Below are 113,348 nucleotides of genomic sequence, written 5' to 3' on the forward strand. Positions count from 1 at the left end.
AACGGGCTTTGCCCTGCTCGCAACCCTCGCGGCGCTCGCCACCCTGGAGCACTGGTTCCTGATGCTGCCGCTGCCCTCGGCGGCGCTCTGGAACTGGAGCCTTCCCGGCCGTGCCGCACCCACGGCGGCCGAGATGCCCGAAACCCGGGCAGTACACCGCGAATGAGGTGAGGCGGACGCAAGATCCGCCCACCGGCATCATCTTCTTCGGGGAGGACGGCATGGATTACGAAGCGTTCTTCGGCAATGCGATCACCGGGCTCCACCGGGAAGGGCGCTACCGCGTCTTCACCGATCTGGAGCGGCAGGCGGGGCGTTTTCCCTACGCGACGCATCACAGCCCCGGCGGTGAACGCGAGGTCACCGTCTGGTGCTCGAACGACTATCTCGGCATGGGTCAGCACCCTTCGGTGCTGCGGGCGATGCACGAGGCGATCGAGCGATGCGGAGCCGGCGCGGGCGGCACCCGCAACATCTCCGGCACCAACCACTACCATGTGCTCTTGGAGCAGGAACTGGCCGACCTCCACGACAAGGAAGCGGCGCTGATCTTCTCGTCCGGCTACGTCTCGAACTGGGCGGCGCTCGGCACGCTCGCGTCGAAACTTCCAAATTGCGTCGTTTTCTCCGATGAGGGCAACCACGCCTCGATGATCGAGGGCATCCGTTCGAGCCGGGCCGAACGCCAGATCTTCCGCCACAACGATCCGGAAGATCTGAACCGCAAGCTCGGGCTGATCGAGCCCGGCCGGGCCAAGCTCGTTGCCTTCGAGTCGGTCTATTCCATGGATGGCGACATCGCCCCGATCGACGAGATCTGCGACGTGGCCGAGGCGCACGGGGCGCTCACCTATCTCGACGAGGTCCACGCGGTCGGCCTCTACGGCGCGCGGGGCGGCGGCATCTCGGAGCGGATGGGGCTCGCCCACCGACTCGACGTGATCGAGGGAACGCTGGGCAAGGCGTTCGCCGTCCATGGCGGCTACATCACTGGCTCGAACCAGCTCTGCGACTTCGTGCGCAGCTTCGCCTCGGGCTTCATCTTCACGACCTCGCTTCCGCCCGCGGTCGCCGCCGGCGCCGCAGCGAGCATCCGCCACCTCAAGGCCAGCACCGTGGAGCGGGCGCGGCATCAGGAGCGGGTGGCGCGGGTGCGGCAGGCGCTGGACGCAGCCGGCATCCCGACTTTGGCCAACCGCAGCCACATCGTGCCGGTGATGGTCTGCGACCCCGTGCTGTGCAAGGCGATCAGCGATGCCCTGCTCGACGAGTTCGGCATCTACGTGCAGCCGATCAACTATCCGACTGTGCCACGCGGGACAGAGCGCCTGCGCATCACGCCTTCGCCGCTGCATTCCAACGCCGACATCGACCACCTCGTGGATGCTCTCAGCACAATCTGGCGGCGGATCGGGTTGAGTAAGGCGGCGGCAGAGTAGAAGACAGGCGGGCCGCGCTACATCTTCTTCTCGAGCGCGGCCTTCACCTGCATGAGTTGATCCCACACCACACCGGGGCTGGTGCCCATCGCCTCAAGCACCGCGTTCACGCCCCAGAACAGGCCGAACACGATCACCGGCACCAGGATCCAGCCAAGGATCTCCTCGCCGCGGTGACGGGCCTTGCGGCGGCGGCGGCGTCTCTCGCGGGATGTCAGCGGCTTCGGCCGGGCCGGAGCCGGCTGTGGCGCGACAGGCGTGAGGGGACCCTCCTGCGCGTCGCTCGTCATGTGACCCCCATTGCTGGCCGATGCCGGGTTCTCCGACGGAGAACGGCGCCGCCCATATCCGGGAGCCGGCGCAGGAACGCAACCCGCGCCGGCTTCGAAGGTCGCTCACTCTTGCGGGTGAGCGACCCTGTGCCCTCAGACCTTGAGCGGCACCTTCGGCACGGTGCGGACAGAGCCGCCTCCGGAAGAACCGCCCCCGGACGGACCACCGTCACGCTTGGGTGTCTTCTTCCGCGGGGCCGAGCGCGGCTTAGAGCGCTTGCGCTTGGCTGCGTTGGCGACGTCCGTCTCGGGCTTGGGCGTGACGGGACCGGCGGGGAACTCGAAGGCGAGCTCGGCCTTGTCCTTGCCGTCCTCGGCTTCCGGCTTCTTCAGAACGACCTTGACGGCACCGCCGTCCTTGAGGCGGCCAAACAGCACCTCGTCGGCGAGCGGCGTCTTGATCGTGGACTGGATCAGACGGGCCATGGGGCGGGCGCCCATCGCGTCATCGTAGCCGTTCTCTACGAGCCAGTCGCGGGCCTCGTCCGAGAGCTCGATGGTGACGTTGCGGTCGGCGAGCTGCGCTTCGAGCTGGAGCACGAACTTGTCGACGACCTTGGCAACGACCTCCTTCGGCAGGTGGCCGAACGAGATGATCGCATCGAGGCGGTTGCGGAATTCCGGCGCGAATAGCCGGTTGATCGCCTCCACGTCGTCACCAGTGCGCTTCGTCTGCGTGAAGCCGTAGGCGGAGCGCGCCATGTCGGAGGCGCCCGCATTCGACGTCATGATGATGATGACGTTGCGGAAATCGACCTGCTTGCCGTTGTGGTCGGTCAGCTTGCCGTGATCCATCACCTGCAGGAGGATGTTGAACAGGTCCGGATGCGCCTTCTCGATCTCGTCGAGCAGGAGCACGCAGTGCGGGTGCTGGTCGATCCCGTCGGTGAGCAAGCCGCCCTGATCGAAGCCGACATAGCCAGGCGGCGCACCGATCAGCCGCGAGACAGTATGGCGCTCCATGTATTCCGACATGTCGAACCGCAGCATCTCGACGCCGAGCGAGGCCGCGAGCTGCTTGGCCGCTTCCGTCTTGCCGACGCCGGTCGGGCCGGCGAACAGATAGGAGCCGATCGGCTTGTCGGGATCGCGCAGGCCGGCGCGGGCCAGCTTGATCGCCGAGGTCAGCGCCTCGATGGCGTTGGTCTGGCCGTAGACGACCCGCTTCAGGTTCTCGGTGAGGTTCTTGAGAACCACCGCGTCGTCCTTCGACACGGTTTTGGGCGGGATGCGCGCCATCGTGGCGATGGTGGTCTCGATCTCCTTGACGCCGATGGTGCGCTTGCGGCGCGCCTCCGGCACCAGCATCTGCGATGCGCCAGTCTCGTCGATCACGTCGATCGCCTTGTCGGGCAGCTTGCGGTCGTTGATGTAGCGCGCCGACAGCTCCACCGCAGCCTTCACGGCCTCGGTGGTGTACTTGAGCTTGTGGAACTCCTCGAAATACGGCTTCAGGCCCTTGAGGATCTCGATCGTATCCGGGATCGACGGCTCGTTGACGTCGATCTTCTGGAACCGGCGCACGAGAGCGCGGTCCTTCTCAAAGTACTGACGGTACTCCTTGTAGGTGGTCGAGCCGATGCAGCGCAGCGCGCCGGAGGCAAGCGCCGGCTTCAGAAGGTTCGAGGCGTCCATCGCGCCGCCCGACGTGGCACCCGCACCGATCACGGTGTGGATCTCGTCGATGAACATGATGGCGTTGGGGTGCGCCTCGATTTCCTTCATCACCTGCTTGAGGCGCTCCTCGAAGTCGCCGCGGTAGCGGGTGCCGGCGAGCAGCGTGCCCATGTCGAGGGAGAAGACCGTGGCGTCGGCCAGGACTTCCGGCACCTCGTGCTGGATGATCTTGCGCGCAAGACCTTCGGCGATCGCGGTCTTGCCGACGCCGGGGTCGCCCACCAGCAGCGGGTTGTTCTTCTGGCGGCGGCAGAGCACCTGGATCGTGCGCTCGACCTCGGAATGGCGGCCGATCAGCGGGTCGATCTTGCCGTCCCGGGCCTTCTTGTTGAGGTTGACGCAGTAGGCGTCGAGCGCATCGCCCTTCTTCTTGGGCCGCGCTTCGGTTTCCTCGCCGCCGGGACGCTCGGACGCGGCCTCCTCCTCGGCACCGCGCACGGGCTTGGCCTCGGAGGCCCCCGGACGCTTGGCGATGCCGTGGCTGATGTAGTTCACCGCGTCGTAGCGGGTCATGTCCTGCTCTTGCAGGAAGTAGGCGGCGTGGCTCTCACGCTCGGCGAAGATTGCGACGAGCACGTTGGCCCCGGTCACCTCCTCGCGGCCCGAGGACTGTACGTGGATCACCGCGCGTTGGATCACGCGCTGGAAGCCGGCGGTCGGCTTGGCGTCCTGGCGCCCGTCGCCCGTGAGGTTCGAGAGTTCGGTGTCGACGTACTCGACGAGATTTCGGCGCAGCACGTCGATCTCGACGTTGCAGGCCCGCATCACCGCGGCGGCATCCTGATCGTCAACAAGGGCGAGCAGAAGATGTTCGAGGGTCGCGTATTCGTGGCGGCGCTCTCCGGCCAGGGCCAGGGCGCGGTGGAGGGCTTGCTCGAGGCTACGTGAGAAGCTGGGCAATGCTCTGGCCTTCGCTGGATGCCTATTTCTTTTCCATAACGCACTGAAGCGGATGTTGGTGCTTGCGGGCGAAATCCATCACCTGCGTCACTTTCGTTTCCGCGACCTCGTAGGTGAACACGCCGCACTCCCCCACACCATTGTGGTGGACGTGCATCATGATCCGGTAGGCGTCGTCGTGGTTCTTGTTGAAGAACCGCTCCAGGATGTGCACGACGAATTCCTGAGGCGTGTAGTCGTCGTTGAGCAGCAGCACGCGGTACAGGCTCGGCCGCTTCGCCCGCGGTTTAGTGCGGGTGATGATGGCGGTGCCCGAACGGTCGTCGTCGCCGGGGCTGCGCGGGGTCGAGGCCGCACGCACCGGAACCCGCCCCCGACCCGCCTCCTGCACGTTGTCCTGGATCAGCTTAGAATACATCTGAATCGAAGCGACCTTGGTCTGGCAGCCTTCGGCGCCGGTGTCCCAGTGAGGGACGCGGCACTCGACAGGCAATCTATAGGCCGATCAGCGACTGCGCCAGTGAGGTGCGTGAAACTGTCCGCCGCGATTGAACGCGCGGATGAGCACGTGGATGGTCGCACGCCCACGCGCACGCACCGGCGCAGCCTGCTGTTGGCTCCGAAGACGAAACGCCGCATGGCGGACCGGAAGTTGCCCTGACCGGACGCGCCGGGCCGGACTCGTCAACATCGGCTTAACCCCTGTGGCGAAAGGACGATCTCGCACACGCATCGCCCGGCATTAACGGCCGCGTAACCGCGTTCATCCTACCGTCTTCGACAGAGATTGCGGACCCGATGGCGGCGTCCGTGAAGGGTGCCAGCCGGGCTTGAACGTCCGACTGTCGAGGCGAAGGTTTCGAGATGCGTCGCGTAGAAGGCCGGCCCACCACGGGGTCCCGCGCTGTCGCCGTGCTGCTCCTGGCGACGAGTTTTCTCGTCGCGGTGGCCGACCCGGCCGAGGCAAAACGCCGAGGCCACGCCCGCAAGGCGGTGAGCGGGTACAACCCGCCCTACGCTGCCATGGTCGTGGACGTGAAGTCGGGCCGCACGCTGCACGCGGTCAACGAGGACGCCCTGCGCCACCCGGCCTCGATCACCAAGGTGATGACCCTCTACATGCTGTTCGAGCAGCTCGAGAAGGGCCGCTACGACCTCGATTCGCCGCTCTCGATCTCGGCCAACGCCGCCGCCCAGGCTCCGTCGAAACTGGGCCTGCGCCCCGGCTCGACCGTCACCGTCGAGGAGGCGATCAAGGCGCTCGTCACCAAGTCAGCCAACGATGTCGCCTGCGCCATCGGCGAGAACATCGCCGGCTCCGAGCCGCGCTTTGCCGAGATGATGACGCGCAAGGCCAAGGCGCTCGGCATGAGCCGCACGCACTACGCCAACGCCTCCGGCCTGCCCGACCCCGATCAGATCACCACGGCCCACGACCTCACCCTGCTGGCCCGCGCGATCCAGGATCGCTTCCCGCGCTACTACCGCTACTTCCAGACCCGCTCCTTCGCCTTCCGTGGCCGGACCATCGGCAACCACAACCGCCTGCTCGGCAATGTCGAGGGCGTAGACGGCATCAAGACCGGCTACACCCGCGATTCCGGCTTCAACCTGATGACCGCGGCCAAGCTCGGCGACCGGCAGATCGTCGCGATCGTGCTCGGCGGCAAATCGGGCGCGAGCCGCGACCGGATCATGGCCGATCTCGTCCGCGCCAACCTGCCCCGCGCCTTTGCCGGCAGCCGCCAGACGTCGCCCGTGTTCGAGGTCGCCGAGCGCGGCCGCCCGGCGGTCGTCGCCGAGGCCGATTCCCGCACCCGCACCGTCCTCGCCTCGGCGGATGACGACGAGATCGAGACGACGAGTTCCACCAGCAACGCCCCGCTCGACATCCGCCCGGCCACCACGACGCCGGGATCGCGCCGCGCCGCCCTCCAGGCGCTGCCGGGCGCCGCCCAGGCCTATGCCGGCTCGGCGGCCCAGGCGCCGTTCCCCGGAGCGGCCGGTAAGTCGACCGCCCGCCTGCCTGCGGTCGAAGGCGTCGCCTCCCGCGCCGAGGGCCCGCCGAAGGATGCCCGCGGCGACAGCGCGCGGCCCGTCACGCCGAGCCCCTGGGTGATCCAGCTCGGCGCCATGGACGACGAGGACAAGGCGAAGTCGATCCTCGCCGACGCCCGCAGCCGCACCGGCATGCTCTCCAAGGCCGCGCCCTACACCGTGCGCGTCACCCATGGCGGCACCACGCTGTTCCGCGCCCGCTTCTCGGGATTTGCCGAGCAGAGCACCGCGCAGGATGCCTGCGCCGCGCTGAAGAAGAACGGTTTCAACTGCTTCGCGACCCGGAGCTGATCGTCTCCGACAACCATCCTCGGTGCGGCTGCCGGCGCGTTCGGCCGGCAGCCGCCCGATGACAGGGGCCGCGACACGCGGCGTCTACGTTTTTCGACACATCGACCCTGACAACGCGCGTGGAGTTCTAGCGATGTCGGTTCACAAGTCTGTCACGCGCCGCGTTCACGCGCGCCGCACGCTCGACGCTGCCGCCCTGGTCGGGATGCAGCCGCTTCATCAACGCCCGATGAGCCGCGCGGACGTCTTCCAGGGACGCCCCGCGCTCAAGCCCCAGGACCTGATAGGCCTCCTCCTCCGTCATCGACCCTGGCTTCGCCGGGCCGCCCGGCCGCGGGTCTCGGTTGCCATCAGCGTCTACACGCCAGCCGGGCTGCCAGCGGTCGAGATACGCCTCTAGCCCACGGGCGCCCTCGGGATCGTTGGCACGTAGCAGCGCGGCAAGCTCGACCAGCGCCTCCGGCGGCACCGCCGACAGGCGACGGCCGGCGAAGGGCCCGACGAGAACGGTCCCGTCCGTCGGCTCGCCATCGGCGCGAAGGTCGAACTCAACGGCGGCCGTCCGCACTTGCCGTGGCTCCCCTTGCCGCGGCTCCCGCTGCCCGCGCCACGCGCGGACCCGCCGGATCACGCCCGCCTCGCCCTCCGTCAGCCACACGCCTCCTGCGCCGAGCAGAAAGGCCAGGACGAAGCTCCCTTTGAGCGACAGTGCGAAGGCCGCTGCCAGCAGGGCGTAGCCGGCGAGCAGGCGCGGCGTCAGGCCGAAGGGCAAGCGCCCGTTGCGGCGGCCGAGCCACCAGAATCCGATGAGCGCCAGAAGGCCGAGGGCGATGAGCATCCCGCGGTCATCGGCCGGTTCGGCGCGCGGGTAAAGCGCTCGTCCGGCGCAGGGCGGGGTAATCGCTTGAAGCGATCACCCTGGATTCCTTCCGGCCTCAAGCGCCGGCGGACGCCTCCGCGGCGTCAGGCTGTCGCTCCGCGCGGAGCGGAATTACAACCGCGTCTGCGCCACGTCAGCGGTGTTCACCCGTACCGTCCGCACTCGGCCGTCGCGCTCCACCAGCAGGCTCACTGGGCGGTCGAGGCCCGCTTCCTCGACCACGGCGGTCAGGTCCGACAAGCGGTGGACCGGGCGGCCGTTGGCGCCGACGATGACGTCGCCGATCGTGCCGCTGCGGGGATCGACGCCGCGCAAGCCGGCCTGCGCCGCGGGCGAGCCGGGGAGCACCCGCAGCACCACGACGCCGTCGATGCCGAGCCGGGCGGCGGTCGCCTCCTGGCCGGCGATGATGCCGATGCCGGGATTGCGCACCCGCCCGTTCTTGATGAGGTCCGGCACCACCCGGTTGACGACATCGACGGGCACCGCGAAACCGATGCCGGCGCTGGCGCCCGAGGGCGAGAAGATCGCCGTGTTGACGCCGATCAGGCGCCCGGCAGAATCGAGCAACGGCCCGCCGGAATTGCCCGGATTGATCGCCGCATCGGTCTGGATGACGCCCGACAGTTCCCGGCCCTCCTGCGTCGGCAGGCGCCGCTGGAGCGCGCTGATGACCCCGGTGGTAAGGGTGTGGTCGAGGCCGAACGGGTTGCCGATGGCGAAGGCCGATTGCCCGACCTTGAGGTCGGCCGAGGTTCCGACAGCGAGCGGCGGGGGCATCTTGGCGACACGGCCGAGTTGGAGCACGGCGAGATCGTAGCTCGGGGCGGTGCCGACGACCCGCGCCCCGACCACTTCGCCCGAGGCGAGCCGAACGGAGATCGAGCCGCCGCCCTTCGTCGCGGCCTCGACGACGTGATTGTTGGTCACGACATGGCCCGCCGCATCCCAGACGAAGCCGGTGCCGGTCTGCGTGCCGGAGCCCTGCTGCTGCTCGCCACCGCCCGGCCCTTGGCCGAACTCGTCGTCCGGCTCCATCAGCGAGCGCCCCTGCGCCGCCGCCTGGGCGAAGACGTGGACGACGGAGGGCGCGGCGCGGGCGAACAGATCGACGGTGGTCTTCTCCGCCGCCGAGAGGTCGCCGCGGGCGGCCACTGAGCGCGGTGCGTCCGCCGAATACAGGAAGGCGAGGATGTAGGGCTGCGCCACGAAGGCGATCAGCAGGCCCAGCGTCACGCCCAAGGCGATGCGCACGAAACGATCCGGCACGACAACCTCAGCCCTTGCTCAGCCCTTGCCCAACCATGAACCCAGCGACCCGCGCCGCGTCGGCGGTACGGGCCCCGTTCAGGTTCTCTCCACCAAACTCATAAGAGTCGGGTCCGACGCGCCGCCGAGCGCGCGAGTCCGGTGATTGAGACTTAGCTGTGTCCGGTGTGGCGTCCCGTCAACAAATCCCCGCTTTCCTACACAGCGAAGGTGGGTGCGGCACCGCACCGAGGAATGCCCCCACGAAGAGTAACCAATTGCATACTGTTTCATACGCAGTGTCGTCCTACTGATGAGAAGGCATCGGTGGGTGGGTCTGGACCAATTCTTGGCGAAACCAAGGCAAGGTTCAGGTGAGGAACTGCGACGAAACGGTGGTCGATTGGTCATCGAGCACTCGAATTGATCGCAAAGCCGCCCCAGAGATGCTTCGATCGCCCTAGAACTTTCAGCATACCGGCCCAGCGGCGCCCGCCGCCGCCGCGATCCTTTCGCGAACGGGCCCGGTTCGAACAGGAAGAGCAAGAGATGGAAACCGAAGCTCTCGAACGTCCTGCCGACCTGACGATCTGGCGCACCCTGCCGGCCTCGTCTCCCCTGGCCCAGCCCGAGCGCTACGACACCCTGCGCGAGGCTCTCCTCGCCGCGAAAGGCGCCCTCGGCGACCCCTCGAAGCAGCCCTGGATCATCACCGAAGAGGGTGAGATCCTCTCCCCGAACTGGATCCGCACCTACGTCAACTGATCGCGGCCTTGATGCGCCTTCCGACGAAGCGGGAACCGGTTCGTCGAAAGAATGCGTGTCACAACAAGGGCCTAGAGATGCCGGCCTGATGCAATGGGGTCGGATACGGCTCTAGCGCGCGGGTCGCGGCTCAGCCGGATCGGCGGGCCGCGCGGGTGCCGCCTCGGGGCAAGGCTCCGGCCGGCTCACCAGCGTGACCAGCACGTAGGACACGATCATCAGCAGGAACCACGAGCCGAGCTTGGCCGCCGAGACCGGCGACCAGCCGGCCGCCTGGTTTGGGTAGAGCCAGACGCGGCTTGCCGTGCCGATGTTCTCGGCCAGCCAGATGAAGAGCGACACGAGAACGAAGCCGAGCAGCAGCGGCATTGGCCGATGCACGTGCCAGACCTTGAAGTGCACGACCGTGCCCCCGAACAGCACGCCGGTCGCAATGAACAGCATCGCGCGTAGGTCGGCCACGTAATGGTGGCTGAAGAAGTTGAGGTAGATCGCGCCTGCCAGCGGCAGCGTGAAGGCCAGCGGCGGATGCCGGGTGAAGCGGAAGTCGAACAGGCGCCAGACGCGGGCGATGTAGGAGCCGATGCTGGCATACATGAAGCCGGTGAACAGCGGCACGCCCATGATCTTCAGCAGGCTCGCCTCCGGGTAGATCCATGAGCCGACGCCTGTCTTGAAGATCTCCATCGCCGTCCCGACGACGTGGTAGAGCGCGATGACCTTGGCCTCCTCCCAGGTCTCCATGCCGAGCGCCAGCAGCGCGACTTGGATCAGCACCGCCGCGAGCGTCAGGAAATCGTAGCGCGAGAGCGGCGCGTCGGCCGGGTAGAACAGGTGCGTGCCGATGAGCAGTGCGCAGATCAAGCCGCCGAACAGGCAGGCCCAGCCCTGCTTCACCCCGAACCTGACGAACTCGTAGGCGAAGGCCGGCAAACGGCCGATGGCCTGGGCGCGCTCGCCGAGCCGACTCTCGGCCGCGACGAAGCCCGCCAGGAACGGCCAGTTCCGTGCCGCACTCGGTGCCCTTCGCCCCGTCGCCATTCCGTTCGAACCTCCGCCGTGCGCTCAGCACGACCCGAGCCGCGGAAAGCGGCGGTTTGACGGTCACGCTCGCCTCAGCCCACACTCGGCGCGGCAAGCGCAGCGGGGAGGGGGCGTGCAGGCGAACGCGGTGGAGGATCGGGCACCCGCCCGGCGGCGGATGGAACGCGAACTGCGCCGGCTCGAAGCGCTCATGGCGCGCAAGCGCTTTCGCAGGCGGAGCTTGCGGGCTCTACGCGGATCGGCCGGCGCAGCGGCGACCTTCGGCGCTCTCCTGAAAGTGAAGCTGGTCGGGACGCTGGCGGGCAAGGCGGCCATCGCCGTCCTCATCGGGCTCGGCCTCGCGTGGCCGGCGCTGGTGATCGGCGTCATCGGCGTGGTCGGCCTTGTGCTGGCGGTGATCAGCCTTTTCTCGGGAGAGGGCGGTCCCCACGGCTTCGACCCCGACTGCGCCTGCGACTGCACCCGCAAGGAAAAGCGGGCCGAACGGCTCAAGGCTCTGATCGCGCAGCGACGGGCGTGGCTCGCCGCGCCGTCGGGGCCGGCGCCGAGCGTGCGCTGGGATGCGCGTGGCCGTCATCACGTGACAGGAAACCGGCGCAAGCGCGGCCGCTGAGCCAAGCCTTCTGGACAGTAGCCGCGTTTGGTGGCTTGCCTATAATGCTCAAAAAAAATCACCGTCTCCGCCGACGCCGAGACTGACGCCAGGAACAGACGCACGATGAGCTCCCGCATCCCCGATTTCGCCTCCGTCGCCTATGCGGCCGACGGCTTCAAGGCGCCGCCGCCGCCGGCCGGGGAGCCGTGGATGACGCCCGAGGGCATTCCGGTGAAGGGTTTTTACGGCCCTGAGGACCGCGAGAGCTGCGAGGGGATCGACTCGTTCCCCGGCCTGCCGCCCTACCTGCGCGGGCCCTATCCGGCGATGTACGTCACCCAGCCCTGGACGATCCGGCAATATGCCGGCTTCTCCACGGCCGAGGATTCGAACGCCTTCTATCGGCGCAACTTGGCCGCGGGCCAGAAGGGCCTCTCGGTCGCTTTCGATCTCGCGACGCACCGCGGCTACGATTCGGACCACCCGCGTGTCTCGGGCGATGTCGGCATGGCGGGTGTCGCGATCGACTCGATCTACGACATGCGCACGCTGTTCTCCGGCATTCCGCTCGACGAGATGACGGTGTCGATGACGATGAACGGCGCGGTGCTGCCCGTGCTCGCCCTCTACATCGTCGCGGCCGAGGAGCAGGGCGTGCCGCCGGAAAAGCTCGCCGGCACGATCCAGAACGACATCCTCAAGGAATTCATGGTCCGCAACACCTACATCTATCCCCCCAAGGGATCGATGCGGATCATCTCGGACATCTTCGGCTACACCTCGAAGAACATGCCGAAGTTCAACTCGATCTCGATCTCCGGCTACCACATGCAGGAAGCCGGGGCGACGCAGGATCTCGAACTCGCCTACACGCTCGCCGACGGCGTCGAGTACATCAAGGCCGGCCTCGCGGCGGGCCTGACCATCGACCAGTTCGCCCCGCGCCTGTCGTTCTTCTGGGCGATCGGGATGAACTTCTTCATGGAGATCGCCAAGATGCGGGCCGCGCGCCTGATCTGGGCCAAGCTCGTCAAGGAGTTCGAGCCGAAGAGCGACAAGTCGCTGCCCCTGCGCACCCACTCGCAGACGAGCGGCTGGTCGCTGACGGCGCAGGACGTGTTCAACAACGTCACCCGCACCTGCATCGAGGCGATGGCGGCGACGCAAGGCGGGACGCAATCGCTCCACACCAACGCGCTCGACGAGGCTTTGGCGCTGCCGACCGACTTCTCGGCCCGCATCGCCCGCAACACCCAGCTCTTCCTGCAGCAGGAGAGCGGCACGACGCGGATCATCGATCCGTGGGGCGGCTCCTACTATGTCGAGCGGCTGACCCGGGACATCGCCGACCGCGCCTGGGAGCATATCCGCGAGGTAGAAAGCCTCGGCGGCATGGCCAAAGCCATCGAGGCCGGCATCCCGAAGCTGCGCATCGAGGAGGCGGCGGCGCGCGCGCAGGCGCGGATCGATTCCGGGCGCCAGACGATCGTGGGTATCAACAAGTACAAGCCCGACGACGAGATGAAGATCGACCTGCTGCGCGTCGACAACGCCGACGTGCGCGCCAAGCAGATCGACAAGCTCAAGCGCCTGCGGGCCGAGCGCAACCAGGCCGACGTCGATGCGGCTTTGGCCGCCCTGACGAAGGCCGCGGACGGCGAGGGCAACCTGCTCGAACTGGCGGTGAACGCGGCGCGGGCCAAGGCCACGGTCGGCGAGATCTCGGAGGCGCTGGAGAAGGCTTGGGGCCGTCACCGCGCCGAGATCCGCTCGATCTCGGGCGTCTACAAGCGGGAGGTAGGCGGCATGTCGCCGGTGGTGGAAAAGGTCCGCGGCCTCGTCGAGGCCTTCGAGGAGAATGACGGGCGCCGCCCGCGCATCCTGGTCGCCAAGATGGGCCAGGACGGGCACGACCGCGGCCAGAAGGTGATCGCCTCGGCCTTCGCCGATCTCGGCTTCGACGTCGATATCGGGCCGCTCTTCGCCACGCCCGACGAGGCGGCACGCCAAGCAGTCGAGAACGACGTGCACATCGTCGGCGTCTCCTCGCTGGCGGCAGGCCACCTGACGCTAGTGCCGGAACTCAAGGCCGCCCTGAAGCAGGAGGGCCGCGACGACGTGATGATCGTGGTCGGCGGCGTGATCCCGCCGGGCGATTACGACGCCCTCTACGCCGCGGGCGCCTCGGCGATCTTCCCGCCGGGCACCGTGATCGCGGAAGCGGCGGTGAAGCTGCTCGGCGAACTCAATCAGCGCCTCGGCTACGGCGAGCGGCAGGCGGCCGAGTAGCGTTTCGGAAAGGCCAGGCGGAGGCTGAGCCCCCGCCGCTCCCTATCCGAGTTTCGAGCGCATCGTCCCGAAAGGTCGCCTCCGGCTTTCGGTATGATGCAAAAACAAGGGGCGAAAGCATCGTCCTGGATCCGATATCCACGACGATGCTTTCGAGAATTTACCTGAATCGTGGGCCGCACGGCCCGCATCGTGGTGGCGTGCGGGTGGATCGGCTAAGACGGCAGGGTCAATTTTCGCGCCCGCCGCTCCCGCACCTTCGTTAGACCGGCTGGCGCCTCTCGATCCGCGACGGGGCTGGGCGATGGCCGAGGCAGACCACGAAAAAATTCTGCCCGTGATCCTGTGCGGCGGCTCGGGCACGCGGTTGTGGCCGGCCTCGCGCGAGAGCATGCCGAAGCAGTTCACGCCGCTGGTCGATCCCGCAACCTCGACCTTCCAGGCCACCGTCCGCCGCGTCGCCGACCAGGCCGTGTTCGCCCGGCCGACGGTCATCGCCTCGGCCGAGTCCCGCTTCATCGTCGCCGAGCAACTCGCGCAGAGCCGCATCAGCGCCGACATCCTGCTCGAACCCGAGCGACGCGACTCTGCCGCCGCGGTGGCGGTGGCCGCGCTGCATGGGGCGCGGCGCGGGCTGGAGACGGTGGTGCTGGTGATGGCCGCCGACCATGTGATCGAAGACGCCGCCGCCTTCGCGCGCGCCGCGCAGGAAGCCGCCCGCGGCGCCCGCCTCGGCCAGATCATGACGCTGGGCATCACCCCGACCCGGCCCGCGACCGAGTACGGCTACATCCGCACCGGCGGCGCGCTTCCCGACGCGCCGGGCCTTCACAGGGTCGAGCGCTTCGTCGAGAAGCCGGATTCGGCCGGCGCCGAGCGCCTGATCTCGGAGGGCGCCCTGTGGAACTCGGGCTACTTCCTGTTCCGCGCCGACGTGATGATCGCCGAGCTGGAAGCGCACGCGCCTGAGGTGCTGGAAGCCGCCCGCGGCGCGCTCGCCAACGCCGCCACGGATCTCGATTTCGTGCGCCTCCAGGCCGAGTCCTTCGCGCGGGCGCCTAAAACCTCGATCGATTACGCGGTGATGGAGCGAACCACCCGCGCGGGCGTGCTCGCGGTCTCCTTCGCGTGGTCGGATGTCGGCACCTGGGACGCGGTGTGGCAGGTGCTGGAGCGTGACGCCCAGGGCAACGCTGTCCGCGGCCGGGTCGAGCTGGTGGAGACCACGGGCAGCCTCGTGCACAGCGAGGGCGATGGGCTCACCACGGTGGTTGGACTCGACGACGTGGTGGTGGTCGCGACCCCCGACGCGGTGCTGGTCGCAGCTAAGGCGAAATCGGGCAAGGTCAAGGATCTCGTCACCGTCCTGCGCGAGAAGGCCCACCCGGAGGCGGATGCCCACCGCCGGATGTACCGCCCCTGGGGCTGGTATCAGCGCATCGATATCGGAGAACGCTTCCAAGTGAAGCGCATCATGGTCACGCCGGGCGGGCGGCTCTCGCTGCAGAAGCACTTCCACCGGGCCGAACACTGGGTGGTGGTGAAGGGCACGGCCGAGGTGACGCTGAACGATTCGATCGTCCTCGTGCATGAGAACGAGGCGGTTTACCTGCCGATCGGCTCCATGCACCGGCTGACCAATCCCGGCAAGATCCCGCTCGAACTGATCGAGGTGCAGGTTGGCTCCTACACGGGCGAGGACGACATCATCCGAGTCGAGGACGTCTACGGGCGCTGAGCGCCGGGATCGGCCGATTGGGCGGCAAGGGTGCGCCCGAGTCGGGCGACATCCGCCCGGCCGATCCTGAGCCCGAGCTTCGAGCGCCGCCACAGGACGTCGTCGGACGTGCGGGCCCATTCGTACTGCACGAGGTAATCGACCTCGCGCGCGCTGAGATCGCCGCCGAAGGTCTCGCCGAGATCGGACAGTGCGCGTGCATCGCCGAGCAGTTGCTCCACGCGGGTGCCATAGGCGCGGGCGAGCCGGCGGGCGGTCGCCTCCGGGAGGAAGGGACGCTCTGCCACCAGCCTCGCCAGGAACCTCTCGAAATCCGCGCCGTCCATGTCACCGCCGGGCAGGGGGGCGGTCCCGGTCCAGGCCGGCTTCAGGCCGGGCAGGTGCGGCCCCAGCCGGTCGAGGGCGTGCTCGGCGAGCCGCCGATAGGTCGTGATCTTGCCGCCGAACACGGACAGGACCGGAGGACCGTCGGTGTCGAGTTCGAGCACGTAGTCGCGGGTGACCGCCGAAGCGTTGGCCGCCGCGTCGTCGTAGAGCGGCCTGAGCCCCGAAAAGCTCCAGACCACGTCGTCCGGGCCGATTTGTCGCTCGAACGAGCGGTTGATGCAGGCGCAGAGATAGCGCGTCTCCTCGGCAGAGATGCTGACCGGTCCGGGGCCGCCCTCATGTGCCACATCGGTGGTGCCGATCAGGGTGAAGTCGCGCTCGTAGGGGATGGCGAAGACGATGCGCCGATCCGGTTGCTGCAGGATATACGCCTGATCGCCCTCGTAGAGGCGCCGGACGACGATGTGGCTCCCCTTGACGAGGCGCACCTTGGGCCGAGCTTCCACGGAGAGCGTTCGCAGCAGGGTCTCGCCGACCCACGGACCGGCGGCGTTCACGACGGCCCGCGCGCCCACGCTCTCCCGCCGCCGCCTGTCGGAATCGTAGAGGGTGACGGCCCAAGCGTTGGCCTCGCGGCGGGCGGATTCGACGGCGGTCCGGGTGCGGACCTGCGCGCCGCGCTCGGCGGCGTCGAGCGCATTCAGAACGACGAGGCGGCTGTCCTCGACCCAGCAATCGGAATAGGCGAAGCCCCGCGTCAGCCGCTTTTGAAGCGGCGCGCCGGCCGTATCGCGATCCAGGCGCAGCGATGCAGAACCGGGCAGCGTTTTGAGGCGGGTAAGATGATCGTAGAGGAAGAGCCCGAGCCGCAGCATCCAGGCTGGCCGTAGCCCCGCATCGTAGGGCAGGACGAAGCGCAAGGGCCAGACGATGTGGGGTGCGAGCCGCATCAACCGCTCACGCTCGGCCAGCGCCTCGCGCACGAGCCTGAACTCGTACTGTTCGAGGTAGCGCAGGCCGCCATGGATCAGTTTGGTCGAGGCCGACGAGGTGTACTCGGCCAGATCGCCCCGCTCGCACAACAGGACGCGCAGGCCCCGTCCGGCCGCATCACGGGCGATCCCGGCACCGTTGATGCCGCCGCCGATGACGAGGAGGTCGAAGGGTTCGCTCACCGCCCGCCCAGACCGCTGAGACCGAGGCTGACGACGATCCCGATCAGCACGGCGGCCCCGAGGCAACGCCGCCACGGATTGACCCCGCGGAGGATCTCATCGACCGCCCAGACGGTGAGACCCAGGAGCGCGACGATGCGGAGGCCCGCGAAGACCGGAGTCGGCAGGCCGGGCATCACCGCCGCGAGCAGCCATTCCAGGGCCGAGGCTACAGCGAAGATCCAGAGCGGTCCGTTCGGCCACTGGCCGATCACGACGGCGCCGCTGCGCCGGTCGCGGAAGAACCAGTCGAAGGCCCGGCGCAAACGCGGCCTCAGATCGCGCTCGTGCCTCGGGCGGCCCGGATCGGCTCGCAGATCTTCGGACTGATCTGGTCGAGATGCGGACATGCATTGGTCTCGTACCAGCCCCGCAGTTCGGGCTGGTTCGGTGCGACGTACATCGCCGTCAGCACGAAGCCGCCTGCAAGCACGATCAAGAGCAGGAGAAGGTTGCGCACGGGACGTCTCCAATCCGACGAGCCTCGGAGCGAAGGCCAGTCCATCGCGGCAGACGCGCGAAGGGCCGGGAGAGTTCCCTGGCCGTCCCCCGCAGAGCTGTCATCGAGAGCTGTCATCGCCGGACATCATTGAGCGTCTGCGGCCGGGTGTGGGTCAAGGGTCCCTGTGAGCCGGGCAGGAGCCCGAGATCCTGAAGCCAGAGCATGGCGAGCAGGGCCGCGATCAAGCTGCCCACACCCATGAGAAGGGTGAGGTGGCGCCGCCGAACGATGATGAGGATCACCACGACGAGAAGGGCGAGCGAGAGCGCGAGCGTCAGCATGGGCGTCCTTCTACGACGATCCGAACCCCGGCGTCCCATGGCGTGATGCGACCGTGAAAGCCGCGATCCACCGCGCCCCTCATCAATCCAGATCCGGTCGATGACGCGCAGAGACGCAAAGGGCCGGGAGAGATCGCGGCCGACATCTGCACTTCCCCCTGTCATCGAAACTTCATGGAACCTCTCCACTGAGCAGCATTTGTAAGCTTGGCGTTATCTTGGTCCACGGGCAGCCGCCGCCGCGCGACCGGTGGCAACAAGGCCTAAGACCGTATGGCCCGGCGCCCGTCACAGTCGCGGGCCGCGGTCCCTTCCTTCGAGGTTCGGATGTCAGACGCGCTCAGCCTGCCGGACCGGGGTTCGACAGCCACCGAGGCCCGCCCGTCCGGGGGCCCCGATCTCGACGGGCGGATGCATCCGGGCGGAACCATCCTCTTCCTGCTCGTGCTGGTGGGCGGGATTGGCTACGCGCTCTTCAACCTGATCATGGATATGCAGGCCGCCGGGCAGCCGCCGCTGGCAATCGGCGCCTTCGCGCTGCTCGGCCTCGCGCTACTCATCGCCCTCGGCTTCGAGTTCGTGAACGGCTTCCATGACACGGCCAATGCCGTCGCGACGGTGATCTACACCCACAGCCTGCCTCCGGCCGTCGCGGTGGTCTATTCCGGCGTCCTCAACTTTCTCGGCGTCCTCGTCTCGACCGGTGCCGTCGCCTATAGCGTCGTCACCTTGCTGCCCGTGGAACTGGTGCTGAAGTCCGGCTCGTCCGCCGGCTACGCGATGATCTTCGCGCTGCTCATCGCCGCGATCGTGTGGAACCTGGGGACATGGGCGCTCGGCCTGCCGAACTCGTCCTCGCACGCGCTGATCGGATCGGTCCTCGGCGTGGGCCTCGCCAACCAGCTCATGGCCGCCGAAGGTTCGGACACGTCCGGCGTCCAGTGGGATCAGGCATGGAGCGTGCTGCGCGCGCTGCTGTTCAGCCCCCTCGTCGGCTTCGTCATGGCAGCCCTGCTGCTGCTCACGATGCGGTTCATGATCCGCAACCGCACCCTCTACCGGGAGCCGGAGGGCGACACGCCGCCCCCGCTCTGGATTCGCACCCTGCTGATCCTTACCTGCGGCGGCGTTTCCTTCGCCCATGGCGGCAATGACGGGCAGAAGGGCATGGGCCTGATCATGCTGATCCTGATCGGCGCCGCGCCCACCGCCTACGCACTCAACCGCACCATGGCGGAATCGGCGACGCCGCATTTCGTGCAGGTCTCCGAGCGCGCCCGGACGGTGTTCCAGAACCGGGCGGACCAAACCCGAATGCCGAGCCCGGCCGAGGGGCGCGCGCAGATCACCGCGGCGCTGGGAAAGAAGGATCTCGACCGGGCGGAGACCTATGCGGCCCTCGCCGCCCTCTCGGACGACATCGCCACGAAGGTGAAGGAGTACGGCGCGATCCGCCACGTTCCGGCCGCGGCAACGCCGAACCTGCGCAACGACATGTACCTCGCCTCGGACGCCATCCACAGCCTGAACAAGCACGAGGGGCTCTTCGTCGGCGAGGAGGCCGAGACGCTGAAGGCCTACGAGGCGAATCTGAACGACGGCACCCGCTACATTCCGACCTGGGTGAAGGTGTCGGTCGCCCTCGCGCTCGGCCTCGGCACGATGGTGGGCTGGAAGCGCATCGTCGTCACGGTCGGCAGCCGCATCGGCAAGAAGCACCTGACCTACGCGCAAGGTGCGTCCGCCGAGATCACGGCCGCGGGCACGATCGGCCTCGCGGAGGCCTACGGCCTGCCGGTCTCGACCACCCACATCCTGTCGAGCGGCGTCGCCGGCACCATGGCGGCCAACGGCTCGGGCCTGCAATGGACCACCGTGCGCAACCTCGCCGCCGCGTGGCTGCTGACCCTGCCGGCGGCGATCACCCTGGCCGGGCTGCTCTATGCCGGCCTGCGGTTCGTGTTCTGACGCGAAGCGAGGGTCAGACGCCTGCGTACATCCGGCCGGGGTTGAAGATGCCGGCGGGATCGTGCGCGGCTTTGATGCCGGCGCTGATGCGCATCAACGGCTCGGGCAGCGGCTCGAAGACGGGGACAGCCGCGCGCAGGGTCTCGGGCGCGCGCACCAGCGTCGCGTGCCCGCTGCCGGTGGCCTTCACCGCGGCGCGGATCACCGCGGCGCCGGCATCGTCGGAAGCATTGGTGGCGAGCCAGATCAGGCCGCCGCCCCAATCGTAGAACCAGCGCGCGTCGCGCTCGGCGGCGATCGCCGCGGTGACGGCCGGCCCGCGGGTCGGAGCGGTGGAGATGCGCCAGATTGCGGCCTCGCGCGGGTCGGCGAGCGGGATCACGTCGCGCACGGCGCGCCAGAGTGCGGCGCTCTCCTCGCTTTCGACGACTTGTGGCTCACCGTAGCGGCGCAGGAGGCGGCGCAATTCGCCGAGGCGATAGCCGACCGACTTGGCAAAACCCTCGACGCGCATCAGCGTGCGCGGCGCCGGGCCGCCGACACCGGCGGGGAGATGGGCGGCGCCGGTCAGCTCGAACGGTGAGCCGAGGGCGGTGGCGAGCGCCTCGACCGCGGCGGCGTCGGCAAGGCCCGACAGCACGAGGGTCGCGACCCGCTCCTGCACCGGCAGCACCTTGAAGGTGACCTCGGTCAGCAGGCCGAGCGTGCCCCAGGAGCCGGCCATCAGCTTCACGAGATCGAGGCCGGTGACGTTCTTCATCACCCGCCCGCCGGACTTGATCGGCTGGCCGCGTCCGTTGACGAAGCGCACGCCGATCAGGCTGTCGCGGGCCGCGCCCGCATTGATGCGGCGGGGGCCGGAATTGTTGGCCGCCGCCACCGCGCCGAAGGTCGGCTCGCCGGTGGAGCCGAGGAGCGCGCGGTGATCCATCGGCTCGAAGGGCAGCATCTGGCCGCGCCCGGCCAGCAGCGCCTCGACCTCGGCGAGCGGCGTGCCGGCACGGGCGGCAACCACCATCTCGGCCGGCTCGTAGAGGGTGATGCCGGTGAGACTTGCCGCGGCGAGCGTCGCCTCGTCCTGCGGCGGGCGGCCGAACGCCGCCTTGGTGCCCCCGCCGACGAGCCGCAACGGTTCCGACCGGCCGGCGGCCTGCGCCACGATGGCCGCCGCCTCCTGCTCGCTCGCCGGCGCGTATGAGGTCATCGTTTTCGTCCCGTGGGATTCTTTTGGAGCGTTCAGACGCGACCGGACTCAAACCCCGTTTGGACCGAAGTGGCAAGCCGGCTCTACCGCGCGGCGGCCGGCAGCCGCTTCGGGAAGCGCTGGCGCACGGCGCTGCGCAGGCCGGCGATGTCGAGGAACCAGACGAGGGCCCCGTAGACGAGCATTCCGGCCGCGATGCAGGCGGGTAGGGCGAGCGCCGGCTGCAGGCCGCGGAACGGCAGCACCGCCAGCACCATGGCGAAGCAGGCAGCGGCCGTGAGGGCGAGGTCGCGGCCCGGCAGGCGCAGGCGCTCTCCCCCCGTCAGCGCCCGCAGGCCGAGGATGGCGACCGCCGCCACGAGGCCCAGGGTCTGCGCGACGGCGACGCCCTGCGGCCCCATCATCCGCGGCAGCAGGACGAGACCGGCGGCGTTGACGGCCAGCCCGATGAGGGCGGCGGCGACCACCGGGCTCGTCCGGCGTCGGATCTGGAAGATGGGATTGAGGGCGAAGTTCATGATCGAGAGGCAGAACAGGCCCGGGATCAAAAGGTCGGTATAGTCCGCGAATGGCCCGCGGAACTCCTCCGGCACGATCAGCGCCTGGAGGGCGGGCGTGACGGCCCAGTAGCCGGCGGCGCAGGGCAGGAGCAGTGCCACCACGATGGCGATGTTGCGCGCGACCTGGGTCTCGGCGGCTTCACGGCCATGATGCTCCTCGGCCTGCACGGCGATCTGGAACAGCAGCAGGTCGAGCGCCGCGCCGAGTGTCGAGAAGGCCCGCGAGCCGAGATCGGCCGCGAGTGCGAAATAGCCGGCCTCTGCAAAGCCTGCGGTGCCGGCGATGGCGGCGCGGTTGAGGAACGGCATGATCTGATAGACGGCGTTGGCCGCGATCAAGGGCAAACCGTAGGCCGCGAACAGGCGCAGGGTTTTTCGCAACTGGCCGTGGGCCAAGGCGGGCGCGTGCCCGAGAGCCTCATCCCCGAGAACCTTTTGCATCGGCAGCACCGCCAGGAACTGGCTCAAGCCCCCCGCGACCAGCACCCAGACCGGCTGCGAAAACAGCCACGCGGTGCCGGCCATCAGCACGAAGGCCAGAACGTTCTTCCACACCACGAGCCGGAGATAGGCGCTGCCGATGAAGCGGGCGCGGGCAAGCGCCGCGTGATAGTCGAACAGCCCGATGCCGATGGCTGCGACCATGGTGCCGGCGGTCATGACGAGCCGGCCCTCGGGGGTCGGATTGACGGCGATCCCGAGACCGGCACAGAGGGCGGCGGCGGCAAACAGCGCCAGCGCGATGACCATGTAGGCCCGGTCCAGCCCCCGGCGGATCCATGGCTCGGCCTCGCGCACCCGCGCCGAGTAGAACCGCGTCGCCGAGAGCCGCAGCCACTCGAACAGGATCGTGTTCAGCACGACCGCACCGGCCGTCGCCAGGGCGAACCGACCGAAATCGGCCGGACCCAGCATCCGGGCGATGGCGATGCCGAGGATGAAGTTCAGCCCGGCATTGAGGACGAAGGCGGCAATGACGGCCATGGGATGGGGTGCGCTGCTCGCTCGGCCTTAAGCCCGGACGGGGGAGCCTCGCAGCTAGCCGCCAACAAAGCCTGAATTGTGGGGCGCCCTCCGCCCGAAAGCGGATGGTCCGGCGCCGTTGGAGCACCCTCCGACGAGATGGTTGCCGGTTCGTCGGAGGGTGCTTTAGAGCCAGCCCTTCGCCTTGAAGTAGAGCAGCGGCACGATCGCCGAGATCACGATCAGCACCAGACCGTAGGGGTAACCGTAGGCCCAATCGAGTTCGGGCATGTGCTTGAAGTTCATGCCGTACACCGAGGCCACCAGGGTCGGCGGCACGCCGACCACGGACACGACCGTCAGAACCCGGAAGGCGTTGTTCTGCTCGATGTTGATGAGCCCGAGCGTCGCGTCGAGCAGGAACTGGACGGTCTCGGAGAGCCGCGTCTCGAACTCGTCCAGCGAGGCGATGTCCTGCGCCAGCGTGTCGAAGCGCGGCGCGTCGCCCTCCGCGAGGGTCTGCCCGCACTCACCCTTGGCGAAGGCGGTGATGCGCGCGAGCCCGAGCAGGCTGGCGCGGACCTTCGACAGCGACTTGCCGTGGCGCCCCACCGAACGGAGCAGGCGGCGCAGGGCGAGGTCGCGCCGCTTCGGCGCGGTGGCGTCACCCTTGCGGGCGCCGGGGCGGGCGCCGGCATCGAAATCGAAGATGCGGGTGGAGAGCGAATCAAGGTCCCCCGACATCTCCTCCAGCAGGTCGGCGAGGTTGTCGACCAGTTCCTCGACCACGAGCAGGAACATGCGGGTGCTGGTGCTGCCGTCGCCGTCGCGCTCGTCCACACGCTTTCGGACCGCCGCGATGGCGCGCATGTCATGGAAGCGCACGGTGACGAGGTGGTCCGCATTGAGCAGGAAGCCCAGCGGCTTCAGGCTGAAATCCGAGCGGTCGAAGGTCACCATCGGCGTCGAGAGGGAGAGGCCGTCGCGGTTGCGGCGCAGGCGGCTCGACGACTCGACCTCGCTCAATGCCGCGCGCGAGGGCACCCGGATGCCCGTCTTGCGCTCGACCTGCGCGGCCTCCGCGGCCGTCGGATCGTTCAGGTCGATCCAGACCGCGTGATCGGGCAGGCTTGCGCCGCCCCCCGCGCCGCCGTGCTCGACCGCGCCGTTTGCCCCTTGAAGGCTCATCATGGGGAAGGATCGTCCGTGTCGTCCGGAGTGGACGGGAAATTCGTGCGAGAACGCCGCAGCGGGAAAGACGCTGCGCCTTGACTCAAAAACGCCACGCGCCTATCTCGCCAGCGTCGTTAGCACTCACTTGCTTGGAGTGCTAACAATCAGGTGGATCGCGGTCGTCCCGGCCGCATGAAGACCAACCGCCATTCCGAAGCAAGAGGGCAGCTCATGAAGTTCCGTCCGCTGCACGACCGCGTCGTCGTCCGTCGCATCGAAAGCGAAGAGAAGACGAAAGGCGGCATCATCATCCCGGATACCGCCAAGGAGAAGCCGCAAGAGGGCGAGATCGTCGCCGTCGGCCCCGGCGCTCGCGACGAGCAGGGCCGCATCAACGCCCTCGACGTGAAGGTCGGTGACCGCGTGCTGTTCGGCAAGTGGTCCGGCACCGAGGTCAAGATCGACGGCCAGGATCTCCTCATCATGAAGGAATCCGACATCATGGGCGTCGTCGCCCTCTAAGGCGCGCACCCTTCCACCGCCCTTGGAGGCCGCCAGGGTACCGCCCTCGGCCGGCTTCGGGCCCCTTCCATCATTCGAGGTAAACTCACATGGCAGCGAAAGACGTACGTTTCTCCGCCGATGCTCGCGACAAGATGCTGCGCGGCGTCGACATCCTCGCGGATGCCGTCAAGGTGACGCTCGGCCCCAAGGGCCGCAACGTCGTGATCGAGAAGAGCTTCGGCGCGCCGCGCATCACCAAGGACGGCGTCACCGTCGCCAAGGAGATCGAGCTCGCCGACCGCTTCGAGAACATGGGCGCACAGATGGTGCGCGAAGTGGCCTCGAAGACCAACGACATCGCCGGTGACGGCACCACCACCGCGACCGTGCTGGCCCAGGCCATCGTCCGCGAAGGCGCCAAGTACGTCGCCGCCGGCATCAACCCGATGGACCTGAAGCGCGGCATCGACCTCGCCACGGCCGCCGCGGTGAAGGACATCACCGCCCGCGCCAAGAAGGTCGCCTCTTCTGAGGAGGTCGCTCAGGTCGGCACGATCTCCGCCAACGGCGACAAGGAGATCGGCGAGATGATCGCCCACGCCATGCAGAAGGTGGGCAACGAGGGCGTCATCACCGTCGAGGAGGCCAAGACCGCCGAGACCGAACTCGACGTCGTCGAGGGCATGCAGTTCGATCGCGGCTACCTCTCGCCGTACTTCGTGACCAACGCCGAGAAGATGGTCGCCGAGCTCGAGGATCCCTACATCCTCATCCACGAGAAGAAGCTCTCGTCGCTGCAGCCGATGCTGCCGGTGCTCGAGGCCGTGGTGCAGACCGGCAAGCCGCTCGTCATCATCGCCGAGGACATCGAGGGTGAGGCGCTCGCCACGCTCGTCGTGAACAAGCTGCGCGGCGGCCTCAAGGTCGCGGCTGTGAAGGCTCCGGGCTTCGGTGATCGCCGTAAGGCGATGCTCGAGGACATCGCGATCCTCACCAAGGGCCAGACGATCTCCGAGGATCTCGGCATCAAGCTCGAGAACGTCGCCCTGCCGATGCTCGGCCGCGCCAAGCGCGTCCGCATCGAGAAGGAGACCACCACGATCATCGACGGTCTCGGCGAGAAGGCCGACATCGAGGCCCGCGTCGGCCAGATCAAGGCGCAGATCGAGGAGACCACCTCGGACTACGACCGTGAGAAGCTCCAGGAGCGTCTGGCCAAGCTCGCGGGCGGCGTCGCGGTGATCCGCGTCGGCGGCGCGACCGAGGTCGAGGTCAAGGAGAAGAAGGACCGCGTGGACGACGCGCTCAACGCCACCCGCGCTGCGGTGGAGGAGGGCATCGTCCCGGGCGGCGGCGTCGCACTGCTACTCGCCAAGAAGGCGGTCGCCCAGCTGAAGTCCGAGATCCCGGACGTCCAGGCCGGCATCAAGATCGTCCTCAAGGCGCTCGAGGCCCCGATCCGTCAGATCGCCAGCAACGCGGGCGTCGAGGGCTCGATCGTCGTCGGCAAGATCACCGACAACGGCGGCGAGACCTTCGGCTTCAACGCGCAGACCGAAGAGTACGTCGACATGATCCAGGCCGGCATCGTCGACCCGGCCAAGGTCGTGCGCACCGCCCTTCAGGACGCGGCCTCGGTCGCCGGCCTGCTGGTGACCACGGAAGCCATGGTCGCCGACGCGCCGAAGAAGGACAGCGGCGCCCCGGCGATGCCGGGCGGCGGCGGCATGGGCGGCATGGACTTCTAAGTCCACGCACCCAGACGCAGAACGGGGGAGGGGTCGCCGAAAGGCGGCCCCTTCTTCGTTGGTGGAGCGTGCGGACTGCCCATGACGCGGTGCCGGTGCACGGCACTTACCCGTCAAAAGCGGAGGTAGTTTATCCTATGCAATGGCCGGAGGCGCCAAGCCTCGGGCAGCGTCGGAGCGTTGTCGGCCTGACGTCTGCGAGTACCGTGACGGACCGTATACCCGCCCCATTGCCCTCTTACATCCACGCCCGTGAGGCGATGCTGAATCTGATGCAATCGCTGACCGAGGGAATACGGATCGATAGCCTGATGGCCGATCAGCTTTCTCAGATCTCCGAGCGCGCCCGGCTCTGCGGCGAGGCGGAGATGGCCGATGGGCTGCTCGACGTCACGCGGCAGCACCGGGTTGCGGTGCTGGAAGGGCAGGGTCGGCTCGCCGCCCTCAAGGCCCGTTACGCGGTGCTGTTTCCGGAAGCTTAGGCCGCCGCTTTGCGCGGAACGGCCTCATACCAACTCCGGTCGATCCCTTCGGGATAGCGGATTTGGACTTCGCTCAAAGCCGCGTGGGCGTGCTGCTCCGGTCCACGCTTGGATCAAGCTGGGACCGTATCAGCCCTTCTTCTTCTTGCCCTTTCGGTCCTTCTCCTTGTCCTTCTTCTCCCGCACTTCCTTCGTGGGCGGTGTGTCGTGATCCTTGCCGTCCCACACCGCGGAGAAGGGGCGGCTGGCAAGGGCACGCTCCGGCGGCGCCTCGGTGGCACGCGGCTTCGCCGGGCTGTCCTCGATGCGGGTCTCGCCCTTGCGGAACGGCGCATCGCCGGCGGCCAGGGCGGTGAGGCGATGGCGATGCCAGCCCGGCGTCGCGGTCTTCAGCGAGGGATGGTGCGGGTCGAGGCGGGTCACCAAGCCCTTTACCTCGGCCTCGGACATCCCGTCGGCGATCAGGGCGAAGCTCTCGCTTCCGAGAACCTCACGGATCAGGCGCAGCGACGCCACGCGCAGGGACCGGGCCTTGAGCTGCTTCACGACCAGGGCACGGGCGGCTTTGGGAATCTCGGTGCGGATGTCGGGAAACGCTTCCGGCGCGGAGGCCATCGCCTGCAAGACGGCATAGCCATCGACATCAAGGGCCATGGAGAAGTTCCTTCACTTCCGCGACCAGCGGGATCAGCACGTTGGGAACATGGGCGCCATACTTGGCCGAGAAGGTCGGGGGCGCCCCGTCGGCCGGCACCAGCGCGTCGGCGAGTGCCGCCGCCTGAGGAATGCGGGTTTCGAGCAGACGGAAGCCGGCATCCTCGGCCCCCGCCTCTGCCTGGAGGCGCGCCAGGGTTCGCTGATGCTGGCGCACCTGGGCCTGGAAGCGGGTCACCAGAACGTAGGGCGCACTCTTCGGGGCGATATGGCTCGCCTGCCGGCTGGAGCGCCGCCAGATCGTCTCGACGAAGGCGTTGAGCCCGTAGGTCGAGAGAAAGTCCGGGATCGAGGTGACGAGGACGAGGTCGGCGGCGCGCACCGCCACTTCGGTCATCGGCGAGATACCCGGCGCGCAATCGAAGAAGACGTAATCGTAATGCCTCGCCAAGGGCACGAAGTCGTCGTGAAAGACCTTCCACAGCTTCTCGTCGATGGCGTGCATCGAGAATTTTCGCTCGGTCAGCTCGTAGAGGATCTCCCGCTCCACCAGCCGCAGATGCGGGCCCGACGGCAGCAGCGAGAGCGAGAGCGGTGCGTTCTTGTGGGTGGTCAGGCTCACGCCGGGTTGGATACGGGCGGAGAGGTCGGGCTTGTGGCGGGTGATGAGCTTGAGGGCGAGATAGGCCTCGAGCGTGCGCCCGCGAACGATCATCTCGCCGAGCAGCGTATCGCCCGCGAGGCAGACCGACACGCTCGCCTGCGGGTCGAGATCGACCACGAGCACCCGGGCCCCGTCGGCGGCCAGCGCCTCGGCGAGCATGACCACGGTGGTGGTCTTGCCGACCCCGCCCTTCATGTTCGCCACCGCGATCAGCTTGCCGCCCACCGACATCCTCCTGAACGACCCTCGCGCCCGGTCACGCTCCGCCGACCGGACCGCATCACGCCATCCTAGCCCATTGCCTTCCGCCGAAGGCCGACGACACCTTTCGGTAGAATGCTTAATCTCGTCCCATCGCCCGCCGCGCCGAGCGGCATGTGGGGACAATCCGCGACCGTCGTGTCACAGATACGCCTTCGTGATCGCCGGTACGGGCGGAACACGGCGCCGATAATCCTACTTTGCGAAGCGCCAACGACATCCGCCGTCCGGCGGGTTGCCCCTCCTATCCAAGGTTCTTCACTGTGATCTTTCCGACTACCACGGCTTTCTACGCCGCGATTCTGGGCCTGATCTATGCCGGATTGTCCGGATGGGTGATCGGCGGCCGGCTCTCCGGCAACGTCCTGTTCGGCGATGGCGGGCAGGACGCGCTCCAGCGACGCGTCCGCTCGCATGGCAACTTCCAGGAATACGTGCCGCTGACCCTGCTGCTGATCGCGCTCTACGAGGCGGCTGGCGGCTCCCATGGCTGGGTGCAGGGCCTGCTGATCGTGCTGGTGATCGCGCGCATCCTGCATCCGATCGGCATGTTCGCTCCCACGAACTCACCGCGCCAGTTCGCTTGCCGGGGCGGCGGCATTATCGCGACCCTGGCGATCATGACGATCGCGTCGATCCTGCTGCTGCTGCGGGTGAGCTGAGCGGCGGGTTCTCCGCCCCGGAGCATCGTTCAAGATATTGGACTCGGGACGATGCTCCGGCCTTTTGTTCTCGCATCATCTTCTTCCGAAAGCCGGCAACCGGCTCTCGGGATGATGCTCTAGGGCGCGGCGGCGATCCGCGGTGCCGTCGGCTCGGCGAGCGCCGCGGTTCCGTTGCGTTCGAGGGTCGCGACGGCAAGCGGCTGCCCGCGCCCGCGCAGGGCATGGGTGCCGAGCGGTCGCACGACGACGCCCTCGGGCAGCCGCGGCAGCCGCTTCAGCAGATCCTCCGAGATCAGCGTATCGACGCCGAGCGGGCGGCACAGGGCCTCGACGCGGGCGACGACGTTCACCGCGTCGCCGAAATAGGCGATCTTGTGCCGGTCCACCCCGACTTCGGCCGTCACCACCGGGCCACCGTGCAGGCCCGCCCGCAGGCGCGGCACGGTGCCGAAGCGGGCCTCCCAGCCCTCCGCCTCCGCCTCAATGCGCTCGCGCACCGCGAACAGGCACTCGACGCAGCGCGCATCCTTCAGGCCGCGCTCCATCGGCCAGGTGATCATGGCGAGATCGCCGATATAGTCGTCGGTCGAGCCGTAGAAGCGCCGCACCGGCTCGGCCAGCGTCGCGAAGACGGCGCTGAGATATTCCTGCGCGCGCAGGTCGCCGTGCGTCTCGGCGAAGGCGGTGGAGCCGACCACGTCGAGGAACAGGAAGATGCGCTCCTCCTCCACCGGGCGATGGTAGCGCCCGACGAGGAAGTTGATGAACACCTCGCCGCCGATCAGGTCGCGCATGCGGATCACGAAGACGAGGAGCGCCGAGACGGCGAGCGCGTAGGCCAGCACCCGCGGCGTGGTGCGCACCGCTTCCTCCAGACTGTCGCCGGTCAGGCCGAGCAGCCAGACGACGAAGCCGCCAAGCGCGTTGCCGACGACGATCATCGCCACGTAGGAGAGTTCCGCCGCAACGACGTAGAGCCCCGCGGGCAGGCGCCGAATGCGCGACTGGACGCCCGCCAGGAGGACGCCCCGGTCGAAGGCCAGCGCCGAAACGCCGACACACAGGCCGTAGGTAAAGCCCGCCGCCGGGCTCGCGCCCCCGGCGAAGATGACGTTGTAGAGCAGCCCGGCGCCGCCCGCGGCGAGCAGGATGAGAAGCCAGAACCAGCGATGGTGCGGCAGCATCAGATCGGGCTCCGGCGGCCGGCGGAGGAAGATGCGCCCGGCCCGTTCGCGGAGGCCACAGGGCCATGCGGGCAACGGTCGGGCAGGCGGGTCGACACGGGGGCTCCTTCCGTCGGCCATCAGGAAGCGCGGGCGGAGCCCGCGATCCTCTCCAGACTGTCGGAGGGTCATGCCTTCAACGTGGCGCGAATGTGGCGCCCGGCCGCACGGCCGGCTCAGGCCGCGCCCGAATTTTTGTCAGCCGCCGCTCGACGGGAGGGATTAACCGACCCCATCAGGCAAATCGGGCAGCGCCTACTCGCCGACCCCGAACAGCTTCTCGAGGAAGTTGCGATCGTCCCGGCTCGGACCACGCTCCCGAGACACCGAGCGCGGGGGGAGGGCGGAGGCGGTCTGCTCCGGCTCGCCGAGCAGTGCGCCGATCAGGCCGCCAGGGCCGGAATCCCGCTCAGGCTGCGCCTCGGGCCGCGGCGCCCGCCAGCGGTTCATGCCCGGCAGGCCCACCGGCTTCTCGCCCTTGAGCGCCGTCGTCATGTAGGCTTTCCAGATCTCCACCGGCAGGCTGCCGCCGGAGGCGCGCTTGGTCGGTTCGCCGTCATCGTTGCCGAGCCAGACCCCGGTCACAAGGGTGGCGGAGTAGCCGACGAACCACGCATCGCGGAACTCCTGGCTGGTGCCGGTCTTGCCGGCCAGCTCCCAACCGGGAATCTCGGCCTTCTTCGCCGTGCCCATGGTGAAGACGTCATGCATCATGGCGTTCATCATGCCGACGGCGTTGGGGTCGATGACGCGGCCGAGCCCGCCCTCGCCGCGCTTGTAGAGAACCTTGCCGGTGGCGCTCTTGATGCTGGCGATGACGTAGGGAATCACACCGGTCCCGCCATTGGCGAAGGCGCAGTAGGCGCCCACCAGTTCGAGCGGCGTCACCTCCGATGTGCCGAGGGCGATCGAGCCGTTGGCTTGGAGCGAAGAGGAGATACCGAGCCGCTGGGCGGTCTGCACCACCACCTTCGGGCCGACCTCCTGGCCGAGCTTCACCGCCACCGTATTGAGCGAGAGCGCCAGCGCCTCACGCAGGGAGACCGGGCCGCGATAGTTGTGCGAGTAGTTCTCCGGCGCCCAGTTGCCGATACGCACGGGCGCGTCCTCGCGCATCGTGTCGGGGGTCAGGCCGCGCTCGACCGCCGCGAGGTACACGAAGGGCTTGAAGGCCGAGCCCGGCTGGCGCTTGGCGGTGGTGGCGCGGTTGAACTGGCTCTGGGCGTAGTCGCGCCCGCCGACGAGGGCGCGGATCGCCCCGTCCGGCCGCATCGAGACGAGGGCACCCTGGGCAACGTTGTAGCGGGCGCCCTTGGCATTGAGCTCGTCGGTGAGCGCCTTCTCGCCCGCCGTCTGCATGCTCGCATCGACGGTGGTGGCGACGACGATATCCTCGTCGAACTTCGGCAGGAAGTCGTCGAGCACGTCCATGACGAGGTCGGCGACGTAGTTCGGCGAGCCGCCGCCGCGGGTCGAGGCGGGCCGGGCGGGTTGCGCCAGCGCGACTTTCGCGTCGGCGCTCTTGGCGAAGCCCAGCTCCTCCATCGCCGCGAGCACCTGAGCCGCACGGGCCTGCGCCGCCTTCAGGTTGCGGTTCGGCGCAAGTCGCGAGGGCGCCTGCACGAGGCCGCCGAGCATGGCGGCCTCCGCCAGGGTCACGTTCTTGGCGGGCTTGCCGAAATAGCGCTGCGCCGCGGCCTCGACGCCGTAGGCGCCGGCACCGAAATAGACCCGGTTGAGGTAGAGTTCGAGGATCTCGTCCTTCGAGTATTTGTGCTCCAACCACAGCGCCAGGATCGCCTCCTGGATCTTCCGCGAGGCGGAGCGCTCGGGCGTCAGGAACAGGTTCTTGGCAAGCTGCTGGGTCAGCGTCGAGCCGCCCTGCGCCACCCCGCGCCGGGTCAAGTTCTGGGTGATCGCGCGGGCGATGCCGACGGGATCGATGCCGAAATGGTCGTAGAACCGCCGGTCCTCGATCGCCACGAAGGCGCGGGGCAGGTAGGGCGGCAATTCCTTGATCGAGACGACGCGTCCGCCGGTCTCGCCGCGGTTGGCGAGCAGGCTGCCGTCGCTGGCCAGGATCGCGATGTTGGGCGGGCGCTTCGGAACGGCGAGCTGGTCGATCGGCGGCAGTTGCGAGGCGTGGTAGGCGATGAGGCCGGCGAGCCCGATCGCCACCCAGATGCCGAGGACGACCCCGGCATAGACCAGACGGCCGAGCCAGGACCGCCGCCGCGGCGGACGCTTTCCACCGCCTCCACCGGACGCCTTGCGCGCACGCGCCTTCGGCGCCGAGGCGGGGCGGCTGGCCGAAGCCCGCTGGCCGCCCGCGGACCGGTCGCTGCGCGAAAGGCGCACGTCGAGGCGACCGGGCTCGCTCCCCTCCGGAATGTCGAAGGTGGGTTCGCTGCGTGGTTTGCGTCCGCGAGACTGCGCCATGCGTTCCATGCGTCCGGGGCTGCCGATCCCCGAAAGGATCTTGCCTCCCGCGACCGTGCTCCCCTGCTCGGGATCCGCGCGTCGGTATTCCGCCGGATCGATCCCCTTCGGACGCGCCGGCTGGCCCTGCGGCACGGCGGGTCGCCCCCTTGCGTCAGAGACAGTAATTGCGGCGGGTTTAAGGGTTGTTAAACCAGCCGGAGCACGCCCGGCCGGCCTTCACCGGATCTTCACGCTTGATCGTGTCGCGCACGATTGAAGGGTCGGCCAAGGGGTAGCGCATGGACGTGGCAACCTTTATCGACGGTCTTGCCCTCGCCGCGCAGGCATGAGGGCCTGCACAAGGGACTGACCGGACCGGGGCTCGTTCGTCCGAGGGCCGGATCGCCTTTCCTTCTCCGACGTCGGCCGGTCCGTCGCGGCAAGAGGCTCGAGGGTTGATGGCGCGCTCCGTTTTCGTCCTTCTCCACCGCTGGGCCGGCCTGGCGATCGCGGCTTTCCTGCTCGTGGCGGGCCTCACCGGCGCGGTGATCTCCTGGGACCACGAACTCGACGATTGGCTGAACCCGCATCTGCACGCGGTCGAGAGCCGTGGTGCGGCAATCCCCGCCCTCGACCTGGCACGGCGGTTCGAGGCGCGCGATCCCCGCGCCCGCGTCGCCTATCTCCCGCTGGCGGCCGAGCCCGGCGAGTCGCTGTCGCTGTTCGTGATGCCGCGGGTCGATGCGGCGACCGGCACGCTGCACCGGCTCGGCTACAATCAGGTCTTTCTCGACCCCGTGACGGGGACCGAACTCGGCCGGCGGGAATGGGGTCAGGTCTGGCCGATCACCCGCGAGACGCTGATCTCGTTCCTGTACAAGCTGCACTATTCCCTGCACCTGCCGGAGATGTGGGGCGAGGAGCGCTGGGGCATCTGGCTGCTCGGGATCGTCGCCATCGTCTGGACGCTCGACTCCTTCGTCGGCTTCTACCTGACGCTTCCGGTGCGCAAGCCCGCCAACCCGGAGCGTCCGGCGGCGGTCGAGCGGCAGCTCGGCCGGGGCTGGTGGTCGCGCTGGAAGCCCGCCTGGAAGGTGAAAACTTCCGGCAGCCCCTACCGCATCACCTTCGACCTGCACCGGGCCTTTAGCCTCTGGACCTTCGCGCTACTGTTCGTGCTCGCCTTCACGGCGTTCTCGCTCAATCTCTACCGCGAGGTGTTCCTACCGCTGATGTCGAGCGTCTCGCAGGTGACGCCGGAGCCGTCGAATACCCGCCCCTTCGTTTCGCCGCTCAAGCCGATCGAGCCGGGGGTGGATTACGCTCGCATCCTGGAGGCGGCGCAGGCAGAGGGACAACGCCGCGGCTGGAAGGAGCCGGTCGGCGCGCTGGCCTACAGCACGATGCAGGGCTTCTACACCGCCCGCTTCTTCGAGCCCGGCGACGACCACGGCGCGGCGGGCGTCGGCCCGGCGGCGATCTATTTCGACGGGGGAGACGGCCGGGTGATCGGCGACCGCCAGCCCTGGGTCGGCACCGCCGCCGATATCTTCGTGCAGGCGCAGTTCCCGGTCCATTCAGGTCGCATCCTCGGCTTGCCCGGCCGCATCCTGATCTCGCTCATGGGGCTCGTCGTGGCGATGCTGTCGGTCACCGGCGTGGTGATCTGGTGGCGCAAGCGGGCGGCGCGGCTGTCGGTTCGGCGCAAGGCCGTGGCGCTGCCCGCCCGGCCCATCAGTCGGGCGGTGCCGGCGGAGTAGGCTCAGCGCCCGGCCGCCCGCACACGGCGGCCGGCCCGGCGGGTCGGCGCCAGTGTCGCGAGGTCGTCGTGGTGAAGGAGCAGGACGCCGGTGGTGCCGGCGAGCTTGCGGGCGGCGGGCGTGAAGCCGGCATTCGAGACCACGGCGGCCATATCGCCGGACCAGTGCAGGGCCGCAGCGGCTACCTCTTGCACCGCAGCGTTGCCGACCGGGCGATTGTAGCGCTTGCACTGGACAATCAGGCGCAGGCCCGCCTTCTCGGCGACGACGTCGCAGCCCTGGTCGCCGCTCGCCCCCGTGGGCCGGGCATCCCAGCCCGCCTCGCCCAAAAGTTCGGCGCAGTATCGCTCGTAGGCGATCCCGTCCTCCGGCGTCTCCATTTCGTCGGGCAGTTCGTGCGCGCAGGCCACCCGCTCGACGATCTCCACCATCTCATCGAATCGCGGCTCGGCGTCATCGGAGAAGCCGCGCTCCTCGACGAGCGGCAGGACGGTGCGCTCGACGAAATACTCGCGCTCGCGCTGCCAGCCATCCTCGATCGTGTTGCCGTAGGCGTCGAGGAAGCGCTCCTGCCGCCGCCGCAGGGCGAGCGTCGCGGCGTGGCGGCGGGCGATGCGGCGCACGAGCGAGCGGAAGCGGCGCGGCCGGTCGAGGCGATGGAGGAGGATCGCGAGGCAGACCGCACCCGTGGCGGCGAGAGCGGGCGCTCCATAGCGGATGGCGGCGGCGCCCCCGAGGACGACGCTCCAGAACAGGCGCGTGGCGATGGTCGACCGGCCGGACATCATGTCTCCCGCAAGAGACCGGGACGATGCCCGGACCTCACAGGAACTGTTCCCGCCGAGCGGTTGCCCGACTTCTAACGCCGGGTTCGCATCCCGCCCCCGGCGAGGGGCGGCGCCACATCGCGTGTGGATAAGCGGCTCCGCCGCAAACCTGTCGCCAGGCGGCCCAGCGATCGATGGCCGCCGGACCTTCTACGATGACGGCCGGCGCGATGCGCTCAGACCGCGTCCGCGGAACGGGCCCGGCCACGGCGACGCGGCGTTGAGGCAGCGGCGTCGGGGGTCGGTTCGGCGGCTGACTCCGTCGCCGTCTTGGAGGGCCACTTCCGGCGCTGCTGGCCGAGGCCCATGGTCCGGGCCAATTCCGACCGGGTCGCGGCGTAGCTCGGCGCGACCATCGGATAGTCGTCAGGCAGGTTCCAGCGCGCGCGGTACTCGTCGGGCGAAAGGTTGTAGCGCGTCCGCAGATGCCGCTTGAGCGATTTGAACTTCTTGCCGTCTTCGAGGCAAACGAGGAAATCCTGCTGGATCGACCGGCGGATCGACACAGCCGGAGTCAGGGCCGGCTCTTCCGGCTCGCTCGGCTTATTCGACAATTGCGCCAGCGCACCGTGAACCGACGTGATCAAGCCGGGCAATTCTCCGACCGCCAGGGAGTTGTTCCCGACATAGGCCGACACGATATCGACAACCAACGCCACGTGATCGCCAGCGGAGGCATCCTCAAGCGACATTCTCAATATCCCTTCTGGTATCTGCAAACGACGAACTGCAATATGCGCCGCAATCAGGACGCCATCATTGCCGGACACGGTGCGACTGCGCGGAATGACGCAGGACTTAACCTTTGATGGAAACGGCTGCAAGATGGTTTTTAGCGTCGTCCAAAAAACAATTGGACTTTGGTCTGTTTGCCAGGGCTATTGCGACAAAAGTCGCATTGAAGACTCCACAAATCTGCCCCGATATCCGGTACAATTGCGAAACGGAAGGTGGGACGATTACGTAGATTGCTCGGGCAAAGCTGCCCAAAAGCGCAGCTTCAAACCCATTCGCAAGCCCCAGGAAACAAGATCAAAAAACGATCAAAACATATCTTGCTAGACCTGCTGCAACAGCGATGCAGCAAAGAATTTGCTGAACTCCGAGACCAATTATATGTAGAAAAAATTATTCTAGAAATTCGAAGAATACCACTCCCAGTATATTTATAAAATACCGCTGAAATAGTTAGTATTGCTGTGGATATATTCGATATGTGTTTTGGTATGATCGATCAGTATCTTCGAAAACAGAAAAAATTGAAATTGCTCGATACTTGGATTCAATGCCCGGATTTCTCCCGGGGACCGTAGGATTTGAATCGCTCCACCGTCTCGGCGACCTCGGCATCGGACAACACCACCGGTGCGCCGACCTGCAAGGCGATCGCATATTGGCGGCATAGAGCTTCGACTTCGACGGCGAGCCACATAGCCTTCGAGAGATTCGGCCCGGTGGCGATCATGCCGTGGTTGGCGAGCAGGCAGGCGCTGCGGCCTTCGAGGGCATCGAGGGCGAAATTCGAGAGTCCCTGCGTGCCATAGGGAGCGTAGGGGGCGCAACGGATGGTCGGACCGCCGGCCATCGCGATCATGTAATGCACCGCCGGAATCTCCCGGCCGCAGATCGCAAAGCCGGTCGCGTAGGGCGGGTGGGCGTGGACGACGGCACCGATCTCGGGCCGCGCCGCCAGAATGTCCCGATGGAAGCGCCACTCGGAGGAGGGGGCCAGCGGATGCTCCCAGCGCCCGTCGAAATCCATGGGGACAAGGTCATCGGGGCTGAGCTGCTCGGCTGGAATCCCGGAGGGCGTCACGAGGAAGCCGCTTCCGGTTCGAACGGAAAGGTTGCCCGAGGTTCCCTGGCTGAGACCAAGATCGAGCATCCGGCGCATCGCCTCGACCATCGCTTGACGGATCGCGAAAGTCGGCACGGACAACTCCTCTGACGGCGGATCGATCATGCGATGCGGAGCGCGCACGGAACGGGCTTTGTCGGGCACGATTGCTCCAGCAACCATCGAGACCGATTCGAGACACTACCGGCAGCAGCGGCCGGGTGAAACAGGGGAAGGTCGAGCCGGATAGGGATTGCCGGGCCGCGACGCTTGCGCCTGATACGGCAGGCACGCTCGCCGAACACGTGTATGGGGGAGGGGCATACGCGCCGCACGAGCTTCAGGTGCGGCCCCGTCGCGCTGATTGCGGTCGATCTGTTCCGTCGGACGGCGGTTTGACGCTCGGCCTCGGGCCCTGAGATGATATAGCCGGCCCATGAGCACCTATCGATTCGAGGCTCTGCTCGCCCCGCGCCGCATCGCCGTGGTCGGAGCGGGCGATCGACCCGGCTCCGTCGGCCGGGCGATCATCGACGGCCTGCGCGCGGGCGGATTCACCGGCGATATCGTCCCGGTCCATCCGCGCGAGACCAGCGTCGATGGATTGGCCTGCAGCCCGCGCCTCGCCGACATCCCGCAGGCTCCCGACCTCGTCATGATCGCCACGCCCCCGGCGGCAGTGCCGGGCATCGTCGAGGAGGCGGGGCAGATCGGCGCCGCTGCGGCGGTGATCCTGTCCGCCCATCTCGGCGTCGGCGAGGCGGCCCCGGCCGGTGCCGCCCAGGCGGCGGCACGGCGGCACGGCTTGCGGCTGATCGGGCCCGACAGCATCGGCTTGAGCGTGCCGGCGCGCGGCCTCAATGCGAGCCTGCTCGCTCGCCCGCCGAAGCCGGGGGATCTCGCCCTCATCTCGCAATCGGGCACCGTCGCCTCGGCCATCGCCGAATGGGGGTGGCGGCACGGGGCCGGCTTCTCCGCAGTGATGACGCTGGGCCGCTCCGCCGATATCGACATCGCCGACTGCCTCGACCACTTCGCCGAGGATTTCCACACCCGCGCGATCATCCTCTCGCTGCACCACGTGGCCGATGCGCGGAAATTCCTCACGGCGGCCCGGGCGGCGGCCCGTGCCAAGCCGGTCGTGGTGCTGCGCACCGGGCGCCACGATGCACCCGGCCACCGGCCGGAAACGCATACGGGCGCGCTCGCCCGGCCCGGCGCCGTCTACGAGGCCGCCTTCCGCCGGGCGGGCCTGCTGGCGGTGGACGGGCTCGATGCCATGTTCGCCGCCGTCGAGACACTGGGGCGCCAGCGCCCCTTCCCCGGCAACCGGCTGATGATCGTCTCCAACGGGCGCGGCATCGGCGCGCTTGCCGCCGATCACTTGGCCGATCTCGGCGGCACGCTGGCGGAGCCCGCACCGGCAACGCAGGACTGCCTGGCCCCGGTGCGGCACGGCCGGGGCGCCAACCCGCTCGATCTCGGCATCGACGCCGTGCCGAGCGATTACGTCGGCGCACTGGAACCGCTGCTCGCCGGGCGCGACAGCGACGCGATCGTCGCGATCCACGTCCCCACCGCGCGGGCGGGCAGCCGAGAGGTCGCCGAGACCGTGGCCGGTGCCGTCGCCAAGGCGCGGTCGGCGGGGCGCCGCAAGCCGGTCTTCGCGGTCTCGATCGGCGAGGACGAGGCGATCCGCGCGATCTACGCCGAGGCCAAGATCCCGCTTTTCGCGACCGATGCCGACGCGGTCGAGGGCTTCCTGCACCTCGTGCGCTACCGCGAGGCCCAGAACGACCTGATGCGCACGCCCGACGCCCTGCCGCGTGCGTTCACGCCGGACGTCGCCGCCGCGCGCCGCATCGTCGGGGAGGCGCTGGCGGAAGGCCGCACCTGGCTGGACCCCTACGCGGTGACCGAGTTGCTGACCGCCTACCGGATCGTCTCGCTACCCGTCACGCTGGCGCCCGATCCCGACGGGGCCGCGGCGGCGGCCTGGCCGCTGATCGCGGGCGGCGGCACGGTAGTGCTCAAGCTCGTCTCACCGGACGTGGTGCACAAATCGGAGGTGGGCGGCGTACGCCTCGGCCTCACCTCGGAGGCCGACGTGCGCGAGGCGGCCCATGCCATGATCGCGCGCGTCCGGGAACTGCGCCCCGACGCGCGGGTGGCGGGCTTTGCCGTGCAGCCGATGCTGCGCCGGCCACAGGGGCGGGAGCTGATCGCGGGGCTGGCCGAAGATCCAGTCTTCGGCCCCGTGGTCGTGTTCGGGCGCGGCGGCACGGCAGTCGAGGTGATCGACGACCGGGCCCTGGCGCTGCCGCCGCTCGATCTGGCCTTGGCGAGCGAGTTGATCGGCCGCACCCGCGTCGCCCGCCGTCTCGAAGCCTATCGCGACGTGCCGGCGGCGGACCTGCCGGCCATCGCGCTGCTGCTGGTGAAGCTGGCCCAACTCGCAGCCGACCTGCCGGCGGTGCGCGAACTCGACATCAATCCCCTGATCGCCGACGCCGACGGCGTGGTCGCCCTCGACGCGCGCGTACGCATCGCGCCGGAGCCGAGCCGACCGGAGCGCCGCCGCGGCAACTGGCACCCGCGCTTCGCAATCCGGCCCTATCCGTCCGATTGGGAACGGCGGCTCGATCTCGGAGAGCGGTGCATCCAGGTCCGGCCGGTCCGGCCCGACGACGAGGGCATGTTCCGCGCCTTCTTTGCGCAGGTGGACCCCGAGGATGTGCGCCTGCGCTTCTTCGCACCGGTGCGGGACTTCAGCCACGCCTTCCTCGCCCGGCTGACACAGCTCGACTATTCCCGTGCCATCGCCTTTGTCGCCCTCGACGAAACGGCGGAGGAGGACCGGCGCATGCTGGGCGCCGTCCGCCTGCACGCCAACGCCAACCACGACACGGGCGAGTTCGCGATCCTCGTGCGCTCCGACATCAAGGGGACGGGCCTCGGCGTCGCCCTCATGCGGATGATGATCGATTGGGCGCGGGCCGAGGGCATCGCTGTGGTCGAGGGCAGCGTACTCGCCGAGAACCGGCCGATGCGGGCGGTTTGCCGCCACCTCGGGTTCGTCGAGAAGTCGGTTCCGGACGACCCGAGCCTCGTGAAGGCAACGCTGACCGTCGGGGCGTAGAGCATCGTCCCGAAAGGTGGCCACCGGCTTTCGGAAAAAGACGATGCTCCGGCGATCGCGGGTGGCTCCGCAGAAATGAAAAAGACCGCTGACCCTTTCCGATCGGCGGCCTCTCGGCATCGAGGAAGAGCTCAGTGGCCGCTATCGGTGGCCTCGCGGGTCGACTCGTAGAGGAACCACGTGCGCTCCTCGGACTGATCGATCCACTCTTCGATGAGGCTCGTGGTCGAGACGTCGTTGGCTTCGTCGGTGACGCTGTGCAGCTCGCGCATGTTGGCGGTGAGCGCCTTGTTGTCGTCGCGCAGCTCCTTCAGCATCTCCAGCGGGCTGACGTAGTCCGCATTGTTGTCGGGGACGCGCTTGAGCCCATCGGCCTGCCCGAGGGAGCGAAGGGTCGTACCGCCGATCTTGCGGGCGCGCTCGCCGACGGCGTCGATGATCGCGAAGATCTGCTCGGACTGCTCGTCGAGCAGCAGGTGGTAGTCGCGGAAATTCGGCCCGCTGACATGCCAGTGGAAATTCTTGGTCTTGATGTAAAGCGCGAAGAGATCCGACAGGAGAACGGTCAGACCCTCGGAGATCTTCTTGACGTCGTTCGGGTCGAGATCGGTCGGGGTATTGAGCCGGTCGCTGGGGACGCGCAGCTTAGCCTTGGCCATGGGGTGATATCCTTGACACTCTGCAATCGAATTTTGACCGGCGACAAGAACGCCGGCACTCGATCGGCAGAATGAGAAAGCGGGAACCTTTGTTCCGCTCCGCATGGCAGCGCTGCTGTGGATGGGACGCGGCGCCGCGCGGGCGCCTCAGCCCCGCCCGCCGACGAGGCCGGGTGGCATCGGGACCGGCTCGCTCTCGGGCCCACGGGCGGGCGGCACGGTTTTCCGGGCCTGCGGCTTCGGCGAAGCGGGCAGGGCGGTCGCGGGTGCCGGACTGGAGGGTGACCCGACCGGTGCAGGCTTGGCCGATGCGGGTTTGCTGGGTGCAGCCTGCGCGGTGGGCAAGGGGCGCGGCGCGGCGCCTGCTGCGGCCGGCCGGGGTGTCGGCGCCGCGCGGGGCGTGATGGCGCCGGTGGTGGTCACGTCGGGGACGGGCGATGTCGCGGCGGCCGGCGCCGGGGGCGTGTCGAGGCCGTAGATGTCGTCGCGGAAATGCACCCGGCCGTCCGAGGTCGCGTAGCCGGTCATGTAGACGAAGGCGACCGGGGTCGGCTTCACGAGCTTTACGTCACGCCGCTCGCCGACGGCGATGGCGGTCTCGATCTCGATCGGCCCCCAGGCGGAGCTCGGCCCGTTCGGTCCCTCGGTGCCCTGAAGCAGCCACGCGGCGAACTCCTTGACTTGGCCGACGCGCACGCAGCCATGCGAATGGAAGCGCACCGAGCCGGCGAACAGCGATTTCGAGGGCGTGTCGTGCATGTAGATCGCGTGGCGGTTCGGCATATCGATGCGCACTTGGCCCAGCGAGTTGTCGAGGCCGGAATCCTGGCGCAGCGTGTAGTTGGTCGCCTTCTGCGTGTTCCAGTCGATCGCGGTCGGATCGACTTCGACGCCGCCGGGGCCGAGAATGCGGATACGGTTCTTGGCGAGATAGCCGGGATTCTTGCGCATGGTCGGGATGATCTCGTTCTTGATCACCGAGACGGGCACGGTCCAGGTCGGGTTGAGGTTCACGTCGGTGATGCGGGTCTCGACCGCGGGCGTCTGCTTGTCGGGCGAGCCGACCACGGCGACGTAGCGGCGCGTCACCACACCGTTCTCCACCGCCTCCACCGTGGCGGAGGGGATGTTCACGGTCACGTAGCGCTCGCCGAAGCCGAAGCCCGACCCCAGCAGACGCTGGGCCGAGGCGCGCAATTGCCGCTGCCGCACGTCGGCCGGCACATTGAGGGCGTTCAGCGTCAGACGGCCGAAGATGCCGGCATCCGGCAGGCCGTGGCGGGCCTGGAACGACTTCACCGCCGCGACCAGCGGCGGATCGAACCGATCGGAGGGCGGCGCGTCGGCGGGAAGGTCGCCGGTCAGGGTCAGGTGATGGCGGAGCGAGGGGATCGCGGCGTGGCTGTCGCCGGGCTTAGGCGCGAAGTCGGCGGGCAGCGTCTTCCAGCCGCCGGCCTCGGCGTAGACCTGATAGCGCTCGGCAGCGCGCATCGTATCGACGAAGGTCTGCGCGGTGTAGCTCGGCAGCGGATCCTCGGACACGCGGGCATAGACGACCGGCAGCAATTCCCGCGAAGCCTTCTTGGCCGGAGACGTCTCGGCCGGAACGGCCACCGTGTCGGCGGTCGGACGCTCCAGTTTCGGCGCGGTCTTCACGTCGGGCTTCGGATCGGCTTTCGGGGCGACCTTGACTTCCGCCTTGTCCGCCCGTGGCTCCGGCTTGGGATCAGCCCTCAGTTCGCGCTTCGGCTCCGGGGCGGCCTCGGCCTTCGGCTCGATCCGCAGGTTGATCCGGGAATCGGGCTGCGGCTCGGGGACGGGCTCGGCCCGCAGCGGGGCGGCGAGCAGCAGGGCGAGGGCGGCTCCGGTGCCGCCGATGAGCCGGGCGCGGCGGGGCCTGCGCGGGGTGGGGATCACATTCGGCATCGCGGATCTCATCGGGTGCACGGCCCGATCATCGGCGCGGTTGGTTACCAACTCGCTCACCCCCTCGCCGTCGGCGTGTCCCGGAGCACGCAGGGCTCGGCGAAACGGACCGTCCTGCCGCGGTGGTGCGGGCGTGCAGGATGTGCAAAACGCGGGGTCGGAATGCCTCACGAGACGCCCGGTCGCCGACCGTTTCCCCTCGGGGCGACGGCGCCGCGGACGTTTTGCGAGAGTCCTCGGCCGACGCCCCGCGAGACCCCCGTGAGCGAAGACAAGACACCGAAGCCCGGCAAGACCCTGCTGAGCCCCGAGCGCCGGCCGGACGACGCCGACCAGTCGATCCGCCCCCTGAACCTCTCCGAGTTCATCGGGCAGCGGGCAGCCCGCGCCAACATGCAGATCTTCATCGAGGCGGCCAAGAAGACCGGCCAAGCCCTCGATCACGTCCTGTTCGTCGGCCCGCCGGGCCTCGGCAAGACGACGCTGGCGCAGATCGTCGCCCGCGAACTCGGCGTCAACTTTCGCTCGACCTCCGGCCCGGTGATCGCCAAGGCCGGGGATCTCGCCGCACAGCTGACCAATCTGGAGGAGCGCGACGTCCTGTTCATCGACGAGATCCACCGCCTCAACCCGGCGGTGGAGGAGATTCTCTATCCGGCGATGGAGGATTACCAGCTCGACCTCATCATCGGCGAAGGCCCGGCCGCCCGCTCGGTGAAGATCGAGTTGCCGAAATTCACCCTCGTCGGCGCCACCACCCGCGCGGGCCTGCTCACCACTCCGCTGCGCGACCGCTTCGGCATCCCGATCCGCCTCGAATTCTACGAGATCGACGAGTTGGAACTCATCGTCCGCCGCGGCGCGCGGGTGCTCGGCCTCGGCATGTCGGAGGAGGGCGCCAACGAGATCGCCAAGCGCGCCCGCGGCACGCCACGCATCGCCGGGCGCCTGCTGCGTCGGGTGCGCGACTTCGCCATCGTCGAGGACGCGACGACGGTGAGCCGCGCCATCGCCGACCGGGCGCTGCAGATGCTCGACGTCGATCCCGTCGGCCTCGACGTGATGGACCGTAAGTATCTCACGCTGATCGCGGCCTCGTTCGGCGGCGGCCCGGTCGGGATCGAGACGATCGCGGCGGCCCTGTCCGAGCCGCGCGACGCGATCGAGGATATCATCGAGCCTTACCTGATCCAGAAGGGCTTCGTGCAGCGCACCCCGCGCGGGCGGGTGCTGACGCCGCACGCCTTCCGGCACATGGGCTTTGCCGAACCCCGCCGCGATCCGGGCTCGCAGTTCGGCCTGTTCGGCGGCAGCGACGATCCGGATGCCTGAGGGTTCGAGCCCCGTCTCCGTTACGCGACGGACGGTGCTGATCGGGCTCGGCGCGACGGCGCTGACCGGGGCGGGGTTGGGCGCCTATGCAGTCGGCATCGAACCGATGCGGCTCGCGGTGACGCGCTACCGATTGCGGCCGATCGGCCCCTGGCCGGAGGGCCTGACCTTGCGGATCGTCGCGTTGGCCGACATCCATGCCTGCGAGCCATGGATGCCGACTGCGCGCATCGCTGGCATCGTCGCAGCGGCTAATGCCCTTCAAGGCGACGTGATCGTGCTGCTCGGCGACTACGTCTCCGGCATGCGGGTCGTCACGCGCTACGTGGACGCTGCCGAATGGGCGCCGGTGCTCGGACAACTCGCCGCGCCGTTGGGCACTTACGCCATCCTCCGCAACCACGATTGGTGGGAGGACAAGACGGCCCAGACCCGTGGTGCCAGCCCGACGATCGCGGGCGAGGCGCTCCGGCGCGCCGGTATCCCCGTTCTGGAGAACGATGCGCGGCCGCTTTCGGTCAGAGGCCATACGGTCTGGCTCGCCGGGCTCGGCGACCAGCTCGCGCTTTTGCCGGGTCGGAAGCGCCACGGTCACCCCCGCATCGGCCTCGACGACTTGGCCGGAACGCTGGCGAAGGTCCCCGACAGCGCGCCCGCGATGCTGCTGGCACACGAGCCCGACATCTTTCCGCAGGTCCCGCCGCGGATCGCGCTCACGCTCTCGGGCCATACCCATGGCGGACAGGTGCGCCTGTTCGGGCGCTCTCCGGTCGTCCCCTCTCGCTACGGCAACCGCTTCGCCTACGGCCATGTCCGCGAGCAGGCGGATCTCATCATTTCCGGTGGGCTCGGCACAAGCATCGCGCCGGTGCGTCTCGGCGTACCGCCGGAGATCGTCGTCGTCGAACTCGGTGCCGATGGTCCAGGGAACTGAGACATGCGTCGAACACATAGCGACCGCGACATAATCGACGAAAAAGTGAGCATATTTTAACTATTTAAGGCTGCACCGGCCACGATCTCCACGATGCAAATTTGAAACAAGCATTTGTTTCAAAACGATTTATTTTGTAGTTGTAGGTTCTTCCAGCGGCAATCCGGCGCATCTGCGGTCATCGAAGGCAGCGCTGGCGGCATGCGGAACAGGCGTGCACCGCACAAGTTGAGGGCCCGACCCCGCTCTTCGGGAGCGCCGGCCCAACGAACGATTTCAGCACGACCTTCAAGGAACTCTCCGCCATGAAGACGACCGTCCTGGCCGCCCTCGGCCTGTCCGTCGCTACCCTCGCCACGCCCGCCCTGGCTCAGGACGCCCTGCCGCTGCGCATCGGCAGCGACGCGCCGATCGGGCGCGCCGCAACCGACACCCGCGACTTCCGCGCCGAGGCTTTGCGCTCGGATGCCACCAGCATCGAGGCGAGCCGGATCGCCCTGGAGCGTTCCCGCAACCCGCGGGTCCGCAACTATGCCAACCGAATCCTCGTCGAGCGTGAGGCGACCACCCGGGCGCTGCTGCCCGAGGGCACCTCGCTGACCGCGAGCGGTCGCGTCGTCTCCGACCAGCAGGGTATCCCCACCCGCCTCGATAATCCGCTTGGCGTGGTGCTGGCCCCGGTGACGCTGGCCGCCAACATTGGCACCGGCATCGTCGGTGGCGTGCTCGGCGGCGTCGGCCTCGTGGACAACAGCCCGGGCGAGCCCGGCCGTCGCGTCGCCCTCGGCCCGAACGGCCAGCAGCGCCTCGAGCGCCTGCGCTCGGCCCGTTCGGCCCGCGAGTTCGATCAGGCCTATGTCGCGGGTCAGGCTCGCTCGGATGCCCGCACGCTGGCCCTCTACAGCAGCTACGCCCGCAACGGCGACAGCGCCGACGGCCGCACCTTCGCGAACCAGGCGCTGCCCTACATCGCCGATGAGCACGCCCACTCGGCGAGCCTCGCCAACCGCATCGGCGGCTGATCCAAGCAAACCCGTCCCATCTGGCAGGGCTGTTCCCGAAAGGGGGCGGCCCTCGCCTCATGACGCCGATCGACGACAGGCCGCGCACTCGTCTCGCCACGCGCGGCCTGAACCTCTAGACACCGGTTCTTCCTCGCAACCGGATTTCCATGACGACAGCGGCACCTGAGAATGCGCACCGGCTCCCGGTGCGGATCTATTACGAGGACACCGATTTCTCGGGCTTCGTCTATCACGCGAGCTACCTGCGCTTCATGGAGCGGGGCCGCACCGAACTCCTGCGCGCTCTCGCGGGCGACCAATCCGAGATGCACGCGGAAGGCGCAGGCTTCGTCTTCGTCGTGCGGAAGATGACCCTCGACTTCCTCAAGCCCGCCCGCATGGACGATTGGATCGACGTGCTGACTTGGTCGAGCGAGCTGCGCGGCGCCTCGATGCATCTCGCTCAGGAAGTGCGCCGCGGCGGGGAAACGCTGGTGCGCGCCGAGGTCGTGGTCGCCTGCGTCAGAAACGGCCGGGCGATCCGCCTGCCGGACGGGTTGCGCCGGGCGCTCACCCCACCCAACACCTGAACGAAACCGATCCTTAACCTTGAGAGGTGCTTAACGATCCCTCGCAGGGAAAGCCTCACCGCCACGAAAGCGCCCGGAGGCGACCCTTACTTTCGACAGATTCACGAGTGATCTCAAGCCTCATCGCTCAAAGGATCAGTCGGCAGTCCGGTGCGCCTCGGCGCGGCCCTGACGACGCGAGGATCGTTCGATGACCCCAGCCGATGCCATGCAGGCCGCGCCCGTCGCAGACATGAGCCTGTTCGGCTTGTTCTGGCAGGCGCACTTCGTCGTCAAGCTCGTGATGGTGGGCCTGCTCGGCGCCTCGATCTGGTGCTGGTCGATCATCGTCGACAAGACCCTGCTGTTCCGCCGGGTCGAGGCCGAGATGGACGCCTTCGAGGAGGCGTTCTGGTCCGGCCGCTCGCTGGAGGAACTCTACCGCTCCTTCAACGACCGCCAGCCCACCGGCCTCGGCGCGCTGTTCGTCGCCGCCATGCGGGAGTGGAAGCGCTCCTTCGAGGGCTCGGGCCGGCAGATCCACTCGCTGTCGCAGCGCATCGACAAGGTGCTCGACGTGACGATCCAGCGCGAGGTCGAGCGGCTCGATTCGCGCCTCCTGTTTCTCGCCTCGATCGGCTCGGCCGGCCCCTATATCGGCCTGTTCGGCACGGTCTGGGGCATCATGACCGCCTTCACCTCGATCGCGGCCTCGAAGAACACCTCGCTCGCCGTCGTGGCGCCCGGCATCGCCGAGGCTCTATTCGCCACCGCCATCGGCCTGTTCGCGGCGATCCCGGCGGTGCTCGCCTACAACAAGCTTCAGGCCACCGTGTCGAAGTCGCAGTCGCGGTTGGAGGGCTTCGCCGACGAGTTCTCGGCGATCCTGTCGCGGCAGATCGACGAGCGCCTTTCGGTCGCCGCCTGATCCGGCCGTTACAGCAGCGGGAGCCAATCCAATGGGCATGACGCACGGCGCGGCACAGGGCGGCGGCAAGCGCCGCCGCCGCGGACGGCGCGGACACGGCGCCATCAACGAAATCAACATGACGCCGTTCATCGACGTCGTGCTGGTGCTGCTGATCGTCTTCATGGTCGCGGCACCGATGATGACCGTCGGCGTGCCCCTCGACCTGCCGCAATCGAAGGCGAGCCCGCTCAACTCCGACGTCAAGCCGATCACGCTCTCGATCCGCCGCACGGGCGAGGTCTATCTCGGTGAGGTCGAGCTGAAGGACGACGACATCGTGCCCCAGCTCATGCAGACTTCGAAGACCGGCACCGAGGAGCGGGTGTTCGTGCGCGGCGACAAGCGCGTCGATTACGGGCGCGTGGCCCAGGTGATGGCGATCGTGACCGGCGGCGGCTTCAAGAAGGTCGCCCTCGTCACCGAGCCGGAATCGAATTAGCGGAGCAAGGCACCGTGGCTCTGCGCTGGCCCAATTCACTCACCGAGCCTTTCCGAAATCGCGAACCCGGCGTCTGGATCTCGGCCGCGGCCCATGCTGCCGTGCTGGGCGCCGCCCTGTTCGCCGTCGCCGCACCGGCCATGCCGGACGCGCAGGAAGGCGTGCCGGTCGAGGTGCTGACCGAGCAGCAATTCTCCGAATTGACCCGCGGCGAGCGCAACGCGGAGAAGCCCGAGAACACCCCGAACCGCGCCGATCGCGTGGCGGAGAAGCACGAGCAGCGCGAGCCCGAGAACGCCAAGACCGACGCACCCGCAGCCCCCACCCGAACCGCCGATACCCGCCTCGCCGCCGTCGATGCGATGCCGCTGCGTGCCGACTCCGCCGACCCGGTGAAGGAGGAGGCGGAAGCCGCCGCGGCCAAGGCGGAGGCCGCCAAGGCCGAAGCCGAGAAGGCGGCTGTGGCCAAAGCCGCCGAGGCGAAGGCTAAGGCCGAGGTCAAAGCGAAGGCGGATGCCGCCGCCAAGGCCGAGGCGGCAAAGGCCGAGGCTGCCAAGGCGGCCGAAGCGAAAGCCGTCGCAAAGGCGGAGGCCGAAAAGCGCGACGAGTTGCAGAAGCTGGTCGAGCGCGAGCAGGCCGAGGCGGAAGCCGCCGCCAAGGCGGCCGAGGCGAAGGCCAAGGCGCGCGCCGAGGCCAAGGCGAAGGCCGACGCCAAGGCCAAAGCAGAAGCGAAGGCCGAGGCGGAAGCCGAAGCCAAGGCTGAAGCGAAGGCCAAGGCCGAAGCGGCGGCAAAGGCGGAAGCCGAGGCCGAGCACCGCAAGCAGGTCGCCGAAGCTAAAGCCAAGGCGGATGCCGAGGCGAAGGCAAAAGCCGAAGCCGCCGCGAAAGCAAAAGCCAAGGCGATGGCCGACGCCAGGGCGAAGGCCGATGCCGAGGCCAAGGCGCGCCAGCAGGCGGAACTCGCCAACAGGGCCAGCCCTGGCGACAGCCGCGAGACGCAGACCCGCGCTGCCTCGCAATCGACCGGCTCGACCGGCCGTGAGGTCCAGCGCACGGCCTCGCTCGGCGCCGCTTCCGGCACCGCCCAGCGGCTTTCGCCGTCCTTGCGCGACGCCCTCGTCGGCATGCTGCAACAGCAGATCGAGCGGTGCTACTCGGCGCCGCCCGGCGCGACGCAGGGCGTGGTGCTGCCGATGCTCGACATCCGCCTCAATGCGGACGGTTCGCTCACGACGGAGCCGCGAGTCATGCGCGCGGGCAACAACTCGGTCGATCAGTCGATTGCACAGGCCGCGCTGCGGGCGGTGCGGCGCTGCGCGCCCTTCAAGATCCCGGCCCAGTACGCGCCGTATTACAACGACTGGAAGGCCATCAACGCCGAGTTCGAGTTCTCGCCCGTGTGATCCGCCGGCTCGACCCGCCGATCCACCGCGTCATCGGCCTTTCTTTCTCGCATTCCCCGAACGACCTGGACTTGTCCCATGCCTGGAACAGCCTTTACCCGGCGCGCCCTTCTGCCGGCCTTCGCGGCCGCGCTCGGCGTCCTTGCCCTGGCGCTGCCCGCCGCGACTCCGGCGCAGGCGCAGCTTCAGCTCCGCATCGGCAGCGGCGCCTTCCAGCCGATGCCGATCGCCATCGCCGACTTCGCCGGTGATGCCAGCCTCGGAACGCTGGTCGCCAGCGTCATCACGAACAACCTGCGCCGCTCCGGCTACTTCACGCCGCTGGAGAAGGGGCGCTTCCCCGAGAATCCGAGCTTCGACGCAGCGCCGAACTTCGAGGCCTGGAAGGGCGCGGGCGTCCAGGCGCTGGTGACCGGCCGGGTCGGGCGTGACGGGTCGGGCCGGCTGACCGTCGCCTTCCGCCTGTGGGACGTGGCCTCGGGTCAGCAGATCACGGGCCAGCAATACGGCACCGACGTCGCCAATGCCCGCCGCACCGGCCATCTCGTGTCGGATGCGGTTTACACCAAGGTCACCGGCCTCGGGGCCTGGTTCGACAGCCGCGTCGCCTATGTCGACGAGTCGGGTCCGAAGGAGAACCGCCGCAAGCGCCTGATGGTGATGGATCAAGACGGCGCCAACGTCCGCGCGCTGACCGGGAGCGGCGACGTCTCGGTGGTGGCGCCGCGCTACTCGCCGGCGGGGCAGGACATCGCCTTCATGACCCAGGCGACGGGCCAGCAACCGAAGGTCCAGATGATCGATCTGGAGACCGGCAAGCGCCAGACGGTCGGCAACTTCGCCTCGATGAGCGCGAGCCCGCGCTTCTCGCCGGACGGGCGCCGCCTCGTGATGAGCGTGCAGCAGGGGGGCAACGCCGACATCGTCACCGTCGACATCGCCTCGAAAGCACAGACACCGGTCACGCAGGGTCTCGCGATCGACACCTCGCCGAGCTACGCGCCGGACGGCAGCCAGATCGTGTTCGAATCCGACCGCGGTGGCTCGCAGCAGATCTACGTGATGGGCGCCGACGGCTCGAACCCGCGCCGACTGTCCTTCGGCGAAGGCTCGGCCTCGCAGCCGGCTTGGTCGCCCCGCGGCGACCTCATCGCCTTCACCCGCCAGCGCAAGGGGGGCTTTGCCATCTGCGTGATGAAGCCCGACGGCTCGGGCGAGCGGGTGCTGACGGAAGGCTTCCACAACGAGAGCCCGACCTTCGCGCCGAACGGCCAATACGTGATGTTCTTCCGCGATCCCGGCGGCCAGGGCGGCGGCAAGCTCTACATGGTCGACATCACCGGCAAGGTGGAGCAGCCGGTGCCGACCCCGTCCTTTGCCTCGGACCCGACTTGGTCGCCGCTGCTGTCGGGCAAGTAGGCGAGCCGGGCGCGGTCGGTTTCGTCGCCGCGAGACCGGCGACGAACATCAGCCGGACGCGCACAGAGCACGACCGAAGTCTCGCAAGGGCGGACCGGCAAACCCACACTGCCATTGCAAGCCGAACGGCTTCGCTGCGACGGCACGGCCCGCGCTGAAATCCGCGCGAGCCTCGACGGCCGGCACGGTGAAGACCTTCGCACTTACGATAGAAACCGCGGCGGAAGCGGTCCGCAGGTGGGGCTGATGCGTGTTCGAAGTCGTGCCGTGTCGGCCGCTTCTGCGCCCCTAGGGATCCGCTTCCGTCCGGTGTTCGTGGCGGGCCACTCAATCCGAGACCGAACGGGTTCTCAGACTATCGTTGCGGCTTCATGCTGCGGTGGAGTCATCCCTGTCTCCTCCAGCTTTCGTCAACAAACCACGCGAAGATCACGCGGTTACTTGGCCGATGTGCTTGCGAATGCGAAGCACGAATGTAGACTGCGTCCGTATTGACAGGCCGTCAAGCGGGAATTTGCCGCCAAGCCTTCTGATTTTTGTATCAACGAATGCTTGGTGGGTAAAATCGTTCGTCGGCAACGGCTTACGGCCGGCGATGCGAAAGGCCTGCCCGCATCGGGCGGGAAATCCGCGCCGGATCGGTCGCGACCGCAAGCCGCGTCCCCTCGAGGGCGGTTCTCCGGCGAACCTACGACGTCACCGCACGCGGCGGCAGGCAACCCGATCACGGGGGATCGCTGCCACCGGCGGACACAAAGCAGCATCAATCGTCGGCGAGATTGGGGAGCCTGTCCTCGCCTCTACCCCCGGCGCCAGGACGGGCCCGCGGGCCGGCCTGAAGCTCCCCGGCAGGTGTGCCGGCCCGCGGACAAACAGGCCCTGGCCGGCAAGCCTCGGACCTTTCGGATGCCCCCGGCGTCAGATCGCGGTGAGGCCGCGCTGCACCGCCGGCCGGGCGAGCAGCGCGTCGAGCCAGCGGCGGACGTTCGGCAGTTCCTCGATCGCGATCCCCTGCTTGCCGTGGAACTTCGCCCAGGTCAGCGCGGCGATGTCGGCGATCGAGTACGCGTCGGCCAGATATTCGTGGTCGGCAAGCCGCCGGTCGAGGACGCCGTAGAGGCGTTTGGCTTCCTCCGTGAATCGATCGATGGCGTAGGGGATCTTCTCTTGCGCGTAGATGCGGAAATGGTGGGCCTGCCCCAGCATGGGCCCAAGTCCGCCGACCTGCCAGAACAGCCACTCGTCCACTGCGGTGCGGGCGCGCTCGTCGCTCGGATAGAGGCAGCCGGTCTTGCGTCCGAGATATTGCAGGATCGCGCCCGACTCGAACACCGAGATCGGCGTGCCTCCCGGCCCGTCCGGATCGACGATGGCCGGGATCTTGTTGTTGGGGGAGATGCCGAGAAAGTCGGGCGCCATCTGCTCGCCCTTGCCTATGTTCACCGGTACGACCCGGTAGGGCAGCCCGCACTCTTCGAGCATGATCGGGATCTTCCACCCGTTCGGCGTGCTCCAGGTGTAGAGTTCGATCGGCTGCGCCGTCGTGACCGCCATGCTGGCATCCCGGAAAAGCGGGCCCGCGCCCATCCTCGGTTCACGAGGTAGCGCGGAACGGCCCGGCGGCTCAAGCCGAAGGCCAAGCTCGCGCTCAGTCGTGCGCAAGTTGTAGAGGGCGCTTGCTCTTTGGCCCTTGATGCGGCTGTGATGCGGCGTGAACGGCGAAGCCGCCGAATCCAACCCGCCGGAGTCGCCCGATGCTCTCTCGTCTCCTCGCAGCCGCCCTGCTGGCCGCGCCGCTCCTCTTAGCCCAGGCCGCGGTGGCCAAAGAGACCGGTAAGGAGACGGGCAAGGAGCAGAGTGTGGCCCAATCTGCTGCGCGCGAGCGGCAGAAGAAGTGCGGCGCCGAGTGGCGCGCGCTTTCTGCCACCGAGAAGGCAGCTCAAGGGCCGAAGTGGCCGCAGTATTATAGCAAGTGCGTCAAACGCCTGAAGGAACAGAAGGCCTGACGCGACGGCAGCAGGGCTCTGCAAATTTTCGAGCCGAGCCCCGCGTGAACCGAACGGCCTTGGCCGTGTTGCCTCGCCGACCCGTCCCCACGGGCTCCTGCGCGGAAGCAGATGACCGGTTCCGCGCGGGATCGCATTCACTCGAAAAGCGAGAGCCGCACCGATATGGAGCGTGAACGCCGCATCCTGCAGCGCACGGTGGCGGTCGTCGCCATCGTCCCCGTCCTGGCGGGGCTCTACGGCGTGCTGTTCGGCATCGACGGCATCGGCGGCGGCACGCTGGTCAACGTCTCGGCCGACAGCCATTTCCGTTACCTCTCGGGCCTGCTGACCGGTATCGGCATCCTGTTCTTCACCTGCGTGCCCGGCATCGAGGACAAGTCGCGGCTGTTCCGCTTCCTCACCCTCGTCGTGCTGCTCGGCGGGATGGCGCGGCTGCTCGGGCTCGCTCTCACCGGCGTGCCGTCGCTGACCATGCTGGCGGCGCTCAGTCTCGAACTCGTCGTCACGCCGCTGCTCTGCCTGTGGCAGATGCGGGTCGCGCGCCAAGCGCGGGATCAGCGGCAGGAACTGACAACCGGCATCGAGACGGCGCGGTGAGCGAGGCGGCGCAGCGGATCGGCGGCGCCGGCCTCGGCGAGCGCCTGATCGACACCCTCGACCGTTGGGTGCCCAAGCCGACCGCCTGGGCTTTCGCCATCCGGATCTGGCTCGCCATGATGCTGGCGCTCTACGCCGCGTTCTGGCTCCAGCTCGACAGCGCCTCCTCGGCCGCGGTCTGCGTCGGCATCCTCGCACAACCGAAGCGCGGCCAAGCCCTGTCGAAGGCCGGCTACCGCTTCCTCGGCACCGTCGTCGGCGGCATCGTCGGCATCGTGTTGATTGCCCTGTTTGGGCAGGATCGCGTGCTCCTGCTCGTCAGCTTCGCCTGCTGGCTCGGCCTCTGCGTCTTCGCCGCGCAATTCCTGCAGGATACCCGTGCCTACGGGGCGATGCTCTCCGGCTACACCGTGGCGATCATCGCGGTCGCGCATATCGATGCGCCGCAAACGGTGTTCGATGCCGCCATCGGCCGCGTCGCCGCGATCGCCGTCGGCATCGTCGCGATCACCTTCATCAACGATGCGCTCGCCTCGCCGAGCACGTGGCGTGCCTTGCTCCCGCGCCTCGCCGCAGCCCATGCGGCGGCCAAGGCCTTTGCCCGCGAGAGCCTGACGCAGGGCGATCCCGGACCCGAGCGCACCGCCGCCCTGATCCGGCAGATCGCACCGATGCGGGGTGACGCCAGCGCCATTGCGGGCGAACTCGACGACGGCGTGCACCGCGCCGCGGGTGCCCGCAGCGCCATCGCCGCGCTCTACGTCCTGGCCGCAGCGAGCCGGGCGCTCGCGGCCGCGATGAGCCGCACCGCCGAACCCGGCCCGCGGGTGCGGGAGGCGCACGCGCTCGCCCTGCGCGCGGTCTCGGAGGGCGAGGGAGGGGCCCCCGAGGCGCTGGCCCGCGACGGCGCGCGGCTGCGCGACCTCGTGGATGCCGGGATGTGCAATCCCGGCGCCGCCCTCGACGAGATCATGGCGCTCCAGCGCGCTCTGGACGTCGTCAACGCCGCGACCTTCGCCGAGGACGGGGTGCGCGCCCTCTCGGACGGCCACGAGCCCCTGCGCAACATCGCCCTGCCGACCCATCGCGACTTTCAGGTCGCCCTGCGGGCGGCGTTGCGCGTGATGATCGCGTTCGGCCTTGCCGCCGGCCTGTTCATCCTGCTCGGGCTACCGCAATCCTCCTTCGCGCTGGTTCAGGTCGCGGCGACCTGCTCCCTGTCCTCGGTCACGCCCGATCCGCGCAAGTTCGCGCAGGGCGTCCTGATCGGCATGCCGCTGGCCGCCCTCTGCGCCGGGCTCATCCTGTTCGTGATGCTCAACGGCAACCAGGGCTTTCCCCTGCTCGCCATCGCCATGGCGCCGCCGGTCTTCTTCGGCTGCCTCGTCTCACTCCACCCGCCGAGCTTCACCATCGGCTTCATCACCCTCGTGTTCACGCCGGTGCTGCTGGCGCCGGAGAACCCGCAATCCTACGATCCGCAAACCTTCCTCGTGAACGCGCTGCTGGTCGTCTTCGCGGCGGTGATCCTGTTCCTGACGATCCGCCTCGTCCTGCCAATTTCCGCCTCGCAGCACCGTGCCTTCGCGCTTGAAGAGGCCCGTGAAGACCTCGCCGAAGCGCTCGCGGGGGAGGGGGGCGACGCCACCACGCGTACCAGCCTCAATGCCGACCGATTGTACCAATTCACGGCCTGGAATTCCGGCAGCGGCGCGGTCCGCCGGGCAAGCCTGCACCATGCCTTCGCCGTGGCGCAGCTGGAGTCCGCCGCCGCGCGCGCGCACGCCCAACTGCGCCCGTTGAGCGAGGTATCCGGTCTCGCTCCGCTGATTGGTCAGGCGCGCGAGGCGCTCGCCGCCGCCGGCTCGCCCGGTCTCGACCGAGCGGCGCGGGCGTTGATCGTCGAGGCACGCGTGCAGGACCGCACCGTGCGCATGCAGATCGCACGCGCCGCCACCGACCTCGCGACGGCCTCGCGCGTTATCGGGCGGCACGCGCGTTTCTTCCGGCGCCTCTCCCTTCCCGGTTCCTGACGTTCCCCATGCAGCACGACCTCGCCATCGGCGGAATCCTGATCTCGCCCTTCGTCGCCTACGCGCTGATCGCCTTCGCGCTGCTGGTGGCACTGCGGGTCGTGTTTCGATGGATCCGGTTCGGGCGCTTCGTCGCCAACCCGCCTCTGGCGGAAGCGGGGATCTACGTCTGCCTTCTCGCGCTCGTGGTGGTGCTCCTGTGAAACGCGACGACGACGGGCTGGCCGATCGCCCGCAACAGGATCACATCCCGACCAGCGAGGTGCAGTCCGACGAGCCGCGCAAAGGGCGGAGCCTGGCCGAGGCAACCCCGATCAGGCGGCGTCGGCGAGGAGCACGCCTGCTGAGGCTGGCCGCTACCGGCCTCGTCCTCGCCTTCGCGGCAGTGGCAGCCACGATCGTCTGGCAGTTCTACGTGACCGCGCCCTGGACCCGCGACGGGCGGGTCCGCGTCCAGGTGGCCAACATCGCCCCGCAGGTGGCCGGCACCATTATCGAGCTGCGGGTCACCGACAACCAGGAGGTGAAGAAGGGCGACGTCCTCTACGTCATCGACCCGTTCGACTATCAGGAGGCGGTGGTCTCGGCCGAGGCCGAGATCAAGAACCGCGAGGCCGACCTCTCGGTGAAGCAGGCGCAGTCGGCCCGGCGCGCCGCGCTCTCGACGGTCTCGACCTCGGTCGAGGAGAAGCAGCAATACGCGGGCACCGCCAAGATCGCCGAGGCGGCGCTGGAGACCGCCAAGTCGCAGCTTTCGCAGGCGAAGAAGAATCTCGAACGCACGCAGGTGCGCTCGACCGTGAACGGGCGCGTCACCAACCTGCTCCTGCGCATCGGCGACTACGCGCAGACCGGCACCGCCAACGCACGGGTGATCGACACCGATTCCTTCTGGATCGACGGCTACTTCGAAGAGACCAAGATGGCGCATATCCGCGTCGGCGCCTCCACCGAGATGGCGTTGATGGGGTACGGCGCCTCGCTGAAGGGCACGGTCGAGAGCCTGACGCTCGGCATCTCGACCGCCAACGCCGCGACGAGCACGCAAGGGCTGCCGAACGTCGATCCGGTCTATACCTGGGTGCGGCTGGCCCAAAGGGTGCCGGTGCGCATCCGCATCGACCATGTGCCGCCGGAAGTGACCCTGGTGGCGGGCATGACCGCGACGGTGGTGGTCGGCGACGGCCGCGAGGGCCAGCCGGCCTGGGTGAAGGCAGCGCGCGACTGGATCTTCGGTCGGACCGAGCACGGGGCGGAGCCGAAGAACTGATGCCGCGACTGCGCGTGGACGGTGCGATGCCCAAGAAAATTGGGTAAGGCGGCAGCATGGCCGCTTCCCCCCTCGTCCGCTTCGCCCCCTCGCCGACCGGCTTCCTGCATATCGGCAATGCCCGGCCGGCGCTGCTGAACGCGCTGTTCGCGCGCCGCGAGGGCGGGCGCTTCCTGCTGCGCCTCGACGACACCGACCGGGAGCGCTCGACGGAGGAATTCGCCACCGCCGTGGCCGAGGATCTCGGCTGGCTCGGCATCGAGCCCGACCTGTTCTTCCGCCAGAGCGATCGCACCGCCCTCTACGACACGGCGGCCAAACGGCTGAAGGCGGCCGGGCGGCTCTATCCCTGCTACGAGACACCGGAGGAGCTGGATCGCCGCCGCAAGCGCCAGCTCGGCCGCGGCCTGCCGCCGATCTACGACCGCGCGGCACTCTCGCTGACCGAGGCCGAGCGCGCCGCCCTGGAAGCCGAGGGCCGGCATCCGCACTGGCGGTTCAAGCTCGACCACCGGATCGTGGCCTGGAACGACCTCGTGCGGGGCGAGAGCCACGTCGATTGCGCCTCGCTCTCCGATCCGGTTCTGGTACGGGCCGACGGCAGCTACCTCTACACGCTACCATCGGTGGTGGACGACGCGGAGGTCGGCGTCACCCACGTGATCCGCGGCGAAGATCATGTGACGAATACCGGCGTGCAAGTGCAGCTCTTCGAAGCGCTCGGCGCGCAGGTGCCCGCCTTCGGTCACCATAACCTGCTGACGACCGCGGACGGGGAGGGGCTGTCGAAGCGCCTCGGCCACCTGTCGCTGCGCTCCCTGCGCGAGGCCGGCTACGAGCCCGCCGCCGTGCGCTCGCTCGCGGTGCTGACCGGCTCGGCCGAAGCCGTGCGCCCGATCGCCTCGCTCGACGAACTGGCGAGCCTCGTCGATCTCGCCCACCTGTCCCGCGCGCCGGCCCGGTTCGACCCAGCCGAACTCGACGGGATGAACGCCCGCCTCGTCCACGACATGCCGCTCGAGGACGTACGCGGGCGGCTTGCCGCCCTCGGTATCCCCGCGGAGGCGGCGGAAGCCTTCTGGCTGGCGGTACGGGCCAATCTCGGGCGCGTCTCGGACGCCACCGAATGGTGGCAGGTGGTGAACGGGCCGGTGACCCCCGTGATCGCCGAGCCCGACTTCATCGCCAGGGCTGCCCGCCTCCTGCCGGAGGCGCCGTTCGGCCCCGGCACGTGGAAGGCTTGGACCGACGCGGTGAAGGCGGAGACCGGTGCCAAGGGCCGCGCCCTGTTCATGCCGCTGCGCCTCGCGCTGACCGGCCTCGACCACGGGCCGGACCTCGCGGCTTTGCTGCCGCTGATCGGGCGCGAGCGCGCCGTGCGGCGGCTGGCCGGCGAGGCGGCTTAGTCCGAAACCCCATCGGGTTCGGCCTCGATCATCATGACGTCGAGGGTGAAGCTGCCGTCGTCCTCCACCCCGAAGTGGAAGCGCACGGGCTCCGGCGCGCCTGTTTGAAGCGCGCGGATGGCGGCGACGCTCGCCTCCGGTGTGCCCATCCGGGCGACCCACGACGAAAACTCCATGCGCACGCGCCAGCGCCGGACGGCACCGGGGACGAAGCCGGCCTCCGCCAGCATCCGGCGCCATTCCGCTTCGCCGTAATCGCGCACATGCGAGGGGTCGCGCAACAGCTCCCAGGCCTGGAGATGGGTGTCGAGCAGCGGCGGCCCGGGATGCACGACATCGACGAGGCCGAGGCGCCCGCCGGGCGCCAGCACGCGATGTGCCTCCCGCAAGGCGGCGGGCACATCGCCCCAATGGTGGGCGCTGTAGCGCGAGAGCACGCAATCGAAGATTGCATCGGCGAAGGGCAGCGCCTCGACGCTGGCCTGCCGCGTGGCGACGTTTGCCAACCCGCGCCGCTGTGCTTCCGCCGTCACCGCGTCGAGCATGGCCTGCGATAGGTCGAGCGCGGTGACGGAGCGGACCTGCGGGGCCACCGCGTAGGTGACGTGGCCGCCGCCGCAGCCGAGATCGAGCACGTTCGCATGGGGGAGGGCGCCGAAGCGGGCCAAAGCCGCGAGATCCTCGCCCGCGGCATGGACGGCGCTCGCGACGTAATCGGCGGCGCGGCGGCCGAACTGGCTCGCGGTGTGGGCGTCGTGGCTCAGCGGTGGGCTCATGGCGCCTGATCTGCCCCGGCCGCAGCGCGTTCGAGAGCCGCGACATCGAGGTTCACCATTCCCTGCATGGCGGTGAAGACGCGGGCGGCCACCGTCGGATCGGGATCGGCAAGGAGGCGCGGCAGCCTCTCCGGAACGATCTGCCAGGGCACGCCCCAGCGGTCACGCAGCCAGCCGCAGGCGATCTCCGCGCCGCCCTCGGCCGTGAGCGCCGCCCACAGGCGGTCGACCTCGGCCTGATCCCGGCACGAGACCGAGATGGAGGCGGCGGTTCCGTAATCGACGGACATGCCGCCGTTCAGCGCCTGGAAGCTCTGCCCGCCCAGGGTGAAGACGATCAGGATCGGCTCGCCGGTCTCGCCGCCCGGCCAAGGGCCGGGCGCGCGCTGGGTGTAATCGATCCGCGAACCGGGCACGAGCGAGACGTAAAGGCGGACAGCCGCCTCCGCGTCCTTGTCGAACCACAGGCACGTGCTGACGCTGGCCATGTCGCGCTCTCCCACTCCGCTGCCAGGATAGCGAGCGCGCCGCCCGAAATTCAATCGCGTCGCCCGAGCGTATCGACGTCGCCCAACGTCAGCCGCCCGTGGGCGGGAGCGGCGCGAGCCGTGTCAGGCGAAGCGCGATGAGCAAAGCCGCCACGTAGAGACTGCCGAAGAAGCCCGCGACGCCGGGCCAGCCGTGATGCAGGAAGAACCAGCCGCCCGCCGTGCCGAGCAGGGACGAGCCGAGATAATACATGCAGAGATAGATCGCGGAGGCCTGCGCCCGGTCGCTCAAGGCTCGGCGCCCGACCCAGCTCGACGCCACCGAATGCGCGCCGAAGAAGCTGACCGTGACGACGACGATGCCAGCGATGATGAGGACGAGGTTGTCCGCCAGCGTCAGGGCGATCCCGCCGATCCCGAGCAGGATCGCCAGCCACAGCACCTTGCGCCGCCCCAGCACCCCGGCGATGTGGCCGGTGATGGCCGAACTGGCCGTGCCCGCGAGGTAGACGATGAAGATCAGGCCGATCACCGTCTGGCTCAGTGAGAAGGGCGGATCGAGCAGGCGGAAACCGATGTAGTTGTAGACGCAGACGAAGCCGCCCATCAGCAGGAACGGCTCGAGGAACAGCCAGGGCAGGCCGGCATCGCGGAAATGGTGGGTGAAGGTGCCGGGCACCTCGCGCCAGCGCATCCGGTGGGCGAGGAAGTGCCGCGAGGGCGGCAGTGCGAACTGGAAGGCGAGGGCCGCGAACAGCGCCAGCACGCCGATGATGCCGAGGCCCCAGCGCCAGGAGGCGTGGTCCGCGATCACGCCCGCCAGCAGCCGCCCGACCATACCGCCGAGCGCGTTTCCGCCGATGAGCAGCCCCATCGACAGGCCGATGGCGCGACCGTGCATCTCCTCGCTGAGATAGGCCATGGCGACGGCGGGCAGGCCGCTCGCGGCGATGCCGGTGAGCGCCCGCAGCACGAGGAAGCCGTGCCAGCTCGGCATCAGCACCGCGCCGATGGTAAGAAGGGCCGAGGCGAACAGCGAGACCGCCATCACCCGCTTGCGCCCCCACACCTCGGAGAGCGGGCTGACGATCAGCAGCGAGATCGCGAGCGTGGCGCAGGGCAGAGACAGCGCGAGGCTGCTCTCGGCCGGTGACACCGCAAAGGTGTCGTGAAAGATCGGCATCAGCGGCTGAACGCCGTAGAGCACCGCGAAGGTGGAGAAGCCCGCCGCGAACAAGGCGAGCGTCGCCCGGCGAAAGGTCGGCGTCCCGGCCTCGATGAACCGGTCGCTGTCGTCCGCCATCGCCGTCCCGTGTTGCTCACGCGTAACCCTCCCTCACCTGCGCCGCAGGTGGGGGAGGGTCAAGAGCCTCGATTAACGCGGTGCCGGGGGCTGTTGCCCCTCTGTCTGCTGCTGGAGCAGCGGGGTGATGCGGCGGACGGTGACGCGGCGGTTCTCACGGCTAGCCTCCTGGGTGTTCACCTTCAGGTACTGCTCGCCGTAGCCCTGCGTGGTGAGGTTCTCCGGCGGCACCTGGAAGTTCTGCGTCAGCACCGCAGCGACCGACTGCGCCCGGCGATCGGAGAGCGAGAGGTTGTCGATGTCCGAGCCGACCGCATCGGTGTAGCCCTCGATTAGGAACACCTCCTGCGGATTGTCCTTGATCGTCCGGTTGATCGCCTCGGCAATGGTCGAGAGGCGCTTGGCCTGATCGGGCGTGACAGTGAAGGAGCCGGTGTCGAAGGTGATCGTGTTGATGTCCACCGACGGCATCCGCGCACGGAGTTGCGGACTGTAGCGCACCTGATCGAGCGTGTAGCGCCGATCGAGCTTCTGCACCGGTGGGGCCGAGAGCGCCTCGTAGACGGCGCGGGGATCCGCCTGCTCGTAATCGACCACGTAGCGGTCGCGCGGGATGCGGATATCGGGCGGGGGCAGCTCCACCACGTCCTCGTAGATCGGCCGGGGTGCACCGCCATAGGCGTTGTTGATGATCACCACCTCGCGACCGTCGCGGTAGCGCCGGGAACGGCGCAGGAGCCGGCCGTCATCGTCCACGACGGTGATGATCTGGCCACCCGCCGGGCTGTCGACGTAGCTGTAGATTTCGCCGCCGCGCCGCTCGCTGCGATAGCCGCGGTCGCCGTAGATGGTGCGGAAGCGCTCGTTCTCGTCGTGGCGGATGAACGTGGTGTCGCGGTCGCGCACGATGATGCGACCGGGCTCCCGGTAATAGGTCCGGCCATCGACATCGTACTCGCGACGGTCGCGGCGGATCGTGTCGTAGTCGCGGCCGCGATAGTCGTCGTCGCGGAAGCCGCCGGGAACGTAGGCCGGCGTGCCGGGTACGTTGAAGCGCTCGCGACGATCGCCCCGGCGGTCATCGAAACGGCTGTCGTCGCGGCGATCACCGTCACGGCGATCGTAGCGGTCACCGCGACGGTCGTCGTCGCGACGGTCATCGAAGCCGCGCGGATCCGGCCGACCGCCGGGCTGGCCGGGTTGGCGCAGATCCGGCTGCGCGCCGGGCGCCGGCTGGCCGGGAACAGTCTGACCGGGCACGACAGCGCCGGGCTGGGCCGGGGCGGTAGCGTCGGGCGGCGTGCCGGGGGCTTGAACCGGGCGACCGGGAACACCGGGCTGCTGGTTCGGTGCCACCGGGCGGCCGGGGACGCCCGGCTGCTGATTCGGCGGTGTGCGACCGCCGGGCGCCTCCCGCGCGCCGTCGGGCTGGGTCGCGGAAGGTGCGTTCGGCTGATCCGGGCGGTTGGGCTGCTGCACATTCGGCGTCGCCGGACGGCCCGGAACACCCGGCCGCTGGTTCGGCGGGGTATTCGGCTGCGCCGGGTTCGGAGCCGATGGTGGTGTCGGCTGCTCCGGCCGGTCCGCATTGGGCGGCGTCGGAGCGCTCGGAGCCCGGCGCTGGGTCGGGGCGCTGTCGGGGCGATCGGCCTCGCGACCGGCAGGACGGCCCGGACGGTCCTGGCCATCACGGTCGGGCCGCTCCGGGCTTTCGCGCCGGGCCGGCGTCTCGCGTTCGGGCGCTTCGCGCCGTGCGGGTGCATCGCGGTCCGGCGCCCGCTCGCGGGACGCAGGCGCAGCGGGCCGCTCCTCGGATCGATCAGGTCGCTGGGGCGGTGTCGCGCGCTCGGGCCGGTCCGGGCGCTCCTGACGATCAGGACGCTCTTGACGTTCTTGGCGATCAGGACGCTCCTGGCGCTCGGGCCGCTCTTGACGCTCCTGCGCCGCCGGACGCTCGGGACGTGCCGGCCTCTCGGCGGGTTCGGGCCGCTCGCGGGCTGCGGGCGCTTGGCGCGGCTCGGGCCGCTCCGGGCGTTCGGGTCGGTCCGGCCTCTCCCTTGCCGGCTCTCTGGCCAGCGGGCCGCCGCGCTCGACGCCGCCGCGCTCCGCCGGGCCGGGACCACCGGGTCCAGCCGGTCCGCGTCCACCACCGCGTGGTCCCTCGCCGGCATCCTCGCGCTGCGCCAACTCGATCCGCCCGGCGTCGCCGAGAGACCGTGCCGTGGACAGATCGGACAGGACGAGTGCGGGCAACATGGTGCCGGCAAGGAGCAGCGAGCGGGTCATCCGCATGAAGTCGGCCTCGTAAAACACAATCGGCGGTTCCGAACACGGTCGGGCCGAATTGGTTCCCGATCGCGCCGACGTCCGATGGCGACCGGCCGAGGCAGGCGCTTCGTGGGCGGCGCTTCGAACGACGAGGCCGGGCTTTGCACCCGACAGAGGGGATGTCAGGGAATGGGAGTCAGGGCCGGGGGTGGAAGCAAGCTCGGCACGATGACCCGAATGGCGCTACGGCTCTCGCCGGTCGAGCCCGTCTGCTCGGCGGCGTCCTTCGCGGCCGGAGCCAGGGCGCCCTCGCGGTTGGCGGCGTCGGCCGCGAGGCCCGCCGCGGTCCGGTCGGCTCGGCCGACCAGGGTCAGGCGGACCTTGGGGGCGCGCGAGAGCTTCTCCGCCGTCATCGGGGTGACGAAGATGTCGCCCTTGTGCCGCACCAACATGCTCTCGGCCTTCACGAGCGACTGTGCCCAGGTCTGGCCCTCCTGCTTGCAGGAGCAGTCGGCGGTGAAGCTCTTGCGGAACTTGAAGGCGGTCGGCAACGCCGTATAGGCGCGGCTGCCCTTGAGCGTGGCGGCGTACTTCAAGGCGTCGTCGCCGTGGGGCATCGAGTAGGCGACCGCTTCCGTGCCGGGGCAGAGCGCCTGGCACATTTCGTCGGCCCCGCCGCGACCGTCCGGCAGGTTGCCCATCGGGAAATAAGAGCCGTCGCAGGTCTTCACGCAGATCACCTGCGGACCGCCGCGGGCCGTCTGGCCGCCGCCGGGGCTCTCCTGGCCTTCGCCGGGAATCAAGCCGGTGCAGGCGCTCGACACGGCGGCGACCAACTGCCGACGGCGGGCGGCGACGACCTCGCCATCCCCACCGCCATAGGTGGCGTTGAGCGAACGGATCCGCGCTTCGACGGCGCCGCATTGCGGGGGCCGCGTATCGAAGAACAGGAACTTGCCGCCCTCGCAGTTGAGGCTGCGATAGTAGGCCTCGAGACGCGCGACCTCGCTCTGGAGGGCCGACGCCGTCGAGGCGCTGGCGTTGAGGTTGGCGAGTTCCGTCCGGTAGCGCTGGCAGGCCCAGACATCCGGCGCGGCCGTAGCCGGCGAAGCTCCGGCAAGGGGAAGCGCGGCGAGCACGGCGCCGATCACGCGGCGAAACTGCGGTCCGATCATCGGCATGTGCGGATGCTGGGAATCTCGAGCAGGAGGTCGCGGGGGGAGGTCACGTGAGGATGCCGGGCCGCACGAAGCGGCACAAGCGATCACCGACATGTGTTAGAGCCCCTCGCCCTTTCGGGACAGAGACACCATGTCTTTGAGGCCAAGCTTTGAGGGGATTGCGTGGATGATGTGGCTCACGGGCACCAATGGGAGCGGCCGGCCGGTAGCGGCCTGCCTCGTCGCGGGCGTCGCAGCCCTCGTCGCCTCTTTCGCAGCATCCGCCCCGGCCCGGGCACAAGAGCCCGACCGGATCTTCGACAAGTCGACGGTCTGGCGGCCGCTCACACCCAACGACAAGCTCGTGGTCTACGGCATCGACGATCCGGCCGTGGCAGGCATCGCCTGCTGGTACACCCAACCCGAGAAGGGCGGCATCAAGGGAACGTTCGGGATGGCGGAAGATGTCTCGGACATCTCGCTCGCCTGCCGGCAGGTCGGCCCGGTCCAGTTCAAGGACAAGGTGAAGCAGGGCGAGGTTGTGTTCAGCGAGCGCCGCTCGCTGATCTTCAAATCGATGCAGATCGTGCGGGGCTGTGACCTTAAACGCAACACCCTGATCTACATGGTCTATTCCGACAAAGTGGTTCAGGGCTCGCCCAAGAACTCCACCTCCGCCGTGCCGCTCGCTCCGTGGGGAACCGAGCCGCCGCCGAAATGCGCGGAGTTCGTGAAGTAAGGCGTCCGCCGAATCAATCCTGGCAGGTGATGCGCACCGGGCGCGGGGTGCTCTTCACCGGAGCGGCGTCGCCGATGGCACCGGTGTACTCGTCCTGCGCGGCGACACCGTAATCGGCGGCGCTGGCAAAGCCCTGCGACTCGCACCAGGCGTTGGCAACGACCTGCCCGCACTCGCTCGGGCCGCCGCTGAGGCACTCGCCGACGCCGTAGCCGTCTTCGGCCGGGATCAGGAACGTCTTCTCGACATTCTTGGGCGCAGGCTCACTGCCGGCGATGGCCGGGAGGGCAGCGGTGGCGAGGACGAAGAGGGCGGCGACCGTGCGGCGCATGGTGAAAACCTTGTGAACGGGTTCGTTCGAGTACGGAGTGTTCGGACGGCGCGGTAAACAAATCCTTGCCGGTCCGCTTACGGTCGGTTGAGGGAGGGCAGATCCGCCGCCCCGCTCGAATTCATCACGGTTTTGCGGTAGCCCAACCCTGGCGTGGCGACCGTCGCGGCAGTGCAACAGCGGCAGCCGGCAGCTCCGGCGACACTGTGGCAGCGGTGCCGTTCGCTGCCATGGGACGGCCGGCGGAAGATGCTGAGCCGCAACGACAAACGACGAGGGCGGCACAGGCCGCAGGGGAGGCCGGGCGAGCCCGGCAGGAACGCAGTCGATGACGCCGATGTTGCGCCTCTACAACACGCTGACCCGCGAGAAGGCGGCCTTCGTTCCGATCGATCCGGCGAACGTGCGGATGTATGCCTGCGGGCCGACGGTCTACGACGCGGCGCATATCGGCAACGCGCGGCCGATCATCGTCTTCGACCTGCTATTCCGGTTGCTGCGCCACCTCTACGGGCCGGGCCACGTCACCTATGCCCGCAACGTCACGGACGTGGACGACAAGATCAACGCCCGCGCGCTGGAGCGCGGCATCACCATCCGCGAACTCACCGACGGAACGCTGGCGCAGTTCCACCGGGACGTCGGCGATCTGGGCGTGCTGATGGCCGACGATGTGAATTGCGCGGGCGAGCCGGCGCGGTTCATCGAGCCGCGGGCGACCGACCACATCGCCGAGATGCACCGGCTGATCGAGGGGCTGGTCGCGACCGGCCACGCCTACGTGGCGGAAGGGCACGTCCTGTTCGACGTGCCTTCCATGCCCGATTACGGCGCGCTCTCGAAGCGCCCGCTCGACGAGATGGAATCGGGCGCCCGCGTCGAGGTCGCCCCCTACAAGCGCTCGCCGCTCGACTTCGTGCTGTGGAAGCCCTCGAAACCGGGCGAACCGGCCTGGCCCTCACCCTGCGGGATCGACGCGGCGGGCCGGCCCGGCTGGCACATCGAGTGCTCGGCCATGTCGTGGAAGCATCTGGGCGAAACCTTCGACATCCATGCCGGCGGCCTCGACCTGATCTTCCCTCACCACGAGAACGAGGTGGCGCAGTCGCGCTGCTGCTTCGGCACCGACGTGATGGCCAATGTCTGGCTCCACAACGGCTTCCTGCAGGTCGAGGGGGAGAAGATGTCGAAATCGCTCGGCAACTTCATCACCATCCGCCAGGTGCTGAAGGATTGGCCGGGCGAGGTCGTGCGCCTCAACATGCTCAAGACCCACTACCGCCAGCCGATCGACTGGACCGTGCGCGGCCTCGAGGAATCGAGCCGGATGCTGGACCGCTGGTACGAGGCGGCAGGCGAGGCAGTCCCCGACGCGGCGCCGCCCGAAGGCGTGATCGAGGCGCTTTGCGACGACCTGAACACGCCCGCGGCCCTCGGCGAACTGCATCGCCTTGCCGGCACCAGCCCCTCGGCGCTCAGGGCCGGCGCGGGATCGATGGGCTTCCTGGCCGTGACCCAGGCGAAGCGCGAAGCGGAGCGGGTCGGCGCGGCCGGTATCGACGTGGCGCGGGTCGAGGCGCTGATCGCCGAGCGCAAGACCGCCCGCTCCGCGAAGGACTGGGCCGCCTCCGACCGGGTGCGCGACGCGCTCACCGCCATGGGCGTGAGCGTGAAGGACAACAAGGACGGCACCACCACCTGGACGGTGGCGGGCTGAGGGGCCGCCCGATCCTCAGGGATGGCCTCGCGGCGCTCACATCGCGTAGGCTCGGCGACCTGCTTCCGCGTTGATCGCGCGGGAGCGAATCAGCCCTTCAGCCGCTGCAACCAGCCGCCGCGATGAGCGTAGGAACGCCCGCTCAGGCGGCGCAGCGCTTCGGTCGTCGGCACGATGGGGTGCTCGGCATAGACCTGCGCGATCTCGGCAGCCGTATTAGGCAGCCGCGAGAACTCCTCGACGATCGCGTCGTAGTTCGTCTTGAGCGTGCGCGAGGACGGATCGAGGCCGGTGACGATCACGAGGCCGGTGGGCGCGGCGTCCACGAGCATCACGTCGAGATCCGGCCGGTAGCGCTTCAGGATCGGCACGATCTTCCAGACGTCGCCGGTCCACCAGTCCGCGAACGGAGTGCCGCGCCCGCGGATGCCGGCCTGCATCGGGTCACGGTCGGCCATCGGCTCGGCCACCGGCAGGCAGTCGTGCATCACGATGATTGAATCCCGCCGGCAGATCGCTTCCGTGTTGAAAAAATCCCGCAGCAGGAATTCGAACAGGTGCATGCCGTCGAGAAAGGCGAGATCGATCCGGCCGCCGACGTGGCGGCGCAGGCTCAGGTTGGCGAAGAACACATCGCTCATCACCTGAAACAGCGAGACCCGGGCTTTGTTGGCCGCGATGTTGGTCTTGAGCTGGAACTCGGGATCGACGGCGATGCCGTGACGGCAGGCGATGCCCGAGAAGATGTCGCCGAAGGCAACGCCGACTTCCAAGTAGCGCTGGACGGCGGCATTGCGCGAGAGGCGCGCCAGCACCGTCCCGTAATGCTCGCCCTGGTGCTCGCCGGCGATGGTCTGTCCGGGCTCGATCGTGGCTGTCATCAGAAGCGCTTCTCGATCAGTTCGTCCGCCAGCGGCGCCGGCTCGACCCGGGCCAGAACCTCGCGCAGCGTTTCCACGACAAGGTCGGGATCCTCGCCGACGAGGTAGTTCAGGTCGAGTCCCTCACGGATGAAGCCGTGGGCGCGCATGTGGTCGATCAGGGTAATAAGCGGATCCCAAAAGCCGTTCACCGAGAGCAGCAGGATCGGCTTGCGGTGCTGGCCGAGCTGGGCCCAGGTGAGCTGTTCGACCAGTTCCTCCAGCGTGCCGATGCCGCCGGGCAGGGCGACGAAGGCGTCGGCGCGGTCGAACATCAGCCGCTTGCGAGTGTGCATGTCAGAGACGACGATCGTCTCTTGCACCGCGTCGAGCATGCGCTCGCGCGACTTCAGGAAGTCCGGGATGATGCCGGTGACGTGGCCGCCCGCGTCGAGCGTCGCACTCGCGACGGTGCCCATGAGGCCGACATTGCCGCCGCCATAGACGAGCTTGATCCCCTCATGGGCCAACGCGGTGCCGAGCCGCCGGGCGGCGTCGGCGAAGGCCGGATCCCCGCCGAAGCCGGATCCGCAATAGACGCAGACGGAGGTAAGATGCGCCATCACGCGTCTCCCCGGCCGCGACGGCGGGATAGAGCCGTGCCTTTATCCAAGCGACAGAATGCTGAGTTTGCCGAGGAAACGACGGCACGGCCGTGTTCGAGCTTTGGTGTTCTTCTCATGTTCGTTAATATGTCACCGGATTTAGACGGGTTGTCGACAATCGGCGGCACATCGTGCGCACCCGCGGCGGCCCGAAGCGTACAGGAGTAGGCGGCCATGACGGCTGAGGTACGGCGAAGCATCGTCCTCGCGGCTGCGGGCCTGCTCGGCGGCTTCGCCATGGTGGTCGCGTTGTTCGGGACCGGAGAGCTTCTCAAGCGCAACGCGGCGGTCAATCCTTCTGCCGAAACACCGGCCACGCCGGACAAGCCTTCGGCCGAGACGGAGACCGGCGACCGCGCGGGCCAGGCGCCCGCATCGGATTCCCCTCATGCCGCCCTCGGAGCCCTCTCGCAAGAGGGGATCGGGCAGGAAGAACCGAGTGCGGCCAATGCACGGCCGCGCGCGGATGACGGTACGCCGACCTTCGACATCGTGCGCGTCGAGCCCGACGGAGCGAGCGTGATCGCCGGGCGCGCGGCACCGAACAGCCGTGTCGAATTGATGCGTGACGGAAAACCCTTCGCCAGCGCTCAGGCCGACGCCGCCGGGCAATTCGCCCTGACGCCGCCGGACTTGCCGCCGGGCTCGAGCGAAATTGCCCTGCGCGCCAGCGGCCCCGACGGAAAGCCGCTGCCGGGGCGTGAGAGCGTGACCGTCGTGGTGGCCGAGACGCGCAACACCAAGCCGCTGATCGCCCTCACGGCCCCGGACGCGCCGACGCGGGTTCTGTCCCAACCCGACGCGCCGGAGGCTTCGGGCAAGCCGCCGGCCACCGTGGCCGCCGAAACGCCCGACCGGGCCACGCCTGAGCCGAGAGCAGCCGACGGATCGCGGGGGGCCGGCAAGACGGCTGCAACGAGCCGGCAGGCAACCACGCAGAGCCGTGGGGCGGACGCACCGGCCGGCAAGGCGGCATCCGGGGCAGGTGCCCTCCGCATCGTCAGCGTCGATGCGCAGGAGGGCGGGCGCCTCCACGTCACCGGTCAGACGACGGCGTGGAGCAGCCTGCGCCTCTACCTCAACGACACCATGGTCGCCTCGGGACAATCCGGAGCCGACGGGCGAGTGGCGTTCACGATCGGGCGCGGGGTGAAGCCCGGTGCCTACCGCATCCGTGTCGATTCCGTCGATTCGGGGGGCGGAACGGTCAAGGCCCGCGCCGAGGTCGCCTTCGCCTATCCCGACAACGTCCCGTCGACACGCTACGCTGACAACAGCCCGGCCGAGAAAAAGGCAGCCACGGCGGCGGGCAAGTCCGCTGCGACGGCAGAGCCTGCGCCGAACACCCAGACGGCATCCGGCCGGGCGCGATCGGCATCCCAGACGCCCGCGACCGCGACGGATCAGCCCGTGGCGGGTGGCCCGGCGCAGCCTGCGCCGAAGCTTAAAGCCGGGGAAATGGGGACCGCACCGAGCCCCACGGCTCCCCCATCCAGGGCAAGCGGCGCGGCTGGCTCCGAGCCGGAGCGTCCGGCGGCGGCCGGCACCCCGTCGCTGGCCGCATCGACACCGGCGCCGGCAGCGGATGGCAGAGCCGCCGCGCTCTCGCCGCCCCGTCCGGATGGGACCGGTGCGGGCGCCGTGTTCGTGCCGGAGGTGGCCACCGCCCGGATCACGCGCGGCGACAGCCTGTGGCAAATCAGCCGGCGCACCTATGGCCGTGGCAACCGCTACACCGTGATCTACGACGCCAACCAGGATCAGATCCGCGACCCGAATCGAATTTATCCGGGTCAGATGTTCGTTCTGCCGAAGAACGAGTCCTCGCCGAGCACGCCGTCCGCCCGAAGCGGATCGGACCGCCGAACCTGACGGAGCGGGCGGGAGGTCGGCGCGCGCGCAGGATGCGCGATCCGGTGCGAGCGCCTATATGCGCCTCGCGACGGCCGCCTCGCGCCGAAAGATCTCTTCGAACCTCATTATGGCAAATGCACCCGTGCCGGCGGGGGAGGGCGCGTCCGCGCCCCTCGATCGCCCTGGCCTGCTGACGACCTATCGCCGGCTCTGGCCCTATCTCTGGCCCCACGGCCGCGTCGATCTTCAGCGCCGGGTCTTCCTCGCCTTCGGCCTCCTGTTCGTCGCCAAGGCCGCGACGATGGTGATGCCCTTCACCTTCAAATGGGCCACCGACGCCCTGGTCGCGGCCATCGGCTCCAAGGACGGCGCCGGGGAGGCCGCCGCTGCGGTGCCGGCGGGGCTCCTCTCGGCGCCCTTCCTCCTGATCGCCCTCTACGGCCTGTCGCGGATCGCCATGGCCGGGCTGACGCAGGTCCGCGACGGGCTGTTCGCCAAGGTCGCGATGCACGCCGTGCGCAAGCTCGCCCTCCAGACCTTCGAGCACATGCACCGCCTGTCCCTGCGCTTCCACCTGGAGCGCAAAACCGGCGGCCTCACCCGCGTGCTGGAACGCGGCCGCTCCGGCATCGAGGAATTGTCGCGCCTGATGGTGCTGACGCTGGTGCCGACCATCGTCGAACTGGTCCTCGTGATGGTCATCCTCGCCTACGAGTTCGACTGGCTCTACTCGGTGGTCGTGGCGACGATGATCGCCAGCTATCTCGGCTTCACTTGGAAGGCGACCGAGTGGCGCATCGGCATCCGCCGCCGGATGAACAACTCGGATACCGAGGCCAACACCAAGGCGGTCGATTCGCTGCTGAACTTCGAGACGGTAAAGTATTTCGGTGCCGAGCGGCGCGAGACCGAACGCTACGATGCGTCGATGGAGCGTTACGAGAAGGCGTCGACGCAAACCTACGTCTCGCTCGCCGTGCTCAATGCCGGACAGGCGGTCATCTTCACGCTCGGCATGACGGCGGTGATGCTCCTGGCCGCCCGCGATATCATGGCGGGCAACACCACCATCGGCGGTTTCGTGCTCGTCAACACGATGCTGGTGCAGCTCTCGATGCCCCTGAACTTCATGGGCATGATCTACCGAGAGATCAAACAGGCGTTGATCGACATCGACGACATGTTCCTGATCCTCCACCGCAACCCGGAGATCGCCGACCGCGCGGGCGCGGCCCCGCTCAAGGTGGAGGCCGGCACGGTGCGCTTCGAGGACGTGCGCTTTGCCTACATCCCCGAGCGGCCGATCCTGCGCGCCGTCTCGTTCGAGGTGCCGGCCGGGAAGACCGTGGCCATCGTCGGCCCCTCGGGGGCGGGCAAATCCACGCTGTCGCGCCTTCTCTTCCGCTTCTATGAGCCGGGAGCCGGCCGCATCACCATCGACGGCCAGGACATCACCGCCGTCCGCCAGGACAGCTTGCGCGCTGCGATCGGCATGGTCCCGCAGGACACGGTGCTGTTCAACGACACGATCGGCTACAACATCCGGTACGGGCGCTGGGACGCGACCGAGGCCGAGGTGCGCGAGGCCGCCCGCCTTGCCCAGATCGACCGTTTCATCGAGAGCCTGCCGGAGGGCTACGACACGCCCGTGGGCGAGCGCGGGCTCAAGCTCTCGGGCGGCGAGAAGCAGCGCGTGGCGATCGCCCGCACCATCCTGAAGGGGCCGCCGATCCTTGTGCTCGACGAGGCCACCTCGGCGCTGGACTCGTTCACCGAGCGCGAGATCCAGACGGCCCTCGACCGGGTCAGCCAGGGCCGCACCACGCTGGTGATCGCGCACCGACTCTCGACCGTCATCAACGCCGACGAGATCCTCGTGCTCGATCAGGGTCGCGTCGTCGAGCGGGGCGATCACACGAGCCTGCTCGCGCGCAGCGGCGTCTACGCCGCTTTGTGGAACCGCCAGCGCCAGGCGGATGCCGCCCGCGAGGCGCTCAAGCGCGCCGAGGACGAACGTCTCCTTCTGGAAGAGGCGCGGCGCTCGGAGCCGGTTGCCTGACGGTCGGTCACGAAACACCCGCTGCGCCGCCGCACCCAAGCGGGCAGACGATCGGTCATCGGGCGTTTTGTGAAGACTTCAGGCGGGCCGATCCAGACTGTCTTTCACCTCGCGGAAAGCGTCTTTTGTGTAAGCTTGAGCATTCAACCGCAACGAGGCCTCCCGATTCGCTCAGTCGACCATAGGCACCCGGATCCGCTGCGAGCGGGACCGGGCGAAAGCGCCGAAATCGAGCGCCTGCGGACGCAGTTGCGTATCCAGGCCGCGATCATCGGCGCGCAGCGGGCGGCCCTGGCGCAGGCCGAGGCACCGTTCGAACCGGCCCTGCGGGTCGCCGGCATGGGATTGTGGACCTGCAGCCTGCCGGATGAGCGGCTGACTTGGAGCAACGGCGTCTACGATCTGTTCGGCCTGCCCCGCGGGGTTCCGGTCGGGCGGCCCGACACGCTCGCCCTCTATAGCGAAGCGTCGCGGCGCCGGCTGACGGCGCTGCGCGACCGGGCGATCGCGGGGGCAGGCGGGTTCAGCCTCGACGCGGAACTCGTACCGCCCGGTGGTGGGCATCGCTGGATCCGCATCACCGCCACGGTCGAAACGCGGAACGGCCGGCCCATGCGGCTCTATGGGCTGAAGCAGGACGTCACGGAGGAGCGCCGCCGGCTCGAAGAGCTGCGTCTTCAGGCAGAGACAGACGCGCTGACGGGACTTGCCAACCGCGCCTGTTTCGACGCCCGCCTGCGCGAGCCTGTGAGCGCTTTGCTCCTGATCGATCTCGACGGCTTCAAGGCGATCAACGACACCCACGGACATCCGGCCGGGGACCACTGCCTTCGCGAAGCCGCCCGGCGAATCAGCCTCACCTGCCAGCGCGCCGAACTCGTGGCACGCATCGGCGGAGACGAGTTCGCCGTGATTCTCGACGCCGACGCGACCGAGGCGGCGACCTGCGCCGAACGGCTCGTCGCGGCCCTCAATCGTCCGTTCGATCACGGGGAACGGCGCTACCCGCTCGGCGCCTCGGTCGGTGCGGCCCTGTGCCGAGGCGTGCCGGACCCGGTCGCACTGGCGGACACCGCCCTCTACGCCGCCAAGGCGGCGGGACGGCGCACCTACCGCCTGTTCGACGCGGGCGGCCTTGCCGCGGCCTCATGGGTCGGGCCCTCGCCAAGGGGCGGTTGACGGATGCCGAGGCCCCTGCCATCCGGCAACGAAGCGCCCCGCGCGAAAAGCTACAAGAGACCATGACCGACCTCATCGAGACGATCCGCCGGACGCTCGTGCCGATCCACAAGGAGGGCTACCCCTTCATCCTGATCGGCATCGTGCTTACCGTGGTGCTCGGCTACTTCTCGCAGTTCTTCGGCTGGATCTTCCTGATCCTGACGCTCTGGGTCTGCTACTTCTTCCGTGATCCGGAGCGGGTGGTGCCGGTCGGCGACGGCCTCATCGTCTCTCCCGCCGACGGGCGGGTGAACCTGATCTCGACCGTGCTGCCGCCCGCCGAACTCGACCTTTCGCACGAGCCGATGCTGCGGATTTCGGTGTTCATGAACGTGTTCGACTGCCACGTGAACCGCGTGCCGGTCTCCGGCAAGATCGGGCAGATCCACTACACGCCGGGCCTGTTCCTCAACGCCGAACTCGACAAGGCGAGCGAGGACAACGAGCGCAACGGCATCGTCATGGAAACGAGTCATCGCGGCCAGCCGGTGCGGATCGGCGTGGTGCAGATCGCCGGCCTCGTGGCCCGACGCATCGTCGGCTTCGTCTCGGCCGGCGAGTCCAAACAGGTCGGCGAGCGCTTCGGCCTCATCCGGTTCGGCTCGCGGGTCGATGTCTACCTGCCGCTCGGCACCCGCGTGCTCGTCGGCCTCGGCCAGAAGGCGGTGGCCGGCGAGACCGTGCTGGCCGATCTCGGCGGCGGCTCGGAGCGGGCCTTCCGCCGCATCTGATCTCTGTGCAGAAGAGCGACATGGCGAGAAGCGACGAGCCGAAAGACACGTCGAGAGACGCGTCGAGGGACGACATGGACGATCTGTTCCCGCCCTTTGCGCCGGACGCGAACGATCGGCCGCGCCGGTTCCGGCCGGTGCCGTTCCGGATGATCGCGCCGAACATGATCACCCTGCTCGCGCTCTGCCTCGGGCTGACCGCGATTCGGCTCGCCTTCGAGGGCCGGTTCGAGCCGGCGGTGATCGCGGTGATCGTCGCCGCCGTCCTCGACGGAATCGACGGGCGCGTGGCGCGCCTGCTCAAGGGCACGTCGCGCTTCGGCGCCGAACTCGATTCGCTCGCCGACTTCGTCAATTTCGGCTGTGCCCCGGCACTGATCCTCTACAGCTTCACGCTGCACAATCTGAAGTCCGTCGGCTGGATCGTGGCGCTCGTCTTCGCCATCGCCATGTGCCTGCGGCTCGCGCGCTTCAACGCGATGCTCGACGATCCCAACCGCCCCGAGTGGAAGAAAGACTACTTCGTCGGCATGCCGGCGCCGGCCGGCGCGATCACGGGCATGTTGCCACTCTACCTGTACTTCCTCGGCCTCGATTTCAGTGCCTGGGGTCGGCCGGTCATCCTCGTCTACGTGCTCGCCATCGCGCTCCTCGTCGTCTCCACCGTGCCGACCTTCTCGGGCAAGACCTGGGGCAAGCGCGTGCCGCGCGACCTCGTGGTGCCGATCTTCCTCGTGGTCGTAGTCGTCTTCGGCCTCGTCATCAGCTTCCCGTTCGAGGCGATGGCGGCGGTGAGCGTGGCCTATCTCACGGGCCTTCCCTTCGGCGCCGCGCAGTACCGCAAGCGCTTGAAGCAGGAAGCCTCGCGCACGACCGCCTCCGCTACGGTGGAACATCCGGCGGCGCCGGGGGCGTAACGATCCGCCCCTGCGAAGATCCCTCCACTGACCGGGATCCGGCCCCGGGTCCGTCCGGCCTCGCCCCGTCACCCGTATCGGGGCGAGCGAGGAGACAGCCATGACAGGTGAGACGGATTTCGTCCGGCGGATCGGGATCGTGCATCCGATCATCCAGGCTCCGATGGTCGGCCCGAAGGCGCCACTCGCCGCTGCCGTCAGCGGGGCGGGCGGGCTCGGCTCCCTTGCCTGCGCCGCGCTCACACCCGATCAGATCCGCGCCGAGGTGGCCTCAATCAGGGCCGTGACGGAGGCGCCATTCAACCTGAACTTCTTCTGCCACGAGCCAGCCGCCCCCGATCCGGCGCGCGAGGCCGCGTGGCGGGCCGCCCTCGCGCCCTACTACGCAGCGTTCGGGCTCGACCCGGCGGCGCCGGTGGCGATGGCCAACCGCGCGCCCTTCGACGCCGCGATGGCCGAGGTGGTGGAAGAGCTGCGCCCGGCCGTCGTCAGCTTCCATTTCGGCCTGCCTGCGGAGCCACTATTGCGGCGGGTGCGGGACGCTGGCGGCCTGATCCTGTCTTCGGCCACCACCGTGCGCGAAGCGCGCTGGCTTCGCCAGCGCGGCGTCGATGCGGTGATCGCGCAAGGCGCGGAGGCCGGCGGTCACCGCGGCATGTTCCTCAGCGACGCGGCCGCCTCGCAGGTCGGTACCATCGCCCTCGTGCCGCAGATCGCCGACGCCGTGGATGTGCCGGTGATCGCGGCCGGCGGTATCGGCGATCCCCGCGGCGTCGCGGCGGCCTTCGCACTGGGCGCCAGCGCCGTGCAGGTCGGCACCGCCTATCTACGCTGCCCCGAGGCCGGCATTTCCGCGCCCTATCGTGCGGCGCTGGCGGCAGCCCGCGACGAGGACACGGCCCTCACCAACGTGCTGACCGGGCGCCCGGCCCGCGGCCTGCTCACCCGTGCCGTGCGCGAGCTCGGACCCGTCAGCCCGCTCGCTCCGGCCTTTCCCGGCGCGGCGGTGGCGCTCCAGCCCCTGCGCACGGCCGCAGAGGCGGCGGGCTCGGGCGATTTCTCGCCCCTCTGGTCCGGGCAGGCGGTGGGCCTCTCGCGGGAACGGCCGGCAGCCGAACTGACCCGCCTGCTGGCGAGCGACGTGTCGAGCTAGCGCATCGTCCTGGATATCGGATCCAAGACGATGCGCTAGGCTCTTGTTTTTGCATCGTCTTTTTTCGAAAGCCGGCAACCACCTTTCGGGACGATGCTTTAGAGCGCAACGAAAAAGGGCCGCCCCGAGGGGCGGCCCTTTCACATTCCGATACGATCTCGAAAAACTAGCGCGAGTAGAACTCGATGACGAGGTTCGGTTCCATCTGCACCGGGTAGGGCACCTCGGTGAGGCCCGGGATCCGGGTGACGCGGGCGGTCATCTTGTGATGATCGACCTCGATGTAGTCCGGCACGTCGCGCTCGGCGAGCTGCGAAGCCACGACCACGATCTCGAGCTGGCGCGAGGCTTCCTTCACCTCGATCACGTCGCCGGCCTTGACCTGGTAGCTCGGGATGTTGACCCGGCGGCCGTTGACCTTGATGTGCCCGTGGTTGACGAACTGGCGCGCGGCGAACGGGGTCGCGACGAACTTCGAGCGGTACACCACGGCGTCGAGGCGGCGCTCGAGCAGGCCGATCAGGTTCTCGCCGGAGTCACCGCGCAGGCGGATCGCCTCGGCGTAGTAACGGCGGAACTGCTTTTCGGTGATGTTGCCGTAGTAGCCCTTGAGCTTCTGCTTGGCGCGCAGCTGCGTGCCGAAGTCGCTCATCTTGCCCTTGCGGCGCTGGCCGTGCTGGCCGGGGCCGTATTCGCGGCGGTTCACGGGGCTCTTCGGGCGGCCCCAGATGTTCTGGCCCATGCGGCGATCAAGCTTGTGCTTCGCCTGGATGCGTTTTGACATCGCTGTTCCTCTGGAACAAATTTTTGAGGAACGCGCCCTCCTCTCCCTCTTCGCCGGAGCGGCGAGGGCGACAGGGCGGCTGTTACCGCCCACGGGTGCGCAGGAAATGCGACGGGGCCCCAAACCGGAGCCCCGTACACGAGCGGGTGCCTAGACGAGAACGTGAGCACGGTCAATGCCGGGCCCCGTGCAGCGACTCCGTCGCACATCGATCCTCACCCTTCATTAACCCTCGTATCGCCTGAATCGCGCGAGAGAATCCCCGAACTCTGACGGAGCGCCGACCCATGCCGACGCCAGCCACCCGCGCCAGCCTGATCGGGCTTGCCCTTGCCAGCGGCCTTCTCGCCGGCCCCGCGCGAGCCGACTTCCAATCCTGCCTTGCCGGCATCCAGGCGCAGGCCGCCGGGGCCGGCGTCTCGGCCCAGACCTTCCGGGCCGCGACCGCCAACATTGCCTACGACGACAAGGTGATCGAGCTGTCCCAGGCGCAGCCGGAGTTCAAGACGCCGATCTGGGATTACATGTCGGCGCTGGTCGACGAAGAGCGGGTCGAGGACGGGCGCGCGGCCATGCGCCAGCATGCCCAGGCGCTGGCGAACGCGGAGGCACGCTACGGCGTCGATCGTCACACCATTGCCGCGGTGTGGGGCGTGGAATCCAATTTCGGCAAGAACCTCGGCAAGATGCCGCTGGTGCAATCGCTCGCCACGCTGGCCTGCTCGAGCAACCGCCGGCGCGACTTCTTCCGCACGGAACTGATCGCGACGCTGAAGATCATCGAGCGGGGCGACATCGAGGCCTCGCGGCTGACCGGCTCCTGGGCCGGCGCCTTCGGCCAGACGCAGTTCATGCCGACCACCTACCAGCGTCTCGCCGTGGACGGCGACGGCGACGGACGGCGCGACGTGGTCGATTCGGTGGCCGACGCGGTCGCCTCCACCGCCAACTTCCTGCGCGTCGCCAAGTGGTCGAACGGCCAGCCCTGGGGCTACGAGGTACGTCTGCCGCGCGGGTTCAACGTCGCGGCTGCGGGCCGCAAGAACAAGCACGCGCTCAGTCACTGGGCCTCGCTCGGCGTCACCCGCGTCGACGGCAAGGCGCTGACCGGGGAGGGACCCGCCGGCATCATCGCGCCCGCCGGCATCAACGGCCCGGCCTTCCTCGTGACGAAGAACTTCGACGCGATCTACTCCTACAACGCCGCTGAATCCTACGGGCTGGCCATCGCCGTCCTCTCGGACCGCCTGCGGGGCCGCCCCGGCGTCCAGGCCGATTGGCCGACCGACGACCCGCCGCTCTCGCGCGCTGAGCGTCGCGACCTCCAGACCCGCCTGACTGCCCGCGGCTACGATGTCGGCGAGCCGGACGGAAAAGTCGGCTCCAAGACCCGCGATGCGATCAAGGACATTGAGCGCCAACTCGGGATGCCCGCCACCGGGCGGCCGGGGGGCAAGGTGCTGGAGGCGCTGCGGCGGGGGTAACGCTTACCCTCGACCATTCTCGCGGGCCGCGTGGTGTCCGTGCGCTCAGCCGCACGCGTCACCCGCGGCCTTTTGATTCAGGGGGCACCGCCCGCATCGGGCTCCGACCCGTTAGGCTTGGCTGACAGCAAGCGACGGGTGCGCGCCGGCTTCTTCGCCACTGCGATGCGGTGCCGAGGCTATCGCAATGACCGGGCTCGTGCGGCCTGCCTCTCGATGATGCAGCCAGAGGGGCAACAAAAAACCCGCCCCGATCGTCTCGGGACGGGCACATCGGCATAAGCGGCCCCGTAGGGCCACTCTCGGATAAGGATTACTCCGCGGCGGTCGCGGCAGTGGCCTTCTGGGCCTTGGCGGTCTTCTCGGAGCGGTCCGAGCGCTCGACGATACGGGCCGACTTACCACGACGGTCGCGCAGGTAGTAGAGCTTGGCGCGGCGGACCTTACCGCGGCGGACCACCTTGATCGAGTCGATCATCGGGGAGTGCACGGGGAAGACGCGCTCCACACCCTCGCCGTAGGAGATCTTGCGGACGGTGAAGCTCTCGTTGAGCCCGCCGCCGTTCCGGGCGATGCAGACGCCCTCATAGGCCTGGACGCGGGTACGCTCGCCTTCCTTGACGCGGACGTTGACGATGACCGTGTCACCCGGCTCGAAATCCGGGATGGTCTTGGCGAGGCGGGCGACTTCTTCCCGCTCGAGCTGCTCGATGATGTTCATTGGAAACGCTCCGGCCGTTAGCGCCCGTCCGGTGAAGTCCGGGCGTCAGGATTTCGGCATCCTGTTGTGAGTTGGCCGGGGCTCTACAGGATGTGCGCGGCTTTGTCGATGGGGTTTGCGCCACGCTCCGACGGCCTGACCGCGCCGGAAAAGTCACGGCGCGATCACGGCTCTTGGCCGCCACCGCGCCGAGCCGTCAGGGGCCGTCAGTTCCGCAGGGAGCCGGTGGTCGTGACGGCAGCCTGCGGCTTCGCGGCGGAGGATGTCGCGTCCTTGGCCGCCGGCTTCGACTTGTGAGCCTCGGACTTGGACGCGTCGGCCTTGGACGTCTCAGATTTCGGCGCTTCGGCGGCCTTCTCGTCCTTGCCGGGCTTCTTGCCCAGAACCTTGCTGAAGGCGCTCACGTCGCCGTCCGCATCGGCCACGGCGATACGGTGCGGCTTGGTCGAGCCCGGCTTAGCCTCACTCGCCTTGCCGTCACCCACCTTGGCCGGCTCCTGCACCGCGACCAACGTCGTCGACTTGGTCTGCTCCTTACGGGCGGCGGCGGCCTTGGTCGGGCCGGGCGCGTCGGCGGGGGCGGCAGCGATCAGGACGGGCTTACCCTTGGCATCGACCTCGAACTCGTTCGGTCCGAGCGCGAGGCTCTCCGGCCGGCTGACGTCACCGAGGTGATAGCGCCCGTACTCCTTGGCCGTGTAGGCGAGCTCCTTCTCTTTTTCCTTCTCGTTCTCGATGAGGGCCGCGAAGGTCGGCCCTTCCGGCTTCTGGGGGCGGAAGACCGGGTTCTGGCCGCCGTCGTCGTAGACGACACGGGTCGCGGGCGTGCCCTTTGCGATCAGCTCGGCAACCTCGTGGCTGTCGCGGTCGCGCTTCTCGGCAACCAGCGGATCGACCCGCGGCGTGCAGTTGCCCGCGGCTACGTCGGCACCGCCGAACACGTATTTCGTGCCGCAGGCCGCGACCCGCGGCTCCTCCTTGAGGGTCTCGAAATAGTCCGAGCCCTCCTTGAGGTTCTTCCAGAACGGCGTGTTGGGGTCGTTGCGGAACTTGGCGATGTTCGAAGCCGTCATCCGGAACGGGTAGGATTGGAACTGGAAGGCGCGCTGGCCGCCGTTGAAGGCCTCGCGGGCGATGGCATAGATCTCCGACATCGAGGCGTCGGTCATCGCGAAGCAGCCCGACGACGAGCAGGTGCCGTGCACCATGATGTAGTTGCCGGTGCCGCCCTTGGCCCGATCGATGGCGTTCGGGTAGCCGACATCGAAGGAGAGATAGTAGCTGGAGTTCGGGTTCATCTGACCCGGTGTGATCGCGTAGAAGCCCTCCGGCGCCTGCCGGTCGCCCTGCTTCAGCTTGGGGCCGAGCTGGCCCGACCAGCGGCAGATCGGGAAGGTCTTCAGCAGGGCGTACTGGCCGTTGGCGCCGCGCTTCCACACCTCCATCTCCGCTTCCTTCTTGAAGGCGCGGATCAGGATCGGGTCGGATTGGCTCATGCCCTTGGCCTGCATGAGCGCGAGCGTCTGGGGGGGAACCGGGGTCAGGCTGCGGGTCGAAGCGCCACCGAGCATGGCGCTGTCCTGGCAGGCACCGAGGGTCATCGCCAGAGCAACGGCAGCAGCCGCCACAAACGGACGCACAGCCATGGGGAACCCGTCCTTACGTGTCCTCGCCCGCAGGGCAATTCCTGCCCTTTTGCGGACGTCACTCCCCGAACCCTATAGCCTCGCTAAGCTTACCCAGAACTTACCGCAAGGCAGCAATCCACATTGTGGACAGGCGTTGCAAATCCATCACGGTTCCGCAGGAAATGGGCTGCGCTTGCGCATGACAGCCTTCAAGAACGCGTCATCGGCGGGATCGGCGAAGCGGACACCGACCGATGGTGAACGAACCTCGATTCGGAGCCAGTCGAGATGCGGCTCCTGCGCGAGCACGCTCACCGCTTGGCTCTCCCCTTGGTGCAACTGAAGCATCAGGAGGTGATTGTCCGCGGCCCGCGCCGTCAGCGCTTCGCGGATCGCACGAACCGTCGCCGCTTCGGTGGGAAGAGCGGTCATCAGGTAGAAGCGGTTGCGGGCACCGGGCCGGTCCAGGGCCGCACGCAGCCGTCGTACGCCGGCTTGCAGGAAGCGGTAATCCTCGTCGCTGGCCGCCGGATCGTGGTGGTTGAACACGAACGGAATCGCGTGCCGATCCCGATAGAGGAGATGGCGGCAACGCGTCTCGTTCGGCGCCTGCCGCTCGTGCAGCGGTGTGCTTTGATAGTGGCGCCGGTCGAGCAGATCGGAAAAGTCGTCGGCGAGACAATCGCGGACCATTCCCGGTGAGGAGAAGATCCAGTCGAAAGGCGCCGACCATCTGCGCAGGCCGAGCCCTTTCAGGATCTGTGCGGTATGGCAGTGGCTGCCGAGCGAGATGTGGTTGATGGCACGCGGTTCGCGGAGGTCGCGCCGGCCGAGGCGGCGCAGGCCGTTCAGCAGGCCCGCGCCGAGCCCCCATTTCACAGCTTGCGGCCGATCTCGAGAAACTTCTGTGCGCGCCGGTCGCGGATCTCGTCCCGGCTCAGGCCTTCGAACTCCGCCAGCGCGCGGGCGATGGCGTCACCGGTCGCGTCGAGGGCCGCGTGGCGGTCGCGGTGGGCGCCGCCGGTGGCTTCAGGCACGATGGAGTCGATGATGCCGAGGCGTAGCAGATCCTGCGCGGTGATCTTCATGGCGGTGGCGGCGTCGTGCGCACGGCCCTGGTCGCGCCACAGGATCGAGGCGGCGCCCTCCGGCGAGATGACGCTGTAGATGGCGTGTTCCAGCATCATCACCGTGTTGGCGGTGGCGATGGCGATGGCCCCGCCCGAGCCGCCCTCGCCGATGACGACGGCGACGTTCGGCACGCCGAGCGCGAGGCAGGCTTCCGTGGAGCGGGCAATGGCCTCGGCCTGACCGCGCTCCTCCGCCTCGATGCCGGGGAAGGCGCCCGCGGTGTCGACGAAGGCGAGTACGGGCAGGCCGAAACGGTCGGCGGTCTCCATCAGGCGCACGGCCTTGCGGTAGCCCTCCGGCCGGGCCATCCCGAAATTGTGCCGCAGGCGCGCCTCGGTGGTGGCACCCTTCTCCTGGCCGAGGACGCAGACCGGGCGGCCGCGGAAGCGCCCGAAGCCGCCGAGGATCGCTTCGTCCTCGCCGAAGGTGCGGTCACCGGCCAGCGGCGTGAACTCCTCGATCAGCCCGGCGCAGTAATCGACGAAATGCGGCCGCTGCGGGTGGCGGGCGACCTGCGTCTTCTGCCAGGGCGTGAGGGCGGCGTAGATCTCGGCGAGCGCCTGGGCGGCCTTGCCCTCGAGGCGCCCGACCTCCTCGCTGATCGAGACGGCGCCGTCGCGCTGGCCCAGGGCCCTGAGTTCCTCGAGCTTCGCCTCGAGTTCCGCCACGGGCTTCTCGAAGTCGAGATAGGAGCGCATCACCGCCATCGATCGTCGGTCCAACTTCTTGCTCGGCAGCCGTGCACCCGCCCGGCGCCCTGCGACCGGCGCGAGGTGTTCGGGGAAGCAGGCATAGGTGTCAACCGCCGCTTAGCGTCAGCGCGTGCGGCGCAGCAAGATCGACTTCGCCGAACCATTGGGGCAAGTCGTGGGGCGAAAGGGTCCGCGTGGCCCGTGAACCGGAGGGAATTCATGAGCCTGCAAGGGAAATCCGCCGTCGTCACCGGCTCGACCAGCGGCATCGGCCTCGCCATCGCCAAGAGCTTCGCCAAGGCTGGCGCGAACGTGGTCCTCAACGGATTCGGCAACGCCGAAGACATCGAGCGGACCCGCAGCGGCATCGAGAGCGAGTTCGGGGTCAAGGCGGCCTACTCGCCTGCCGACCTCACGAAGCCCGACGAGATCGGCGGGTTGATCGCACTCTCGGTCGAGACGTTCGGCAGCATCGACATCCTCGTGAACAATGCGGGCATCCAGTACGTCTCGCCGATCGAGGACTTCCCGGTCGAGAAGTGGGACCAGATCATCGCGCTCAACCTCTCCTCGGCCTTTCACACCCTGCGTGCAGCCGTGCCGCACATGAAGGCGAAGGGCTGGGGCCGGGTCATCAACACGGCTTCGGCGCACTCGATGGTCGCCTCGCCCTACAAGTCGGCCTACGTCGCGGCCAAGCACGGCGTCGTCGGCCTCACCAAGACGGCGGCGCTCGAACTCGCCACCCACGGCATCACGGTGAACTGCATCTCGCCGGGCTATGTCTGGACGCCGCTGGTGGAAAGCCAGATCCCGGACACGATGAAGGCGCGCGGACTCACCAAGGAGCAGGTGATCGAGGACGTGCTGCTGAAGGCGCAGCCGACGAAGGAATTCGTGACGATCGATCAGGTCGCCGCGCTCGCCCTGTTCCTGTGCACGGACAGCGCCAGCCAGATCACCGGCGCGAACATCGCCATGGATGGCGGCTGGACCGCGCAGTAGGCCCGACGAAGAGCGGAGCGCGGCGAGGGGAATGCCGCGCTCCGAGGTCGTTGCTCAGCGGCGCGAATGCAGCAGCAGCGCGAGGCCGTAGCCGACGGCACCGGCAATCAAGAGGGCCAGGAACGGGTTCTCCCCGACCTGCGTCTCGACCCGCTCGCGCCCGTCGCGCAGATACGTACCGCCGTTACGGCTGACGCGGTCATAGGCGTCCTCCGCATAGCCACCGACGTCGTCGGCGATGTCGCGCACGGTGTCCTTGGCCTGCCCGTAGATGCGCTGCGCGCGGCCCTCGGCCTCCCGGTAACGGCCTTCCAGCGAATCCCGGTCGGAGCCGAGCGCATCGCCCACCACGCCCTGCGCCCGGCCGCCGAGATCCTTCACGGTGCCGACGATGCGATCCGTATCAACCATGGCGGAACTCCTGTTCTTGTCAGGCCCGCCACCTCGAGAGTTTCGGGCGGGCGTCGGACAGGAGAACGTGCGAGGACGGAATCGGTCCCGCGCCGCAGCGAAAAAGCGGCGTCCGCCGCTCCGCCAAGGACGCGACTCAGCCCGCCTCGGCCAGCACCACCGCCCGCGGGGGCGGCAGGTTGGAGCGCAGCTCGCGGCTGACCGCCGAGGAGGTCGCGACGGTGCCGAGATTGACGTAGGTCTCGTGGTTCTTCTCGATCGCCGAGAGATCGTAGAGGTAGTTCACCATCAGCCCATAGGACTGCTTCAGGCCCTTCCTCGAGGTGTCGCCGAGAAAGTTCATCCGCTCCAGCCGCGCGCCATTGCCGAGATGGAAGCGGGCGACCGGGTCGAGCGGGCGGCCCCGCTCGTTCTTGGCGCGCAGGAAATAGGCGGCTGCTGCAGGCAGCATGGCACGCCGAACCGCCTCGCACTTCGTCTTGTCGGCCCGCCAATCCTCGGTATCGAGCAGGCGCAGCGCCTCCACATCCTCCCGCGTCAGGCCCTGCGGCGCGTCGGCGCCACGCTCGCGATCGAGCCAGGTGCGGAAGCCGGGCACCGGCGAGAGGGTGACGAAAGTCTTCAGGGAGGGAATCTCGCGGGCGAGGTCCTCGACCACCTGCTTGATGAGGAAGTTGCCGAAGGTGACGCCGGCCAAGCCCTTCTGGCAGTTCGAGATCGAGTAAAAGATCGCGGTCGTGGCGCTGCGCGCCGGCACCGGCTCGCGCCCATCCGCCAGGATCGGCTGGATCGCCGGAGCGATGGCGTTGGTGAGCGCCACCTCGACGAAGATCAGCGGCTCGTCGAGCAGGGCCGGATGGAAGAAGGCGAAGCAGCGCCGGTCCGTCGGCTGGATGCGGCGGCGTAACTCGTCCCAATCGGCGATCTCGTGGACCGCCTCGTAGCGGATGATCTTCTCGAGGATGTCGGCCGGCGTCGACCAGTCGATGTGGCGCAGCACGAGGAAGCCCCGGTTGAACCACGAGGCGAACAGGTGCTCGAAATCGCTGTCGAGGCTCGCCGCCGCGTCGATCGTCTCCGGGGCGGCCTCGCGGTCTTTCAGGCGCTTGCGCAGCGCGAACAGATCCTCGCGCATCCGCACCAGCGCCAGGGTACCGCCGCGGGCAAGGTTGAGCCGTCGGATCAGTTCCTGCGAACGCGGCTCAGCCGCCAGGTGCAGCAGGCCGAGACGGGCCCGCGTCGGATCGGCGCGGTAAGCGGCGATGGCGGCATCGACCGCGTCATGGTCGGCACCGAATTCGGTGGCGATGAGTTCGAGGAAGGCGAGCCGGTCCTCAAGCGGGAAGGCGGCGTAGCGATCGAGGATCAAGCGGGCGAGCGCGACGCCCGAGGCTTCGCCGCGCCGGGAAATCAGGTCTTCGCAGAACCGGGCGAGGTCGGCCGCGCTCGCCGTCCGTGCCAGATCGGAGCGGGCCAAGCCGATGAGGTCGCGGCCCCGGTCACTGATGGTCTGGATGAGATCGCCGAGGAACGAGATCGCCGCCATGACCGAACAAGCCCTTGGATCCGCCGAGCCGACGCAGACGAGGCTCGGCCGTTACGGGAGCCTAAAGCCTACGCCGCCTCGGCGCCAGATATGGGAAGTAGGCAGGAGCCCTGCCGGGCGCCTCCAGCAACACCATTCCGCTGAGAGAATCGCGCGGCACCCGCAGGCTCGGATCGGCCAAGGCCTATCCGTTGGGGGCCGTCAGAACTCGGCCTCGGCATGCGGCGCGAGATCCACAGTGTCGGCGCGCTCGCGCCAATCGTTCACACCGCGCGAGCGGGCAAAGCGGATCTCCGCGGCCTTCAGGGCGCGCTCCGGATCGCGGGCGCGGGAAATCTCGACGAAACCGACCGTGAAGGGCACTCCGAGGATCTGCTTCGCGAAGTGGACGCGGTAATTCGGCATACACGACTCCTCATCTTGAAGCGGCGGCCGGCCACCGGGGGAAAATGTGCGCCATCACGCGCCCATCTGCAAATGGTTGCCGGGCCAAGCTGCTGCAAAGGCTGTGCGTTTTTCTTACAATTGATCATATAGGCACTCTTTTGAGGGATGCTACCATCGCGCGTCAGGCTGTCCCTCGCGGCACATCCGCCTCGCATTCGCCATTGGCGCCGATGCGGACTTCGACAGGGCATTTCGTAGGGCAGTCCGAGCGAAGCCGGACATTCTGCCGCGCGACGGCTGCGCCTCGCCGTGTCGCCAGGGCTGGCGGTCCGGCTGCGGCCTGCCGTATGGGGCGGTCCATGTCGTTTTTCCCGCCGCTCGCTGCCTATCCATCCCAGCCCTCCGAGATCCGGACGGCACACCGATGAGCGGTGATGCGGGCGGCGACCGCGCCCTGTCCCCCACGACGCGCATCGGGCTGACCCTGATCGCGGGTGGGGCCGTCGCCAACATCTACTATAATCAGCCTCTGCTCGCGGTTCTCGTCGCCGAGTTCGGCGAGCGCGCGGCACTCCTCGTGCCGACGGCCAGCCTCGTCGGCTACGGTCTGGGCATCCTGTTCCTGGTGCCCCTGGGCGATGCCCTGCCGCGGCGCGACCTCATCGTGTGGCAGTTGCTGGGGCTGGCCGTCGCCCTGGTCGTCGCGGCACTCAGCCCGAACCTCGCGGTGCTCACAGGGGCCAGCCTCGTCATCGGGGTGCTCGCCTGCGCCGCGCAGCAGGCGGTGCCCTTCGCCGCCGAGCTCGCGCCCGATGCGAGCCGGGGGCGGATCGTCGGCGGGGTAATGACCGGTCTGCTCTCCGGCATCCTGCTCGCCCGCACCGCGAGCGGCTTCGTCGGCGCGCAATTCGGCTGGCGCGCGGTGTTCTTCGCAGCCGCCGGCCTCGCCGTCGCCATGGCGGGAATCGCGTGGCGCACGCTGCCGCGCAGCGCACCGAAGCAGCGCCTGCGTTATCGCGCGCTGATGATCTCGCTGCTGCATCTCGTGCGCAGCCAGCCGATCCTCCGCAATGCCAGCCTTTCCCAGGCCCTGCTGTTTGCCAGCTTCAACGCGTTCTGGGCGACGCTGGCCCTCCTCGTGGAGGCACCGCCCTTCGACCTCACCGCGGCGGGCGCGGGCTTGTTCGGCGTCATCGGTGTCGCAGGCGCGCTGATCGCCCCCTATTCTGGCCGCTACAGCGACCGGCGCGGCGCCCGGCCGGTGGTGATCGTCGGCAGCGTTCTGGTTGCGGCGGCCTTCGCGGTGCTGGCGCTGGCCGGTGAGGTATCGCTCCTCGCCATCGCGGCCGGCGTGCTGCTCCTCGACATCGGCATCAACGGCGCCCTGATCGCCAACCAGACCCGCGCCTACGCCCTCGCGCCGGGCGCCCGCGGACGCATCAACACCGTGCTGTTCACCGCGGTCTTCATCGGCGGAGCGGCCGGCGCCTTCCTCGGCTCGCGCGCCTTCCTCCTCGCGGGCTGGCCCGGCGTCTGCGCCGTCGGCGGCGCCTTCGCGCTCGCCGCGCTCGTCGTGTCCTGGCTCGGCGGCAGATCCCAGCCTACCTGAGCACCCGCGAGAGGCGGCACCACGCCGCCTTGTCCGGGGGCAGGCCGAAGCGCAGCCGCTCCGGCGCCTCGGGGAAGCGCCGCACGTAGATCCCGGCCTCACCGAGTTTCCGGAACAGGCCGGGCCCGTCCGGGAAATCCGCTGTGCGGAACAGGGCCGTCCCGCCGACGATCCGTCCGCCGGCCCGTTCGATCATCCGGTCGAGGCGGCCCGCGTCCTTTGCCCGATCGGCGGTGGCCACGCGGCGCCACGCGGCATCCGGCAGCGCCGCGCAGCCCGCGGCAATGGCGGTGCCCGAGACCGCCCAGGGACCGAGGGCGGATTCGAGGCGCCGCGCCAGCGCCGGCTCGGCGAGAGCGAAGCCGAGCCGGAGGCCCGCGAGACCGTAGGTCTTGCCGAACGAACGCAGGACCACGAGGCCGGGCCCCGGCCGCGCGGCCTCCACGGGCTCCAGGTCGGCGAAGGCCTGATCGAGCACGACGAGGCCTCCCCCGGCGACGCTCGCCAACGCCTCGGCTGAGAACACGCGCCCGTCAGGATTGTTGGGGCTGACTGCCACCAGGACATCGGCGCCCTCGGCCTCGCGCGGATCGCCCACGCTGCGCACCGTATGGCCGGAGCGGGTCCAGGCGGCGGCGTGCTCGGCATAGGTCGGGCCGACCACCGCGACGCAAGACGGCGGCAGGAGCCGCGGCAGGGTCTCGATCAGGATCTGCGTGCCGGGCGCGGCAACGACATGGTCCGGCCCCGGCGCGCCGTAGGCCGCCGACGCCGCGGATTTGAGCCGGGCCAGGTCGGCGGGGGAGGGCAGGCGGTGAAGGGCACTGGCTTCAAAGGGCGGCAGCGGATAGGGCACCGGGTTGATACCGGTCGAAAGGTCGATCCACGGCTCGGGCGCGCCCGGAAACAGCCGGCGGGCCGCGTCGAGATCGCCGCCATGCGCAATACCGTCCGTCAGCACCCCGCGCCCTTCCATCCCGCCCCGCACCGACCCTGCCAACGATGTCCTGGATCGCCCTGACCCATCCGCCCGACACCCTCGGCATCCTGGCCCTCGCCCTGCTGATCGAGGCCGTGGCGGGCTATCCGGATCGCCTCTACAGGGCGCTCGGCCATCCTGTCACCTGGATCGGCCGGATGATCGCCGCGCTCGAACGCGGGCTCAACCGGCGCGCGCCGCTGACACGCCGGCTCGGCGGCATTCTGGCGCTCGCCATGCTGCTCGCCACGGTGGCCGCCATCGCCCTCGGACTGACGGCGCTCGCCGCGCTCACGGGCCACGGGTTCGGCCTGGTGATCCTCGCTGTTCTCGCCGCGAGCCTGCCGGCGCAGCGCAGCCTGTTCGTCCATGTCCGGCGCGTCTCCGCCGCCCTGCGGACCGAAGGGCTCGCCGGGGGTCGTACCGCCGTGTCGATGATCGTCGGCCGAAACCCCGAGAGCCTGGACGAAGCCGCCGTGTGCCGAGCCGCGATCGAGAGCTTGGCGGAAAACTTTTCCGACGGCATCGTCGCGCCGGCCTTCTGGATCGGCGCGGGCGGACTCACCGGCGGCGCGCTCTACAAGGCGATCAACACCGCCGACAGCATGGTCGGCCACCGCACGCCCCGCTACGAGGCATTCGGCTGGGCCTCCGCCCGGCTCGACGACCTCGTGAACCTGCCGGCTTCGCGACTCACCGCGCTCCTGCTGATCGCAGCAGCGGCGCTGAGCCGGGATGTCTCCGCGGCGGGCGCGTGGCGGGCGATCCGCCGCGACGCGGGCCGCCATCGCTCGCCCAATGCCGGCTGGCCCGAAGCGGCCATGGCCGGCGCGCTGGGCCTACGGCTCGCGGGCCCGCGCATTTACGGCGACACCCGCGTCGAGGATGCCTGGATGGGCGACGGGCGGGCCGAGGCCAACGCCGACGACATCGTGCGTGCGCTGAAGCTCTACCGCACGGCTTGCGCGCTGCAATTCACCCTAGTGGCAGCCGTGACTGGCATCTGGCTCACCTTCGGCCGGTAACGATCCCTCACGCCAAGCGCAGCAGCCCATCGCAATCGAGATGCGCTTCGAGGTGGTCGGCGAAGCGGTCGAGCACCGTTTCGATGCCGGCCTCGTAACGGGTAAGGCCCGGCGCAGCGCCGAGCCGAGCAAGCCAGGCGGCGCGCTGGCGGTCGTCAGCGAACAGGCCGTGGACATAGGTGCCGGTCACGAGCCCGTCGGGTGAGACGGCCCCATCGGCCCGGCCGTCGGCAAAGCGCAGCAAGGGCCGGGCGGTGTCCGGCCCGGTCGTGTCGCCGACATGCATTTCGTAGCCGGAGAACGGCTCGGCATCGGCGAGCGTCGTGCCGGTGACCGCGACGAGGCGCTTCGCGTCCGTCATCACCGTCACGACGTCGAGGAGGCCGAGGCCCGGCAGGTCGCGCGGCACCCCCTCGATCCCCTGCGGGTCGGCGATGGAGCGGCCGAGCATCTGGTAGCCACCGCACAGTCCGAGCACCCGTCGGCCGCGGCGCAGATGGGCGCGGATATCGATGTCCCATCCTTCCGCGCGCAGACACTCGAGATCGTCGATCGTGGTCTTCGAACCCGGCAGGACGATCAGGTCCGCCTCCGCCGGGACGGGTGCACCGGGCGGCACGAAGGTCACCGCGACGCCGGGCTCCTGCCGCAGCGGGTCGAGGTCGTCGAAGTTGGCGATGTGAGGAAAGCGCAGCACCGCGATCAACGGCACGGCACCGTCACGGCGCGCCTGCGGGGCATCGAGCGCCACCGCGTCCTCCGGCGGCAGGCGGGCGGCGTCGGGAAAGAACGGCACGAGGCCGAACGGCGACCAGCCGGTGCGCGCGGCGATCAGGGCCATGCCGTCGGCAAACAGCGTCGGGTCGCCGCGAAAGCGGTTGACGATGAAGCCGCGGATCATCGCCGCATCGTCGGGCTCCAGCACCGCCTGCGTGCCGACAAGGCTGGCGATGACGCCGCCTCGGTCGATGTCGCCGACGAGCACCACCGGCGTCCCGGTCGCCCGGGCGAAACCCATATTGGCGATGTCGCCCTGTCGCAGGTTCACCTCCGCCGGCGAGCCCGCGCCCTCCACGAGCACGATGTCGGCCTCAGCGCGCAGCCGCTCGAAGCTGTCGAGCACGGAGGCCATCAGGCGCGGCTTCCAGGCTTGGTACTCCCGCGCCTTGGCGGTGCCGATCATGCGGCCCTGCACCACCACCTGCGCGCCGACCTCGCTCTGCGGCTTCAGGAGCACCGGGTTCATGTGGACGGACGGCGCGACCCGCGCGGCGCGGGCCTGGAGCGCCTGAGCTCGGCCGATCTCGCCGCCATCGGCGGTGACGGCGGCGTTGTTCGACATGTTCTGCGGCTTGAACGGACGCACCGTCAGCCCGCGCCGGGTGAAGGCGCGGGCGAGGCCGGCCACCAGCAGCGATTTGCCGACATCGGACCCGGTCCCCTGGATCATCAGGGCGCGGGTCATCGGCGGGTCCTTGTTCGAGGCGCGGGCATCACCCTGCCATGGCATCGGGGCCGGGCGGCGTCGAGCCGGATTTAGGACAGTCCTCGCGCAGCGAGCCGCGCCTCGAGCCAGGGCAGCACGCCCGCGGCATCGGGCACGGCCGGCACATCCGGCAGGGCAGGGCGGGCGACGATCACCACGGGCAGGCCCAGCCGGCGCGCGGCCTCGATCTTCGGATAGGTCGCCGCGCCGCCGGAATTCTTCGTCACCAGCACCTCGATGCGCGCCTCACGCATGAAGCGGATCTCGTCATCGAGCGCGAAGGGGCCACGGGCGCTGACGGTGACGAGGTTCGGCACCGGCAGCATGTCGCCGACCGGCTCGATGGTGCGCACGACGTAAGCGTGCTGCGGCGCGCGGGCGAAGGCCGCCAGTTCCTGCCGGCCGATCGTGAGGAACACCGTTCTCGGTGCGGCCCCGAGCGCATCGAGACAGGCCGGGACGTTCGCGGCTGCGATCCAGTCGTCGCCCGGCTCGCGCTCCCAGGCCGGGCGACGCAGAGCGAGCAGCGGCACCGCGACAGCCCTGCACGCTTTGGCCGCATTGGCCGAGATCCGCGCGGCGAAGGGGTGGGTCGCGTCGATCACCGCCTCGATGCCGTTCTCGGAAAGCCACCGCGCCAGCCCTTCGGCGCCGCCGAACCCGCCGATGCGGGTCGGCACCGGTTCGGGCCGTGGCGCAGCGGTACGGCCGGCCAGTGACAGTGTCACCGAGACATCCGGCTCGCGCGCCAGCCGGGCGACGAGTGCGCTGGCCTCGGTGGTGCCGCCAAGCACGAGGATGCGCAGGGGCGGCGCATCGGGATTCGGCGTGGGATGGCGCGCGGGAGAACCCTGGTCGGCGGCTCGGGACATTCGTACAACCTGTCTCGCCCGCATCAGCCCGGCAAAGGCCGGGCGAGGTTTTCGACGTGAGACCCTTCTGCCGCGATTGCCTGACGATGCAAGCCGAGGGCGCCCTGCGCTGCCGCGGATGCGGCTCGCCGCGCCTTCTCGCGCACGCGGCCCGCGACGCGTTGAGCATCGCCCACGTCGATTGCGACGCCTTCTACGCGGCGATCGAGAAACGCGACGACCCTTCCTTGCGCGACAAGCCGCTCATCATCGGCGGCGGCAAGCGCGGCGTCGTCTCCACCGCCTGCTACCTCGCCCGGATCTCCGGGGTGCGTTCGGCGATGCCGATGTTCGAGGCGTTGAAGCGCTGCCCCGATGCCACCGTGCTGCGGCCGGATATGGAAAAGTACGCCCGCGTCGGGCGCGAGGTTCGGGCGATGATGCTGGCGCTCACGCCGCTGGTCGAGCCCGTTTCCATCGACGAGGCGTTCCTCGACCTCTCCGGCACCGAACGCCTGCACGGGACGAGCCCGGCGGTGACGCTCGCCCGCTTCGCCGCACGGGTCGAGGCGGAGGTCGGCATCACCGTGTCGGTGGGATTGTCCGCCAATAAGTTCCTGGCCAAAATCGCCTCGGACCTCGACAAGCCGCGCGGCTTCTCGATCATCGCGGGCGAGGATGCCGCGACCTTCCTTGCCGACAAGCCGGTCGGCATCTTGCCCGGCATCGGCGAGAGCGCGCGAAACCGCCTCGCCTCGCTCAACATCCACAGGGTCGGCGACATCTCGCGCGCCGACCCGGTGCGTCTCCAGGCATCCCTCGGGCGGGATGCACTGCGTCTCATCGATCTCGCCGCCGGCCGGGACCGGCGGCCGGTGCGCCCGACCCGCGAGGCCAAGAGCGTCTCGTCCGAGACGACCTTCTCGACCGATCTCACCCGATTCGAGGATCTGCGGCCGATCCTCTGGCAACTCTGCGAAAAGGTGTCGGCGCGGCTCAAGCGGGCGGAGCTCGCCGCCGGCAGCGTCACGCTGAAACTGAAGGACGCCCGCTTCCGGCTGCGCACCCGAACCCGCGGCGGCCTGAAACCCACGCAGCTCGCCGACCGGCTCTTCCGCGAGGGCGAGCCGATGCTGCGGGCCGCCTGCGACGGTACCGCCTTCCGTCTGATCGGCATCGGCGGCGGCGATCTCTGCGGTGCGATCCATGCCGACCGTGGCGACCTCGCCGACCAGGGCATCGAGCGCGTCGCCCGCCGCGAGGCGGCGCTCGACCGGCTGCGGGAAAAGTTCGGCAACGCCGCGATCCAGCGCGGCCTCGTCTTCACCGGCGAGGCGGAGCGGCGCCGAAGCTGAAGCGCGACGGCTACTTCTTGCAGTCCGCCCCGGATTTCGCGTCGGCCTTGGCGAGATCGAGCCGCGTCAGATTCCCGTCGATCGCGAAATCCCCGTAATCGAGGTGGAGCCGTCCGCTGACGCCGTCCTCGTAGAGGTCGAAGGTGAGGGTGTAGATCGGCGTACGCTCGCCCCCGCCGGGGGTGAAGTAGCTCAAGGTGACCGGCCAGCGCCGCATGGCGCCGTGGTCGCCCTCGCGCAGCGGCTTGTCGCGCTCAGTGTCGGCGGCGGGTGCCGCGCTCGGGCGGCCGATGATGCCCAGCGTGTCGTAGACCTTGCGCCCATCATCCGAGCCGTCGAACACCTTGGCCGAGACCGTCGTCTCGCCCGCCTTGGCCGCCTCGATCAGGCGGATCATGTGGTGGATCGGAAACAGGACGGCGCCCTCGGCCTGGAACCCGTCGCGCTTCGGCTCCTTGAGCTTCACCCTGAGCGCCTCGGCCGCCTCCGCCGTCCCATCGACAGCCGGGGAGGGCGCATTGTTGAGGATGGTCGTGGTGCGGAAGCGGAAACTCTTGCCGTCGCCGTTCTCGAAGGTGGTGCTGCGCAGGTCCGAGGTGCGGTCGCCGGACTCGCCGGAATTGAGCATCGTCACTTGGCGCGTCTGCATGGTGTAGCCGCGGCAGGCGTCACCCGAGAAATCGATGACGATGCGCCCGCGCACGCCTTCGACCGCCCGCGTTCCCTCGGAGCGCGCCAGCGACAGGTCGTAGACCGCGCGGTGGTTGGTCAGCCGGATTGCCGCCTCGTTCGGAACCGGCGCGGCCGGCCCCGCGGCCATCGCACTTCCCGGCATCGCGGCAAGGAGGAAAAGGGCCGGCGCGAGGCGCAGTCGCATGCGATCTCCCAAAATCCGATCGAGATCCGATCGAGGACGGTTGTCCACAGGCGGCAGGCCGGCGGACGACGTCCGTCACATAGTCATCCCGACCGCCCGGACAATCTTTTTCGATCGCGCACCCCACGCGACCGCGAATATGCCGGCCGTCCGCGCAGCCGCCCGCCCCCTCGGCCAATCGGACATGGCTCGATCCGCTTGCTCGAAAAAGATCAAGTTTACGCAATGCGTTAACGACTAGCGGAGGATTCGCTCGCCCCGCCGCCGGAACCGATCCGGACCGGCGTCATGCGAGCCGGATTGCCGGGGGGAAACCGGACCGCGAGACGCACGGACCCTTGCTCCGCGGCCGAGCTGTCCTGTAGTCTCCACAGCGTCGCCAACGGCATCTTTGGCGTCTGTTAACCGACATGTGCAGGGCCGGATTGCGGCCCCTGGCCATGCCTGCTGTCGCCATGCGTGGCAGCAGAGCCGCGCTGTCGGTCGGTCTTTGCGTTCAAGGATGTTTCGACGTGGAGGGGACAATGACGGAAGCGGTCCCGAGCTGGACGGATGAGCGCGTGGAGCTGCTTCGTCGCCTATGGGACGACGGCTTGAGCGCCAGCCAGATCGCCCTCCAGATCGGCGGCGTCTCGCGCAACGCGGTCATCGGCAAGGTGCATCGCCTCGGACTCTCCGGCCGCGTCAAGCCGATGGGTTCGTCGTCTCAGGGTCGGCGCCGGGACGAGCTGGCCGCCGAGGTCGAGATGCAGGCCGTGGTGGTCGAGGAGCCGACGCTGCCGGAGCCACCCGCGATCGTCGCGCACAGGCCGGCACCGGACTTTCCGCTGCCGAAAAAGCCCGCCCCGGAGCCGGTGGCTCTGGCGGTCTCCGAGCGGGTCACCATCATGGACCTGCGCGAGTCGATGTGCCGCTGGCCGATGGGCGACCCGACCTCGCCGGACTTCCGCTTCTGCGGCGGCCGTGCGATCACGGGTCTTCCCTACTGCACCCAGCACGCGCAGATCGCCTATCAGCCGGCTGCCGAGCGCAAACGCGACCGCCGCGTCGCCGGCTTCCGCTAAAGGCTCCGGTCGGGCACGATCCGCAGGGGTCGTGCCCTCGATCGCTTCGGCTTCGCCTTACGGTGACGGAGAAGTGCGGAACCGCGAAGCGACCAGCTGGAAGCCGTATCATTCCGCTCCGGCGAACATCTCGTCGAACGAGTAGCCGGAGCCGCGCACGGTGCGGATCGGGTCGCTCTGGCGCGGGCGGTTGATCGCCTTGCGCAGGCGGCCGACATGAACATCGACCGTGCGCTCGTCGATGTAGACATCGTGGCCCCACACGCCGTCGAGCAGCTGCTCCCGCGAGAAGACCCGGCCCGGGCTCTGCATCAGGTATTCGAGCAGCTTGAACTCGGTCGGACCGAGATGGATCTCGCGGCCCTGCCGGCGGATGCGATGGCTGACGCGGTCGAGTTCGATGTCGCCGGCCACGAGCATGTCGGAGACGTGGGTGGGCTTGGCGCGGCGCAGAAGCGCACGGACGCGGGCGAGCAGTTCAGGCACGGAGAACGGCTTGACGACGTAGTCGTCGGCGCCGGTCGAGAGGCCGCGCACGCGGTCGGTCTCCTCGCCGCGGGCGGTCAGCATGATGACCGGCAGGCGCTCCGTTTCGCGGCGGGCACGGATGCGCCGGCACAACTCGATCCCCGAGAGGCCCGGCACCATCCAGTCGAGGAGGACGAGGTCGGGCGTCGTCTCATGCAGGCGAAGGTCGGCCTCGTCGCCGCGGACCGCGACATCGACTTGGAAACCCTCCGCTTCGAGATTGTAGCGCAGCAGGGTCGTCAGCGATTCCTCGTCCTCGACGATCAGAATGTGCGCACTCGTCATCGCCCGTCTTTCCATCCGTCACGCCCGGCCCTCGTGAGAGGAGCCGGAGGCGTCTCTTGATCGCCGCGCCGCCTAACCCTTAGGCGCCCGGCGTAATCGTCGCGTAGTTCGAAGCGTCGTTCTTGGGCCGCTCGGCCGTTGGCGTCTCACCGGTGACGAGGTATTCAATGGTTTCGGCGACGTTGGTGGTGTGATCGCCGATCCGCTCGACGTTCTTGGCGCAGAACAATAGGTGCGTACAGAACGAGATGTTGCGCGGATCCTCCATCATGTAGGTCAGGAGTTCCCGGAACAGCGAATTGTAGAGCGCGTCGATGGCGCTGTCCCGCTCCCAAACCTCATGGGCAGCGGTCACGTCGCGGCTGGCATAGGCATCGAGCACGTCCTTGAGCTGTTCCTGCACGAGGTCGCTCATGTGCTGGACGCCGAGCACGATCTTCTGCGGCTGGGCCTGATCGCTGATCGCCACGACGCGCTTGGCGATGTTCTTGGCCAGATCGCCGATCCGCTCGAGGTCGCCCGAGACGCGGATGCCGGAGATCGTCTCGCGCAGGTCGATGGCCAGCGGCTGGCGCCGGGCGATGAGAAGAACCGAGCGCTCCTCGATCTCCCGCTGCAGCAGGTCGAGGCGCTTGTCGGCGACGATCACCGCCTGGGCGAGGGTGGTATCCCGGCGCACCAGCGCGTCGGTGGCATCCGTCATCATCTTCTCGGCCACGCCGCCCATCTCGGCGATCGAGCGGCGCAGGTTCTCGAGGTCGGTGTCGTAGGAGGAGACGATATGGTCGGCCATGTCGCGAATTTCCCGATCAGGCGGTCGGACGAGGGCGCACTCAAACTGCGATGGACACGGGTCCGGCGGAAGAGGGCGCGTCTCAAAGAGGGCGCAGGGAGGCCACGACTGCCTTGCAGTCGCGGCCGATCTCAGCCGAAGCGGCCGGTGATGTAGTCCTGGGTCTGCCGCTTGGCCGGGTTCATAAAGATCTTCGTGGTCGCGTCGAACTCGATCAGCTCGCCGAGATACATGAACGCCGTGAACTGCGAGATGCGGGCGGCCTGCTGCATGTTGTGGGTCACGATGACGATCGTGAACTCGGTCCGCAACTGCTCGATCAGCTCCTCGATGCGGCCGGTGGAGATCGGGTCGAGGGCCGAGGTCGGCTCGTCGAACAGGATCACCTCGGGGCGCTGCGCCACGGTGCGGGCGATGCAGAGGCGCTGCTGCTGGCCGCCGGAGAGGCCGGTGCCGGACTGCTTGAGCTTGTCCTTGACCTCGTCCCACAACGCGGCCTTGCGCAGGGATTCCTCCACGCGCACGTCGAGCTCGGCCTTCGGAAGCTTCTCGTAGAGGCGCAAGCCGAAGGCGACGTTGTCGTAGATCGACATCGGGAAGGGAGTCGGCTTCTGAAACACCATGCCGACGCGCGAGCGCAGTTCGTTCAGGTCGATCTTCGGATCCAGAACGTTCTGCCCGTCGAGCAGGATCTCACCTTCCGCGCGCTGCTCTGGATAGAGGCTGTAGATGCGGTTGAAGGTGCGCAGCAGCGTGGACTTTCCGCAGCCCGAGGGGCCGATCAGCGCCGTCACCTGCCGGTCGCGGAAATCGAGGTTGATGTCCTTCAGGCCGTGGAAGCTGCCATAGTAGAAGTTGAGGTCCTTGCAGGCGATGCGCACCGGCGCCTTGACGTCGGCCGGGCTTCGGCCTTCGAACTGGCTGCGGATCGCGGGGGAGGCGCTCATCGGATTGTCTCGCAGGTGGGAGGTCTGTCCGTGGGGCGGCCTCAGCGCGCCCTCTGGTCCTTGATCACAAGGCGGGCCACCACCGACAGGGCCAGGATGGTGACGGTGATGAGGAGGGCGCCCGCCCAGGCCAGGCTCTGCCAGTTCGGATAGGGCGACAGCGCGAACTGGTAGATCATCACCGGCAGGTTGGGCACGCCGCCGAGCAGGTTCGCGTTGAACCAGCTGTTGTTGTTGAGTGCCGTGAACAGCAGCGGCGCGGTCTCGCCGGCGATGCGGGCGAGCGCCAGGATGATGCCGGTGACGACACCCGCACTCGCCGCACGCCAGGTGATCGCGCGGATGACGAGGGAACGCGGCGCGCCGAGGGCGGCGCCGGCCTCGCGCATCTGGCTCGGCACGAGGCGCAGCATGTCCTCGGTCGTGCGCACGATCACGGGGGTGGCGATGATGGCGAGCGCCACCGCTCCCGCCCAGCCGGAATAGGTCCCCATCGGCCGCACCATCAGCGTGTAGACGAACAGGCCGATCAGGATCGAGGGTGCGGAGAGCAGCACGTCGTTGAGGAAGCGGATGATGTCGGCGACCTTCGAGGTGCGGCCGTACTCCGCCAGGAAAGTGCCGGCCATCAGCCCGATCGGCGTGGCGATGACAATGCCGATGAACGTCATCACGAGGCTGCCGAGAATGGCGTTGGCGATGCCGCCCCCCACGGAACCCGGCCCCGGCGTCGGCTCCGTGAGCAGGGCGGGGGTGAAGCCCTTCACGCCCTCGACGATCAGCATCAGCAGGATCGAGCCGAGCACGACGATGCCGAGCAGCGTCGCGAGCGTGCTCGCCAGGATCAGGATGCGATCGGCGATCCGGCGGCCGGAGCGCACGCGGCTCGCACTCCGGGGGCGTTCGGCCGTTGCGAGGGGCGTGCTGACATCCATAGCGCGTCGTTTTCCGTAGGCGGGCGGCGTGGCGGACGATCGTTCAGGCGACCTTGGTGCGCCGCACTAGCAGGCGCGCGATGATCAGCACGAAGAAGGTGATGATGAAGAGCAGGCAGCCGAGCGCCATCAGCGAGGAGAGCTGGAGCCCGTCGGCCTCGTTGAACTCGTTGGCGATGCGCGAAGCGATGGTCGAACCCGGATCGAAGATCGAGGCGGAGAGGCGGTTGGCGTTGCCGATGACGAAGGTGACCGCCATGGTCTCGCCGAGCGCGCGGCCGAGGCCGAGCATGATCGCGCCGATGATCGAGACCGAGGCCTGCGGCACGAGGACGTGGCGCACGACCTCCCAGGTGGTGCAGCCGATGCCGTAGGCGCTCTCGCGCAGCACGGTCGGGATCTGGTCGAGCATGTCGCGGGTGATCGAGGCGACGAACGGCACGATCATGATCGCGAGGATGATGCCGGCGGTGAGCACGCCGACGCCGGAGGGAATGCGCGCGTACAGGATCGTGCCGACGATCGGGATCCCCTCGACGACGTTCGAGACCGGCACCTGCACGAAGCGGGCGAACAGCGGCGCGAACACGAACAGGCCCCACATGCCGTAGATGATGCTCGGCACGGAGGCGAGCAGCTCGATGGTCATGGCGACGGGCTTGCGGGCCCAACCGGGGCAGAGCTGCGTGAGGTAGATCGCGATGCCCAGCGAAACCGGCACGCCGATGACGAGGGCCAGCAGCGCGGCGGCAACGGTGCCGATCACGGCCGGCAGCGCACCGAACTGCTCGGTGCCGATGTTCCAGGCGCTGGAGGTGAGAAAGCCGAAGCCGAACTCGGTGAAGGCGGGCAACGCGCCGTAGATGATCGATCCGAGGATGCCGGCGAGCACCAGCAGCACGAGCAGAGCCGAGCCGTAGGCGGCGCCCTGGAACAGGCGGTCGGCGGTCTTGCTCGGGGCGGTGCGGGGCACGCCGCTCTCGCTGGCCAGGGCGATGGACTGGGTCAAGGCGGTCATCCGCGGAAGGGCTCTTCGAATGGAGGGCGTTTAGCGCGCCGTGGCGCGCGAGGCGAGCCGGACACTCGGAGAAAGACCCTCTCCCGAGTGCGGGAGAGGGCCTGAGAGGTTCGCTTACATGCCGAAGACGGGTTTGCCGTCCTTGCCCTTGATGCCCTTCCACTCCTCGTGGATCAGACCGACGACGGTGTCGGGGAGCGGCACGTAGTCGAGGTCGATGGCGAGCTTGTCGCCGTTCTTGTAGGCCCAATCGAAGAACTTCAGCACATCGCCGGCCTTCGCCGCATCCGCCGCATCCTTGTGGACCAGGATGAAGGTCGCGGCGGTGATCGGCCAAGCGTCGTCACCGGCTTGATTGGTCAGCGTGATCCCGAAGCCGGGGGTGGACTTCCAGTCGGCGCTGGCGGCGGCGGCCTGGAACGCCTTGTCGTCGGGCTGCGGATACTTGCCAGCCTTGTTCTGGATCAGCGCGTAGGCGAGCTTATTCTGCTTGGCATAGGCCGACTCGACGTAGCCGATCGAGTTCGGAACCTGCTTGACGGTGGCGGTCACGCCCTCGTTGCCCTTGCCGCCCTGGCCGACCGGCCAGCTCACCGTGGTGGCAGCACCGAATTCCTTCTTCCACGGCTCGGAGACCGAGGCGAGGTAGGTGGTGAAGATGTTGGTCGTGCCGGAGGCGTCCGAGCGGTAGACCGGGGTGATGTTGGCGTCGGGGAGTTTCACGCCCTCGTTCAGCCCGGCGATCTTCGGATCGGACCACTTCAGGATCTTGCCGGCGTAGATGTCGGCCAGGAGCTCACCGGTCAGCTTGACCTTGCCGGCCTCGATGCCCGGGACGTTGATCACCGGCACCACGCCGCCCATGACGGTCGGGAACTGGACGAGGCCATCCTTCTCGAGTTGGGCGGGCTTCAACGGCGCGTCGGTGGCGCCGAAATCGACGGTCTTGGCCTGGATCTGCTTGATGCCCCCGCCCGAGCCGATCGACTGGTAGTTCAGGCCCGTTCCGGTTTCCTTGCGATAGGCTTCGGCCCACTTCGAATACACGGGGAAGGGGAAAGTGGCACCGGCGCCGGTGATGTCGGCGGCCAGGGCCGAGGTCGCAAGCTGGGCGGCCGCAAGGCCGACGGCCAGAGCGTAAGTGAAAGGCTTCACGAGCATCTCCGTAAGGTGTCGGGCGCATTGTCGGGGCCGGGCCTATTCTGGAACCGGTCTCGCTGCGACGCTGCTGCCATCTAGTGCACCGACGCGCCGCCTCTATGACGGCGACATGACGGTGACATGACAAGCCCGGGGAAGGCCTCGGAAAGCCCTTGGGGCATTTGAAATTTCGCTGGGGATAGGAGCGCAACGGAGCAATCGGCCCCTGGGAGCGTTTTGCACCTTTGGAGCGTTACCAGAGCAGGTACTTGGGTCCAGGTACTTGGGTCCGTGTCTCTCACGAAACATCCGCGGCACCATCGCAGCCAAGGCAGCGGTGATCAGCGCCCGGATGGTTCGGGGGGCGCTCTCAAAGTCGCCACGAGAGTGATCTTCGCAAGATCTCGCGCGAGACCCTGAGTGGCACCGGACCTGCGCTTGAAACGTCCGAGGAGACCGTCATCGTGACGGAGCCAAATTCATCCCACGAGGAGGAGCCCCTCCTCGATCCGGCCGATCCTCAGGGAGCGGCCTACCTCGCGCTCCATGCGGAGCGGGCCGCCCTTGAGGAAGAGCTGACGCTACAGCAACAGCGTCAGCGCTTCGGCAGCGATGACCGGGAAATCGCCTCGGCACGCGCGACCGAGTCATTTCTGCTCAAGGATCTCGATCGGGTGCTGACCATGATCCGTGCGGCCGAGGTCCGCCGCCAGCAGCCGAAGGCCAGACGCTGGCAGTGATCCTTGGGAGAGAGGTCTCTCGAGGCTGAGGGACCCGATCCCTAGGCGCTGCGGCGGCGATCGCGCTCTTTTTGCCGAAGTTGCAGCAGCAATTCCACTTGCGCGTCGGTGATCGGCTGCGCATCGCAGCGCTCGACGTAGGCGTCACGCAGGCCCTGTCCGATCCGATCGCGACTCTCGCCGTTCAGAGCGGGCATGGCAGCTTCGACGATCACGCCAGCGGGGTAGTCCGTCGCGAGATGTACCATGAATCGACCAGGCCGAATCTGAAGGAACCGTACCGCAACCGGCAAGAGGGAGCGATGGTGACGAGGATTGCATCGAGATGGTTAATAAAAACTTACCGTTGATGACGGGGCTGGCACTCGTGGGAGATGATTTGCGGTCCGTACGCAATCCGTGACTTTGCGACGTCAGCTCATGCGCCATGGAAAGCCGGATTGTTCGGTTGGCCAAGTGCCCTTCGGCGAGACAAGTTCTTCCGCCGTCCAACTCGTAGAGAGCAAATTTCGTGTGCTAGCGCACATAATGACGACGAAATTTTTCTCCCACGGCAGGCGTTTTCAGAAATGACACGTCTTGGCAGTGAGTTGACGATCCCGCCGGAGCCAGTTCACCGTTTACATCGCGGGATGATCGTCCGCGTCAGGCCCGTTTGAATCAGTGTCGTTGGGCTGCCAGCCCCCCATGCGGTACGCAGGCGACAGGCGGGTCGGTCTTCTCCCAAGAAACCGGCCCGCCACTCGCCGGCCCTTGAGGATCGCAGGCAGCTCACCGCAATTTGGGCTGATCTCGGATTGGCACTTACGGCTCGCGTCGCCCGCCTTCCGCCTTATCGCCTTGCCCCTGCTTCGCGCCACCTTGCTGATTGATCCTGTCGTCCCTGGAGACCGTCCCGCAGCTATGACCCTGGGGCATTAGACGGGGCTGACCGGGGCTTCGACTTCGTACGGCTGTTTCGTCTCGGCCATGAGGCATATCCGGCAGGGTCGACCCGGCAACGGCCCGCGCGGTTCGTCAAATACGGATCGGTTCCCGCCTTGCGTCGAACAGCGAAGACGGTCCTCGCCTCACCGGATCAAGTGACACGTGAAGCGGCGGTCAGCCCTTGGGCGGACCGAAGCGCTTTCGAGGCATTCTTAATCGCGCCATTTTTCGAGAGCCGGCGACAGCCGTCGGCACGACGCCTACCGATGCCGTGCGCCGATCATCTCGTCGGTCCGCCACAGGGTGCGGCACACCTTGATGGCCTCCTGATCCGAGGAGGTCAGCATAAACACCTCTGGGACGATGGAGGTATCCGGAACGACGATCTCGACGTCCTGCGCGGAGATATCGTGGACCCAGCACCCGATCGAGGTGTGTTCATCGACCGCGATCAACCCGGCCTGGCCGGGCGTCGGAGGGGCGTCGATTGGGAATCCTGCATGCCTGGACATGGATGTCCTCACGTGAGCATCGAAGCATGGCAGGCGCCCGATAAGATGGCGTTGCGCCATCCCGTAAAGTTGGAGCAATCACGCATCGATCCGCGCGGGAAGAGCGTTCGAAGCGGACCGGCGCCCCGGCGACTGGGATCAACCGTCTCGCGCGTCCGCGGGGATCGCCCGGTCGCAGCGATCCGCCGGATCAGCGTACCAGCCACACGACGAGCCCGATCGCCAGGGCCACCACCACCATGACCCCGTAATAGGCCGGCATAACCCAACGGTTGGCGCCGTGCCCGGTCTGCATTCGGCTGGCCCTCCGGCGGCGCGGCCGGGTCTCCTCTTCGCGCGCCAGCGAGACGCATCCGCAGGTGTCCCGGCGGCCTCGTCGTCGGTCCCGAGGGGCGACAAGCCGGGATCGTGAGCGGGGATCTTATCGCCGGTTCGGCCAGAATCGATCTCGGCCTTCAGTTGCGCGGTGGTCGGACGCTCCGATGAAACGGGAGCTTCCGGCACATGGTCGGCCGGAGGGGGCGGAGTCTCGGAACGAAGTGCCATCGATCACACGCTTACCTAGAACATCATCTCGAAAGATGGTTGCCGGCTTTCGGAAAAAGATGATGCAAAAACAAAAAGCTAGAGCATCGATTGTGTTCGTGATCACCGCCCGCGTCGTTTGCCGACACCGGACCGGCGTTACTGTGCGCCGCCGCTTCCGCCACCACCGCTACCCTGCGGGACCGCACGCTCGGGCTGATTGGCATTGCCGCCCGCCGCGGAGTTTCGGCTGATGGTGCTGGCTCCCGTGGCGCCACGGGAGATCGTTTGGCCCCCGCCGCGTCCGCCGGTTACGCTACCGTCGCTCGTGACGGACCCGCGGCTCTTGTGACGAGAGCGGGCATCGGCCGATGTCGCCGTCAAGGGGACGAGGCTCACAGCCATGATTCCGGCCGCGCTCGCGAGAGTGAAAAAGGTTTTCATGGGGATTTCCAATGATCTGTCCATCATGAAACCCGAGGCCGCGATTTTGTATCCAATCGCCATCGGGAGACAGTGACGCGTTCGACCCGGCGTAGTCGAACCAAATCCCTCGTCATCTAAAAGGATCGGGACGCGTCGTCCCGCACTTTCCCCTCCGGCAGCATTCTGGACTTGCGAAGGATGACGCCGCGACGTTGGAGGGCGGGATCGATCCCGCCCCGGCCGGAGCACGCCTGCAGGGCTTTAGTGGGACACTGCCCCCCTTCTGATCGCCCCCAGGCTGAGCGCCGGGGACACGGCAGACGCGATCGTCACCGTACTTCTCGCGGCGCGGACCTCGTCGCCGCTCTTGCTCGATGCCGGCGTCATGGCCGGCCTCGGCGCGCAGTTAGACGCGGATCGATCGCGCGGTGATCAGGCCGCATGCCGACGACATAGCCCGGCTCCTGAGCGTCGACAGAGGCGCGGTCGAAGCGAATCCTCTGGCACCAGCTCAGCGGGCCGCCGAAAGGCACGGATGCGTCGTGATGATGAAAGGCGCGCAGAGCCGGATCGTGTCCCCCTCCGGTGAACCATGGCTCTACGGCGGCGGCGGACTCGGGCTAGCGACCTCGAGCCCCGGCGATGTCTTGACGGGCGTCGTTGCAGGGGTGTTCGAACGCAGCACGGAAGCGACGACAGCGGCGGCGGGGGGTCTATTTGCACGGGCAAGCGGGACGACGGCTCGCTGGGCGCGTCGGACCGATCGGCTTCCTGGCACGCGATATCGCCGACGAAGTGCCCGCCATCCTGCGTGCGGTCGATGCGGGCCAAGATCGGAGCCCGCAAAACCCGGCGATGAAGCGTCGCCCGGAACGTCCGGAACGGGTGAGAACCTATGCCCCCGCTGTCGCGGAAGCGGGCGGATCGAAGCTGAGAATTGCCCGGACTGCAACGGCACCGGAAAAGTCATCATCGGCATCGGTGGCGGTTGATCGCTCCTACGGCAGCCAATCACTCGCCGAGCGTGTCGGCCCTGCAAAACAGGCTCACGCGACGCCGTCTTTCGTGCTAGAACGAAAATAGAACAAGCGGGCGGCCGATTTCCGGCTCGGGCTTCCGAGACCACGACGGCTTGCCCAGCCTGTGAATGGCGGCCAGCTTGGCCCTGGTGCAGGAGAACGACGGTGACGATGCGGACGACCTACCTCGTGCAGACCTTCGTTTTGAAGCGCAAACGCCTGTGCCCCGGCGACCAGCAGGTATCGCCGACGGTGAACGGGGCGCTGAAGCGGGCCGAGGCGATGGCTACGCGGCTGCCGGGCACCGCCGCGATCCAGATCGTGGCCGACGACGAAACGGGAGAATTGGAAAGCGCGACGATTCTCGGCCGGTTCGGCGAGGTTCCAGAAGACTTCGCCGAGACGCTGCAGGCCGCCTGACGAAAGCATCGAGAAAAGAGGCATCACATGGCTTTCAAGCCGAAATCGGCCGCGGAGACGAAAGCGCGCGACCTGGGCCTGGCGCTTGCGCGGATCGCTGAGAACGAGGGCATGCCGGCCCATGTCGGGGTGGATGCTCTGCGCCGGTCGAGCCCGCGCCTGACGCCGCTGGCGATCGGGCAGATGGTGCGCAAGCACCGCGACATTCTCGAAGAGACGCTGGTCGAGCGGGGGCTGACACTCGTGGATTATGCCGACCAGGGACCGGGACGCGGCATGGAGTTCGAGGTCGCCAGCGCCTGAGGCGCATGAGTCGTGAGGCGACGCGTGCCATTCGGGTTCGCGTGGCACGTTCTGTGATGACGCTTGCCGAGGTCTTGGTGAGGGCGGCGCCCGCGGGGGGGACGCGACCATTGGGGCGGGTGCCGTCCAGGAACGATCAGGGCGCGCAGGTCTTGTCCCGGCACTTAAAGAGCCTGAGGAGGCCCGCCGTGGACGATGATCGTGTTTGGTCGTTCGAAAAGAGCCTTTGGACCGGTGACCCGGATCATTACCGCGAACTTGTCGATGACGAGTGCCTGATGGCGCTGCCGCAGCCGCCTTACGTGTTCGGCGGCGCTCAAGCGATCGAAGCGGTCGCGGACACGCCCCGTTGGTCCGACGTCGCGTTCGACGATGGCCGGATCGCGCGTCCCCAAGAAGGCCTGATCGTCATCGCCTATTCCGTGAAAGCGTCACGGGGCGAAGAAACCTACGAGGCCCATTGCACCTCGACCTACCGGCGGCTGTCACACGAGGAATGGCGGGTCGTCCAGCACCAGCAGACCCCGCGCATTCTCGCCCCCATTGTTGAAGAGGAACGCTGACGCGGCAGTCCCCTGATGGCAATTGCAGGGGCCCGCTCGTGTTGCAATGAACGGCCGAGTGCGTATCGACCTAACCGGCTGGCTTTGGACCGGGCTGATTGAAAGGATCAGCCGGGACTGAAGAAGTCGGACATGCGGCGATGTCAAAAGATAGGTGCGGAGCAGGTGGTGCTCAAGCTGCGCCAGATCGAGGTGCAGACAGCCCAGAACAAGAGCTTGGCGCTGGCGTGCAAGAAAGCGGAGATCTCCGCGCAGAGTTATGACCGCTGGCGCAAGGAGACGTTAGTGACATCACCGCGCCGACGCGCTCGATCAAAACCTCGCTTCCACCTGCCAGCGCACTTAGCCTATGCCCTCTGCAGCGCTACATGATTGGCAAAGTCGAGCTGATGTTCAGTCCCGTTGTGTGATGATACGTCGGAGACCGCATGCAAGGCCGCACTATGGGATAGGTTCTTCACGGCAGCGCCCGCACGACGAGCGGCTGTGTTGAAGGTCAAGCGGTGAGTGGCCGCCATGGCGTACGATCGCGGACGATAGCGTTGAGCGTCACCGGGAGCTTTCGCATCACCGCAACAAGGGCAACCTTCCTCGGTCGGCCACGCTGGGTGAGCCGTTCATAGAACGGTCGGAAGGGAGAGCCTCGCCGGATCGCGATCAGCGCAGCCATGTACAGCACACCCCGAACAGATGTTCGCCCGCCTGCAATGGATCGGGTCGCCGTTGCTCTCGGCGATGAAACGTTTGATGGCCGCCTGCACCTCGATCAGCGATCCGAACACGCCGCGCCGCAGGCGGCGTTTTGCGAGCTTGGCGAAGAAGCCCTCGACGGCGTTGAGCCACGAGGCTGAAGTCGGAGTGAACTGGAAGGTCCAGCGCGGGTGGCGGTCGAGCCAAGCACGGACCTTCGGGTGTTTGTGAACGGCGTAATTGTCCAGGATCGCGTGGAAGATTTTGCCCGCCGGAACCGCAGCCTCGACCGCGTTGAGGAAGCGGATGTACTCCTGATGCCGGTGGCGCTGCATGCAGCGGCCGATCACCTTGCCCTCTAGGACGTCCAGGGCGGCAAACAGGGTCGTCGTGCCGTGGCGCTTGTAGTCGTGGGTTGCGCGTCGTCGGCTGGCCTGGCTTCATCGGCAGCGGGTCCTACGTGCGGGCGAGCGCCTGAATTTGGCTCTTCTCGTAGACCGAGAGCACGACGGCATGGGCGGGCGGGTCGACGTAGAGCCCCACGACATCGCGCAGTTTGGCGGCGAAGGCCGGGTCGGTGGAGAGCTTGAACTGCCGGACTCGATGCGGCTGCAGCCCATGCCCACGCCAGATCCGTTGCACTGACGAGACGCTGATGGCCGCGACCTTGCTCATAGCGGCGGCCGTCCAATGCGTGGTCTCGCCGGGCGGATCTTCCTGCGTCAGAGCCACCGCGCGCGCCGCCACATCCGGCCCCAGCGCCGGGATGCGCGCCAGCCGCGTCTTATCCTGCAGGAGCCCTACGACGCCCTCCTGCGCGAAGTCGGTCCTGCCAGCGCCAGACCGCCGTCTTTGAGACGCCCGCCTCACGCATGATCGCGTGCGTCCCGAGCCCATCGGCGCTTAGCAACAGGATGCGAGCCTGCCAGACGTGCTTCTGTGGCGTGTTTCGATCCGCGACCAGGGCCTCCAACCGAAGGCGATCCGCGGCGGAGAGCTTGAGAAAGATGCCACTGCGCATCCTGCGAGACTCGCAGGGCGGGACCGAAACTGAAACCCCGAACGGACTCAAATGTCAGGGTTCAACACTAGGGCCTGTTGTCACTTGAGCCAATCGAGCGTTGCGGCGAGGCAGAGGACAGCGGCGAAGCTGACGGCGGTCTTCTGGTAGCGGGTGGCGACGGCGCGCCACTCCTTGAGGCGCGCCCATAACCGCTCGACGATGGTGCGGTTGTTGTAGGCCCAGTCCGGGCAGGCGAGTTGCTCTTCGTTGCGTTTGGTCGGGATCGCGGGACGCGCACCGGTGGTCCAGATGTGCTCGCGGAAGCCATGGCTGGAATAGCCGCGGTCGCCCACGACCCACTTGGGCACGCCGGGCAATTGGTCGAGGAGCGGAATGGCGTGAGGCAGTTCGTGGGCCTGCCGCGGAGCGATGCGGAAGGCGACGGCGCGGCCACTCCCGTCGGCGATCACGCAGGCCTTGGTGCCATAGCCGCCACGAGAGCGGCCAAGTGCTTCACGAGCGTCTCGCTCGGCCGCAGATCCCCCCTTTTTGCCGCGCCCGCCGCCTTCTGGTGAGCCCGAACGTTGCTGCCGTCGAGGAAGACCATGCCCAGCGCGACGCCGCGCTCCTGCACGCGATCGAGCAGCCGCTCCCACACCCCGGCGCGTGCCCGGCGGATGAAGATCTGTGCCGCCTGCCACCAAGGACCCAACTCCTCGGGGATGGCGCGCCACTTCGCCCCGTTCTGATGTCGCCAGAGGATCGCAGAGATCGTGCGCCGAAGCTCCTTGGGCGGTGTCTTGGCCTTCGGGCGACAGGCCTCGATCAGCGGCTGTAACTCACCCCACTGCGCGTCTGACAGCATCACGTCTCCTCACTGGAAAACGAGAAAACGCCAAAATTCGAAATCCGTTCAGGCGACGACAGGCCCTAGTGACAGGCGGCGGCGCCGTCCTTGGTGGCTGGATCACGAACAAGCAGGACCCGGTTCAATTCCTCAGCGGGAAGGTGCTGACGCCCGTAGTTCGGCCGGGCGACGACGTGAAGATCGAGCCCGATAACTACCGCGTCCTCCGCTGCCCGCAGACGACGTATCGCATCATCAACAAGCCGGACGGCGAGCGTAGCGTGCAGACCGACGACAAGCCGTCCGCGTTCGGCAAGCTCGGGCGGGAAAAGTACATCGCCAGCGTGCCGACGCCGTCCTCGACGCCGTTCGGCAAGGCGACGATCTACAGCTACACGGTGCGGATGTGTAACCCGTGGGAATGGATGTTTCCGGTGCAGTACGCCGAGCCGTGGCTCGATGAGTTCGAGTTCGGCTCAGAGATACGGCGCATCTCCCCAGAGCAAGCGAAGAACTCGCTTACGCGTTAGCCACTATCGAGCGCACGCGGCCCTGAATCAACGATCGGTGACCGCGGCGGAGTCCGTAGCGGCGGGGCGGCGAGTTGATCGCTGCTCACCATATTGGCTACGGAACATGATCGTACCCAATCAAATTGTAAACTCATCTATAGTTAGAGCGTCAAATAATATTGTATGGAAATTTCGAGGTACCTATTCTCGCACTAGTTCGTTGCTTCGACGACACACTCCGGCTCAAATCGCCCGTATACTGATCGGCGACCGAAAATTTCCCTCAAATGTTGTTTGATCGAAGTCGCCACCGAAGAAGATTTTCTAGGCTGGCCGCACGAAGATGTGCCTCGCGCCCGCCGATGATGTGATGGAAACGCGCTAACGGAAAGTGGAGGCAGCAATGGCACTTCCGATTGTTTTCAATAATCAGACCTATAACACTAATTTTTTGTCTCAAGACAATGATGGAGTTCAGAATAACATTTTCGAAAATGCGGACAACAATCCGCAGCCATACACCCTCAATGGCACCGTCAACGCTGTCGGAGACCCTGTTGTATTTACTTCCTCCAACGGGTCAGATCAATTCACAGCTTACGCAACAAATCTCGATAATCCAAATCAAATCGTTTTCAGCGATAATGCCGATGGATCAGGCATTGCAATCATTGCCTCGAACACGCAGCTTGTAGAGGGGGGCACTGAGACATTTTCTGAGACGAGCCTGGGTGATTACATACCTGTTTGCTTCACGACCGGCACGCAGATCCGAACGGTACGCGGTGAGATTGCGGTCGAGCATCTGCAGGCGGGTGACATAGCGATGACTGCGACCAGCCTCGCGCGACCTATCGCCTGGATTGGATCTCGCGAGATCGTGGCCGATAGCGGCTCGCTTCCCTTCAACCAGCAGCCGGTGCGCGTGCGCGCTGGCGCCTTCGGCGGCGGCCTTCCGGTTCGCGATCTCATCCTCTCGCCTGGTCACCCGGTGCTCGTCGGCGCGGATGCCGGCAACGAGGGCGGCGTGCTCGTGCCTGTGATGTGCCTGATCAACGGCACCACGATCACCCGCGAGCTGGTGAGCAGCGTCACCTACTGGCACGTCGAACTCGACGGCCACGACATCCTGCTCGCCGAGGGGCTTCCGGCGGAAAGCTACATCGACGGTGGCGATCGGGCCTTCTTCGCCGAAGGCTCGGACCATGCCCTGCACAACCCGGACTTCGTCGCTCCGGGTTGGAACGGTCGTTGCCGGCCGGTGGTGGTGGATGGACCGCTCGTCGAGGCTGAGCGGCAGCGGCTCGACGCTGTGTTTGCCGGCTCGCTGAACGCGGACTGCTCTTGGTGCGCAGACGAAGCTTTCCTCGCTGCATAGGAATGCTTGTCAGTCCGAGCGGTAGCAGCATGGCCCGCGCTGCTTGGACGATGGCGCTTCGTGCCTGCCGGACATCGCAGCGCCTACCCAGCCCCGCCGGCACTCGCCGCGCGGGGTTTTTCGTGCGCGTGGCGGACGGGGGCGCTTGGGATCGGCGGGACGCCACCCTCGTGAAAGGCGTCTGGCGGCCAGACAGTCTCGGCACATCGAAACAGGATGTGCCATGAGATGCTATGCAACATATGATTGTCTGTGCAGTCTCGTTCCGTAGGAGGATCCCCGCCGCAGGAGGCGCAGTATGGTCAGCACCAATCCGACAGCGAACGTGGAAAGCGATCCCGCGACCGATCGGTGTGAGCGCGCCCTTGCTGAGGCGATCGGCGGTCTCGAGACCATCCGCGATAAAGGGCCCGCTGACGATCCGGCCTATCCGACTCACGGAGGGATTGAGGAGCACGAAGCATGTGGCTTCGACTCTGCCTCGCACGAGCGCGCGGAGACCGCTCGGGGCACCCTGGCGAACGTAGAGGCGATCATGAAGGAGTGATCCGCCCAGAGGCGCTGATCTGGACTATCCGCCTGCCACAGCCCGTCTGCCCTATACCCGCCCTCCAGCGGGCTCTTCCATCTCGATACCCACCTTGCCCCGCCCGGCTCAGCCGCGGCAGGGTTTTTCTATACTCCAAGCTGAACGAGCGGCCGTGCGTGATCCAACATCACGATTGGTCCGCTGACGACCTTCGTGCGGGAGACGCCAGAGGAAATGGTGCGGGCGCCATAGTTAGAGTGCGAAGGATCGTAATCCAAAATTGTCGAGGATTGCATATGAACCATTGCGGACCATGGGAGGGCAAGTTCCTGGGCCGTCGAGAAGGCAATCGCCGACGTCCAAGTTGAGTGGGTTTCCGCCTGTCCACTTCCGCTCGTAGACGGGGCGGAAGCGGACGTTCGACGCAAAATCGATTTATTGCGCACGCCAGCGGAGATGGGGATGGGTCAGGCTGCCCGGACCGTGGCGAGGAAGCGGGTGACCTCGGCGCCGAGATGCTCGGATTGCCGGGACAACTCGGAGGCCGCCGACAGAACCTGAGTGGCCGCAGCCCCCGTCTCCTCCGACACCTGCGCCACACCCACGATGTTGCCCGTCACCTCGTTGGCGCCCGCCGAGGCCTGCGCGACGTTGCGCACGATCTCCTGGGTTGCCGCGCCCTGCTGCTCGACCGCCGCCGCGATCGAAGTCGCTACGCTGTCGATCTGGCGGATCCGCCCGGTGATCCCGCCGATCGCCGTCACCGCCTGCTCGGTCACCCCTTGAACCTCGCCGATCTGGCGCGCGATCTCCTCGGTCGCCTTGGCGGTCTGCTCGGCCAGCGCCTTGACCTCTGTCGCCACCACCGCGAAGCCCCGCCCTGCAGCCCCTGCGCGCGCCGCCTCGATCGTGGCATTGAGCGCCAAGAGATTGGTTTGGCCGGCAATTCCCGAGATCATTCCGACCATGTCGCCGATCCGGGCGGCGTTCTGACTGAGCGCCTGGACGAGATGCGCGGTCTGGTCAGCCTCGCCCACCGCCGCTTGGGCGAGATGGGCCGAGCCGGTCACCTGCCGGCCGATTTCCTGCACCGACGAGCCCAGTTCCTCGGCGGCCGCGGCGACCGTGTTGACATTGGTTGACGCCTCCTCGGCGGCGGCCGCCACGCTCGTGGACTGCGCCGCCGTCTCCTGGGCGGTGGCGGTCATCTGCTGCGCGGTGGCCTGGAGCTCGGTGGCGGAGGACGAGACCATGCCGACGATGCCGCCGACGGCGCGCTCGAAGCCGTCTGCAAGCTCGATCATGGTGCGGCGGCGTTCGGCGGCGGCGGCTTCATCGGCGCGGCGCTTGACCTCGGCCTCCTCGATGGCCTTGCGGGCGACCATGGCTTTGATGGCCTCGACCGCCTTGCCGACGGCGCCAATCTCGTCGCGGCGGGCGGCCTCCCGGATTTCGGCGTCGACCTCGCCGCGCGCCATCCGCTGCAGCACGCCGACGAGACTGCCGAGCGGGCGGGTCAGGAGGATCTGGGCGGAGACGAAGATCACACTCAGGACGACGAGGAGGATGACGAGACCGGCCAGCGCCGTCTCGAGGACGCGGGCCATGATCGGCTGCGAGAACGCCGCGTCCGGCACGTCGAGGACGAGGGCCCAGGTCGTGTTCATCCCGGGCGCCGTGAAGGGATAGACCAGGCGCCGCGCGCGGTCCGTGCCGTCGCTCAGGATCCGCATCCGGCCGTCACCGAGGGCTGCCTTGATCTCCGACGCACCGACGTCAGCATAGTCCTTCATCATCAGATCGGCCTGGGGCGGAACGATCCACCGGCCGGCCTGCGAGAGCATCATCACGCGACCGCCCTCGAAGGGACGCAGCGCCGCGAGCATCTCGGACATCTTCTGCAGGCTGATGTCGACGCCCGCCACGCCGATCGTCGCGCGGTGAATCGTCAGCGGCACGCTGATCGAGGTCACGACGTCGCCTTTGGTTGTCACGTAGGGCTCGATGAGGAGGCTTTTCCCGGACTTGATGGCCGCCTCGTACCATTGCTTGGTCGGATCGACAGTGAAGGTCGATTGCTCCAGCTTCCCCGATCCGCTCTTCGTCCAGTACGGTGTGAAAAGGCCCTTGTCGTTGTTCGAAGCCGTTCCGCCGAGCACCTTGCCGAGGCGGCCATCGGCGGTGTCCGAGATCCAGGCACCGAACAGATTGGGGTAGCCTTCGAGGACGGCCCTAGTCGCCGCGACGGCATCTTCCCTCCGGGCTGTGCCGCCATCGGCAAAGCCCGAGAGCGCGGCCGCCATGGAGATGCCGGCCGACATCGCCTCGGTGATCTGGGCCGTGACCTGCCCGGTCGTGCTCGTCGCCTTCTCGCTCGCGAGCGCCAGGATTTCCCGATCGGTGCGCTCGGCAGCCTTCCATCCAGCCA

104 protein-coding genes and 4 pseudogenes (2 of these 108 cut by a window edge) are annotated in these 113,348 nt (G+C 68.2%); 51 read left to right on the plus strand and 57 right to left on the minus strand.

From position 1 onward, the window contains the following. Both puhE and hemA read left to right on the plus strand, forming a co-directional pair. A protein-coding gene (gene puhE / locus MKK50_RS16580; protein ID WP_499023878.1) for a putative photosynthetic complex assembly protein PuhE crosses the window boundary here: on the plus strand, positions 1-166 show its final stretch. 644 nt of this gene lie to the left of the window's left edge; the window shows 166 of its 810 coding nt (coding positions 645-810); the start codon falls outside the window, past its left edge; it ends in the stop codon at positions 164-166. A gap of 55 nt (positions 167-221) precedes the next feature. After that, positions 222-1,439 carry a 5-aminolevulinate synthase gene (hemA, locus tag MKK50_RS16585; protein ID WP_499023880.1) on the plus strand — a complete coding sequence of 406 codons (1,218 nt, stop codon included), beginning with the start codon at positions 222-224 and terminating at the stop codon, positions 1,437-1,439. A gap of 17 nt (positions 1,440-1,456) precedes the next feature. Here hemA and MKK50_RS16590 read toward each other — a convergent pair whose 3' ends face one another. The 3 genes from MKK50_RS16590 to clpS all read right to left on the minus strand — a co-directional run bounded on the left by MKK50_RS16590 (position 1,457) and on the right by clpS (position 4,766). Beyond that, positions 1,457-1,729, minus strand: a complete 273-nt coding sequence (locus tag MKK50_RS16590) for a hypothetical protein (RefSeq protein WP_499023882.1) — start codon at positions 1,727-1,729, stop codon at positions 1,457-1,459. Between the two features lie 135 nt (positions 1,730-1,864). Next, positions 1,865-4,348: an ATP-dependent Clp protease ATP-binding subunit ClpA gene (clpA, locus tag MKK50_RS16595; RefSeq protein ID WP_499023884.1), complete on the minus strand. Its 2,484-nt coding sequence runs from the start codon at positions 4,346-4,348 to the stop codon at positions 1,865-1,867. A 22-nt stretch (positions 4,349-4,370) separates the two neighbouring features. Further along, positions 4,371-4,766, minus strand: a complete 396-nt coding sequence (gene clpS / locus MKK50_RS16600) for an ATP-dependent Clp protease adapter ClpS (protein ID WP_499024091.1) — start codon at positions 4,764-4,766, stop codon at positions 4,371-4,373. 446 nt (positions 4,767-5,212) lie between these two features. Here clpS and MKK50_RS16605 point away from each other — a divergent pair, with 446 nt between their 5' ends. After that, positions 5,213-6,697, plus strand: coding sequence for a serine hydrolase (locus MKK50_RS16605; RefSeq protein WP_499023886.1), 1,485 nt, complete (start codon positions 5,213-5,215; stop codon positions 6,695-6,697). A gap of 127 nt (positions 6,698-6,824) precedes the next feature. Here MKK50_RS16605 and MKK50_RS16610 read toward each other — a convergent pair whose 3' ends face one another. Both MKK50_RS16610 and MKK50_RS16615 read right to left on the minus strand, forming a co-directional pair. Continuing rightward, positions 6,825-7,535 (minus strand): J domain-containing protein, encoded by a 711-nt coding sequence (locus MKK50_RS16610; RefSeq protein WP_499023887.1) that lies wholly within the window; start codon positions 7,533-7,535, stop codon positions 6,825-6,827. Positions 7,536-7,688: 153 nt separating this feature from the next. Next, positions 7,689-8,846, minus strand: coding sequence for a S1C family serine protease (locus MKK50_RS16615; protein WP_499023888.1), 1,158 nt, complete (start codon positions 8,844-8,846; stop codon positions 7,689-7,691). A gap of 528 nt (positions 8,847-9,374) precedes the next feature. Between MKK50_RS16615 and MKK50_RS16620 the strand changes: the two genes are divergently transcribed. After that, complete coding sequence (locus MKK50_RS16620) at positions 9,375-9,590, plus strand: hypothetical protein (protein WP_003600916.1); 216 nt, start codon at positions 9,375-9,377, stop codon at positions 9,588-9,590. Positions 9,591-9,701: 111 nt separating this feature from the next. On the opposite strand, the gene MKK50_RS16625 is transcribed toward MKK50_RS16620, so the two are convergent. Beyond that, positions 9,702-10,631, minus strand: a complete 930-nt coding sequence (locus MKK50_RS16625) for a DUF817 domain-containing protein (RefSeq protein ID WP_499023890.1) — start codon at positions 10,629-10,631, stop codon at positions 9,702-9,704. 115 nt (positions 10,632-10,746) lie between these two features. On the opposite strand from MKK50_RS16625, the gene MKK50_RS16630 reads away from it, so the two are divergent. The 3 genes from MKK50_RS16630 to MKK50_RS16640 all read left to right on the plus strand — a co-directional run bounded on the left by MKK50_RS16630 (position 10,747) and on the right by MKK50_RS16640 (position 15,256). Next, positions 10,747-11,247: a Coa1/Tim21 domain-containing protein gene (locus MKK50_RS16630; protein ID WP_499023892.1), complete on the plus strand. Its 501-nt coding sequence runs from the start codon at positions 10,747-10,749 to the stop codon at positions 11,245-11,247. Between the two features lie 105 nt (positions 11,248-11,352). After that, positions 11,353-13,518 carry a methylmalonyl-CoA mutase gene (gene scpA, locus MKK50_RS16635; RefSeq protein WP_499023894.1) on the plus strand — a complete coding sequence of 722 codons (2,166 nt, stop codon included), beginning with the start codon at positions 11,353-11,355 and terminating at the stop codon, positions 13,516-13,518. Between the two features lie 304 nt (positions 13,519-13,822). Continuing rightward, a complete protein-coding gene (locus tag MKK50_RS16640) occupies positions 13,823-15,256 on the plus strand; it encodes a mannose-1-phosphate guanylyltransferase/mannose-6-phosphate isomerase (RefSeq protein ID WP_499023897.1) in 1,434 nt (477 codons plus the stop codon). On the opposite strand, the gene glpD is transcribed toward MKK50_RS16640, so the two are convergent. The 4 genes from glpD to MKK50_RS16660 all read right to left on the minus strand — a co-directional run bounded on the left by glpD (position 15,244) and on the right by MKK50_RS16660 (position 17,580). Then, on the minus strand, positions 15,244-16,758 hold the full coding sequence (gene glpD / locus MKK50_RS16645; RefSeq protein ID WP_499023899.1) for a glycerol-3-phosphate dehydrogenase: 1,515 nt from the start codon (positions 16,756-16,758) through the stop codon (positions 15,244-15,246). The two genes, MKK50_RS16640 and glpD, sit on opposite strands and share 13 nt — an antisense overlap. Then, positions 16,755-17,063 carry a hypothetical protein gene (locus MKK50_RS16650; RefSeq protein WP_499023901.1) on the minus strand — a complete coding sequence of 103 codons (309 nt, stop codon included), beginning with the start codon at positions 17,061-17,063 and terminating at the stop codon, positions 16,755-16,757. Before MKK50_RS16650 ends, glpD begins: the two co-directional genes overlap by 4 nt. An 8-nt stretch (positions 17,064-17,071) precedes the next feature. Further along, on the minus strand, positions 17,072-17,257 hold the full coding sequence (locus tag MKK50_RS16655; protein WP_253368309.1) for a hypothetical protein: 186 nt from the start codon (positions 17,255-17,257) through the stop codon (positions 17,072-17,074). Between the two features lie 113 nt (positions 17,258-17,370). Next, complete coding sequence (locus MKK50_RS16660) at positions 17,371-17,580, minus strand: hypothetical protein (RefSeq protein ID WP_499023903.1); 210 nt, start codon at positions 17,578-17,580, stop codon at positions 17,371-17,373. A gap of 327 nt (positions 17,581-17,907) precedes the next feature. On the opposite strand from MKK50_RS16660, the gene MKK50_RS16665 reads away from it, so the two are divergent. Further along, positions 17,908-19,548, plus strand: a complete 1,641-nt coding sequence (locus MKK50_RS16665) for an inorganic phosphate transporter (protein ID WP_499023905.1) — start codon at positions 17,908-17,910, stop codon at positions 19,546-19,548. 13 nt (positions 19,549-19,561) lie between these two features. Here MKK50_RS16665 and MKK50_RS16670 read toward each other — a convergent pair whose 3' ends face one another. From MKK50_RS16670 to MKK50_RS16680, 3 genes are all read right to left on the minus strand, one after another. Beyond that, positions 19,562-20,752, minus strand: coding sequence for an FAD-binding protein (locus MKK50_RS16670; RefSeq protein ID WP_499023907.1), 1,191 nt, complete (start codon positions 20,750-20,752; stop codon positions 19,562-19,564). A gap of 83 nt (positions 20,753-20,835) precedes the next feature. After that, positions 20,836-22,296 (minus strand): lipopolysaccharide biosynthesis protein, encoded by a 1,461-nt coding sequence (locus tag MKK50_RS16675; protein ID WP_499023909.1) that lies wholly within the window; start codon positions 22,294-22,296, stop codon positions 20,836-20,838. A gap of 165 nt (positions 22,297-22,461) precedes the next feature. Then, positions 22,462-23,466 carry a magnesium transporter CorA family protein gene (locus tag MKK50_RS16680; protein WP_499023910.1) on the minus strand — a complete coding sequence of 335 codons (1,005 nt, stop codon included), beginning with the start codon at positions 23,464-23,466 and terminating at the stop codon, positions 22,462-22,464. A 213-nt stretch (positions 23,467-23,679) separates the two neighbouring features. On the opposite strand from MKK50_RS16680, the gene groES reads away from it, so the two are divergent. The 3 genes from groES (at position 23,680) to MKK50_RS16695 (ending at position 26,182) form a co-directional block, all read left to right on the plus strand. Further along, the gene (groES, locus tag MKK50_RS16685) at positions 23,680-23,970 is read left to right on the plus strand and encodes a co-chaperone GroES (RefSeq protein WP_060772000.1); all 291 of its coding nucleotides are present in this window, start codon (positions 23,680-23,682) and stop codon (positions 23,968-23,970) included. An 89-nt stretch (positions 23,971-24,059) separates the two neighbouring features. After that, positions 24,060-25,700, plus strand: a complete 1,641-nt coding sequence (gene groL, locus MKK50_RS16690) for a chaperonin GroEL (RefSeq protein WP_253368321.1) — start codon at positions 24,060-24,062, stop codon at positions 25,698-25,700. 272 nt (positions 25,701-25,972) lie between these two features. Continuing rightward, positions 25,973-26,182, plus strand: a complete 210-nt coding sequence (locus MKK50_RS16695; RefSeq protein WP_253368323.1) for a hypothetical protein — start codon at positions 25,973-25,975, stop codon at positions 26,180-26,182. 129 nt (positions 26,183-26,311) lie between these two features. On the opposite strand, the gene MKK50_RS16700 is transcribed toward MKK50_RS16695, so the two are convergent. Then, positions 26,312-26,836 (minus strand): hypothetical protein, encoded by a 525-nt coding sequence (locus MKK50_RS16700; RefSeq protein ID WP_499023913.1) that lies wholly within the window; start codon positions 26,834-26,836, stop codon positions 26,312-26,314. Then, positions 26,826-27,731 carry a ParA family protein gene (locus MKK50_RS16705; RefSeq protein WP_253368327.1) on the minus strand — a complete coding sequence of 302 codons (906 nt, stop codon included), beginning with the start codon at positions 27,729-27,731 and terminating at the stop codon, positions 26,826-26,828. Before MKK50_RS16705 ends, MKK50_RS16700 begins: the two co-directional genes overlap by 11 nt. Before the next feature lie 293 nt (positions 27,732-28,024). Between MKK50_RS16705 and MKK50_RS16710 the strand changes: the two genes are divergently transcribed. Next, complete coding sequence (locus tag MKK50_RS16710; RefSeq protein WP_253368329.1) at positions 28,025-28,423, plus strand: MAPEG family protein; 399 nt, start codon at positions 28,025-28,027, stop codon at positions 28,421-28,423. Positions 28,424-28,542: 119 nt separating this feature from the next. Here the strand turns inward: MKK50_RS16710 and MKK50_RS16715 are convergent, their stop codons facing one another. Then, positions 28,543-29,610, minus strand: coding sequence for an adenylate/guanylate cyclase domain-containing protein (locus MKK50_RS16715; RefSeq protein WP_253368331.1), 1,068 nt, complete (start codon positions 29,608-29,610; stop codon positions 28,543-28,545). Between the two features lie 294 nt (positions 29,611-29,904). Further along, positions 29,905-32,088, minus strand: a complete 2,184-nt coding sequence (locus MKK50_RS16720) for a transglycosylase domain-containing protein (protein ID WP_499023916.1) — start codon at positions 32,086-32,088, stop codon at positions 29,905-29,907. A 440-nt stretch (positions 32,089-32,528) separates the two neighbouring features. Here MKK50_RS16720 and MKK50_RS16725 point away from each other — a divergent pair, with 440 nt between their 5' ends. Next, positions 32,529-33,830 (plus strand): PepSY-associated TM helix domain-containing protein, encoded by a 1,302-nt coding sequence (locus tag MKK50_RS16725; RefSeq protein WP_499023918.1) that lies wholly within the window; start codon positions 32,529-32,531, stop codon positions 33,828-33,830. A gap of 2 nt (positions 33,831-33,832) precedes the next feature. On the opposite strand, the gene MKK50_RS16730 is transcribed toward MKK50_RS16725, so the two are convergent. The 3 genes from MKK50_RS16730 to MKK50_RS16740 form a co-directional block, all read right to left on the minus strand. Continuing rightward, complete coding sequence (locus tag MKK50_RS16730; RefSeq protein ID WP_499023920.1) at positions 33,833-34,615, minus strand: restriction endonuclease; 783 nt, start codon at positions 34,613-34,615, stop codon at positions 33,833-33,835. A gap of 218 nt (positions 34,616-34,833) precedes the next feature. Further along, complete coding sequence (locus MKK50_RS16735; protein WP_499023922.1) at positions 34,834-35,349, minus strand: Ros/MucR family transcriptional regulator; 516 nt, start codon at positions 35,347-35,349, stop codon at positions 34,834-34,836. Positions 35,350-35,939: 590 nt separating this feature from the next. Continuing rightward, positions 35,940-36,590, minus strand: a complete 651-nt coding sequence (locus tag MKK50_RS16740) for a class II aldolase/adducin family protein (RefSeq protein WP_253368336.1) — start codon at positions 36,588-36,590, stop codon at positions 35,940-35,942. Positions 36,591-36,930: 340 nt separating this feature from the next. Here MKK50_RS16740 and MKK50_RS16745 point away from each other — a divergent pair, with 340 nt between their 5' ends. After that, the gene (locus tag MKK50_RS16745; protein ID WP_499023923.1) at positions 36,931-39,633 is read left to right on the plus strand and encodes a bifunctional acetate--CoA ligase family protein/GNAT family N-acetyltransferase; all 2,703 of its coding nucleotides are present in this window, start codon (positions 36,931-36,933) and stop codon (positions 39,631-39,633) included. A 131-nt stretch (positions 39,634-39,764) separates the two neighbouring features. Here MKK50_RS16745 and MKK50_RS16750 read toward each other — a convergent pair whose 3' ends face one another. Next, positions 39,765-40,292, minus strand: a complete 528-nt coding sequence (locus tag MKK50_RS16750; RefSeq protein ID WP_253368339.1) for a Dps family protein — start codon at positions 40,290-40,292, stop codon at positions 39,765-39,767. A 147-nt stretch (positions 40,293-40,439) separates the two neighbouring features. Further along, positions 40,440-42,218, minus strand: a complete 1,779-nt coding sequence (locus tag MKK50_RS16755) for a L,D-transpeptidase family protein (protein ID WP_499023926.1) — start codon at positions 42,216-42,218, stop codon at positions 40,440-40,442. Between the two features lie 261 nt (positions 42,219-42,479). Here MKK50_RS16755 and ruvB point away from each other — a divergent pair, with 261 nt between their 5' ends. From ruvB to tolB, 8 genes are all read left to right on the plus strand, one after another. After that, positions 42,480-43,550, plus strand: a complete 1,071-nt coding sequence (gene ruvB, locus MKK50_RS16760; protein WP_253368343.1) for a Holliday junction branch migration DNA helicase RuvB — start codon at positions 42,480-42,482, stop codon at positions 43,548-43,550. Beyond that, positions 43,543-44,484: a metallophosphoesterase gene (locus MKK50_RS16765; protein ID WP_499023928.1), complete on the plus strand. Its 942-nt coding sequence runs from the start codon at positions 43,543-43,545 to the stop codon at positions 44,482-44,484. Before ruvB ends, MKK50_RS16765 begins: the two co-directional genes overlap by 8 nt. A gap of 305 nt (positions 44,485-44,789) precedes the next feature. Beyond that, positions 44,790-45,506: a DUF4142 domain-containing protein gene (locus MKK50_RS16770; RefSeq protein ID WP_253368344.1), complete on the plus strand. Its 717-nt coding sequence runs from the start codon at positions 44,790-44,792 to the stop codon at positions 45,504-45,506. Between the two features lie 149 nt (positions 45,507-45,655). Beyond that, positions 45,656-46,078, plus strand: a complete 423-nt coding sequence (gene ybgC / locus MKK50_RS16775; RefSeq protein WP_499023930.1) for a tol-pal system-associated acyl-CoA thioesterase — start codon at positions 45,656-45,658, stop codon at positions 46,076-46,078. Between the two features lie 190 nt (positions 46,079-46,268). Next, positions 46,269-46,985: a protein TolQ gene (gene tolQ / locus MKK50_RS16780; RefSeq protein WP_253368348.1), complete on the plus strand. Its 717-nt coding sequence runs from the start codon at positions 46,269-46,271 to the stop codon at positions 46,983-46,985. A gap of 31 nt (positions 46,986-47,016) precedes the next feature. Beyond that, entirely contained in the window at positions 47,017-47,466 is a 450-nt protein-coding gene (locus MKK50_RS16785) for an ExbD/TolR family protein (RefSeq protein ID WP_253368350.1), read from the plus strand. 14 nt (positions 47,467-47,480) lie between these two features. Then, positions 47,481-48,869, plus strand: a complete 1,389-nt coding sequence (gene tolA / locus MKK50_RS16790) for a cell envelope integrity protein TolA (protein ID WP_499023931.1) — start codon at positions 47,481-47,483, stop codon at positions 48,867-48,869. A 78-nt stretch (positions 48,870-48,947) separates the two neighbouring features. Then, complete coding sequence (gene tolB / locus MKK50_RS16795; protein ID WP_253368354.1) at positions 48,948-50,288, plus strand: Tol-Pal system beta propeller repeat protein TolB; 1,341 nt, start codon at positions 48,948-48,950, stop codon at positions 50,286-50,288. 918 nt (positions 50,289-51,206) lie between these two features. Here tolB and MKK50_RS16800 read toward each other — a convergent pair. Continuing rightward, the gene (locus MKK50_RS16800) at positions 51,207-51,842 is read right to left on the minus strand and encodes a glutathione S-transferase N-terminal domain-containing protein (RefSeq protein WP_253368355.1); all 636 of its coding nucleotides are present in this window, start codon (positions 51,840-51,842) and stop codon (positions 51,207-51,209) included. 200 nt (positions 51,843-52,042) lie between these two features. On the opposite strand from MKK50_RS16800, the gene MKK50_RS16805 reads away from it, so the two are divergent. The 6 genes from MKK50_RS16805 to gltX all read left to right on the plus strand — a co-directional run bounded on the left by MKK50_RS16805 (position 52,043) and on the right by gltX (position 57,603). After that, complete coding sequence (locus MKK50_RS16805) at positions 52,043-52,294, plus strand: hypothetical protein (RefSeq protein ID WP_253368357.1); 252 nt, start codon at positions 52,043-52,045, stop codon at positions 52,292-52,294. 165 nt (positions 52,295-52,459) lie between these two features. Beyond that, positions 52,460-52,894: a DUF4345 domain-containing protein gene (locus MKK50_RS16810; RefSeq protein WP_499023933.1), complete on the plus strand. Its 435-nt coding sequence runs from the start codon at positions 52,460-52,462 to the stop codon at positions 52,892-52,894. After that, positions 52,891-54,927 carry an FUSC family protein gene (locus MKK50_RS16815; protein ID WP_499023934.1) on the plus strand — a complete coding sequence of 679 codons (2,037 nt, stop codon included), beginning with the start codon at positions 52,891-52,893 and terminating at the stop codon, positions 54,925-54,927. The genes MKK50_RS16810 and MKK50_RS16815 overlap by 4 nt, the downstream gene beginning before the upstream one ends. Positions 54,928-54,935: 8 nt before the next feature. Continuing rightward, entirely contained in the window at positions 54,936-55,130 is a 195-nt protein-coding gene (locus tag MKK50_RS16820) for a DUF1656 domain-containing protein (RefSeq protein WP_253368363.1), read from the plus strand. Next, positions 55,127-56,197, plus strand: a complete 1,071-nt coding sequence (locus MKK50_RS16825) for an efflux RND transporter periplasmic adaptor subunit (RefSeq protein WP_499023936.1) — start codon at positions 55,127-55,129, stop codon at positions 56,195-56,197. The genes MKK50_RS16820 and MKK50_RS16825 overlap by 4 nt, the downstream gene beginning before the upstream one ends. A gap of 56 nt (positions 56,198-56,253) precedes the next feature. Then, entirely contained in the window at positions 56,254-57,603 is a 1,350-nt protein-coding gene (gene gltX / locus MKK50_RS16830; RefSeq protein ID WP_499023938.1) for a glutamate--tRNA ligase, read from the plus strand. Here the strand turns inward: gltX and MKK50_RS16835 are convergent. From MKK50_RS16835 to MKK50_RS16855, 5 genes are all read right to left on the minus strand, one after another. Then, complete coding sequence (locus tag MKK50_RS16835; protein ID WP_499023940.1) at positions 57,600-58,379, minus strand: class I SAM-dependent methyltransferase; 780 nt, start codon at positions 58,377-58,379, stop codon at positions 57,600-57,602. The two genes, gltX and MKK50_RS16835, sit on opposite strands and share 4 nt — an antisense overlap. Then, positions 58,376-58,867 carry a VOC family protein gene (locus MKK50_RS16840; RefSeq protein ID WP_499023942.1) on the minus strand — a complete coding sequence of 164 codons (492 nt, stop codon included), beginning with the start codon at positions 58,865-58,867 and terminating at the stop codon, positions 58,376-58,378. Before MKK50_RS16840 ends, MKK50_RS16835 begins: the two co-directional genes overlap by 4 nt. Before the next feature lie 88 nt (positions 58,868-58,955). Beyond that, positions 58,956-60,170, minus strand: coding sequence for an MFS transporter (locus MKK50_RS16845; RefSeq protein WP_253368373.1), 1,215 nt, complete (start codon positions 60,168-60,170; stop codon positions 58,956-58,958). A 72-nt stretch (positions 60,171-60,242) separates the two neighbouring features. Then, positions 60,243-62,462 (minus strand): OmpA family protein, encoded by a 2,220-nt coding sequence (locus MKK50_RS16850; protein WP_499024093.1) that lies wholly within the window; start codon positions 62,460-62,462, stop codon positions 60,243-60,245. A 158-nt stretch (positions 62,463-62,620) separates the two neighbouring features. Continuing rightward, positions 62,621-63,619 carry a DUF2865 domain-containing protein gene (locus tag MKK50_RS16855; protein WP_253368377.1) on the minus strand — a complete coding sequence of 333 codons (999 nt, stop codon included), beginning with the start codon at positions 63,617-63,619 and terminating at the stop codon, positions 62,621-62,623. A gap of 166 nt (positions 63,620-63,785) precedes the next feature. On the opposite strand from MKK50_RS16855, the gene MKK50_RS16860 reads away from it, so the two are divergent. Next, positions 63,786-64,337, plus strand: coding sequence for a CreA family protein (locus tag MKK50_RS16860; RefSeq protein WP_499023944.1), 552 nt, complete (start codon positions 63,786-63,788; stop codon positions 64,335-64,337). A 13-nt stretch (positions 64,338-64,350) separates the two neighbouring features. On the opposite strand, the gene MKK50_RS16865 is transcribed toward MKK50_RS16860, so the two are convergent. Then, positions 64,351-64,668, minus strand: coding sequence for a hypothetical protein (locus tag MKK50_RS16865; RefSeq protein ID WP_499023947.1), 318 nt, complete (start codon positions 64,666-64,668; stop codon positions 64,351-64,353). Between the two features lie 328 nt (positions 64,669-64,996). Between MKK50_RS16865 and cysS the strand changes: the two genes are divergently transcribed. Then, positions 64,997-66,385 (plus strand): cysteine--tRNA ligase, encoded by a 1,389-nt coding sequence (cysS, locus tag MKK50_RS16870; RefSeq protein ID WP_499023949.1) that lies wholly within the window; start codon positions 64,997-64,999, stop codon positions 66,383-66,385. 89 nt (positions 66,386-66,474) lie between these two features. Here the strand turns inward: cysS and MKK50_RS16875 are convergent, their stop codons facing one another. Together MKK50_RS16875 and MKK50_RS16880 are read right to left on the minus strand one after the other, a co-directional pair. Continuing rightward, on the minus strand, positions 66,475-67,266 hold the full coding sequence (locus MKK50_RS16875; protein ID WP_499023952.1) for a class I SAM-dependent methyltransferase: 792 nt from the start codon (positions 67,264-67,266) through the stop codon (positions 66,475-66,477). Then, a complete protein-coding gene (locus MKK50_RS16880) occupies positions 67,266-67,868 on the minus strand; it encodes an LOG family protein (RefSeq protein ID WP_253368388.1) in 603 nt (200 codons plus the stop codon). Before MKK50_RS16880 ends, MKK50_RS16875 begins: the two co-directional genes overlap by 1 nt. Positions 67,869-68,084: 216 nt before the next feature. Between MKK50_RS16880 and MKK50_RS16885 the strand changes: the two genes are divergently transcribed. The 6 genes from MKK50_RS16885 (at position 68,085) to MKK50_RS16910 (ending at position 75,845) form a co-directional block, all read left to right on the plus strand. After that, positions 68,085-69,782, plus strand: coding sequence for a LysM peptidoglycan-binding domain-containing protein (locus tag MKK50_RS16885; protein WP_499023954.1), 1,698 nt, complete (start codon positions 68,085-68,087; stop codon positions 69,780-69,782). A 109-nt stretch (positions 69,783-69,891) separates the two neighbouring features. After that, positions 69,892-71,823, plus strand: coding sequence for an ABCB family ABC transporter ATP-binding protein/permease (locus tag MKK50_RS16890; RefSeq protein ID WP_499023955.1), 1,932 nt, complete (start codon positions 69,892-69,894; stop codon positions 71,821-71,823). Between the two features lie 249 nt (positions 71,824-72,072). Then, on the plus strand, positions 72,073-73,002 hold the full coding sequence (locus tag MKK50_RS16895; RefSeq protein ID WP_499023957.1) for a diguanylate cyclase domain-containing protein: 930 nt from the start codon (positions 72,073-72,075) through the stop codon (positions 73,000-73,002). Then, on the plus strand, positions 72,999-73,775 hold the full coding sequence (locus MKK50_RS16900; RefSeq protein ID WP_499023959.1) for a phosphatidylserine decarboxylase: 777 nt from the start codon (positions 72,999-73,001) through the stop codon (positions 73,773-73,775). Before MKK50_RS16895 ends, MKK50_RS16900 begins: the two co-directional genes overlap by 4 nt. A gap of 74 nt (positions 73,776-73,849) precedes the next feature. Continuing rightward, positions 73,850-74,692: a CDP-alcohol phosphatidyltransferase family protein gene (locus tag MKK50_RS16905; protein ID WP_499023960.1), complete on the plus strand. Its 843-nt coding sequence runs from the start codon at positions 73,850-73,852 to the stop codon at positions 74,690-74,692. Positions 74,693-74,792: 100 nt separating this feature from the next. Continuing rightward, positions 74,793-75,845, plus strand: a complete 1,053-nt coding sequence (locus MKK50_RS16910) for an NAD(P)H-dependent flavin oxidoreductase (RefSeq protein ID WP_499023961.1) — start codon at positions 74,793-74,795, stop codon at positions 75,843-75,845. Positions 75,846-76,011: 166 nt separating this feature from the next. Here MKK50_RS16910 and rpsD read toward each other — a convergent pair whose 3' ends face one another. Continuing rightward, positions 76,012-76,629 (minus strand): 30S ribosomal protein S4, encoded by a 618-nt coding sequence (rpsD, locus tag MKK50_RS16915; protein WP_060771962.1) that lies wholly within the window; start codon positions 76,627-76,629, stop codon positions 76,012-76,014. A gap of 287 nt (positions 76,630-76,916) precedes the next feature. On the opposite strand from rpsD, the gene MKK50_RS16920 reads away from it, so the two are divergent. Further along, entirely contained in the window at positions 76,917-78,113 is a 1,197-nt protein-coding gene (locus MKK50_RS16920; protein WP_499023962.1) for a lytic murein transglycosylase, read from the plus strand. A 313-nt stretch (positions 78,114-78,426) separates the two neighbouring features. On the opposite strand, the gene rplS is transcribed toward MKK50_RS16920, so the two are convergent. The 4 genes from rplS to MKK50_RS16940 form a co-directional block, all read right to left on the minus strand. After that, entirely contained in the window at positions 78,427-78,834 is a 408-nt protein-coding gene (rplS, locus tag MKK50_RS16925) for a 50S ribosomal protein L19 (RefSeq protein WP_253368402.1), read from the minus strand. A gap of 206 nt (positions 78,835-79,040) precedes the next feature. Continuing rightward, positions 79,041-80,480 carry a L,D-transpeptidase family protein gene (locus MKK50_RS16930; RefSeq protein WP_499023965.1) on the minus strand — a complete coding sequence of 480 codons (1,440 nt, stop codon included), beginning with the start codon at positions 80,478-80,480 and terminating at the stop codon, positions 79,041-79,043. A 147-nt stretch (positions 80,481-80,627) separates the two neighbouring features. After that, the gene (locus MKK50_RS16935) at positions 80,628-81,341 is read right to left on the minus strand and encodes a DUF1796 family putative cysteine peptidase (RefSeq protein WP_499023966.1); all 714 of its coding nucleotides are present in this window, start codon (positions 81,339-81,341) and stop codon (positions 80,628-80,630) included. Further along, positions 81,338-82,291, minus strand: coding sequence for an acetyl-CoA carboxylase carboxyltransferase subunit alpha (locus MKK50_RS16940; RefSeq protein ID WP_499024094.1), 954 nt, complete (start codon positions 82,289-82,291; stop codon positions 81,338-81,340). The genes MKK50_RS16935 and MKK50_RS16940 overlap by 4 nt, the downstream gene beginning before the upstream one ends. 213 nt (positions 82,292-82,504) lie before the next feature. Here MKK50_RS16940 and MKK50_RS16945 point away from each other — a divergent pair, with 213 nt between their 5' ends. After that, positions 82,505-83,290: a 3-hydroxybutyrate dehydrogenase gene (locus MKK50_RS16945; protein WP_253368408.1), complete on the plus strand. Its 786-nt coding sequence runs from the start codon at positions 82,505-82,507 to the stop codon at positions 83,288-83,290. Between the two features lie 54 nt (positions 83,291-83,344). Here the strand turns inward: MKK50_RS16945 and MKK50_RS16950 are convergent, their stop codons facing one another. The 3 genes from MKK50_RS16950 to MKK50_RS16960 form a co-directional block, all read right to left on the minus strand. Then, entirely contained in the window at positions 83,345-83,701 is a 357-nt protein-coding gene (locus tag MKK50_RS16950) for a CsbD family protein (RefSeq protein ID WP_499023968.1), read from the minus strand. Between the two features lie 136 nt (positions 83,702-83,837). Then, positions 83,838-85,247: a malonyl-CoA decarboxylase gene (locus MKK50_RS16955; RefSeq protein ID WP_499023969.1), complete on the minus strand. Its 1,410-nt coding sequence runs from the start codon at positions 85,245-85,247 to the stop codon at positions 83,838-83,840. 201 nt (positions 85,248-85,448) lie between these two features. Further along, positions 85,449-85,652: a hypothetical protein gene (locus tag MKK50_RS16960; protein WP_056198113.1), complete on the minus strand. Its 204-nt coding sequence runs from the start codon at positions 85,650-85,652 to the stop codon at positions 85,449-85,451. Between the two features lie 406 nt (positions 85,653-86,058). On the opposite strand from MKK50_RS16960, the gene MKK50_RS16965 reads away from it, so the two are divergent. Beyond that, the gene (locus MKK50_RS16965; protein ID WP_499023971.1) at positions 86,059-87,243 is read left to right on the plus strand and encodes an MFS transporter; all 1,185 of its coding nucleotides are present in this window, start codon (positions 86,059-86,061) and stop codon (positions 87,241-87,243) included. Here MKK50_RS16965 and cobD read toward each other — a convergent pair. Further along, on the minus strand, positions 87,236-88,219 hold the full coding sequence (cobD, locus tag MKK50_RS16970; protein ID WP_499024096.1) for a threonine-phosphate decarboxylase CobD: 984 nt from the start codon (positions 88,217-88,219) through the stop codon (positions 87,236-87,238). The genes MKK50_RS16965 and cobD overlap by 8 nt on opposite strands. A 26-nt stretch (positions 88,220-88,245) precedes the next feature. Here cobD and cbiB point away from each other — a divergent pair, with 26 nt between their 5' ends. Further along, positions 88,246-89,247, plus strand: a complete 1,002-nt coding sequence (gene cbiB, locus MKK50_RS16975) for an adenosylcobinamide-phosphate synthase CbiB (protein WP_499023973.1) — start codon at positions 88,246-88,248, stop codon at positions 89,245-89,247. Positions 89,248-89,254: 7 nt separating this feature from the next. On the opposite strand, the gene MKK50_RS16980 is transcribed toward cbiB, so the two are convergent. After that, on the minus strand, positions 89,255-90,712 hold the full coding sequence (locus tag MKK50_RS16980; protein ID WP_499023975.1) for a cobyric acid synthase: 1,458 nt from the start codon (positions 90,710-90,712) through the stop codon (positions 89,255-89,257). A 71-nt stretch (positions 90,713-90,783) separates the two neighbouring features. Beyond that, entirely contained in the window at positions 90,784-91,605 is an 822-nt protein-coding gene (locus tag MKK50_RS16985; protein WP_499023976.1) for a cobalt-precorrin-6A reductase, read from the minus strand. A gap of 56 nt (positions 91,606-91,661) precedes the next feature. On the opposite strand from MKK50_RS16985, the gene MKK50_RS16990 reads away from it, so the two are divergent. After that, the gene (locus MKK50_RS16990) at positions 91,662-92,939 is read left to right on the plus strand and encodes a DNA polymerase IV (protein WP_499023978.1); all 1,278 of its coding nucleotides are present in this window, start codon (positions 91,662-91,664) and stop codon (positions 92,937-92,939) included. 10 nt (positions 92,940-92,949) lie between these two features. Here the strand turns inward: MKK50_RS16990 and MKK50_RS16995 are convergent, their stop codons facing one another. Beyond that, positions 92,950-93,816 (minus strand): cell envelope integrity EipB family protein, encoded by an 867-nt coding sequence (locus tag MKK50_RS16995; RefSeq protein ID WP_499023980.1) that lies wholly within the window; start codon positions 93,814-93,816, stop codon positions 92,950-92,952. Positions 93,817-94,340: 524 nt separating this feature from the next. On the opposite strand from MKK50_RS16995, the gene MKK50_RS17000 reads away from it, so the two are divergent. Continuing rightward, positions 94,341-94,880 (plus strand): GcrA family cell cycle regulator, encoded by a 540-nt coding sequence (locus MKK50_RS17000; protein ID WP_253368422.1) that lies wholly within the window; start codon positions 94,341-94,343, stop codon positions 94,878-94,880. Between the two features lie 108 nt (positions 94,881-94,988). Here the strand turns inward: MKK50_RS17000 and phoB are convergent, their stop codons facing one another. The 6 genes from phoB to pstS all read right to left on the minus strand — a co-directional run bounded on the left by phoB (position 94,989) and on the right by pstS (position 100,541). After that, a complete protein-coding gene (gene phoB / locus MKK50_RS17005) occupies positions 94,989-95,693 on the minus strand; it encodes a phosphate regulon transcriptional regulator PhoB (protein WP_003600784.1) in 705 nt (234 codons plus the stop codon). Positions 95,694-95,772: 79 nt separating this feature from the next. After that, positions 95,773-96,486, minus strand: a complete 714-nt coding sequence (gene phoU / locus MKK50_RS17010) for a phosphate signaling complex protein PhoU (RefSeq protein ID WP_253368423.1) — start codon at positions 96,484-96,486, stop codon at positions 95,773-95,775. 131 nt (positions 96,487-96,617) lie between these two features. Then, on the minus strand, positions 96,618-97,433 hold the full coding sequence (gene pstB, locus MKK50_RS17015) for a phosphate ABC transporter ATP-binding protein PstB (protein WP_003600786.1): 816 nt from the start codon (positions 97,431-97,433) through the stop codon (positions 96,618-96,620). A gap of 41 nt (positions 97,434-97,474) precedes the next feature. Continuing rightward, positions 97,475-98,368: a phosphate ABC transporter permease PstA gene (gene pstA / locus MKK50_RS17020; RefSeq protein WP_499023983.1), complete on the minus strand. Its 894-nt coding sequence runs from the start codon at positions 98,366-98,368 to the stop codon at positions 97,475-97,477. Between the two features lie 43 nt (positions 98,369-98,411). Further along, positions 98,412-99,386 carry a phosphate ABC transporter permease subunit PstC gene (gene pstC / locus MKK50_RS17025; protein WP_253368427.1) on the minus strand — a complete coding sequence of 325 codons (975 nt, stop codon included), beginning with the start codon at positions 99,384-99,386 and terminating at the stop codon, positions 98,412-98,414. Positions 99,387-99,500: 114 nt separating this feature from the next. Then, positions 99,501-100,541: a phosphate ABC transporter substrate-binding protein PstS gene (gene pstS / locus MKK50_RS17030; RefSeq protein ID WP_253368429.1), complete on the minus strand. Its 1,041-nt coding sequence runs from the start codon at positions 100,539-100,541 to the stop codon at positions 99,501-99,503. A gap of 449 nt (positions 100,542-100,990) precedes the next feature. Between pstS and MKK50_RS17035 the strand changes: the two genes are divergently transcribed. Further along, positions 100,991-101,266, plus strand: coding sequence for a hypothetical protein (locus MKK50_RS17035; RefSeq protein WP_499023985.1), 276 nt, complete (start codon positions 100,991-100,993; stop codon positions 101,264-101,266). Between the two features lie 41 nt (positions 101,267-101,307). Here MKK50_RS17035 and MKK50_RS17040 read toward each other — a convergent pair whose 3' ends face one another. The 4 genes and pseudogenes from MKK50_RS17040 to MKK50_RS17055 all read right to left on the minus strand — a co-directional run bounded on the left by MKK50_RS17040 (position 101,308) and on the right by MKK50_RS17055 (position 103,674). Further along, positions 101,308-101,514 carry a hypothetical protein gene (locus tag MKK50_RS17040; RefSeq protein ID WP_253368430.1) on the minus strand — a complete coding sequence of 69 codons (207 nt, stop codon included), beginning with the start codon at positions 101,512-101,514 and terminating at the stop codon, positions 101,308-101,310. 939 nt (positions 101,515-102,453) lie between these two features. Beyond that, entirely contained in the window at positions 102,454-102,705 is a 252-nt protein-coding gene (locus tag MKK50_RS17045) for a PilZ domain-containing protein (protein WP_499023987.1), read from the minus strand. Between the two features lie 190 nt (positions 102,706-102,895). Then, positions 102,896-103,251: pseudogene (locus MKK50_RS17050) on the minus strand (hypothetical protein). A gap of 138 nt (positions 103,252-103,389) precedes the next feature. Then, positions 103,390-103,674, minus strand: a complete 285-nt coding sequence (locus tag MKK50_RS17055) for a hypothetical protein (RefSeq protein ID WP_499023989.1) — start codon at positions 103,672-103,674, stop codon at positions 103,390-103,392. 410 nt (positions 103,675-104,084) lie between these two features. Between MKK50_RS17055 and MKK50_RS17060 the strand changes: the two genes are divergently transcribed. The 5 genes and pseudogenes from MKK50_RS17060 to MKK50_RS17080 all read left to right on the plus strand — a co-directional run. Next, the gene (locus MKK50_RS17060) at positions 104,085-104,648 is read left to right on the plus strand and encodes an NAD(P)H-hydrate dehydratase (protein WP_499023991.1); all 564 of its coding nucleotides are present in this window, start codon (positions 104,085-104,087) and stop codon (positions 104,646-104,648) included. A gap of 192 nt (positions 104,649-104,840) precedes the next feature. Then, on the plus strand, positions 104,841-105,095 hold the full coding sequence (locus tag MKK50_RS17065; RefSeq protein ID WP_012255755.1) for a hypothetical protein: 255 nt from the start codon (positions 104,841-104,843) through the stop codon (positions 105,093-105,095). A gap of 27 nt (positions 105,096-105,122) precedes the next feature. Next, the gene (locus MKK50_RS17070; RefSeq protein WP_499023992.1) at positions 105,123-105,398 is read left to right on the plus strand and encodes an adenylosuccinate synthase; all 276 of its coding nucleotides are present in this window, start codon (positions 105,123-105,125) and stop codon (positions 105,396-105,398) included. A gap of 188 nt (positions 105,399-105,586) precedes the next feature. Then, a complete protein-coding gene (locus tag MKK50_RS17075) occupies positions 105,587-105,961 on the plus strand; it encodes a DUF4440 domain-containing protein (protein ID WP_499023994.1) in 375 nt (124 codons plus the stop codon). A gap of 132 nt (positions 105,962-106,093) precedes the next feature. Further along, positions 106,094-106,240, plus strand: a pseudogene (locus tag MKK50_RS17080) (IS3 family transposase); the annotation flags it as partial. A gap of 217 nt (positions 106,241-106,457) precedes the next feature. On the opposite strand, the pseudogene MKK50_RS17085 reads toward MKK50_RS17080, so the two are convergent. From MKK50_RS17085 to MKK50_RS17095, 3 genes and pseudogenes are all read right to left on the minus strand, one after another. Next, positions 106,458-106,679: pseudogene (locus MKK50_RS17085) on the minus strand (IS110-like element ISMno7 family transposase); the annotation flags it as partial. Next, positions 106,675-107,672: pseudogene (locus MKK50_RS17090) on the minus strand (IS630 family transposase); the annotation flags it as partial. The pseudogenes MKK50_RS17090 and MKK50_RS17085, both read right to left, overlap by 5 nt. Positions 107,673-107,752: 80 nt before the next feature. Further along, positions 107,753-108,519 (minus strand): IS5 family transposase gene (locus tag MKK50_RS17095; RefSeq protein WP_499023996.1). Its coding sequence is split into 2 segments (ribosomal slippage): positions 107,753-108,207 and positions 108,207-108,519, totalling 768 coding nucleotides; the frame shifts between segments, so codons are not numbered across the junction. A 68-nt stretch (positions 108,520-108,587) separates the two neighbouring features. Between MKK50_RS17095 and MKK50_RS17100 the strand changes: the two genes are divergently transcribed. From MKK50_RS17100 to MKK50_RS17110, 3 genes are all read left to right on the plus strand, one after another. Next, positions 108,588-109,031, plus strand: coding sequence for a hypothetical protein (locus MKK50_RS17100; RefSeq protein ID WP_499023998.1), 444 nt, complete (start codon positions 108,588-108,590; stop codon positions 109,029-109,031). A 385-nt stretch (positions 109,032-109,416) separates the two neighbouring features. After that, positions 109,417-110,391 carry a Hint domain-containing protein gene (locus MKK50_RS17105; RefSeq protein ID WP_499023999.1) on the plus strand — a complete coding sequence of 325 codons (975 nt, stop codon included), beginning with the start codon at positions 109,417-109,419 and terminating at the stop codon, positions 110,389-110,391. Between the two features lie 298 nt (positions 110,392-110,689). Further along, complete coding sequence (locus MKK50_RS17110; RefSeq protein WP_499024000.1) at positions 110,690-110,938, plus strand: hypothetical protein; 249 nt, start codon at positions 110,690-110,692, stop codon at positions 110,936-110,938. Positions 110,939-111,387: 449 nt separating this feature from the next. On the opposite strand, the gene MKK50_RS17115 is transcribed toward MKK50_RS17110, so the two are convergent. Then, positions 111,388-113,348, minus strand: partial view of a methyl-accepting chemotaxis protein gene (locus MKK50_RS17115; RefSeq protein ID WP_499024002.1) — the 3' portion only. The gene runs 49 nt beyond the window's last position; 1,961 of the gene's 2,010 nt are visible here — the last part of the coding sequence; the start codon falls outside the window, past its right edge; it ends in the stop codon at positions 111,388-111,390.

It is taken from the genome of Methylobacterium sp. J-043, from assembly GCF_022829505.1.
Classification (GTDB): domain Bacteria; phylum Pseudomonadota; class Alphaproteobacteria; order Rhizobiales; family Beijerinckiaceae; genus Methylobacterium; species Methylobacterium extorquens_A.

Coding starts and splice junctions, on each gene's coding strand:
- hemA (WP_499023880.1), top strand. CDS start 222: ATGGATTACGAAGCGTTCTTCGGCAATGCGATCACCGGGCTCCACCGG.
- MKK50_RS16590 (WP_499023882.1), bottom strand. CDS start 1,729: ATGACGAGCGACGCGCAGGAGGGTCCCCTCACGCCTGTCGCGCCACAG.
- clpS (WP_499024091.1), bottom strand. CDS start 4,766: ATGTATTCTAAGCTGATCCAGGACAACGTGCAGGAGGCGGGTCGGGGG.
- MKK50_RS16605 (WP_499023886.1), top strand. CDS start 5,213: ATGCGTCGCGTAGAAGGCCGGCCCACCACGGGGTCCCGCGCTGTCGCC.
- MKK50_RS16610 (WP_499023887.1), bottom strand. CDS start 7,535: ATGCTCATCGCCCTCGGCCTTCTGGCGCTCATCGGATTCTGGTGGCTC.
- MKK50_RS16620 (WP_003600916.1), top strand. CDS start 9,375: ATGGAAACCGAAGCTCTCGAACGTCCTGCCGACCTGACGATCTGGCGC.
- MKK50_RS16625 (WP_499023890.1), bottom strand. CDS start 10,631: ATGGCGACGGGGCGAAGGGCACCGAGTGCGGCACGGAACTGGCCGTTC.
- scpA (WP_499023894.1), top strand. CDS start 11,353: ATGAGCTCCCGCATCCCCGATTTCGCCTCCGTCGCCTATGCGGCCGAC.
- MKK50_RS16640 (WP_499023897.1), top strand. CDS start 13,823: ATGGCCGAGGCAGACCACGAAAAAATTCTGCCCGTGATCCTGTGCGGC.
- MKK50_RS16660 (WP_499023903.1), bottom strand. CDS start 17,580: ATGCTGACGCTCGCGCTCTCGCTCGCCCTTCTCGTCGTGGTGATCCTC.
- MKK50_RS16665 (WP_499023905.1), top strand. CDS start 17,908: ATGTCAGACGCGCTCAGCCTGCCGGACCGGGGTTCGACAGCCACCGAG.
- MKK50_RS16670 (WP_499023907.1), bottom strand. CDS start 20,752: ATGACCTCATACGCGCCGGCGAGCGAGCAGGAGGCGGCGGCCATCGTG.
- MKK50_RS16675 (WP_499023909.1), bottom strand. CDS start 22,296: ATGGCCGTCATTGCCGCCTTCGTCCTCAATGCCGGGCTGAACTTCATC.
- MKK50_RS16680 (WP_499023910.1), bottom strand. CDS start 23,466: ATGATGAGCCTTCAAGGGGCAAACGGCGCGGTCGAGCACGGCGGCGCG.
- groES (WP_060772000.1), top strand. CDS start 23,680: ATGAAGTTCCGTCCGCTGCACGACCGCGTCGTCGTCCGTCGCATCGAA.
- groL (WP_253368321.1), top strand. CDS start 24,060: ATGGCAGCGAAAGACGTACGTTTCTCCGCCGATGCTCGCGACAAGATG.
- MKK50_RS16695 (WP_253368323.1), top strand. CDS start 25,973: ATGCAATCGCTGACCGAGGGAATACGGATCGATAGCCTGATGGCCGAT.
- MKK50_RS16700 (WP_499023913.1), bottom strand. CDS start 26,836: ATGGCCCTTGATGTCGATGGCTATGCCGTCTTGCAGGCGATGGCCTCC.
- MKK50_RS16705 (WP_253368327.1), bottom strand. CDS start 27,731: ATGTCGGTGGGCGGCAAGCTGATCGCGGTGGCGAACATGAAGGGCGGG.
- MKK50_RS16715 (WP_253368331.1), bottom strand. CDS start 29,610: ATGCTGCCGCACCATCGCTGGTTCTGGCTTCTCATCCTGCTCGCCGCG.
- MKK50_RS16720 (WP_499023916.1), bottom strand. CDS start 32,088: ATGGCGCAGTCTCGCGGACGCAAACCACGCAGCGAACCCACCTTCGAC.
- MKK50_RS16725 (WP_499023918.1), top strand. CDS start 32,529: ATGGCGCGCTCCGTTTTCGTCCTTCTCCACCGCTGGGCCGGCCTGGCG.
- MKK50_RS16730 (WP_499023920.1), bottom strand. CDS start 34,615: ATGTCCGGCCGGTCGACCATCGCCACGCGCCTGTTCTGGAGCGTCGTC.
- MKK50_RS16735 (WP_499023922.1), bottom strand. CDS start 35,349: ATGTCGCTTGAGGATGCCTCCGCTGGCGATCACGTGGCGTTGGTTGTC.
- MKK50_RS16745 (WP_499023923.1), top strand. CDS start 36,931: ATGAGCACCTATCGATTCGAGGCTCTGCTCGCCCCGCGCCGCATCGCC.
- MKK50_RS16750 (WP_253368339.1), bottom strand. CDS start 40,292: ATGGCCAAGGCTAAGCTGCGCGTCCCCAGCGACCGGCTCAATACCCCG.
- MKK50_RS16755 (WP_499023926.1), bottom strand. CDS start 42,218: ATGCCGAATGTGATCCCCACCCCGCGCAGGCCCCGCCGCGCCCGGCTC.
- MKK50_RS16765 (WP_499023928.1), top strand. CDS start 43,543: ATGCCTGAGGGTTCGAGCCCCGTCTCCGTTACGCGACGGACGGTGCTG.
- MKK50_RS16770 (WP_253368344.1), top strand. CDS start 44,790: ATGAAGACGACCGTCCTGGCCGCCCTCGGCCTGTCCGTCGCTACCCTC.
- ybgC (WP_499023930.1), top strand. CDS start 45,656: ATGACGACAGCGGCACCTGAGAATGCGCACCGGCTCCCGGTGCGGATC.
- tolQ (WP_253368348.1), top strand. CDS start 46,269: ATGACCCCAGCCGATGCCATGCAGGCCGCGCCCGTCGCAGACATGAGC.
- MKK50_RS16785 (WP_253368350.1), top strand. CDS start 47,017: ATGGGCATGACGCACGGCGCGGCACAGGGCGGCGGCAAGCGCCGCCGC.
- tolB (WP_253368354.1), top strand. CDS start 48,948: ATGCCTGGAACAGCCTTTACCCGGCGCGCCCTTCTGCCGGCCTTCGCG.
- MKK50_RS16800 (WP_253368355.1), bottom strand. CDS start 51,842: ATGGCGGTCACGACGGCGCAGCCGATCGAACTCTACACCTGGAGCACG.
- MKK50_RS16805 (WP_253368357.1), top strand. CDS start 52,043: ATGCTCTCTCGTCTCCTCGCAGCCGCCCTGCTGGCCGCGCCGCTCCTC.
- MKK50_RS16810 (WP_499023933.1), top strand. CDS start 52,460: ATGGAGCGTGAACGCCGCATCCTGCAGCGCACGGTGGCGGTCGTCGCC.
- MKK50_RS16820 (WP_253368363.1), top strand. CDS start 54,936: ATGCAGCACGACCTCGCCATCGGCGGAATCCTGATCTCGCCCTTCGTC.
- gltX (WP_499023938.1), top strand. CDS start 56,254: ATGGCCGCTTCCCCCCTCGTCCGCTTCGCCCCCTCGCCGACCGGCTTC.
- MKK50_RS16835 (WP_499023940.1), bottom strand. CDS start 58,379: ATGAGCCCACCGCTGAGCCACGACGCCCACACCGCGAGCCAGTTCGGC.
- MKK50_RS16840 (WP_499023942.1), bottom strand. CDS start 58,867: ATGGCCAGCGTCAGCACGTGCCTGTGGTTCGACAAGGACGCGGAGGCG.
- MKK50_RS16845 (WP_253368373.1), bottom strand. CDS start 60,170: ATGGCGGACGACAGCGACCGGTTCATCGAGGCCGGGACGCCGACCTTT.
- MKK50_RS16850 (WP_499024093.1), bottom strand. CDS start 62,462: ATGCGGATGACCCGCTCGCTGCTCCTTGCCGGCACCATGTTGCCCGCA.
- MKK50_RS16855 (WP_253368377.1), bottom strand. CDS start 63,619: ATGCCGATGATCGGACCGCAGTTTCGCCGCGTGATCGGCGCCGTGCTC.
- MKK50_RS16860 (WP_499023944.1), top strand. CDS start 63,786: ATGATGTGGCTCACGGGCACCAATGGGAGCGGCCGGCCGGTAGCGGCC.
- MKK50_RS16865 (WP_499023947.1), bottom strand. CDS start 64,668: ATGCGCCGCACGGTCGCCGCCCTCTTCGTCCTCGCCACCGCTGCCCTC.
- cysS (WP_499023949.1), top strand. CDS start 64,997: ATGACGCCGATGTTGCGCCTCTACAACACGCTGACCCGCGAGAAGGCG.
- MKK50_RS16875 (WP_499023952.1), bottom strand. CDS start 67,266: ATGACAGCCACGATCGAGCCCGGACAGACCATCGCCGGCGAGCACCAG.
- MKK50_RS16880 (WP_253368388.1), bottom strand. CDS start 67,868: ATGGCGCATCTTACCTCCGTCTGCGTCTATTGCGGATCCGGCTTCGGC.
- MKK50_RS16885 (WP_499023954.1), top strand. CDS start 68,085: ATGACGGCTGAGGTACGGCGAAGCATCGTCCTCGCGGCTGCGGGCCTG.
- MKK50_RS16890 (WP_499023955.1), top strand. CDS start 69,892: ATGGCAAATGCACCCGTGCCGGCGGGGGAGGGCGCGTCCGCGCCCCTC.
- MKK50_RS16905 (WP_499023960.1), top strand. CDS start 73,850: ATGGACGATCTGTTCCCGCCCTTTGCGCCGGACGCGAACGATCGGCCG.
- MKK50_RS16910 (WP_499023961.1), top strand. CDS start 74,793: ATGACAGGTGAGACGGATTTCGTCCGGCGGATCGGGATCGTGCATCCG.
- rpsD (WP_060771962.1), bottom strand. CDS start 76,629: ATGTCAAAACGCATCCAGGCGAAGCACAAGCTTGATCGCCGCATGGGC.
- MKK50_RS16920 (WP_499023962.1), top strand. CDS start 76,917: ATGCCGACGCCAGCCACCCGCGCCAGCCTGATCGGGCTTGCCCTTGCC.
- rplS (WP_253368402.1), bottom strand. CDS start 78,834: ATGAACATCATCGAGCAGCTCGAGCGGGAAGAAGTCGCCCGCCTCGCC.
- MKK50_RS16930 (WP_499023965.1), bottom strand. CDS start 80,480: ATGGCTGTGCGTCCGTTTGTGGCGGCTGCTGCCGTTGCTCTGGCGATG.
- MKK50_RS16940 (WP_499024094.1), bottom strand. CDS start 82,291: ATGCGCTCCTATCTCGACTTCGAGAAGCCCGTGGCGGAACTCGAGGCG.
- MKK50_RS16945 (WP_253368408.1), top strand. CDS start 82,505: ATGAGCCTGCAAGGGAAATCCGCCGTCGTCACCGGCTCGACCAGCGGC.
- MKK50_RS16950 (WP_499023968.1), bottom strand. CDS start 83,701: ATGGTTGATACGGATCGCATCGTCGGCACCGTGAAGGATCTCGGCGGC.
- MKK50_RS16955 (WP_499023969.1), bottom strand. CDS start 85,247: ATGGCGGCGATCTCGTTCCTCGGCGATCTCATCCAGACCATCAGTGAC.
- MKK50_RS16960 (WP_056198113.1), bottom strand. CDS start 85,652: ATGCCGAATTACCGCGTCCACTTCGCGAAGCAGATCCTCGGAGTGCCC.
- MKK50_RS16965 (WP_499023971.1), top strand. CDS start 86,059: ATGAGCGGTGATGCGGGCGGCGACCGCGCCCTGTCCCCCACGACGCGC.
- cobD (WP_499024096.1), bottom strand. CDS start 88,219: ATGGAAGGGCGCGGGGTGCTGACGGACGGTATTGCGCATGGCGGCGAT.
- cbiB (WP_499023973.1), top strand. CDS start 88,246: ATGTCCTGGATCGCCCTGACCCATCCGCCCGACACCCTCGGCATCCTG.
- MKK50_RS16980 (WP_499023975.1), bottom strand. CDS start 90,712: ATGACCCGCGCCCTGATGATCCAGGGGACCGGGTCCGATGTCGGCAAA.
- MKK50_RS16985 (WP_499023976.1), bottom strand. CDS start 91,605: ATGTCCCGAGCCGCCGACCAGGGTTCTCCCGCGCGCCATCCCACGCCG.
- MKK50_RS16995 (WP_499023980.1), bottom strand. CDS start 93,816: ATGCGACTGCGCCTCGCGCCGGCCCTTTTCCTCCTTGCCGCGATGCCG.
- MKK50_RS17000 (WP_253368422.1), top strand. CDS start 94,341: ATGACGGAAGCGGTCCCGAGCTGGACGGATGAGCGCGTGGAGCTGCTT.
- phoB (WP_003600784.1), bottom strand. CDS start 95,693: ATGACGAGTGCGCACATTCTGATCGTCGAGGACGAGGAATCGCTGACG.
- phoU (WP_253368423.1), bottom strand. CDS start 96,486: ATGGCCGACCATATCGTCTCCTCCTACGACACCGACCTCGAGAACCTG.
- pstB (WP_003600786.1), bottom strand. CDS start 97,433: ATGAGCGCCTCCCCCGCGATCCGCAGCCAGTTCGAAGGCCGAAGCCCG.
- pstA (WP_499023983.1), bottom strand. CDS start 98,368: ATGGATGTCAGCACGCCCCTCGCAACGGCCGAACGCCCCCGGAGTGCG.
- pstC (WP_253368427.1), bottom strand. CDS start 99,386: ATGACCGCCTTGACCCAGTCCATCGCCCTGGCCAGCGAGAGCGGCGTG.
- MKK50_RS17040 (WP_253368430.1), bottom strand. CDS start 101,514: ATGGTACATCTCGCGACGGACTACCCCGCTGGCGTGATCGTCGAAGCT.
- MKK50_RS17045 (WP_499023987.1), bottom strand. CDS start 102,705: ATGTCCAGGCATGCAGGATTCCCAATCGACGCCCCTCCGACGCCCGGC.
- MKK50_RS17055 (WP_499023989.1), bottom strand. CDS start 103,674: ATGAAAACCTTTTTCACTCTCGCGAGCGCGGCCGGAATCATGGCTGTG.
- MKK50_RS17070 (WP_499023992.1), top strand. CDS start 105,123: ATGGCTTTCAAGCCGAAATCGGCCGCGGAGACGAAAGCGCGCGACCTG.
- MKK50_RS17105 (WP_499023999.1), top strand. CDS start 109,417: ATGGCACTTCCGATTGTTTTCAATAATCAGACCTATAACACTAATTTT.
- MKK50_RS17110 (WP_499024000.1), top strand. CDS start 110,690: ATGGTCAGCACCAATCCGACAGCGAACGTGGAAAGCGATCCCGCGACC.